We start from the raw sequence: 115,343 nt of genomic DNA, 5'->3' as shown, positions 1-115,343 counted from the left end.
ACCCAAACCAGCTCATGGCACTCCATCCTAATGCCGGTAAGCCGGCCACCACTGGCGAACTCGTTAACCTCCCCCGCCTGATTACCCAATACTTTACGGATAAGCCGGACCCGGCAGAACGTACGCAGCGGGTTTCCTTTGGCACCTCTGGCCACCGGGGCTCCTCGCTTACAGCCTCTTTCAACGAAGACCACATTCTGGCGACCACACAAGCCATCTGCCTCTATCGCCATAAGGAGGGCATCGGCGGACCCGTATTTATGGGCATGGACACGCACGCACTTTCGGAACCCGCGCAGGCTACCGCCCTGGAGGTCCTGGCGGGCAACGAAGTGCCAACGATGATTGCCGCCAATAATGAGTATGCGCCTACCCCTGCGGTCAGCCACGCCATTCTGACCTACAACGCCGGGCGGACAAGCGGGCTCGCAGATGGGATCATTATAACGCCTTCGCACAATCCGCCACAGGACGGAGGATTCAAATACAATATGACCAACGGCGGGCCAGCGGAGGGAAGCGTCACCGCATGGATTGAGGCTAAAGCCAATGAAATTCTGGAAAACGGTCTTAAGGAAGTCAAAAGGCTACCTTTGCAGAAAGCTCTGAAAGCCTCCACAACGAAGACCTACGACTACCTGGATGCCTACACCGCCGATCTCGATCAGGTAATTGACCTGGAGGCTATCCGGAACGCAGGACTGGAAATCGGTGTGGACCCCCTGGGCGGCGCTGGTGTCCACTACTGGGAGCGCATTGCCGACCGGTACAATATCAATTTGAATATTGTCGATACACAAGTAGACCAAACTTTCCGGTTTATGTCGCTGGACTGGGATGGGAAGGTGCGTATGGACCCTTCCTCTGCTTATGCTATGCAGCGGCTGCTCGCACTCAAAGACCGCTTTGCAGTAGCCGTAGCCTGTGATACCGACTACGACCGGCATGGTATCGTGACCCGCAGCCAGGGATTGATGCAGCCCAATCACTACCTCGCTGTGGCTATAGATTTCCTCTTCCGGCACCGACCCGGCTGGTCGCCAGATACAGGTATTGGGAAGACCTTGGTGAGCAGCCAAATGATAGACCGTGTGGCGAAGAAACTTGGCCGGAAACTGGTGGAAGTCCCTGTAGGCTTTAAATGGTTTGTGGACGGATTGTTTGACGGCAGCCTGGGCTTCGGTGGAGAAGAAAGCGCCGGTGCCTCTTTTCTGGACCGCAACGGCAAGGTGTGGTCTACTGATAAAGATGGAATCATCGCTGCGCTGCTGGCTGGTGAAATCACGGCTACAACTGGCAAGGATCCGGGTGAAATATACGATGAGTTCACAGCAGCATACGGTGCGCCGGTATATGCACGCATTGATGCGCCAGCAACGCCGGATCAAAAAGACAAGCTGAAGAAGCTATCAGCCGATCAGATCACCTCCTCCACATTAGCGGGTGAACCTATTGAGGCCATACTGACAGAAGCACCAGGCAATGGTGCTGCAATCGGCGGGCTAAAGGTAGCTACTGAGAACGGCTGGTTTGCCGCCCGCCCTTCCGGAACCGAAAATATCTACAAGATTTATGCGGAAAGCTTCAAAGGCGAGGGCCACCTGAAGCAGCTGCAGGAAGAAGCACAAAGCGTGGTAAATGGCGTCATTAGTTAAAAAAACCGCCAGCCTTGTTTCCAAAGCTGGCGGCAGTCCAATATGTTCATGGATTATTTCTTCTTAAAGAATGACCCACAGCGCGTAAATGAGCCCCGGAAGGTAAAACAACAGCGTCAGCACCAGGCTTATCCAAAACGCTGAAGTCAGCCCGGTATGAAGCCCTACGCCAAGTGGAGGGAATAGGATGGCCAAAATGACCAGCAGTACTTTGTTGCCGGAGAGGGTTGACATAATAATTTCGTTTTGGGGTTTACAATATTTCTGTTGCCTTGCTTAACTTATCAGCAATTTCAGACTTGCTGGAGATATAAATGTACTGGTTGTTAAAATCTCCCCGCAGCTTTTCGCCAATGATGTAGTGCTTCACATCAAGGTCTGGCGCATTCAGCACAATCTGGTCTGAAACACGCATGGTTTGTTTTTGCAGATCCTGGCCGGTACTTTCCAGTTCAGAAACTACTATCAAGCGGTTTTTGGAGGCATAAATGCCTTCAATCTCTATTTCATGGCTGGTTTCCGCTACCTGAGCTTCCACCATAATAGTGCGTTCTTCTTTTTCCTCATTGGGCATGTCAACGTCCACAACGGGTACTTCTACCTGTTCTTCTTCCATAACAACGACCACCTTGGGCACTTCGATCGTACGGGTGGTGGTATTCACATCAACATCTGCCCAGTCTACGTCGTATTCCGGCATTTCACCTTCCTCAACGTTTACATCCACATCAGGCATTTCGCCTTCCTGGGTTTGGTCTACATCGCAACTGATCAGACTGATCAATGCAAGGGTAAACAACATTTTAATCATTGTTTTCATAATCGTTTCTGTTTTTTGGTGTTACAGCCAAAATGGCTTCACCCTCTTAACCTGCTAAATGCTACCATGTTCGAAAGCAGGAAGCGAGTGAAGCCAGCCAGTAGTGTTGCAATCCTACTGAGGCGCTATGGCAAAAGCATTGCTTACGGTGTTGCGGTAGAAGTTGCCGGCGTGGGTGCCATCTGTATGCAGTCCCACTGCAGTTAAGCTTTCCGAAAAAGCAGCTTTGTCTCCACAACCAGCCAGTAATGCCGCGACAGAGAAGGAAGCCCGGTAAATGCCATCTGGCCCAAGGGTATATGGTGCTTTGCTTCCAGTGACCACGCCTCTGGCATCGCCAAGAGTGAAATGGTTGAACAGGCTGTTTCGCCGGCCTCGTTCTACATTGAAGTTAAAGAGCCCGAACCCGCGGGGGTGGCTGGCCCTAAAGGAAAGGCCCACCTGCTGGCTTACAGACTGATAGGCCAAAAAGCCACAATCGGTCATTGCGCTGAAATCGCCATCCAGCGAAACCCCGAAAATACCCAATGCCGGCCCAAGGTTATCCACCCTCATCCTAAACTGGAAAACTGCATCGGCCCCAATTTGACGAATGTATAGATTGGGTGCTGCCATGGTAGCATTAACATCTTCAGGATCTGGAACCCGGAAAAAGTCTGGATTGACATTGGCCAGGTCGCCATTTTGATCCAAAAAACGGACTCGGAATTCGTACAGGCCTTCATCGTCAAGTAGGCTGGTGTCAATCCGTGCAATAGCCACTCTGTCATAGCGCGACCAACGCGCGGTGGGGTCTGAAGAAGCCGCCTGCCCATCTATGCCAGGTGATTGCGGGTCCGGGGGCGGAATACGGTAAGCCCGCTTTCCATTGATTTCAAAAGGCCCGAGGTTGTAGTATTCATATTTGAAGTCCAAACCGTCCTGCAAGACATAGCGCCGATTGAGCGTACCACTTTCCAATGTCTTCCAACCCGAATTCAGATCTGAAGGATTGACAAGGGTAAGCAACCCCGCATTATGTGTGCGCCGGTACTGCACCTGAAAATAGTGAATATTAGTGGCGGGAAGCCCGTCTCCAAACTGCGCGTAGATGGGTATATTACCCGTAAAGGGGCGAACAAATTGGTTAGTGAGTTGAGGGCTGTAGCTCCCCAGTCCCTGTGTTGCATAGCTGGTTAGCCCAACGGTCCGGAAATTACCATCTCCTGGCAAAGTAATGGTATTAGTAAGTCTCTGGTCAATATGCAAAGGGGAAACATGCGTGCCAATACTCCGGATAGCCACTGAGGTTCCTTCCAGAATACCTCCACATACCGGCGGAATGCGGCTATCTGAAAGCTGGATATTGATGTCTTCTCCGCAGTCGTAGTCCCAGTACGTAGCACAGGGTACGCGAGGGCGGTGCACCGTGACGTTTCCACCATCCAAAGGATATTCCAACCACACATAGACATCCGGCTGATCGCCCTGATGCCAAATGCAGGCTTCAAACCGCCCGTTCTGATCAGTCTCCACTACAGCTACTTCATCGCAACGGTACAGCCATGGCCAGAGGTAAGGAAAATTGCAGAAATAAGGAAAAAATTGGGTAAAATGATCTGCCAGGATATTCCTGAACTGCACTGCGTCCACCCGCTGAATTTGCTGATGCAGCAGCTGAAGCTGAGCGGGGCTTTCCAGAGCTGCTTGTGGCATCCGGTTGACAGAAATGTTTGAACTAGCATTTTGCAACAGCTCCAGCCCAATTGCAGGCCGGAATGGCGGTGGGTCAGGCAATGGCCGGGGTGGCTCTGGAATGGGGATAGGAATGCGCTCCAGCAAATCGCCTCGCAGCCGTTCGAGCAAATCGGAGTCAATGCGGTCAATCCACCATCGGATACGGTCTACTTCGCAAATGTGCACGATGGCATTGCAGGCCGGGTAGGTTTCCAGCTGCCCTTCTACAGATGCCCGGTTGGTGATACGGCCCCGGATACAGCAACGGCGCCACCACCAGATTTCACGAATGCGTTCAGGAATACGCTCAAAGATCAATCCGCCATTTTCATTAAATCGCAGACGAGGTTCGAAGGCCTGACGCCTTTCTAACCGCTCGATGCTGAGGCTGGTAAGCGGAATGCCCGTTTCGGGCTCAGGGAGGATGAAAACCCGGGACTGCCTAAGTGCTCTGTTATCAGCATCGAAGTAAACAGTATTGCCGTCTTCGATTTTTCCTTTGCAGAGCAGGCTGCCATCACGGCGGAAAGCGAATGCTGCTAACGGCTGCTGATTTTCTGGCTGGGTTTCATGGTGTTTGGCCATGGTTTTGGTTTTTGGGAGATTAACTAATGGGATTATCACCCATTGATCAACCCAAAAACCAAAACGTTACAGCGCGATACTTTTTTGCCAGAGCAGATTTGGCTAATTGAAATTAATGTCTTTGGTAAAGATGCCGTTCTGAAGGCTATCCCGGGCTTCATTGCCGATTCGGATACCGCGGCGAACAAGCTGAAAACGTGAAGTGAATACCCCCAGCCCTTCTTCAATATTAGTGTAAACGGGTATATTTTGCGCCGATGTAATACCGGTATTCGCCTGTTCCACTAACACAAGGTCTCTAAATTCTTCTCCGGCTCCTGTAATGATGATGTCGATATAGTCGAACAATCGAATCTCACCCTCACTAGGCGGGATAGAAGCGCCAAGGAAGGAGTAAAAGCCCTGCCCGGGTATGTCCACTTTTTCCCGCTGACTATCAGAATCCTGCCGAAGTATAGATTTATTGACGACCCACTCCAGCGTTTTTTCTACCGGGTCCTGCCCCTGACCGGGCGTAACTTCCCGGTAGTGGATAATAAAACGGACATCAAAAATCTGTGCCTCTGGCCCGGGGCTCCAGGCTACAGCAAGCATTTGATTATAGCGCCAGCGGTTGATGGTGTTTGATGGAGAGGTCGCTACGGAGTCTATTTCATTCAGAATAATGGTCTCAGCGGTAGCCGGCGGTAACTCATCCCCCCTTTCCACACGGATCGACACCTCATCACCGCCTTCCAGGCCGGCCTCTTCTGCATCAAGTTTGTACAGGATGTTTGGAGAGTTGGCAAACAGCCCCTCCTCCTTGAAGTAGCCTTCATCTTCTCCATTGACGCGCTGCAGCACGAAAGAGGTACCCTGCGTCCGGTTTTCAAGCACGACATTAACCTCATCGTAGTAAAGCGAGTCACTCACCTGAGCGATCTGAAGGGCGTCTCCACCCGGCTCCAGAAAAGCTTTTTGTATACGGATATAATGAGCCGTATCCTGAATATTCAGGAAGCCATATACGATAGGAATGTCTTTCCATTCTGCTTCAAGGTTCACTTCGGTGGAACATGCGCTCCAACCCATAACCAAAATCAGCAGTAGAACAAAAGGCTTAAGTAATTTCATTCTTAACTATTATGCAGTAATCTGTAAAGCATGGCAAAGGTAATCTAAATACCTCCAAATTCACAAACGATGAAAACGGGCATTGACGTTTAAAAGACGGAATTGTTTTTTGCTGACTCTCGCCATATTCAACCAAAGGCAGCTCAATATTTGTTTGTCAAACGGAATTGAGCCTATATTGTGGCTCCAAAAAAACTGGAACGCATGTCCGTTAATAAAGATATCAAGCGAATGACCACTCACGTCATTCAGGAAATGAAAGAGCGGGATGAGAAAATCACCATGCTCACCGCCTATGATTTTTCAATGGCCCGCATCCTTGATGCAGCAAATATCGATGTATTGCTGGTGGGCGACTCGGCTTCCAACGTTATGGCTGGGCACGAAACGACCCTTCCCATTACACTCGATCAAATGATCTACCATGCCTCTTCAGTGGTCCGGGCGGTCAAACGTGCGCTGGTAGTCGTAGACCTTCCCTTTGGTTCCTATCAGGGCAATTCCCGCATTGCGCTGGAATCCACCATCCGAATCATGAAGGAATCCGGTGCTCACGCAGTCAAGCTGGAAGGCGGTGCCGAAATCCAGGAATCCATCAAACGTATTCTGTCGGCTGGAGTGCCGGTGATGGGGCACCTTGGGCTTACCCCGCAGTCAATCTACAAATTTGGCACCTACACCGTGCGGGCCAAGGAAGAAGCCGAAGCTAATAAGCTTATAGAAGACGCGAAGTTGTTGCAGGAACTGGGCTGCTTCGCTATTGTGCTCGAGAAAATCCCGGCAAAGCTTGCAAAGCGGGTAACAGAAAGCATCGACATCCCCACCATTGGCATCGGTGCCGGCCCTGATGTAAGCGGGCAGGTCCTGGTCTCTCATGACCTGCTGGGCATCACTAAAGACTTTAAGCCGCGTTTCCTAAGGCGTTACCTCAACCTGTTTGATGAGATCAAACGCGCGGCTGAGCAGTATGGCGATGATGTACGCTCCGGCAATTTCCCCAATGAAAAAGAGCAGTATTAGCAACTGTAGAAGCAAATGCGCCATCACCAACAATCCTGACTAAAATACAAACACCATGAAAAGAGCCGTGAAGGCCACGCTGATCCTGCTAACGGTAGCTATCATCGGGGCGGGGCTGTACCTTTACAACGCCTTTCTGGCGAAAGTAGCTGTGCCGGAAGGGCTGAACAGTTATGTCGTAAAAATCCCCACCCAATCTACCTTTGAAGAAGTTGTCACTTTGCTGAAGGCTCAGGATTTCGTTCAGGACGAGCAGGTGTTCCGGGTACTTGCTGAACGCATGGCTTACGAGCGCAACCCCATGCGCCCGGGCCGGTTTGAGCTGCAGCCCGGCTGGAACCACATTGAGCTCATCCGGCATTTACGCAATGGGCCGCAAGCTCCAGTCAATGTAGTGCTGCACAATGAACGGCTCATCGAGGAGGTTGCCGGTAAGGTCGCCGGTTTTTTAGAGCAGGACTCCCTGGCTTTCTTGAATCTGATGCAAAACGAAGTCTACCTCGACTCCATCGGCTATACTCCGGAAACACTGATGAGCCTGTTCATCCCCAATACCTATGAATTCTACTGGAATACTGTGCCGGAAGCTTTTATGGACCGTATGATTAAAGAACATGACCGTTTTTGGAAACAAAAGGACCGACAGGCGAAAGCAGCCAAAAAGGAAATGACGCCCGCCGAGGTGTACACTCTGGCTTCCATCGTAGAGCGCGAAACCCTGGTCAGTTCCGAAAAACCCCGAATGGCTGGTGTATACCTCAACCGCCTGCGCATCGGAATGCCCCTACAGGCAGACCCCACTGCCGTTTTTGCACGGCGCGATTTTAGTACGCCCAGGGTAACCGACTACCACACCAAATTTGACTCGCCATACAACACCTACCTGTACGCAGGGCTGCCTCCCGGGCCCATTTCCATGGCGTCCATTTCGAGTATTGATGCGGTGCTTAATGCCGAAGGCCACGAATACCTTTACTTCTGTGCCAAAGGTGATGGATCCGGCCTTCATTCCTTTGCCCGGACTCTATCGGCACACAACCGCAATGCCGCTATCTACCGGGAAAACCTGCGAAAGCGGGGCCTTCGATAATTCGGTTGCTGCATTTACAAAAAAGCCCTAGCTTTGGTGAGGCGGGTCGTTGACCCGCCGCCTAAACCTCAAATACGATCATGGCTGAACAACAGAAAGTCTTCAAAATCGGAATTGCAATGGCGGGGGCAGTCTCCGCAGGTGCCTACACAGCCGGTGTCATCGACTATTTACTCGAAACCCTGTCCAAATGGGAGGGCGCCAAGGAGCGTAACAAACAATTAGGAAAAGACCACCCCGAGTATGACCACAGCGTCCCAATGCACGATGTGGTTATTGAGGTCATGGGCGGCTCTTCTGCCGGAGGGATGACAGCAGCAATCACTGCGCTTGGCCTTTTCGAAGGGCTGCGCCCCATCAACGACGACAACCCGAATAAGGAGCAGAACAAACTGTACGAAGCCTGGGTCAACCTCAACGATAAGGGAGACGGCAAAATGTCTACGCTCCTGCAAATGCTTCAAACCGGGGACATTGAAGAACACGGCGGGGTCATTTCCCTGCTCAACTCCCAGCCTATCGATCAAATCGCTGACCGTGCTGCCGAGCTCAAAAGGATCACAAAGCTGCCAGATTACATTGCACAGGATTTGGAGATTATCCTTACCATTACCAGCCTTAGGGGAATTCCTTTGGCTGTGAACTTTTTCGATGAAGTAAAAAAGGAAAGAGCATTTAGCGAACCGCCCAAGCCGGCCCACCGTATGTACCTACATAAAGGTATTGCACATTTTAAAGTCAATACAGCCGGAACACAGCACTACGACCATACCCTACCTTTTAACCCTGAAGAGGCACTAGACCGGGAAACGCTCCTGCAGTGTGCCAAAGCTACGGGGGCTTTCCCACTTGGCCTGGCTCCACGGCACCTCACCAATACCCAAACTCCCTATATCAAAGCGATGGTAGACCGCATGTTTTCGCCCAAGCGGCACGAGGAGGGGGAGCTGCCTACGCAGGGGCTGCGCATTGAAATTGAAGAAGACACTTTTGACTTTTACGCCGTTGATGGCGGGACCGTGAACAATGAACCTTTCGGTGAGGTGATCCGGGCACTCGAAGAAAAAAGCAAGGACGACCCAGGTCAGAATTATGCCGTACTCATGATTGACCCTTTCCCCAACTTTGAAGGGGAAACTCAGCAGGACCGGGAGGAAACCCCAAAGCTGATTGAGCTGGTCCCTAAAGTCCTGGGCGCAATCCGGGGGCAGGCCATGATGAAAGAAAGCGACCTGGTCGGCGGTTTGTCTTCTGACCATACCCTGCGCATGATATTCCCTTCCCGCCGGGAAGGTGATCAGAAGGATCCCTACCCCATTTCCTGTGGTTCGCTTGATGGTTTCGGCGGATTTTTCAGCCGGGGCTTCCGCGAACATGATTTTGAGCTGGGCCGCCGCAACTGCCAGAGTTTTCTGCGCAATTACTTCTGCATCCCTACCTCCAAGGCAGCTGAGCGGGATAGCGTCTTCCGGGACTGGGATGCAAGCGATGAGCGCCACAAGCGGTTCTACAGCGAATCCGTAGATGGATACCCCATTGTACCAGATATGAACTTTGACCGCCAAAAAGCGGACAACCCGGAGATTCCACTACCGAAACGTCAGCGCCTCAAGCCCTCTGAGCTACTCAGCATTGAGGGCAACATCCGCCACCGCCTGCGTGAAGTCTTCCTGAATGCCGATAAGTATGAAAAGCCGGCACCTGTACCTGAACAGGAAAAACTAAAGGAAGAGGTGCACCAAATCCTGCAACACCACAACCATAAATCAGTAAAGCCGAGCTTGTTTGGCAGCCTGATTACCTGGATTTTGAAAGGGGTATGGAAACAATGGGGCGCCGGCATCGCTGCCAACCGGGCCACCGATATGGTCCTAAAGGCCATCCTTACTGATTTTCAAAAACGTAACCTTCTGGACCGTGACGGGCAATAAAGCCGGGAGAATTGAGTTTTTCCTTAAAAGTCCTTTTATGCTTAGAATCGGATTGCTTCTGGCCGCCTGCTGCCTCGCCGGCAGCCTTTTCGCACAATCAGAGCTCAAAGTCGGTGTGGAGCTGTTCCCGAATATCAGCCACCGCAGGCTTGTTGCCCAACTTAATGACGTAGACCCCAATGAGACCCAGCGCCTGGAGAACCTCGAAGTGTCCCGGTTTTCCTATTCTGCGGGCCTGATGGCACAGTGGCGAAACGAACGCATTGCCTTCAAGACAGGGGCCTATTTTGTGGAAAGCGGCTACCAAACCCGGCGTATGGAAGTCGACTTGCGCGATGATATCCCGGACGGTGCCGAAGATCAGCGCACCAACTACGTCCACTACTTTATTGAAATCCCCGCTGAACTCCTCTTCTACCAAACACTGGACGATAAAAACGACTTTCTCTTCTCCATGGGAATTTCCATGGCGGTCAATATTGCGAACCGGGAGCGCATCACTTACTATACCGATGATATCTCAGAACAGGTAACAGAGAAGCCAGAAGGCGATAACTTCTCCGGGTTGGGCTACAGCTTTATTTCCGGGCTCGGCTGGGAGCACCACTTCGACGGTTTCACCACTATGATTCAGCCGACCTTTCAGTTTTGGCTCAGCGGGCTGCTCAATGATCCGCTTGAACAGTATAATCGCAATCTCTACTCAGTTGGGGTGAGAACTGCTGTGAAGTTTTAGACGGTGCCCCTCTAAACAATCTCTTTCCGGCACGGGTTGCTTTGGAAGAATAACCAACCAAATACAATCTATGGAAATGCAATACCGCCGGCTCGGCCGGTCCGGACTACAAGTCAGCGCACTTTCGCTGGGCTCCTGGCTTACTTTTGGCAAGCAAATCAGTGATGAGACAGCAGAATCGCTCATGGTAGCGGCCTATGAAAGGGGCGTCAACTTCTTCGATAATGCAGAGGCTTACGCCCAGGGCAAGTCCGAAATTGTGATGGGCAACATCCTCGCCAAGCAAAACTGGGACCGCAGCTCCTACATCGTTTCCAGTAAAGTGTTCTTCGGGGATGGCGGCCAGAAGCCCAATCAGACCGGGCTTAGCCGAAAGCACATCTTCGAAGCCTGCCATGCTGCCCTGAAGCGATTGCAAGTCGACTATCTCGACCTGTTTTTCTGCCACCGCCCGGATAAGAATACGCCCATTGAAGAAACCGTCTGGGCTATGAACCACCTCATTCAGCAGGGAAAAATCCTGTACTGGGGTACTTCTGAGTGGTCTGCTCAGGAAATCATGGAAGCTCACATGGTCGCACAACGCCTCAACCTCATCGGGCCGACGATGGAGCAGCCGCAATACAATATGTTTCACAGGGAGAAAGTAGAGGTGGAATTCAGTCAGATTTACAAAACCGTAGGATTAGGTACCACTATTTGGTCTCCCCTCGCTTCCGGTGTGCTGACCGGCAAGTACCTGGATAAATTTCCGGAAGGCACCCGTCTGGGCATGGAAGGTCTTGAGTGGCTCAAAGACCTTAGCCTGACTGAGGAGCGTCTGGAAAAAGTCCGGAAACTCAGTAAAATCGCTAATGATCTGGGCACCTCTATGCCTAAACTCGCTATTGCATGGTGCCTGACCAACCCCAATGTAAGCACTGTAATACTCGGTGGCTCAAAAGTCAACCACCTGGAAGAGAATATTGATGCTCTGGAACTGGTCTCCCAGCTGAGTGAGGAAGTGCTGAACCGCATTGAGGAGGTGCTGGGCAACAAGCCTGCTCATCCGACTTTCTAAACCAGCCTAAAAGAGCGAAGACCGCCCCAAAGCGGTGGGTTGTCACCCTAATTCCGGAGCCTTGCTGGCAATCAGCGTCAGCAAGGCTTCTATATCTTCACCCGAAGTGTGTGGGTTGGTAAGGGTGACCCGAAGGAAAAGCCCGGTTTTGAGCTGAGTTTGCACAATGTAAAACCGGCCGTCTTCCAGCAGAAACTGCCGGATGCGGGCATTCAGTTCATCGAGGTCGGCGCCAGGTTGTACGTAACGAAAACAAACAATATTGCAAGCCGGGGCAACCGCCAGCTCAAAGTCCGGATGGGCACGGACCAGGTCCGCAAAAAGAGCGCCGTTTTGCATGACTTTGCCCAGATAAGCTTCCCACAATTCAAAACCGTAGGTACGTAGCAGGGCATGTACCTTCATACCCATCATCAGCTTGGTACACTCGAAGGTACGCTTGGCCAGATTGTACCATTCCTGCTCGGTTTGTCCGGACCAGAGGTATTGTGCCCGCTGACTAAAGGTCCGGTAGCTGTCCGGCCCGTTTTTAAAAATTAAAGCGGTGGCTAAAACAGGTGTGAGCAGCATTTTGTGAAAGTCCATAGCCACTGAATCTGCGCGTTCCAAACCGTCCACAACAGCCTTGTACTGTGGAGAGAGTGACAATGCCGCACCGTGTGCCCCGTCAACATGCAACCAAAGCCCTTCCGCCTCGCAAAAATCAGCCAGCGCATTCAGATCATCAAAAGAGCCTGTGGAGGTGGAGCAGGCGCTGCCTACGACGGCGATAACTTCCAGTCCCTCTTCTTTGGCCTGAGCCAGATACTCAGGCAGGCATTCGTGCCGCATGCGGTAGTGGTCGTCCACAGGGATTTTGATGATGCCCGTTTCACCCCAGCCCATTATCCGGACCGCCCGGTCTACGCAATAATGCGCTTCTTCTGATACCATAAGGGCAAGGCGCGTCTCATTCCCGCCCTCCGTCCATATGGCCCGTTTGCTTTTCACTGCCCTGGCAGCGAGCAGCGCAGTCAGATTAGCCAGGGTACCTCCCGAGGTCAGTACACCACCAGCATTCGGGCCGAAGCCCATTCTCCCTGACACCACCGCGAGAACCTGTTGCTCTATAGCGGTAGCAGACATCCCCATTTCGTAAACAGCCATACCGTTGTTGAGCAGCCCGTCCACTAAGCTACTCAGGGCAGCAAGCGGAGCCGGCGGGCAAACCTGATGCCCCATATACCGGGGATGCTGCACCTGCACACTGCGCGATAAAATTTCCTGAAAAAAATGGGTGGGGCTACCCGCTCCGTTGATCAGATCATCGTGCCAGAAAGTGGCTTGCTCTCCCGGAGGCAAATAAGCAATGGCTTGCTGTTCCCGGCTCTGAACGGATTTTAAATGATCGGCGAGCATATCAATCAGCTCGTGCCCTACGGCCCTGAACCTTTCCGGGTCGTAGGCCGACTGTAAAATATCTGTTCCTGAGATCATAGTTTTTAACCTCTGACGATATCGGTGCCATCTACGATTTCGAGCTCGTAGTGCTCCGCCTGTACGGAAAAGGCCCGGTAGTACTCCTTTTTTGCGTACTTCAGGAAGTCCTCCTTGGCTGATTTTTTCACCAGATTAAGGGTGCAGCCGCCAAAGCCTCCGCCCATCATGCGGGCACCGGCAACGCCTTCGTGGTCTTTTGCCAGCTCCACCAGAAAGTCGAGCTCGCGGCAGCTGACCTCATACTCTTTGCTTAACCCTTCGTGGGTGCGGAGTAATAACTCACCGAGGGCTTCCATTTCGCCGTTCGTCAGCAGGTGCAGCGCCTGATGCAGGCGTTCGTTCTCCTCGATGACATAGCGGCACCGCTGGTAAACGACAGCCGTCATGTCTTCCCGGCAGGCCTCCAGCTGTTCCAGAGATGCGTCGCGCAGGGATTGAATGCCTTCAAACTTTTGGGCTACTGCTTCCGCCCCTTCACGGCACTCGCGTACCCGGTCTTTGTAGGCAGAATTAGCCAGCGCGTGCGATACACCTGTATTGATGAGCAGCAGTTCGTAGTCCTTCAGGTCCAGTTGTACATACTCATACTGCAGGGAGCGGCAATCCAGCTTAATGGCCTGCCCGCGTTGCCCCAGCAAGCTGGCAAACTGGTCCATAATGCCTGAAGGGATACCAAGAAAATTGTTCGAAGACCGGTGGGCAAGCTGTGCCAGTTCCTGACGGCTTTTCTGAAGATTGAACAGGCTGCAAATACCCAGTGCAAATCCGGCTTCGAGTGCTGCGGAAGAGCTCATCCCGGAGCCTATAGGCAGGTTGCCGCCAAAAACAACATCCACGCCTTCAAGAAGGATGTTTTCCTTCTGAAGCTGATCCAAAATACCCATAAGGTAATTTGCCCAACCTTTGTCTGACTTTTTGATATCGCTTAGCGAAAACTGATAGGAATCATTGATATCCAACGCATGAAAATGGCACTCATTGGTCCCGTTCTCGGCTATAGCGAAGTAAATATATCTGTTGATGGAGGCGGGCAGCACAAAGCCTTCGTTATAGTCCGTGTGCTCACCAATGATATTGATGCGCCCGCAGCCCTGCACCAGTAGCGGTTGTGAAGAGAATTTATCGCGAAATGCGGAAGCTATATTTTCGAGGGTGTTCATCCCAATTTTTTGCGCAAGATAGAGAACTCCGGGCATTGACCTGAAAGAAATACCCGAAATTTAGCCCCCGGTCAGTTTAAGTGATCCTGCAAGAACTGTATTGCCCGGTACTCAGACCAGGCATAGGGTTTTCCGGGCAGCGTAAATCCAACGTGGCCACCACTTCCCGGACGCTCAAGGAAGAGCTTGGGGTGGTCTTTGCAAAGTTCTGCAGGTGAGCAAGCCGGGGGCAAAATTGGATCATTACCGGCATTGACCAGCAAAATGGGCCGGTCGGTACCGCCCATGAAGTTTTTGGCGGAGGCCTGCCGGTAGAAATCTGCCGCGTCCTCATAACCGCCAAGGGGTGCGGAATAGTGCTCATCGAAGTCGCGCCAATGCCCCACTTCATCCAACTTTGATATATCCAGACGGCCGGGAAAATCCGCAGCCTTATCTGTTACCTTCCTGCTCAGACTCTTGAAGAAGCGGCGCTTATAGAAGCCATTCCCAGGAAGTTCCAAAGCATCTACGCTGGCTTTAAGGTCACAGGGGGAAGAAAAGGCAACTCCGCCAATTACGGCTTCCGGAACTGCTTTACCATGAACGCCAAGGTATTTCATAAGAATGCTCCCTCCCATGCTGAAGCCAACGAGCAGGACTTTTTCGTAGTCTTTGGTTTGGAGCGCATGTCCGATTACTTCGCCAATGTCACCGATCTCGCCATGATTGTAGAGGCGGAATTTCCGGTTCATCTCTCCGGAACAAGAGCGGCAGTTCCAGGCCAGCACATCCCAGCCTTCCTCCGAAAAGCGATTGGCCATACCCATCATGTAGTGGCGTTCGCTGTTGCCTTCCAGCCCGTGGGACAAGAGCACCAAATTGCGGCTTCTGTTGTCCACCCAGTCGAGGTCGACAAAATCACCATCAGAGAGCGTTAGTCGCTCCCGCTCATAGGTCGTCTGCACCCTGCGCAAAATAGCAGGGAGCACCGTCTGAAGGTGCCCGTTAAACTGATAACGGGGCGCCCGCTTGTAAGTCGATTCTTTAATCAGTGGCATCTGTGGTAGCCGTTGTATGGTATTCGAATGAAGCGCGCTCAGGCGAAAGGGCAGCCGTCCGGTCGTTTTCGGCAACCACAAAGTACTGAATGGGCTGCTCTTTATCCTGATGGGAGACAATGACGCCGAAGACCTGATCCTCGGCCATTTCATCCCCGCTCGCTCCATCGTCTAACATTTCAACCGCCCTGAAGTTGCCTCGTGTACCGTTCCTGTAGAACAGCCAGGCTCGTGTTGCCCCTTCCAGGCGAGTAGCAAAAATGGCCTCGTCACCCACATCGATATACTCAATGGTATCAATTTTTGGGGGCTCATGTCCTATCAGAGGATGATTTTGCAAATATTCAGCCCGGGGCTCCATAAGCTCTGTGATCCCCACGATGTTGACTTTATTGGCCCTTGCTGACTCGTAGAGGTTTTTCTCAAAAGCTTCCACGTTATAGAGCTTGTTGGAATCCGCCTCTACAAATGGGCGGATCCGTTCCTGAATACGCATGCCCTCGTAAAGGTAAGTGCTGTCGGCGAAGAAGTCCTGAACGATGGTTCGGATATGAGCAGCGTACATTTTGCGGTACAAGTCATTGCCGAGCAGTTCTGTAATAAGAGGCCGCTTTTTATTTTTTTGCTTATAGTGGATAAATGGGCTCAGGGTCTGCATGTCCTCCAGCCCAAGGGGCTTGCCCAGTCCATCGTAGCGAAAACCGCCAAATGAAAGGTTGAGGTCCCAGATGATGGGGTGGAAGACACCGTCTTCATCCTGATAGAGGTAGTAGTTGTGGCAAAAACGCCCGGTGTAGCTGTCCAGATTGACCAGTGTGATATTGAACGCCAGCATCCAGAGTGCTTCATCCACGGCGAGTACAGAGTCGATTTTTTCAGGGTGATTATTCAGTATATCTGTAAGGGCTACCAGCTGTGCCCATCCGGAATCCGATTTGATCTCATAATTACCTTTATAGCAATCCGGATCAGGGCCGAGGTATTCCAGGGACGACTTTTCCCCTTTTGCGCAGCCTTCGGGTGCTTCATAGCTCCAAACCGGGTCACATTTAAACAGTACCCCAGTCTCGTCTTCGTAATCACTGCCAAAGAAGCGTTCGAGCAGTTCCTCGTCAACAGACTCCGTGTTGTTGTAGAGCCCAAAGTACTCATCATTGATAAACACGCGAACATAATTGGCCCGTGGCGAGACCATGTACCGGTTTGCAATTTTGTAGGACAATGCTTCCCTAAGAAAGGAAGGGTCCCGGAAAACATTGCTCAGCTTGAGCTTATCGTAGCCCCCGGGCATTTTCCGGTCTTTGTGGGTCTCATTAACATCAATATTAAAGGGCAGCTTGGCGTAGTCATTTTTCCTGACGTTGAAGTAGGAGCTGTTGCCCTTATAGCGGACTCCTGCCCCCTCGTAGGTTTCCCCTGCAAACTTTACTGTGGCAATCAGGCGCTGATCCAGCCCGGCTTGTTTGAGTGAGTCAAGGATATCGTCCCAGTTGTCTTCCTCAAAATAGATGCGGACCTCCCGGATGGAGTCCGGGTCGTAAATATCGATTTCGGTATCCTGCCCGATAACCGGAGCCGCGTATACCAAAGCAAACAGAAAAAGTAAGAGAAGTTGTTGCATAGATTTGGTCAATTGAACCCTATCAAAAGAAAATTGCGAAGCAAACAGTAGCTGCTTGCTTCGCAAATTCAGGAATTCTGGCGGCAAAACCTACAGGCATGCACCAAATTATTCGTAAGCTTTAGTTATTTAATTCTTCTAAGGTAGCGGTGTGCTGCTCAAACATATAGCGGGACGGGCTGAAGTTTGCCGCCCGGGCATTTTCGGCGTAGATGTAGTATTGGATTGCGGTAGCTCCCCCTTCCGGATTCACAACCGCCCCAAAGACACCATCCCCCGCTTCGCCATCATTATGCCGGCCATCGTCTGCCATGTCTACCCGCTTGAAGGGTTGAGCAGCGTCGTGACGGTAAAATAAAGCCACCTCCGTGGGAAACTTCTCTACTTTGGCCTGGATTTTAAACTCTGTGACCCGTTCAGCAGAAAATTGCTCGCGGGAACTGACCGTAACATCACTAACCATTGGAGGGATAACAGCTAAAACAACGTCCTGCTTGAGGAAATCCGTACGGGGCGTCATTAGTTCCTGCAAACCAGGAATACGGCTGCGCTTGCCAATCGTTTCGGTGAGGCTGTTGTCGAAGTCTTCCATGGAGTAATACCGGTTTTTGTCTGCTTCAAAGTCTTCCCGGATAAGGGCTTGCAGTTCTTTAACCCGCTCCAGGTACTGGTCTTTGCGGAAGACCTCATTCACGATAGTACGGATGTGGTCGAGGTACATTTTCCTGTAGTGCTCATCCTTGAGCAGCTGACTAATCAGTGGCTTATCTGCATTATTGACGTGCAGCAGGGGGTCCATCTCCTGCAGGTCTTTCAGCTTAAGGTCGGAGCCTACACCTGTGTTTTTGTAGCTGCCGAAACAGAGGTTAAGGTCAAATACTATAGGATTGAACCGCCCCTGATCATCGCGGTAGAGGTAATAGTTTTCGCTGTAACGGCCGGTGTAGCTGCTCAGGTTAGCCAATACGTTATTGTAGGCCAGCATCCAAAGGGCCTGGTCTACGTTAAGCACACGATGCACCTCATCCGGCTTTTTGTTCAGCAGGTAGGTCAGCTCAATGAGGTCATCCCACCCGCTTTCCGAGAGTAGCTGGAAGTTATGAAGGTAACACTTGGCACTTTCGTCAAACTGCAGGCTGCCGAACACATCTGCCTTGCACCCAGCAGGTTCATTTTCCACAAGATTTGGCGCGCAGCGGATGAAAGTACCCTCATCTGTGCCATAGTTGCGCTTGAGAAAAGCATCATCAATCGGCTCCACATTCACAAACAAGCCATAGTACTCGCCATTGACCATCACACGCGCATAATTGGCAAGTGGTGCAGGCATGTAACGGCGTGCAATTTCATAGCCAAATACTTCGCGCACCATGCTAGGGTCTCTCAGCGCACTGGAAAGTTTGACGGTGCCCCGCCCCTGGTAATTCTGTTCCTTGTCGATATAATTGAGCTTCAGGTAGAGGCTGTTGCGCTTATTCCCTGGCTGGAAGGAACGGCTTTCACGGTAACGTACCCCAATATCATCAAACTTTTGCCCGTTAATTTCAACGCTGCCGAAGAGCAAGCCGTCACCGTTGAAGCGCAGGGAATCCAGTACATAGCGCCAGTTCTCCTGCTCAAATCTGATTTTGATTTCCTGAATGGTACCGGTATCATAAAAACCGGAAGCATCATCTTGAGCCCATAGTGTTGTATAAGCCCCGAAGCAAAAAAGGCTTAGTAGGATCAGCGTTGTTTTTTTCATATTGAAGGTGTGATGTGATTTTCAGGATTTTGTTTTGGGTATAATCGCCAGCGGCTCCTGAACGCTGACAAATTATACTTTTTTCATTGCAATATTAAGAAATTATGCTGACGATGGAGGGCTCTCTTCTGGCAAACCCTTTAGGAAACGCCCTTTATTTTTTACTTACTTCCCACTGAGTTGCAGGAAATGCAAGTAAAGATTGACCACCATAATCGCGATGATTGCGAGGGCACCGATCCGCATCCACCAGGCATTGCGCTGCCGGAATGCTTCTGCTTTTTTCCTGGACTCAGGATCGCCCGCCTGTACCCGGCCTATGCTAAACAGGTAAAGGTAAATACCAAAAGCCAGGAATATCAACTCCATGAGCAAGCCCAAATAATCCATTTTACTAGTTGTTTAATTCCTCAAAAAAACCAGTCTTTTTATTCTTCACGACATTATCCCAGTGGAAATACCGCCCGTTCATGGATACATATACGCCCGGCTGCAACGTTTGTACAAAAGCCAGGGCACTGCCCAGATTGAAAAAGCCATCCGAAGAAGTCCCGAAAGCATAGGGAATCATTGCACCGGTAAGCACTATGGTTTTCCCTTCTATATTCCGCCTGGCCAGAAATTGTGCCGTTTCCACTACCTTATCGGTACCGTGCGTAATAAGAATTTTATCATACGGGCAACGCTGACAGTTGTAGGCAATAATTTCCCGGTCCTCTTCCATCATCTCCATACTGTCGATCATCATCAGCGTCTTGATATTCACATCAAGCGTACATCTGCCCCGCTCGAACATACTGGGCAAATGGGTATCCCGGAAAAAGAGACTCCCTGATATATAGTTGTACTCTTTATCAAAAGTACCTCCGGTGACGTAGACCTGAATCATTATTGCTGTTTTTGCGCTTAGCGGCAATTATACGACAAATGCCTACTGCCACAAAGTGCAAGCCTGGGATAAATACAGCTTCTTTACCAGAATGCAACAATTACCTTTGGTTACAATAAAAATAACCCCAGCTGCCACCATGAGGCAACCAGGGTTATTCGCACCTATATATACTCCTCTTACAAATTACACCTCTCGTGACCGGAGGGAGTATAATAAGGATAATGCTATTCCTTGTCCACCTTGAAGAAGTCGTCTTCAAGCCCTGTGTTGATGTTTACCTCCTCCACTTTCATCGTCAGTGGTACAGGGGCCATGCCTTCTGATTCAGTTTGGAACGGGACCATCATCCCCTCCACTTCCTGGTAGTCACTAAATCGGTTAGTGATAGTAACTGAACCCTGCGGCCCATCCTGCGTGGTTACCGTCTTTAGCTTCAGCCCGCTTTCGATTGAAAAATATTCAGTACTCTTACTCCCATCAGGGCTGATAATTTCAATTTTATAAGCTGGCTCGCCATCCACTTTTTCTGCTCCCGTAAGTTTGAGCTCATAACCTTTTTTGTCGTACGCCAGTTCCGGGTGGATCATCGCCTGCGATTTGAATGCATCGGCATCTTCTCCCTCGAGGATTTGCTTTTGCCCCATAGCGCTGACCATCGCTCTTTCACCGTCGTAGCGGGTTTCGTTGACTACAGACCCGTTCATCTCTACCGTCATGGCCATTTTGCCGGTTGCTTTCTGCTTCATTTTCATGGTCAGGGCCATACCCTGAATAGTAGCGCCCATGGTCATGCTCATATCTTCCACGCTTTCCAGCTTTTCACGGCCACCGAGCGCTTCAATATATTGCGCAATCACATCCATAGCTTTCAGGCCTTCTGGCACACTCAGGCCGGCTTTGTCGAGTGGGCGCCCCTGATTGTCGTACATTATCACGGGAGCCACACGCTCTAGCGGCTCAGCCACTTCGCCGGCATTCCCTACGACAACGACGTAGGCCTGGCCCGGCAGTAAATATTTCTGAGCAGCCGCTGTGAGGTCTGCCTGCGTAACAGCCTGTACGCGCTCCAGATAGGTAGCATAGTAATCTTTCGGAAGCTTGTACCGGGCAATATTCAGTGCAAAACGGGCAACGGTCTCCGGTCGCTCCGTGCTTCGGGCAAAACTGCCAAAAATGAAACTTTTCACACTGTTGAGCTCTTGCTCCGGCACAGCCTCGGTGCGCAGCTTTTCGAGCTCGCCTAACATCTCGACCACTGCGCTGTCTGTCACTTCATTACGAACATTACCGCCGGCGGCAAAGTAGCCGATGATTTTATCGTACTGCAGCGTTGAGCGTACGCCGTAAGAATACCCTTTATCCTCGCGGATGTTTTGATTCAAACGGCTGGACAGCAGCCCTCCGCCCAAAATGGTGTTCAATACGTTTGCGACAATCGCATCATCCGTGCCGGGCTTCAGATTGACCGGGTAGGTGATATTGAGGATCGACTGCGTTGCGCCGTCTTTGTTTATCAACGCCACCTGAGTGGCATCCGGCGCTTTAGGGCGGGGATAAAACGCCCGAGCTACATTACCTTTTTCCCATTTCCCAAAGTAGGTCTCGGCCAGCGTCCTGGCTTCATCCGCGTTGATGTCGCCGATAAAAGCCAGGTAACTAATGTTAGGCTTGAAGTTTTCGTTATAGTATTCCTTCAGGTCTTCCAGCTTAATATTTTCCAGCGTTTCCCTGGTTTCTATTTCACCGTAAGGATGGTCTTCACCAAAGGTGAGTACATCCGAGACGGTGGAAGAAATATAGCTGGGATCAGAAGTCTGAAGGGCAAGTGCAGAAAGCCGCTGTTGTAGCAGCTTCTCAAATTCTGCCTCCGGGAAGCTTGGGTTGAGCACAGCATCCGCCATGAGCTCTATGAGGGTTTCCTTATGCTTGCTCAAGGCTGTGGCATAGGCACCTCCGCTGCTTGTGGAGAGACTTGCCCCCATAAAGTCAACGGTTTCATCGATTTCATTTTTGGTACGGTTTGCTGTACCGCGGCTCAGCATTTCGCCAGCCATACTTGCCATACCTACCTTGTCGCCTTCGGCGGTTGGGGGCACGTCGACCAGAAGCTGGAAAGTCACTTTAGGCAACTTGTGGTTTTCCACTACGATCACTTCCAGGCCATTGTCCAGCTTAAATTGCTGGTATTCGCCAAACTCAATCCGGGGCGGTGGGCCGCCTTCCGGTGCTTTCTTGCGAAAGTCTTCGTCTTGCGCCTGTATAGCGGTCGTACCCAATAGCGCGACAACGAGGTATATTAGAGATTTGAAATTCATATCTTGATTCAGATTTTTACTTAAAAATTAGGTTTTGGGCACTGCTTACGGCTGTGCGGGCTTGGGCAAATAGTAAAGCGCAACCCGGTTGCCGGGCACCAGGTATTTTTTTGCTACCCGTTGGAGGTCCTCCCGGGTTACTGCCTTGTATTTCTCCAGCTCGGTGTTGATCAGGTTGGCATCATCGTAAATGGTATGGTAGGTGGCCAGGCTATTGGCAATACCAAACATAGAAGCATTATCGGTAAAGAAGCTGGCTTCAATCTGATTTTGCAGCTTTTGGTATTCCTGCTCAGAGATAAGTTCCTCCCGGACTTTTGCTGTTTCGGCGTCCATCGCTTCTTCCAGCGCTTTGGCATCTGTGCCGGCACTCGCTATGGCAAAGGTCATAGATAAACCCGGGTCTTCCGTACCATCTGCAAAGTTGTAAACGGCCAGTGCCTTTTCCTGTTCGTCTACCAGCGCACGGCGCATGCGGGAGCTCTCCCCTTCCGACAACAGCCGGTTGAGCATTTGAATCGCGTAGGCATCATCTTCGGTTATGGATGGAATGCGGTAAGCATGGATAACGGCCGGTAACTGGATTTGGTCGTAGACAGTGTCCCGCACTTCCCCATTCAGAGCCGGCTCCTTAATTTCCGGGCGGTAAAAACTCCCTTTCTTAGCCGGAATAGTACCAAAGTATTGGTTCACCCACTTCTTAGCCTGCTTGGTTTCGAAGTCTCCGGCGATGACCAGCACAGCGTTGTTAGGCACATAGAAATCTTTGTAAAAGTTGACGTAGTCCGCTTCCGTTGCCGCATTCAGGTGGTCCATGGAGCCGATCGTCGGCCACTGATAGGGGTGCTTTTTGAACGCCCGCTTTAGTGCTTCCATGCGGAACGTACCGTAGGGGCGGTTATCGTAGCGCTGCCGCATCTCTTCCTTGACCACCTCCCGTTGGGTTTCAATACCCTTATCCTCTACCTTAGCGTGCAGCATGCGCTCGGATTCCAGCCACATGCCCAACTCCAGCTGATTGGAAGGCAGAATCTCAAAGTAGCAGGTAACGTCTGAAGTGGTGTAGGCATTCAGCGTACCGCCAGCGTCCTGAATGTACTTGTCAAACTGGCCGCGCTCGATGTTTTCCGAACCTTCAAACAAGAGGTGCTCAAAAAAGTGGGCAAACCCGGTACGGTCAGGGTTTTCGTTTTTGCTTCCAACATGATACATCACGGCAATGGCAACAATGGGTGTGGTTTTATCCTGATGCAGAATCACATCCAGCCCGTTATCCAGCGTGAGCTGTTCAAATTCAATGGCGCGGTCCTGGGCCAGCAGTCCGGTCCCGAGAAGTACGCCGCTAAGTAGAAAAAATAGCTTTCTGAGCGTCATATTGATATTTGGTTTGATACATTTTTTCAATAAGGTGCAAGTTGCAAAACGTATTGCACATCACGAAGTGCAATAGAGAAGTCTTAGATAACCAACGACGAAACCCGTGCTTTTGATTACATACAGAGATGGCAATGCTCAATTTTATAGTTTTTTTCTATATTAAATCTTTGCAAAGCCCCTTAAAGATGTCCCGAACAATCGCTGGCTTTCTCTTTTTGATAGCCTGGTCATGCTGCTTGGTCCAGCTGTTAAAGGCCCAATCTACGCCCAATATCATCATCATTATGGCAGATGATCAGGGCTGGGGCGATCTTAGCCTGCATGGGAATGTCAATCTCAGCACTCCAAATATTGACAGCTTAGCAGTGAATGGGGTTCAGTTCGACCGGTTTTTTGTTGACCCGGTGTGCTCTCCGACACGGGCCGCTTTACTTACCGGACGATATGCGGTAAGGGGTGGCGTTTATTCCACTTCTGCCGGTGGCGAACGGCTCGACCTCGATGAAAAGACGCTGCCTGAGTACTTTGAATCTGCCGGCTATGCCACCGGTGCTTTCGGCAAATGGCACAACGGCATGCAGCCACCCTATCACCCCAACAGCCGGGGCTTCGACGAGTTCTACGGCTTTTGCTCCGGGCACTGGGGCAGCTACTTCAGCCCTATGCTGGAACATAACGGACAAATCATTCAAGGCGATGGCTACCTGCCCGACGATCTGACGAACCGGGCTATAGATTTCATTGCACAACATCAGGATAAGCCGTTTCTGGTCTACCTCCCCTTCCCCACCCCACACGCGCCTATGCAGGTACCGGATGACTGGTGGGAAAAGGTGAAAGACCGCCCGCTCCTAAACCGGCACCGAAATCCGGAACGTGAAGACACCACTTTTACCCGGGCCGCACTCGCCATGGTGGAGGATATTGACTGGAACGTGGGGCGCCTCATCGCACATCTCCGCAAGCTGCACCTGGAAGAAAATACCATAATATTGTATCTCACAGATAACGGCCCTAACTCCTGGCGCTGGAACGGTGATATGAAAGGGCGGAAAGCCAAAACCGATGAAGGCGGGGTGCGTTCGCCACTGCTGATACAATGGAAAGGGCAGCTCCCTGTCGGAAAGACCATTCAACCCATTGCCAGCGTGCATGACCTGCTGCCGACCTTAGCCGACCTTGCAGGCATTCCCTTCGATCCCCCAAAGCCCTTGGACGGCAAAAGCCTGAAATCTTTGCTTTTGGAGAAGAACACGCATTGGCCCGAGCGTTTGATCATCAACCAATGGGGCGACCGAATCAGCGTGCGCAGTCAGCATTTCCGGCTGAGCCATGACGGACAGTTGTTTGATATGAATGCCGACCCCGGGCAGCGTAAAGATGTCAGCCACGCACATCCGGAAATCCATAAAACGCTGATCAAGGCGCAGGAAAAATTCCGAAAAGAGGTGCTATCAGAACTAAATCCGAACCAAAAACGAGCTTTTGCCGTGGGGCACCCTGACCATGTTTTCACCCAACTGCCTGCCCGTGATGCCATTGCCACCGGCACCATCGAACGGTCCAACCGCTGGCCCAACTGCTCCTATTACACCAACTGGACAAACACCAATGACAGCATCTATTGGGACGTGGAGGTCCTGAAACCCGGTCTTTATCAGGCAACCCTGTACTACACCTGTGCGGAAGAAAATACCGGCGCAGCTTTCCGGTTGTCCGCAAACGGCACAGCCATTGATTTTCAAATCAGTGACGCCCACAACCCACCATTAGAAGGTGCCCGATACGACCGTACGCCCCGGGATGTTTCCTACGTCAAAGACTGGAAGCCTTTAAAGGTTGGCAATCTTCAGCTGAAGCGCGGCCAACAGCGGCTCGCCCTTTCCGCAAAGGATATTCCCGGTGCTCAGGGCTTTGATTTCCGGCTGCTGCAGTTGGATCGAATAGAAACTTACAAAAGCCCGTAGACCAGCCGTGAATTTTGTCTTCTTCTTTGCCCTATTCACCGTTACAACTAAAAAAGCAAAGCCTCATTTACCCAAAAACCAAGCTATGATCAAGGATTGGAAGCAGCTGCTGGTAATGGGCAGCATTTTGCTTTTTGCAAGTGCAATGAGCGCGCAGGCCAAGTGGGACATTTCCGGTACGCAGGCCCGGGAAGGCGAAGATCCATATCTACAGGAAAAATACTGGGCTCTCAACAACAGCCCCATGCAACAAAAGCTGCGCAACCTCAAGCCCTTCCCGGTGGGCGTGGTGTACTATCAGCAGCGGGGCGATGACCTGGAGGCTGCCAAACACGAATTTGAGACCATCCGCGACCTGGGCTTCACCGCACTAAAACAAGTGCAGCTGGTCGCACCCGACAATCCGGAGGGCTTCCGGGAAGAAGTTTTTGATGCCGCCATCGATATTGGCATTTCGCCCTGGTACTACGGCAAGGGCGGCTGGGCCAACATCACGCCTGAACTCCTGAAAGAACTGGGTATCGACATGAAGCTTACCGAAGCTAATATGCCCGCTATTCAGGTCCACCCCAAAATGATCGCCCACCAAAAGCAGGTTTGGCACGACAGGGTTGACCGCATGGATCAAAAGCCGCCAAAGCCTGAAGGTATGGGCGAGCCCGGGCGCAACAACCCCTGGATGCCGGAGCGCCTGCTCCCGCCCTTCGCAGAATGGCTGGAAGATACCTACGGCTCGATGGATGCCCTAAAAGAGGCCTGGAACTGCGGCTATACCGGCAGTTGCGCTTTCCAAACCTTCGAAGAAGCAGCGGCTCAGCTGAAGGGCACCGGATTTGATGAGTATGGCAATGGTACCGGAAAGCTATCTAAAGATTTCCGGCGCTACCGGGACGCCATGAAATTTCAGTCCGAGCTTATCGTCGAAAACTATCAAAAAACGATGGACCTCTACTACGACTGGGATCCCGATGAGCCCGAGCGTACCGGCGGGCACCAGATTTTTGAAAACCAGGCCATGAATACCTGGGACCTGGAGGCTCAGGCTAAAACGGCCGATATTGGCGGGTCATTCTATTCCTCCATCCACCTTACCCACCACTTTTTCCTGACCGACCATGAGATCCTCCGCCCGGTCTACTGGCAGGCCCGCATCGTGGCCGATATGTTCAAAGGCGGCTGGGCAGCTACATGGGAGTCTACCGGCGGGCCTACCCAATGGAGCGGGCATCAGGGTTATACCGTTGACGGGCAGACGATGTCGCAGCTCATCGTATCCTACCTGGCAGCCGGGCTCAAAGGTATTGGATTTTGGATGTGGAACAGCCGGGGCGAAGGCTGGGAAGTCGGGGAATACGCCCTGACGGATATTCAGGGCGAGCCCGCCGACCGGGCTATCGTAGCGGGCAATTTCTCCAAAAAGCTGCAGGAACATCGCTTCGAGCTTTGGGACAGCGTAGACGAGCCCACCGTAGGGATTCTGTACAGCTGGGAAAATGAAGCCATGCTCGGCCGCCTTTCCCTGGGCGCCTACGATATGAATACGCCGGTGTACAAAACCGACCGGGACAAGCAGTTTCGGCAGTTCCATTCCGAAGCCCGCCTTGGGCTTTCCCGCGCCCTGATGAACAACAATATCCCCTTCGAGTACCTCACGGAGCGCGATCTGGACGCCGGGCTGGCTGCCCGCTACCCAATCATTTACCTGCCGTATGTGATTACACTGAAGGACGAGCACATCAAAGCCCTCAAATCCTATGTGCAACAGGGCGGGCGGCTCGTTGCTGACTTTCCGGTTCTTATGCTCGACACCTACGGCCGCCTGAACAAGCAGCATAAAGACAGCGACTTTGCCGAGCTCTTCGGGCTGCAAACCGCCGATTTTCACCACAGCTTCAACCGCCCCATCCACTTCGATGGCGATGCGCTGGATACGCAGTACGGTGCTCTAAAAGCCAACGGAGCAGCAGTCATCAGCACCTTTGAAAATGGCTTGCCCGCCGTAACCCGGCACTCATACGGCCAAGGCGAAGCCGTACTGATTAACTTTGAAGGCTCACGCATGACTTACCGGAAAGGCAACGAGAAAATGGAGGATATACTGACCTATTTCACCCTCGGAGATATCCGCCCACCCTACGAAGTCAAAGGTGCTCAGCACAGCATGGTGATGCGCCGCTCAGCTCCGGAGGCCGACCACTACTTCATCCTCAATGAAAATGATGGGCAGTCAGAGACGATACGGGTACAGTCTGACGTCATAAAATACGGTAAAGCCGTTAATATTTATACAGATGAAGCCCTGAAAAGCAACGAGCAGGGTTTTGAAATCACCGTTCCTGCCCGTTCCGGTATCTGGGTACGTATTGAGAAGCCGTAAAATGAACGCTTTGCAGAAAACGATTCGAGTACTAACCCTTGCTATCATCAATTTAGCCATTGCACTTGCTGCCAATGCGCAGGAGTTCGGAAGCTGGGACGTACCGGTACCCAATCCGGAACGCTGGTGGGAACCGGTGCCTGGTTTTGTGCCGGTGGAGCCCGGGGAGCACCCGCGTATCCTCTTCCGGGAGAAGGACCTGCCCTGGCTGCGCAGCAAAATGGATAAACCGGAGGGGCAAATACTGTTAAGCCGTCTGCGGGAGCTGCTTAACGGAAGCGATGGCCGCAGTATGCCCCTGTTCTTCAACCCCGCAGACAGTGCCTATACCAACGGGCACTACGAGCAGCTCGTCATTGACAGCGCTGGCGTGTACACCTTTGGGCATGTGGCCGGTTACGGGCTGCTCTTCCAGCTTACGGGCGACACCCTCTACGCCGATCTGGGCCGCCAATGCTTCGACCTGGCACTGAAGGGGCAGCGCGACCGGGATGACCGCTACAGCTGGGTGGATCCCGGCGGCGCTCTGCGGGCCGGGTCGGTACTGGGCTGGATGGCGGTGGGCTACGACCTCTGCTATGATGGCTGGGACAAAGCAACTCGTATCAGGCTGGGCAAAGCGATAGAACACTACAGCACAGACATCATCACCAAATGGGGTGGCGTCCGGGTGAACCTGGAGAGTCTGACAAGCGGTACGATGCCTCCCACCAGCAATCACTATAGCATGCAGGTGGGTGGTGCCGCCCTTGCCCTGCTGGTCATCCATAAAGAGCCCTGGGCTAATCAGGAGCGCATCGACAGCCTGCTACAGGTCAGTCAGCGCAGTATGGTACACAACGCTACTCAGGGCTTTGGCGACGGTGGCTATTTTGCCGAGGGTGATGGTACGGGCTCTATGGCCACCTACATTACCTATCTCACCGCTTTGCAGGGCTGGAAAAATGCCTTAGGCAAAGACTTTGCCGGAGCTCAACCTCCTAATGTGCGTATGATGGCGCTCAAATGGCTCTACCTGACCTATATTGAAAATGGAAAGCCTGCCATCTGGCCGGTCCGTGGCGGCTATCCCCACAATGCCTGGAGCCGGAAGGGGCTATCTGGATCCGGGTATTTTGGGCTGGCGTTTGGAGTACTCCCTGCCAGGTACGCTGCTGCGCTGCAATGGTTTTACGAGCGTTTTTTAGAAGATACGGATCAGGACGTTGGTATCCAATATGAGCCCTCCGCCTACCCTCATATTGTAGCGACCACTTTCGTGAACTGGCCCGATACTCTGGATGGCATTAATCCGGAGGAAGTACTGCCCCACTGCTATCAAGACAGGCGGTATGGCTTCTATGCCTGGCGCAACCGCTGGGAAGACAACAATGACATCATCATCACGGCCCTCACTCAAAGCGCTCATGGCTTCATGGGGGCTCAGGCAGATACAGCTTTTCAAATCCGGGCCTTTGGACAAAACTTTAGCTGGGGGAAAATCCCCGGAGCCGTAGCGCTTTGGGGCCGCTCCCAAAATGGCAGGCGCAGTCTGCTAAGCTTTAAAAACGGAGAATCAGTGGCCATTGGATTTTCGGAAGGCAATATGCCCGAAGCCCTACTGCTTGCGACCGGAAAACACGAGGGCGAACAGGTGGAAATAAAAGGCCAGACGATAACCGTCCAATACCTGAGCCAGGGCCCAACACCCAAAATAAAGGCACGTGGCAATCGCATCAAGATCGGCACCTACCGGCTGCGGGTCAGGGATGGTATCCTTGAATGGCTGAATTGAGGCCCTATTAACAGCAGATAAAAATATCAAAAGGTACTGTCGCCTATGACAAAAAATATATCCACAAGGGCATCAGTTTTCATTTTCCTGGCTCTGTGCATCACGGCTAAAGCACAATCCAGGCTTTCGGTCGGCATTGAGGCAGGAAGCACTTGTCCAATTTACCACGCCACTGATTTCAACAATACGCTGAGTCTGGAGAAAACTTCGCAGTTCTCTTTTTTTGGGATAGTGGTTAGCAGAGCGTTCAACCAATTCCATAGCCTGGAAACCGGAATTCTAATAAACAGTTTTCATGGAGATTATGAGATTACAGACAGTTCGCTTGTATCATTTACGACCACTAACGGGCCTACGGTCTATCAGATTCCATTGCGTCTGAATACGAATTTTCCCATTTTCAAGCAGTTCTTCAAAAGTAAATTATTCCTGAAAAGCGTATTAGGCTATCATTTTGGGATTAACACTTCATACGAAGAACCAGACCTGTATCAGTCCGGCTTTTCAATTACAAGGCAGGGAACCACATTGACCTATGATGAAGAGGCCAAAAGCAACTACGGCTTCCGCAGAACGTTCAACCTCTTCGAACTCGGGCTGGGATTGGAACTGTTTTTTGGCGACAAAGTATCTCTCTTTGGCCATTATAATTATCTGTTCGGTACCGATCAACTATTCGAAATAGATATCGCCTACCAGATAAACGGGGGAGATATAAAACGGGAGCAGGTCAATTCGAATGGGAGCTATAGATTGTTCAAATTTGGGGTAAAGTATCACCTTTAGACCTACTGCCCCTGGTTGAATCCACATATTTAATCCATCCTTGAGTTAACGTTAAACCATGAAAAACACACTACTTCAGTTAGGTCTTGCCTTACTTCTTTTGCAAAGCTGTGCTCCCAAAGAGCCAACTGTGCTTCAGTTTGAGAACGAAGCCCTGCGCAAAACCTTTTCCCAACCCCGGCACCCTGATGCCATTTCTGTAGAGCTGTACGACAAGCAACAGGAAGTGTTCCTCAACAATCCTGCCGGACTCCCCTACTTCGAGGCCGTCATCAACGGGCAAATCCTAAGTGCTGCCGATCCGGTTTGGGTATTTGAAAGTCAGCAATCGCGGTCCATGGGCAACGGGGGCACCGAATACGAACTGCGGTACCGGGCTGCCACCGGCCCTGCTGAAGGCTTGGTCGTCCTCATCCGTCAACAGCTCTTCCCCGGAAGCCCGATTGTACGGGAGAAGCTCGAATTACTGGCCGATGCCGAAAACCGCTTTAACCTAAATAAAAAGGATGGGGAGCTGCACTTCCGCTTTCCGCAGTACCGGCTACGGACCGCACAGGCAGGCAAGCCCCAAACCACCGAAATCCGCATCGCCAGCTGGAATCATAAGCCCATAACTTTTGCTAAAGCCGGTGACCCGCCCGGCAAGTCCAACCACATGTACTACCCGGATGTCCGGGCAGCCGCACCCGATGCCCCAGGCGACCGCCCTGCCAAAGGCCCTTTCCGGATCATCCATAACAACGACTGGAGCTTTGGGCTGGCTTACGAGCACGCCTCGCAGGACAATACTAACGGGCTGCTCGACATCAAAAAGAAAGCTGAAGACGGCCGGATCGTTGATGCCATGCAGGGCATAAAAGGGGTATTCAACTTTGAAATCAAAGACGAAGATTTTCAGTTTCTGGGCATTGGTGCCGTAGCACAGGCACAAGGCATAGACGCCAGCGTGCAAGCCATGCGCGGCGCCTATCTGGATGGAGAGCCCATTGATGCCCGCCACCCTTATGCCTCCGTATGGACGGCCCACTTTCATCATACCGGGCCTGCACTTGAAGACAGCAAAGCCCTTATCAGGGACTACCTCCTGAACAAAATCTGTGAGCACCCGGCTTCCCGCAAACCGGAGTTTTACTACAATACATGGGGCATGCAGCGCGCTTCAGAAGAACTCCGAGGTGTACTGACCTACGAAAACCTGTTCCGCGAAATAGAACACGCTGCTGACCTTGGCGCTGATATTTTTGTGCTGGATGATGGCTGGGAAGAAAAGCATGGCGACTGGACTCCTCACCGCGAAAGGCTTTCTCAGGGGCTGGGGCCAATACGGGAAAAACTGGAGCAACATGGCCTGAAGATGGGGATATGGTTGTCTCCGCCTACCATAGACAGTACCACAGAGCGCTACCATGCTCACCCTGAATGGGTCGTTAAAGATTCTGAAGGGAATCCCATTGCAGCTCAGTGGGGACACTGCGGCTTCGATATGGTCAGTGGTTTTCAGCAAGTTTTTATTGAGGACTGTAAGCGGCTGATTGATCAGGGCGCCCGTTTCTTCAAGTGGGATGCCATCAATACCTTCTTCAGCGATCTGCCCGGCCTTCACCATGGTGATTCCACCTACACTGCTTCGGAGCGACGTGCCCGGTACGAGTACCTTTTGCCTATTTATGTGACCGAAGCCATGCGCATCCTAACCGAGTATGAGCCCGAGCTGATCATTGAGGTCGACCTGACGGAAGCCCGCCGGGTGATGACCGGGCTGGCACCACTGAGCCAAGGCAAGCTGTTTTGGATGAACAACGGCGCGAGTGGGTACAACGACTATGGCCCCTACCGGGCGCAGTCGATGCGCACCATCCCCAATGAATTTGCGGGCATTATCCCGCTGGAGCTTTTCACCTACGCCAACTACCCCCATGATCTGGAAGGTTCCCTGGACTACAACATCCACACTTCCCTGATTGCCGGGCACGGTTACTGGGGCAAACTCGACCTGACTACCGCCGATGTCCGCCAAAAAGTTGGCGCTAAGACCAAACTGTCCAAACAAGTGCTGCCTTACCTCACCGATATTGCTCCGGAAGTGGAAGGCAAAGTAGGCGCCTCTCCGGAAGTTTACCGCATGATCAATGCGGAGGCTGGTGCCGGGCAGGTCTTTGCCTTTACTACGGAACCTGTTGCAGCTTTAAATCAAAAAGTGAAAGTCAATACCGAAAATGTGGGGGCAATCCTTCATACTCCGTTTGAACTGAGTGAGCAGGAAGCCCGACTACAGTTTACGCTGGACCAGCCTTATGCAAGTGGAGCTGCCTTCCTGCTACCCATTGGAGAAAAAGGTATTCAGATTACAGCATCGGATAGCCCGCTCTTGAGTTGGGAAGTCGAAGCGGCAGGAGTAGCCTACCATACGGCTGGCGATGGGGTGCAAACAATACGCTGGCCTGAAGAGCTTGGTTCTCCAACGGTTACAGGTGCTGTAGTATTAGAGAAAACGAAAAACTCAACCCACCTCCTGTTTAAGCTGGAAAGCAAGAGCGGTGATAAGGTTAAGATTAAAGCCCCTAATTAAAAGACCATTTTATGAAAAAGCTTTGCTTAGTCATCTCCTTTTCTTTTCTAATCAATTGCTTAAATGCACAAACTGAAAAAGCCTTTGTGCCCAATTACGATGAAAGCAAGGTGCCCAAATTCACTTTGCCGGACCCACTTCAGACTTTTGAAGGAGCGCGCATTCGCAATCAACCCGACTGGGAATCCACAGGGCGGCCCGAGCTGCTGAGCTTTTTTACCCAGCAAGTCTACGGCGAAGTGCCAGGCTCACCTGAATCTGCATCTTCGGAACTTATTGAATCCTCTGATAATGCTTTAGACGGAATAGCCCGCCGAAAGCAGATAAAGCTAACTTTCAAGGAAAACGGGCGCAGCCTGGACTGCCACGTTCTAATGTATTTACCTAAAGGCATAGGGCAAGCTCCTGTATTCCTCGGCTATAACTTCTACGGCAACCATACCGTCACCACCGACACGATGGTTTACATCCCTCAGGCCTGGTCGCGCAACAATGCAAGTTTCGGTGTGGAAGACCATAAGCTCACCGCCCGGTCCAGAGGCGTACGTGTGAACCGCTGGGCGATTGAGGAAATCATTGATGCCGGATTTGGGCTGGTCACCATTTACTACGGAGAGATTGACCCGGACCGCAATAACTTCCAGGATGGCATTCATCCATTATTCTACGAAGCGGGCCAACAGCAGCCTTCGAAGAACGAATGGGGGGCTATCTCTGCCTGGGCATGGGGGCTAAGCCGTGTTATGGATTACCTGGAAGAGGATCAGGATGTAGATTCAGGAAAGGTTATCGTTATGGGGCACTCTCGCCTCGGCAAAACGGCACTTTGGGCAGGCGCAATGGATCAACGCTTTGCGGCGGTCATCTCCAACAACTCCGGTTGCGGTGGAGCAGCACTTTCCAAACGGCAGTACGGAGAAACCATCGCCCGGATCAACAACCACTTCCCGCATTGGTTTTGCAGGAACTTCCATACCTACAGCAATAATGAAGCATCCCTTCCCGCAGATCAGCATGAACTCATCGCGCTCATTGCACCACGCCCGGTATACGTTGCCAGTGCCGTTGATGATCAATGGGCCGATCCTAAAGGAGAGTTCCTTTCTGCCTGTCATGCTACACCGGTCTACGAGCTTTATGGTAAAAAAGGAATTCCAACCCCTGAAATGCCAGAATTGGATACGCCCATCCACAATACCGTAGCCTATCATATCCGCAGCGGTGGGCATGATGTCAAGGAATACGACTGGAAACAGTACATCAAATGGGCAAAAGTGGAATTGAAAGCAAAGTAAAAACCAATGCTATTAGGCACCTTTCAAAAGGGATTGATTTTTTCAGCCTCCGCACGCCCCCTTTCCCCCTAAAGGCGGGAACCTCAGCGCACAAAAAACAATCCCTTTTATTCATGAAGCCCTATTTGTCTAGTGGTTTGGTAAAAACCAATGCTTTGCTCTACCAGATATCCCGCCCCTTCAGCCAGTCTGACAGGCGGTCCATCCACGAAGACAGCGTTTCATCCGATTCCGCCATGCCGTAGCCGTGACCGCCGGACTCGTATAAATGCATTTCTGCCGGTACGCCATGATCGACCAACGACTGGTACAAACGGATACTGTTCTCTACCGGGACTGCCTGATCATCCGTACTGTGCACGATGAAAGTGGGTGGAGTTGCCGGCGTCACCTGAAGCTCATTGGAAAAGCGGCGTACCAAATCAATGGGCGGGTCGCTCCCCAGTAAGGCTTTTCGGGAGCCACCGTGCGTGATGGTTTCCAGCATGCTGACCACCGGGTAGCCCAGAATCATAAAGTCCGGGCGAACCGAGGTGGTATCCGCTATCGAACCTACGGGTTCCCTAAAGTGCGTACCCACTGCAGAAGCCAGGTGGCCACCCGCCGAGAACCCCATGATGCCAATTTTGGAAGGGTCGAGCCCCCATTCCTGAACGTTTTGGCGGACCAGCCGGATCGCTTGCTGTGCATCCAAAAGGGGAACAATCGCCTTTTCGTCCATAGCTTCATCGTTGGGCAAACGGTACTTGAGCACAAAAGCGGTAATCCCCCTCTTGTTAAACCAACGGGCGACGGCATAGCCTTCGTGATCGATGGCGAGAATCCGGTAACCACCGCCCGGGCAGATGACTACACTGCTGCCGTTGCGCTGACCTGCAGGCGGAAGAAAAGTGTACAGCTTCGGCTCCGTCACATCTTTGACCCGCATGACGTTGGTTGTCCAGGTTTTTTCGACCAGCTCATTGGGTTTGGATAAGGGTGGGCCGGCTGGCCAGAGTAGAATGGAATCTGATTGTGCGGGTAAGAACCCAGGGAGCATAAACACAAGCCCCACAAGAAACCTGAGAATCAAAAGATAGCTTCCTCTTTTTCGGAGGCATGGAATAAATACCATGGTATCTAAATTAAGTCTGAGGCATTTGCTGAAATGCTAATATGATATCTTCTTTTTGCACACCGAGTGCAACAAGCTCATCAATAATAGGTAAATCAGTCCGATTCTCTTGGATAAGGATTTTCCCTTCGAGTAAATCAAAGTGGAAAAGCGCGTAGTGAATATGCTCTTTCCCATTCCAACCCATTCTTATGAGTTGATAGTGATGATTTTCTTTATCAGCAATCACCTGATTTTCTACCTGCTCCCAATTAGCAGGTAAAAAAGATGAGTATTGCTCAAGAAAGGATAGAATCGCTTTCTGGTATGTTTCTAATTTTTTATCCACTGGATTATCTTTTGAGCTTTTTCGTCAAATATTCCTGATAAGGTGACACTTCTACAGTCGTTCCTCCTAAATTAAGAAAATTTGACGTTTTATGAATCAATTGCGGTTAATTCTAGTTTGTAGTTATTTAATACCCCTATTCCTATTTGCTCAGCCACAATCTTTATACAAAAACCTCCAAAACAACTTAAAAACAGGCTGGAACACCTGGAGCACCTACAGTATGGGGCAGCACGTCCTCCTGCCCTCCGGAGCCGCCCTAAACCTGGGCATCCACAAAAGCAGCAAAAATACCGATGGCTTTGTCAACCGCTTCTTTGTCGACAAAACTGCGAATGGGTCGCGTGAGCCCATTGTCAAGCCGGGCTATCATAGTTACTCCGGCGATTATACGAGTATGGAGGTGGAATACCGGAAAGTTAAGCTGAGAATCGAATCAGCAGCTTACGGCAATGACCTCTACCTGCTCATTACGCCTATGGAGCTGGACGAGGAATATACATCGACACTCCTCGTGGAAGGCGGCTTACTTTGGAACCGGCCCGGGCAGATTTCCAGGGAGAAGGACGCGCTAACGATAACAACCCCGGATCAAAAGCTGGAATTCCGGTCCTCTGCCCCACTGAGCAATCACCCATTCTTTAATACCCTCAGCCCCTTTTTGGCGATTGAACTGAGCGGTGCGGTGGGCATTAGCAGCACGACCACTGATTTGGCTGCGATTCAGAAGAAGGTAACCGAAAAACGGAACGATTACGAAGCCTACCTCAAGCAATTCGGCAAACTCGCTGAAGCCTACGCCGGTATGGCAGCCGGGCTAGGCTGGAATACCATTTACGATCCCGTGCAGGACCGGGTATTTTCAACGGTGGACCGCCAATGGAACATCAACCGGGGTGGCTACGTATTTTTCGGCTGGGACAACTTCTTTATGGCGCACATGATTGGGCTTGATGCCCCCGAACTGGCTATGGCTAATGCCGTGGAGGCACTCCGGGAAGCCACTGCTGATGGCTTTGTCAGCAACCTTAGTCAGGGCAACGGGCGAAAAGCCTGGGACCGTTCTCAGCCACCGGTAGGCGGACTGGCCTGCTGGGACATCTACCAAAAACATCCGCACCAATGGTTCCTGGAAATGGTCTATCCCCGGCTGTTGCGCTGGAATGAGTGGTGGTTGGAAAACCGCCTGAATGGCGACCTGCTCTCCTGGGGCTCTAATCCCGCTCAAAACCCTTTCCATGACAAAGTGTACCACAACCTTCAGGCTGCCATGCTGGAGACCGGCATTGACGATAGCCCTATGTACCTCGATGCGCAATTCGACCCGGAGAAAAACCTCATGGAAATGCACGATGTAGGCCTGAATGCCATGTACATCGCCGACTGCCGGGTACTAGCCAAAATGGCGGACGTCCTGGGGCAATCAGAAGACGCCCAACGCCTGCGAAAACGTGCAGACCGCTTACAGCAGTACCTTCAGGCGCTTTGGAATGAGGGGAACCAGCTTTTCCAAAACTACGACCTGATTCAAAATACTTTCTCAGACCGAATCTCCCCAACATCCTTTTATCCCTTGCTCACCCGCACCGCATCGTCTGAACAAGCGCAGTCTATGGTCAGTAAACACTTGCTCAACGAAGAAGAATTCTGGGGCGAATGGGTGCTGCCTTCCATTGCCAAAAACGATCCGCTTTTTCCAAAGCAGCGGTACTGGAAAGGCGCCATTTGGGCCCCCATGAACTTCCTGGTTTACCTCGGCATGCGCGAATACCCGGAGCTGGATGACGCCAGAGAAGCACTGGTTAATAAATCCGCAGACCTTTTCGTACGCAACTGGACAGCTCACGGATTTGTGTGCGAAAACTACTCCCCCATTGACGGCACCTGCACCGAGCCTCAGCTCAATAGTTCGCCATGGTATACCTGGGGCGGTTTGCTGGCGCTGATGGGGCTGATGGAGGAAGGGTATTATGATTAATTCATCAACCGGGTTCCTTTCGAAAATTACCTGTCCGCCAGCCAATCTTGCCGGCTGAGACTATAAACTTACATGAAAGACCCGCTGTAAGCCTGGCGCATTACAATCTCTCTTGCTATGCCTCCACTAAAAAAGCTTTCGGATATGCTCCTACGTTTCTTTCAAGTTATTTTTGCGGCGTGCCTCCCTTTTCTGGTCGCTGCCCAAAATTCGCCCAATATTCTGGTCCTCATCGCCGATGACTGGTCTTACCCCCATGCAGGCATTTACGGTGACCCGGTAGTTCAAACCCCCAACTTCGACCGGCTAGCCCGGGAAGGTGTTGTCTTTGATCATGCCTACTGCGCTTCCCCATCCTGCACGCCCTCCCGCGCAGCCCTGCTGACCGGAAAATACCCGCACGAACTGGGGCCGGGAGGTAATCTTTGGAGCCTGCTGCCTGATACATTCCCCAATTATGTAGCCTTACTGGAAAAAGCAGGATATATAACTGGTAAAGCCAATAAGGGATGGGGACCCGGAAATGAAAAAGCAGGCGGTTACCCGCATAATCCTGCTGGACCAAATTACGATAGTTTCACCGATTTCCTCAAACTGCGGGACCCGGACCGACCCTTCTGCTTTTGGGATGGCAGCAATGATCCCCACCGGGTGTATGAACCGGGGAGCGGGGCGAATCAGGGCATGGATGCCTCTGCCATTGATCTGCCACCTTTTTTTCCAGACCTGCCTGAGGTACGCGATGATATCCTTGATTATTTCTATGAGGTGGAACGCTTCGACCGGCGAATCGGTACAGCTGTCCGGGAACTGGAAAAACGTGGATTGCTGGACAACACCATTATTGTCATCACCAGCGATAATGGCATGCCCTTCCCCCGGTCAAAAGCGAATCTTTACGACTACGGGACAAGGGTCCCTCTGGCGATCTACTGGAAAGGGCAACTACAGCCCGCCCGTGAAATGGAAAACTTTGTCAACCTCATCGACCTGGCGCCAACTTTTTTGGAGGCCGCTGGTCTTTCCGTCCCCGGAGAAATGTCAGGCAAAAGCCTGCTTCCCCTGCTCAAAGGGCAGAGCCAAAAGCACCGTGATCAAGTCTTTCTGGAACGAGAGCGCCACGCCTACGTCCGCCCCGATAACCAAAGCTATCCGATGCGGGCTGTTCGGACAAAAGACTACCTCTACATCCGGAACCTGGAACCCGAGCGGTATCCGACGGGCGATCCTGTGCACATCTATGCGGTAGGTGCTTACGGCGATTGCGATGATTCTGTAACGAAAGACGCCATCCTTGAGGGGCAGGACAGCACCCTGAAGCAACAGGCTTTCGGCAAACGCCCTGCTGAGGAGCTTTACGTGCTTGCAGAAGACCCTTACCAAATGGCAAATCAGGCCGCCAATCCGGAGTACAGTCAGGTAAAAGCAGAGCTGCACAACACCCTCAACGAATGGCAATCTGCAACCCATGACCCGCGTGCCAATGACCAGGGCACTGTTTTCGAAAAAGGCCCCTACTTTGGAGGCCCCACCCCGTCAAAACAAGCCAACCGCCACCCCCGGTCCGCCCCACGTACTGATATAGGCCATCCGGTACCTGCCAGATCCACCGCCCTTGTTGACCCATTCCTGGGGAGTATCAATGGTAATGTGCTTCCGGGTGCTTCCGTCCCTTTTGGAATGGTTAAGCTGAGCCCGGACATTATGCCCCCGCAGCCCACCTCCGGCTATCGCCCCGGCAAGCCAATAGCGGGCTTCAGCCACACTCATACCAGCGGGACCGGTGGAGGCGGCCGGTATGGGAATATCCTCTTCACCCCACTGACGCAGGAGCTTAACCTCAAAGATTACGCTTCGCTAAAACAGGTCAATGAGCGGGCTGTACCGGGGTACTACGCTGTCACCCTTGCCCGAAAACCCGGCGATGTGGAAGTGGAATTAACGGCTTCTGCCAAAGTAGGCTACCATCGATACACTTTTTTCACCTGGGATGAATCAACGGAAATCGAAGGGCAGGTGATTATTGATGTCGCCCATGCCATTGGCCGGACGGGGCTGGAAGATAGCCGTTGCCTCGAAGCCGAAGTGGAGATTGTTGGAGAAAACGCCATTCAGGGCTGGGGCCATTTCGCCGGTGGCTGGGGCGGGCAAAACCCGTATAAGGTATATTTCTTCGCCCAGTTCGACCGCCCCTTTTATGCAGCAGGTGTTTGGCAAGACACCACCCTCCTACCCGGCCAGCAAAACTTATCAATCCGCTTCCCGGACGATCAGCCGGTCAAAAGCCGCCGCATGGGCGCATGGGCGACCTTCAAAGGACCGCAGCAGCAGCAGGTGGAAGCAAAGGTTGGGCTTTCATTTAAAAGTATAAAAAATGCCAGGAAATTTCTGGATGAGGAAAAGCAAACTTCATTTGACCAATCACGAGCTGCCGCCGATCAGTCCTGGGACAAGCGGCTGTCCCGTATTGAGGTGGAAGGTGGGCTGCCCGAGCATCAGCGGATGTTTTACGCTACCCTTCGCAATACCTTCCTCATGCCCACCGAAGTCACTGGCGCTACCGAAGACTGGCCCGAAAGCCAGCCTCATTATTGGGATCATTATTGTATTTGGGATGTTTTCCGCACCGTTATGCCCCTGCATACGCTGATTGCACCGGAGCAGCAACGTACCATCCTGCAAAGCCTGCTAAGCATTTACGAAAGGGAAGGCTGGCTTCCGGATGCCTGGATAGCCGGGGACTTTGGCAGCATACAGGGCGGGACAAATGTGGATGTCGTCTTTGCGGATGCCGTTGCCAAAGAACTGGGTGGATTTGACCTGGAACAGGCGTTAAAAGCCCTGCGGCATCATGCCGAACATCCCTCTGATAATCCCAAAAAATACGGCCGCCACCTGGAAGATTACTTAAAACTGGGCTATGTCACTTCAGCATCTGCTAAAGGGGCGACTTCCCGCTCTCTGGAGTATGCCTACAATGATTACTGTATCGCCGAAGTGGCGGAAGCGGCAGGCGATACGACTACAGCCCAACGGTACCGGGAGCGTTCGCAAGGGATTTTCCAACTTTTCAACAAAGAAGCCGGGCACTTCTGGGCGAAAGACCAAGCCGGCAACTGGCAGCCTGGCATCACCACCGAAAACCTGCGCAAAGACCACTGGAATGATCCCTACTTTTACGAAGCTACGCCCCTTGCCTACAGCAGCTATGTACCCCACGATATGCGGGGGCTTATCCAACGGCACGGGAGCCCGGAAGCCTATATCAAGTACCTGGACCGCTTGCTGTTGGACCCCGGGTTTGACCTCGGTAATGAACCGCTCTTCCTGTTGCCCTATCAGTACATTTATGCGGGTAGGCCGGATAAAACTGCTGAAGCCGTTCAGCATCTAATGAGAAGAAAGTACGCTGCCGGGTATAACGGCCTTCCGGGACAGGACGACTCCGGTGCGATCTCTTCCTGGTACGTCTTCAGCAGCATCGGCTTCTTCCCCGTTGCCGGGCAGGATGTTTACCTCATCGGCAGCCCGCTGTTTGACCGTAGCCGTATCCGATTGGAAAATGGAAAGACCTTTAGCGTGGTTGCCCGCCGCCGGTCTGCTGAAAACATTTACGTACAATCGGCCAAACTGAATGGTATCCCGATCGACCGGGCGTGGTTCCGCCACCGGGAGCTGATGCAAGGCGGCACACTGGAGCTTATCATGGGATCAGCGCCCTCCGAATGGGGAAAGGTGCAGGTACCGCCCTCACTAACTCAACCGGCCCCCTATGCTCCGGAAGATATTCAGGCCATTTGCTGGAATATGGTGGACTACCACCTGCTGGAGATTTACCCAAAGCTCAATTACGTCCCGGTCATGGAAGGCGCCTGGACCAAGAACGCTTACTGGAATGCGGCCACCTTTTATACCGGGCTTTGGAAACTTTATGAAAAAACGGGACATGCTCCTTTTTTCAAACACATGGCTGAGTGGGGCAAGCGGGAGCGGTTCACCCCGCTAAAGTACGACCCTGACATTGCCAACAATCACCTTGCTGCCCACACCTGGCTGGAAATGTATCAGGAAACCGGAAACAAAGCCTACCTGGAACCCAGCCTGACGGAGCTCGACCGCTTTATGCGCCTCCCCTACGAAGGGCGTACCGAATGGTGGTGGTGTGATGCGCTCTTCATGGCGCCACCCACTTTCGCTTTAGCTACCGAAATCACCGGTGATCCCAAGTACCTGGATTTCATGCACGAAAAATGGGTACAAGCCACAAAGGCACTGCAAGATCCCGCCACCGGGCTCTTCTACCGGGATGCTAAATACGTCTACGCCCCCGATAAACCTGAAACCCACGGCAAAGATGGCGGTAAGGTATTCTGGTCGCGCGGTAATGGCTGGGTAATGGGCGGCATTGTCCGGGTTTTGGAGCATCTGCCGCAAAGTGACCCGAGGCGGTCGTACTACATCGAATTACTCCAACAGATGGCAGCCAGTATTGCCCCCTTGCAGGGCAAAGACGGGCTCTGGCGGGTCAGTCTGTCCGATACCCAAAACTACCCCTTGCCGGAGACAAGCGGTACAGCCCTGTTCTGTTACGCCCTGGCCAATGGCATCCGCAATGGTTATCTGGATGAGGCGACCTACCGTCCGGTCATGGAGCGGGCATGGGAAGGCTTGATGCAGCATATCCGTCCGGATGGCAGCCTCGGCAGCGTACAACGTGTAGGCCACGCACCCGAACAAATTGACCCTGATCATACGGAGCCTTTTGGGCTGGGTGCTTTTCTGCTGGCGGCGGTGGAGGTGATGGGGATGCTGTAGGTTGGTAAGTTTCTTTTTTACCACGGAAGACACGGAATACACGGAAGGCATGGAGTTTTCTTTTTACCACAGAATACTCGGATGACACGGAAGGCATGGAGTTGTTTTTTCTACCACAGAAGACACAGAATACACGGAAGGCTTTAGCTATGGTGGCAGTAGGCTATTTGATAATTCTTTCTATTGTCGCTTTGGGGTAATGTCCAAAATTCACCAAAAACCCTAGCCGAAAACCAGTAGCCTTCAAATAGTTATGTAACTGGGCCCGATGCTCATCCGCGATTTCTTTTACCGCTTTCAGCTCTACGATAATCTTGCCGTAACAAATCAAGTCTGGCCTGTAAGTAGTATCTAGCTTTTCATGCTTATAAAAAAGATCAAGGGCAGGCTGTGCAATAAAGGGGATTTGCTGACTACGCAATTCCTTTTCCAGGCACTCTTGATAAACCGCTTCCAAAAAACCAGCACCCATTTCCCTGTACACCTCAAACACAGCACCCCGAATCCGATAGCTTTCCTCCTCATAAAGTAATCCTTCCTGATTGTCCATAATCTATATTTTTAAAGCTCCCTATATTTCTGTGTATTCTGTGTATTCTGTGGTCACCCCCCATTTCCGTATTTTCCGAGTATTCCGTGGTCACCCCACCCCCCATTTCCGTGTTTTTCCGCATATTCCGTGGTCACCCCACCCCCCATTTCCGTGTTTTTCCGAGTATCCCGTGGTCACCCCACCCCCCATTTCCGTGTTTTTCCGCATATTCCGTGGTCACCCCACCCCCTATTTCCGTGTTTTCCGAGTATTCCGTGGTCACCCCACCCCCCATTTCCGTGTTTCCCGAGTATTCCGTGGTCACCCCACCCCCCATTTTCGTATTTTCCGAGTATCCCGTGGTCACCCCACCCCCCATTTCCGTGTTTTTCCGCATATTCCGTGGTAACCCCACCCCCTATTTCCGTGTTTTCCGAGTATTCCGTGGTCACCCCACCCCCTATTTCCGTGTTTTCCGAGTATCCCGTGGTCACCCACACCCCATTTCCGTGTTTCCCGAGTATTCCGTGGTCACCCCACCCCCCATTTCCAATCCTAAATATCCAAAATTCCCAAAAGAATTTTAAGCCATTCCACCCAGTATTGGTTAATATGAAGTATCCCCTTTCTCAAAAAAAATAAACGATTCATGTACACATCTGCTCATTACTCTGCCCTACTATTCGCACCCACATTTTGCCTGATAATCATACTGATAGCTCCATCCCCAGGGTACGGGCAAATGACTGCCTCCGAATTCATGCCCTTCAAGTTTGAACTGGACGAACCTGTTCTTCCAATCAGTGAAGAAGTACTACGGGATGAAATCCCAGATATCACAGCAGCCCAGCAACAGATGGAAGCGGAGAGTTTATGGGCTGTACGGTACTGGAACAACGCCTATCCCGCATACCGCTGGCACCAATTACTTATGCAGGCGAGCCGGAACCATAAAGGACATAAAAATGGAGGCCGGGTGGCCATTCTACACCTTGCGGTCTATGACGCTACGGTGGAAGTTTGGGAACACAAACAGGCACATTTCCGGAAAGCAGCCTACCATTACGACCAAAGGGTGAAAAAGCTTGGGGCGGAACCAGAGTATTCCTCCTCCCTTTGTGAATGGAGTGCAGCAGCCGGTGCGGCGCATCAGGTTATCGGATATTACTTTCCGGAGCAGCAGGCGATGCTGGACAGTCATCTCATTGCCTTCAAGTCTGCCCGCCTGGCTACAGGGCTGGTATTCCCCTCCGATATTGAAAAAGGATTGGAAATTGGCCGGAATATAGCTCAACAGTACATCGAATATGCGAAAACCGACCGCACAGACCGCCGGTGGGAAGGGCAGGTACCTCAGGCGGATAGCCTGTGGTCAGGCAACCCCAGCCCCTGGGACCCGATGAAAAGGCAATGGAAGCCGATCACCCTGAAGCAAGCCGATCAGTTCCGGCCCGGCCCACCGCCCACCGACTGGACTGCAGATATGGAGGAGCTCCGGCAATTTAACGCTGCCCATCAAAGCAGCACTATAGCCTGGAAGTGGAAAAGTGAACCGGTATGGGACCTATTGGTCGAACGCAAGATTTTGGAATACGACCTTAACCCATTAGCAGCTGCCTTTGCAAATGCCGTTTTCCACTCCGCACGCTTTGATGCCATCATCGCGGCATGGGATGGGAAATACCACTACTGGGGCATCCGCCCGTTTCAGTACGACCCTTCCTTTAAACCTATTCTGATTGACACGCCGAACTTCCCGGGCTATCCTGCCGGGCATACGACCGTTGCCGGGTCCATAGCCAGAGTGCTCTCGTTCCTGTTCCCCGGAGACAAAGCCTTGTTTAAAACACTGGCAAAAGAGTGTTCAGAATCCCGCTTTGAGGGAGGCGTGCATTTCCGCACCGACAATGAGGTGGGGCTGCAAGTAGGTGATCAGGTCGGCCGGCAGGTGATCAAAGCATTTACTTCAAAAGGAAATTAGATGGAATAGCACGATATAATCTGAAATCCAGCCAACTTAAAGGCTTTAACCTTTTCAAAAGCCCTCGGTTTTCATAGCATCTATGATGTCGGTTAGAAATATTTGATCCATTTTTTCAACGTAGGGGTCAAACATTTTTACTCCATTTTCGTATTTTTCTTTTGCAAGTTTTATGTTTTCCATATACCTCTTTTCGTCCCTCAGTGCCTTATAAACTAAAGCCATATAGTACCTGTTTTCCGCGATATCATTTTCTAATGCCTGCTGCTTTAAAGCACGCAGAGCCAATGAAAATTTTCCCATTTCCAGGTAAAGAACCCCCAAATGCAAATAATCGTAAATACCAACGCTATGCGTGCTATCACTTAGTTGTCGCTCAAATATCTGTAAGGACTCATTCGGTTCCCCTATAGCCTTGTAGGACAAAGCTTTGATAATATTGAGGTAATAATCCCCATTTTGGGAATAACCAATGTCGTAGTCAACCAAGCTATCTAATAGTTCAATATCTTCTATTGCTCCCGCATAATCTCTAAAAAACTGATAGCGGCACGACGCCCGGTAGAATAGTTCTTCCTCCGGATCGTACTTCACGGCTTTGTCCATTAGCTTTTTCCAGGTGATAAAATCACCGCTCTTCAGATATGCGGTGGATTTAACCCTGTATGCGTAAGCAAAGGTAGAGTCGATCGCCAGAACCTCATCCAATGCTTCCTGGTACGCTCTGCTGAACTGATAATGCCCTCTTGTTTTTTCTAATGCTCTACAAGCCTTATATTTCAACTCGTCTCCGTTGTACATATAGACATTACAGTTGGGCTGAGCAGCTAAACAAGAGGACATGACGGCTAAAACAAAAATCAGAAGCATTCTCTTGGCAAAATATCAGTTAAGTCTCCGTTGTTGATCTTAAAGATTAGGTATTGGTAATAATCCCGGGGCTTACCACCTTTTGAGAGCACGGCCCAACCATCCAATGATTGGGCAATCTTTAATAACTGTTCGGTGATCCGTTCATCAAAAATTTGTTCCTGATAGTCTAAATCGGAGCCTATCATTCTAAATCTTCCAGCCTGTCCCTGGCAGTTGACAATAAAACGGATTCTTATCCAACCACTTTGAGCGGTTTCTACTGGCCGGTACGCTTCTTCAAATCGTTTGCGCAGCGCTATCTTCTCCCCTTCATACTGAAGCCCCTGCCCGAAATGGAAGTACTGCTGAACCATTTTCTCACTGCCACACAACTGGAAATCACTGGCATCAATTTCAGGGTCGGGCTCAGCGTCGCCAACCCATCTTAAGTACTTAGAATCCTGGTCGTTACGGGTACACCCTGCCAGAAGTACGATTGCAATAATGGCTATTCTTTTCATCTTACTGTAGGTTCATCACCCGTATTTTGATTATACATGACGCGTTTTGGTATGGGCTCTGCCCAACCCAAAACGGTCAGCATATACTGAACTCGATGTCGGTTTGGATTCCCAAACCTTATCGACGTCAGTATGGCTCAAAAAATTGAGCGTCCGGCTGATCAAGTATCTATTGATAACCTCGATTTAGGCTCTGGTTCAATTCTACTACTTGTTAATGGTGATGGCGCAGTAAACATATCGTAGCATCAAAAACGACAATCAAGTACGTCCATACACAAAACCGGCTGCAAGCCCAATGCCCACAGCCGGTTTAAACTTAATCAAGAGCACTGCCTGATTTACAGCTTCTTGATCTTAATATTCCGGAACCAAACATCATTGCCGTGGTCCTGAAGGCCAATATGCCCTTCCTTAGCGACGTCAATGAAGTCCTGATAATCCTTGAACTTACTGTTGGCCACCATCTCTTTCCAGTCGTCTGTCCAGAGGTGGTACTCCACCACATTCTCACCATTTTGGGTATGTACGATGGTGCCATCGTAGGAAAGAATGGTCACCTCGTTCCAACCACTATTAGCTGGTACCGCATTTTGCGGTTTCGCCGGGATCAGGTCGTAGAGCGAGCCAGCCTGCCGGTTGCCATCTTTGCCAAGACGGGCATCAGGGTGCTTCTCATTATCGAGGATTTGCATTTCAGGAGAGGATTTCCAGATCGCCTGCCCATCTTCGCCACATTTTTCGCGGGCCAGATAGAAGATTCCGCTGTTGCCACCTTCGGAAATTTTCCACTCCAGTTTCAGTTCAAAGTTGCCAAAGGCCTCCTTAGTGATGATGTCGCCACCACCACCAGCTTCGCCCTGACCGGAAGCTTTGCACATTAAGGTGCCGTCCACGACTTCCCAGCCTTTTTCCGGGAAACCATCTTTACAGTAACCTTTCCACTGATCGGTGCTTTCGCCGTCAAACAAGAGCATCCAGCCATCGGCTTTTTCCTTCTCGGAAAGCGTATTCATCGCTGCCGGAGCTTCAGCCTCTGTGGCTCCATCAGTAGCCTCAGCTTCTGTGGTTTCCCCTTCGGTAGCTTCCGGGGCACCGCTCTGACAGGAAGCCAGGGCAAACACCAAAGCAGCGAACAAAAGAATTTTGAATTTCATAATCGAAGTTTTGTTTTTCGTTGATGCTTAATAGTTCCAACCTTTGCGGTACGGACGCTTGATGTACTCTTCCATCGCCTGCTTCGCATTGATGGTTGCGTACTGCGTGTCGAAGCGCGGGTCGCCATCCACTACCGTAAACTTATCAGAAGAAACCACCCGGATTTCTTCGTCATCAGCAATATTGGTAATCTTCATATTCGCACCATCCCACTCCAGCTTACGCTTGAGGTCCTGCAGGCGGATCGCCAGGTTACCCATTACCACCACCTCATTCAATGGAGCGGAGTAGCCAAAGTGAGAAGAAGCTTCCGTACGGCTGCTCTTGTCTTCCTTGCAGGCACGCACCCAGTCCATTTCGTGGCTGGTTTCTACGCGGCGCAGCTCGTTGGTTGCCTTAGGAGGGTCGTTCTCCCGGCCTACGATGTAGGGATCACGGGCGTAAGTACTGCAAATGAGTGTGCCCTTGGAGCCTACGAACATAGCACCACCGCCACCGTCACCAAGGATTTTACCCTCAGGAATACCCTTAGGTCGATCAGGCAACAAGCCCCCATCATACCAGGTAAACTCAACGGCTGGCATGTTAACTTTGCCCATCTTCTTGCGCTCAGGGAAGTAGTACGTTACCTTTTCAGCAATCGGTGCACTCTCCGTATTAACCTGTGAAGAACTACCCTCGAAAGCAGTAGGCTGCCCAAGGTTCAGCGCCTTGAAGACCGGGTCAATGATGTGGCATCCCATATCACCCAGTGCACCGGTACCGAAGTCCCACCATGCACGCCAGTTCCATGGCGTATAAGCCGGGTGGTAAGGGCGCCATTTAGCCGGGCCGATAAAGAGGTCCCAGTCCAGGGTAGGCGGCACCGATGGTGTTTCTGTAGGGCGCTCCAGCCCCTGTGGCCAGATCGGGCGGTTAGTCCAGGCGTGGACTTCCTTCACCTCTCCGATTTCACCATTCCAAATCCACTCACAAACCTGACGAATGCCCTCGCCGGAGTTACCCTGATTACCCATCTGTGTGGCTACGCCGGTTTCTTTTGCCAGCTTGGCCAGCATGCGGGACTCATAGACCGAGTGGGTCAGGGGTTTCTGTACATAGACGTGCTTTCCGGCGCGCATGGCATCGGCGGTTACTACATAGTGCGTGTGGTCAGGCGTACCAACCACTACAGCGTCAATTTCATCGCCCATGTCGTCCATCATGCGGCGGTAGTCTTTGTACACCGCAGCATCTGGATAATCGTTAAAGCACTTGGCAGCATACTTCCAGTCTACATCACAAAGCGCTACAATATTTTGAGAATTCATATTGCGCAGGTTAGAACGGCCCATACCGCCTACACCAACACCTGCAATGTTTAATTTGTCACTTGGCATCACATGCCCCAGTCCGGAAACTACGGTGCTGGGCACAATGGTCATACCAGCTGCAGCAACACCAGCCTGACGGATAAAAGTCCGGCGATCCAGTCCCTTTGATCCTTTTTTTCCTGGTTTTTTCATTGAATCTGATTGTTTTGATTTTGGAAATTAAAATAAGCAAATCTGTACAATTCCCAACTTTATGGGCAGGATTTGATGGCTCAATTTATGAATTATTGTACAGCCAGATTAGGAAACCGGGCAACAACTCACTATCCAACAGGAGGTTATCAAGGTTTGCTAGGTGTAATCTTTACACTAACTTTTTGCAAATATTTTTCACCTTATTCTGCGTCGATAAGAAGAGCGGATGGGTTACACCCCAATCCCGCACGATTCCTTTTCCCAAAGCATTCACCGATGTTAAAACCGACCTTGCTGTGTAGTCTTTTCCTGCTATCCTTATGCCTAAGTTGCAGTTCTGGTGCAGCGCCTGAAGAGCCAACCGCTAATGCCCAACCCAATATCCTTTTCATTTATGTCGATGACCTTGGCTACGGCGACCTGAGCTGCTACGGCGCTACCGACATTCAAACCCCGAATATCGACCGCCTGGCGTCCGAAGGACGGTTGTTTACCGATGCCCACTGTGCGGCAGCGACCTGCTCCCCTTCCCGCTATGCATTGCTTACGGGCAACTATGCCTTTCGGCAAAAAGCTGCGGTATTGCCGGGGGATGCTCCATTGATGATCCGGCCGGGGACACCTACCCTGCCTGCCATGCTGAAAGAAGAGGGCTACCGTACCGGCGTGGTTGGTAAATGGCACCTTGGGCTGGGCGATGGCGACCTGGACTGGAATGAGGAGATCAAACCCGGACCGTTGGAGATTGGCTTCGATTATTGTTTCCTGCTGCCGTCTACCGGTGATCGGGTACCGAGCGTTTATGTTGAACAGCACGAAGTCCTCAACCTTGACCCCGCCGACCCGCTGCAAGTCAGCTTTACAGATGATCCGTCAGGAGGTAGCCCCTATGACACGCCCACCGGGCTCAGCCATCCTGAATTATTGAAAATGCCGGCCGATACGCAACATAGTGGTACCATAATTAATGGCGTGAGCCGCATTGGTTTTATGGCAGGCGGAGAAGCGGCGCACTTCCGTGATGAGGACTTTCCCTATTCCTTTCCGGAAAAAGCGATACAGTTTATGGCTCAGGAGAAAGGCCAGCCCTTCTTTTTGTATTATGCCTTTCACGACATCCATGTGCCCCGCATTGTCCACCCCCGGTTTGAAGGCAAAAGCAAGATGGGCCCCAGAGGCGATGCCATCCTGCAAATGGACTGGGTAACGGGCCAGTTAATGAAAACCCTGGATTCCCTTGGCATAGCCGAAAATACGCTGGTGTTTTTTAGCAGTGATAATGGTCCTGTACTGGATGACGGCTACACAGACCAGGCCGTGGAAAAGCTGGGCGATCATCAGCCCGCCGGTCCATACAGGGGCGGCAAGTACAGCATCTACGAAGGTGGCAACCGGGTGCCGACAATCTTGCGCTGGCCAGGTAAAATCACGCCCGGGCGCAGTACGGCCCTTTGGAATCAGGTAGACCTTTATGCCTCCATTGCGGAGCTGCTGGGGCATGAACTGCAGGAAGCCGAGGCTAAAGACAGCAAAGCCCTGTGGCCCGCACTCTCAGGGCAATCTGATGAGGGACGTTCGGTGATGCTGGAAGAAGCCTTTACCCTTGGGCTTAGGCAGGGGCAGTGGAAATACATCGCCCCCACCGAGAAAGAATTCCCCTGGATTAAGGGCATCAAGGACATTGAAGGTGGCATCTCTACGGAGCCGCAGTTGTACAACCTGTCGGAAGACCCCGGGGAGCAAAACAACCTTGCTGCCACTTATCCCGACAAAGTACAAGCCATGGCCGCTGAACTCGAACGCATTCAAAACCAAGATTAATGACAAGACTTACTTTTCTGGCTTTCAGCCTTTTGCTGTCTACGCTCAGTTTTGCCCAGCACTACAGCGGTTATCTGAATATAAAGGATTTTGGTGCCCGGGGGGACAGTGCTACCCTGAATACCACCGCCATTCAAAGCGCCATTGACTCTGCTGCTGCTCAGGGCGGCGGCACGGTGACGGTTCCACCGGGGGTGTACCTCAGCGGTACCATTTTCCTGAAGGACAATACCACCCTGGACGTACAATCCGGGGCAAAAATCCTGGGCTCCCCCAATATTGAGGACTACGCAATCATGACCTGGGGGCACAATAAAGACCGGCAGCCCCGCCACCTTATTGTGGGGAAGGATGCCCGCAATATCGCCATCATTGGCGGCGGCACCATTGATGGCAACGGGCCCGCTTTTTGGGAAGACTTCGACCCGGCAGAAGACCCGCAGTGGAAAATGGCCAAGCCCCTGAAGATCAGCCCCATGGTGGAAATACAGGACTGCCAGGATGTGCGGATCAAGGATGTGCTGCTGCTCACCGGAGGCGGCTGGACCCTGCATTTGTACGACAGCGACCGCATACAGGTGCAGGGGGTTAAAATCATCAATGACCTGTTTGCACCGAACGGGGATGGCATTGACATCTCCGGCTGCCACGATGTGACCATCAGCGACTGTATCATCAAGACTTGCGACGATGCCATCTGCCTGAAAACCATGGTGGATACCCGCGACTGCAAGCGCGTCACCGTCACCAACTGCGTCATCGAGTGCTCCTGCGCTGCCCTAAAGATTGGAAACGAAACCTTCCGGGATATTAAGCAGGTAACCTTTAGCAACAGCGTGATCTATGGCTCCTCCCGTGCCTTCGCCATTTACGCCGAAAGCGCCGGGACTGTGGAGGACATCGTAGTCGACAACATCATCACCGACTCCCGGGCCCCGCTGCTCTACAACCGCCCCATCCACCTGAGCCTTTACCTGCCGGAGCCCGGAGCAGGTGGCCGCAATGGAGACTGGATGCATCAGGAAAAGAAGCAGTACGACTATGAAGGCCGCAAACCCCGCCTGCGCAATGTGACGATTACCAATTTCCACGCCAAAACCGGAGGGCGCATCCTCATGACCGCCGGCGACGGGTACGCCATTGAAAACCTGACCCTCCGTAACGTCAACCTCACTTACCCCTGGATTGAAGACCCGGTACCGCATGTGGATGAAGTCACAAGTTCGCAATTTGCACCCGTCAAGCGTGCTGCCAAAGTTGCCAAAGCGGCAATTGTCACCGAAAACATCCACAACTTCGTACTGGACAACGTCATGATCAACTGGCCGGAAACGGAGGAAGTCCCGGCGGACTGGCAGTTCCCTAAAAAGATCGCCAACGGCACCCTGAAAGCCTTCTACCCTACCCGGACCGAAGCCCGGCAGGCGGAACTTAAGGTACTATATGGCCGCGGGCTGAAAAACGCTATACTTAACACTCCGCTAGCCAAGTCTTCAGATGGTCAACAGCCCTATTACGACCTGGAGGATTGTGAGGTGATTAATCAATAACCAGAACAGAAAGATGCGGTACATTTTTGCCATCATATCACTCCTTTTTTACACGGTGCTGATTGCGCAGCAACGCCCCAATGTGCTGCTCATCTACGTGGACGACCTCAACGACCGGCTGGGCTGCTACGGCGACTCGGTCGCCCAAACCCCTAATATCGATCAATTGGCAGCCGAGGGCACGCTATTTAAGCGCCCCTACTGCCAACAAGCGCTTTGTGCGCCTTCACGGGCGTCTACGCTTACCGGGCTTCGACCCAGCACTTTGGGGGTTTTATCGCTGAAAGAGGACTTTCGGAAAAGATGGGAAGCCCACCCGACTCTGCCCGAGCTTTTTCGAAAGAATGGCTATTTCACCGCTCGGGCGGGCAAAGTATTCCATCAAGGCGTACCGGATGCTATTGCGCAGCAGAGTTCGGGCGCAGATGTACCGGAGGCTTGGGATAAAGCCATTGATGTACCGGGCTACGAGTTGAACAATAATGGCTATTACTACAATGCAACTCCCTGGGAATCCCATCGGGTGGGCGCTGGTGGAGCCATAGCCTGGCTGAGGGCAGAAAAGGGCGATGAGCGCCATCATGATTACAACATAGCTACTGAAGTGATCCAACTCATGGAGGAAGCTAAAGACCGCCCCTTTTTTCTCGCTGCTGGCTTTATCCGCCCGCACGTACCACTTGTAGCACCTAAACGATACTTTGAAAGATTTGACAGTGTGGCCATTCAACCTATATCGGTACCTGCTACCGATCGGGAGGATATGCCTAATATTGCTTACGACACCTGGGCCGGGCATTTCAATCTACCTGAAACAGAGCGCAGAGAAGCCATGCGTGCCTACTATGCCTGCACTGCATTTGTAGATGATCAGGTGGGTCGACTGGTCGGCGCACTAAAAAACCTGGGTTTATACGATAACACTATTGTTGTTTTGGTCAGCGACCACGGCTATCAGCTGGGCGAGCATGGCTTATGGTTTAAGAATTTCCTGTTCCGGGAATCGGCCATTGCCCCACTTATTATCCGCCATCCGGGTATAGGGCCAGGCATCGTAGAGGAAGTCGTGGAATTGCTCGACCTCTACCCTACCTTGGCGAAGATGGCAGAGCTAAATGCCCCGGCTAATCTGGAAGGGCGAGACATGACTGCACTCATGCAGGGGCAGCCTCAGGGCTGGAAAAACTACGCTATTGTGGAAACCCGGCATCAGGGTGTGGTGGGCAAAGCGGTTTACACGCCGGATTGGTCTTATATGGACTGGGGGGAGCATGGTGAGGAGCTTTATGATTTGAAGAGGGATGTTTATCAGTGGGATAATTTGGCGGGGCGGGAGGAGTATCGAATAGTTATAAATGCCCTAAGGAGGAAACTAGAAGAATAAACACTTAAACGACTTCCACTGCATCCTTAATAAGTGCTTCAAGGGCTGACTGATAATAACCATATAGTTTCGAACTATGATGTACTTCAATTACCGGTGCTTTGCTTCTGGGCACTCCAAAAATATAATTGGAAACCAAAATTTTACCGTACACACTATCCGTATCTACGGCTAGGAAGTGGGCGGTTGGCAGATGCCTGTATTTAAAGATATGGAAAGGAGCTCCTGGTAAAATCTGCCTGATCTCGACCTGAACTTTTTGAAGGTGCATGATCAGACCAGGAATAGCTTTTTCTCCAAAGCGCTCTTCAGGTAATGCCGTAGCCAGATCACTGAAATAAAATCGTACAGGATTGTGGTCAGGATCAGCTAAATAACAACTTACCCGTACTCCACAATCAAGCAGCTTAAGCAAAGGCTCTTTGAACTCTGCATCTTTTCGGTGCGTGAAATAACTGACCAATTGACGCAACCGCACGCCTAGAAAAATCACTTCCTCCTGTGCTTTACTGATAAATTCAACTTTCTCGGCAATGGAGCGCCTCCCGTCAGCGTGGAAGAGAAGCTCATTTGTACCGTTTAAAAAAAGGTTCCCATCTTGAGTCGGCACTACTTTTTTAGAGAAATGCCTGGTTGTCTCAACAAACACTTTCTGGGCATGATCATATCTCAAACCTAACTCAAGGCGCAACAGTTCCTGCACCCCTTCACTGATGCGCTGTACCGAACGTAAACCAACTGACTTCGGGGTATTAACCATCTTACTAAATAGAGAAGTAGAAACCTGGATACCAAGCGTTTTTAGCTTTTGGCAAATAACAACTTGAGTATAAAGTGTTTCTTCCCGACTGGTCAGATGAACCATAGCAGCCCTGAAGAGCTCAAGATGCTGTTCACGAATGGACATAAGCTTAAGTTTATTCCCAATTTAGATATAATTCCATCTGTATTTCATCATTGATAACCTCGACCAGCTCTTGTTGTGTGCTCAAAAAATCTGCTGGTTTGAAGCTGTAGGTTCCGATGTAATCATCATCATCAAAATCATCATCCCAAAACTTGATGATGTAAGTTGAATCTAAGCTCAGACTTAGGCAGGGGGAAAGATCAGGCCAATCTCCCATAACGGGCGTGTTCGGAAAATCGTCGTCTGCATCCTCTATAATTGAAGAAAGGTACATCTGTGTTTCGCCTGGTCCTATGACTTCATAGTAAATATCAGGAGGAAAATATATAGGCAATATTGCAAGTGGGTCCCATAAAATAGTTGGCGGCAAATAACGAATATCAATCAACTTTACATCCGTAATACAAACGCTTAATGCATTGACGACCAACGCAACCTCCGTCTGACTACTCAGACAATTGTTGTAAAGCATTTCTATTTGCAAAACCAGCGTATCTGCAAAGCTAAAACCTGGTGGAATAGTAAAGTTTACAGTCTGACTGACAGAAGCTCCTGCTTCCAACTCAACCAAAGCCAGTGTGACAGGGAATTCCGAAATATTACTGTTTGTGATTCGTACTACCGGGTCAATAGCCTTGGCATCACCTGTATTTTCAAAAACGAATCTTAAGTTGATATCAGACCCAGGAACTAAAAGCGTATCATTGGGAGCAGCTCCTACTTTCGTGGTTTCAATCAACCGCAATTCCGGTTTTTCGTCGGGTACTTGAAGCGCTTGACTTTTTAGTGTTGAATGTGTTATATACTGAGCCGTATCATCCCAGCCCCAAGCCGCCCAGAAATAATCTGAAGAATCGCACTGAAAGAAAACCGGTGAAAAAACCAATGCGCTATCCAGCAAATCTCCTTCCCCTAAATGAATTTCTGAATTGGGCCCCACCTCTCCAAACCATTCCCAAATCAAGTCCTCCTCTGAAATTAAAACCCCATCCTCCACCTCAGGCGGCGAATCAAATATCCCAACAAAAGCCAGTTGAACGCCCTGCTCTGAAAGCTCAAAGATGATCTGCCCTTCCGGGCTCAATCGTTGAATTATATTCATTTCTGTGGATTGAGGAAATAAAAGCGCTGAGTTTTCACCCGGAGTTGTGGGTTCCTCACTACATGAAGCTAGTACAAACGACGCAAACAAAGCCAGAAACGAAAAAATAATTTGGGGTATTTTCATAGTGTCAATAGTTTTTAAAGATATATATTCCATTGTAAACCAACAGAAAAGAGGGATACACGCTCTTTTATTGAGTCGAGGTTAGCATACTGATGATTAAGGCGAAAAGATCGGTTTGGTAAGCTGGCATTGAAGGAATCAAACCCTGCTTTCAACTGTAGCCACGGGAAACGACCGAAACCAGTGAAGAAAGAAGCATACCCCCCTGCATTAAGAAAGAAAGCCCCAAGTTCAGCGCCATAAAATAATCCGACCTGAGAAGCATAGCGTTTGTAAACTGCCGAAACTGATGGGAGCAACAGCAATTCTTCTTCCAGTATAGGGTCAGTCTCAAATCCTGGTAATGGGTTTACCTGAGTTTCAACTGGCAATCGCAGACCTTTTGCTCCAGCTCCCAAAGATAGCTTTCCAGAAACAGCAAGATGATAATCGACAGACAGACCTAAACTGGGGTGCTGCTGGTAGGCAAAAAACTGGCTGCTCAAGCTTAAAGAATGGATTTTTGGCCGGAGACTACCAGGTTCGAACTGATTTAACTTGACCGTCCATAGCCGATGCGTATTGGGCTGCAGGCCGGGATAAGGCCCAACCTGAACAGTATCTCCGCCCTGTGTTTCTAAAATTATTCTCAATGCGTGAACGTTACGATCAACTTCAACCCAATTTGTCCCGCTGGACTTTTTAAAATCAGGATCCAGCCAGGTATACTGTTGCCCCTTTGGCAATCGCACGCCCATCAGGCTTAATTGGTTGAGCGACAGATTTTGATACCTTGAATTTAATAAAGCCCTAACTAATTCTTCTGCCAGTCGCCTGACTTTATGCTCAAGTCTGCCCCTGTTTCGAATACTAGCCCTGGCAATTGGCTTTTCATCGTGAAATTGAACAATATTAACAGTAAGATATTCTTCAGTCACTATACCCCGGCAAAGATAATCAGGCCTGGGATGTGATTCATTCCATCTCGTAGAGTCTGGCACATCTTCCTGATAATGAGAAAGAAGGAAGATCCTGCGATTACGTTCTTCCAGAGATAAAACTGGTAATGCAAATTGTTCCAACTCATAGGAAAGTATCTGCCCCATTTGCCTGAGCAAAAATGGATCATATCCACTTCCTCCCTCAAAATCAACGACCAACAGCTTGACGCTTTCGGATAAGCTATCCGATTGGGCAATAATGGTATCAGGCATCGAGGTTAGGAGCAATAGGATTCCTAAGACTGCCCTAATTCTCCTAAAACTCCCAATTAATAATAGTTTGTCCATTGTCACGAGAGGGTACATTTATAATTGTTCTGAATGGTGGCTGTTGTCCGGCAATAATTTCAAGTTCGTGTTTGCCAGCAGATAGCCTGAATTTATTCCCGACTCTTAAAGCGGGCTCGCCATCAATAATATAAGAAGCTCCAGAAAGCCGTCTGCCTGCTGAGTTAAAAACATAAATTTTGTATAGAAATAGTTTTTCATCTTCCGGTTTTTCATCTTCCGGTTTTTCATCAGTTGGGGGAGGTGGCGGTGCAGTCCTTATTGAATCAGGCTTTACATTATCTGTTGTTGCTTCAGCAAAATTAATAGTTGTATCGGACTTCAATTCCTCAACCTCCTCTAATAGGGCAGTTGTATCCCTCGAAACAACTGGCTCAGCTTTCGTTTTTAAAACTGCGGTTCTTTCTGTCTTATTTATGGGTTCAGCCTTTATCGTATCTCGTTCCAGCACCTCCGTTGCCATTGGAAAAGCACCAAGAGTAACTACCGGTTTTTGCAAATCAGGAAATACTAAAACCCCAGTAATTAATACCCCTATTGAAAAAACTACCCAAGCTAAATTTCGACTGTATACCCCCAAAGGAATAACAGGGATCCATTTTGGATTTTTTTCCAATAAACACTTTAAAAATACAGCCGCATTAGCTACAGCCAGTTCTCTGGAATTATTAGCGTTGGCATCCACTTTGTCTCCAAGCCGGTCTGCAATCCCCCTAATCATTAAGGTATCAACAGTTGGATACTTACTGGCAGCGTATAAAAAAGCGTAAGCCTCCATCTCCAGTGCTATTGCATCATTAAATCTCTCTCTAAGCATCTGTGCAAGAGGCGCTGTGTTAGATTGTAAAACTTTGTCACCACTAGCCACAGGGCCAAAGAACACTTTGGGGGTTGAGGCAGCTGAAGGATGGAGGCCAAGCTTCCATGTTTTTTGTAGTGCCTGCTGTTCCGCTTTCTCTATCCAAAGTCGATTTGCTGGCAAGCCCATTGGCCGTGAAAAAAAATGATTGTCCCCTACCTGCCCGGATTCATAATCATAGCCCGCCGTGCCAACAACGATATCGCCAATCTCCACCTTTCTTAGGCCACCGGCTGTACCAAACAAGACTAATAATTCAGGCGTAAACAAAGCCAATCCCTCTCTTACACCTTCGGACACAGCCAAACGTCCTTTCCCACACTTTCGCAGAGCGATTCGAACTTTATTGCTCACTCCCCGCAGATAACCTACAGAATAGCCAATATTGGTCTTCGGGTCAATAAAATCCTGTACAGAGACTAACATGGATCGGATTCCAAGATACTCCACCATTAAAGGTGCAAGGACAAGAACATTGACTCCATTGTCTTTAGCCTTATAAAAGTGGGGAAACTTCTTCATATCTCTTCGTAAAGCTACATAAATTTCCAGAAATCCCCATACACTATATGATTGCCAGAGTGCTCTTTTTCGGAGTTGCCCCTGCTTTTACTTTTGAAGCATACTTCTCGACAACATGCTGACCTCAAGCTAAGTACAGCACGAGCGTGGCTGACAGCTCATGCCCTGCGGTACTATGCCATTGCATGGAGTCGGGTATTGCTTCACCTTTCAATTTTTCAGAAATGAATGTATCGTTTGAGGATTTTAAAAAAGCAGCAGCCCAACACCTCTCTTCATCAGAGCAAAAAGCCATAAAGGGCGGGCAAGATGGCAGCAACGGCACTGAAGTGATTATCATTGATGTCGTTGACGACTAAGAAAGAGTTCATTGTATGCGTACCAGGGCACTACTGATATAAGATTGATTTTACAATCAAAATCAGAGCATCTTTTGCGTCTGAAGCAACAAAACATGTCAGTAGCTGCCCTGGGGCGCTCAATTAAACAATGGTTTGATTTTCAATAAAATTTGCTATCCAATTATAAGCATGAGACGCAGGGTTTTGATTTTTAAATTCACTTCGGAAAGTCTCAAACTCCTTCTTCCGCTCCAATACGGGGGAACACAGCACCCTTTTTAACTCCCGCATTTTTTGTAAAAAAGATTCGTAATAAAGGGTACGTTCTGAGTCAAAAACCACTTTCTTGCGATATAAAAACTTCTCAAAGTCAGAACAAGCCCTATCAAAAACATCCCAATCACCAGATTCTTCAGCCAGCACCATAGCACTCCTAAGCCTATAGGACTTTAACCGTAAGCCATCATGATAAGGATCCTGCATTTTGTAGCGGTCAAAATGTTCAGCCAGTTTTTTCAATACGACCTTATGCTCCTGCTTATAAAAATGTATTGAAACATCTGCGTGAATGATTGTTAAAGGCTGCTCTTTTTCAAGAAGCATGGGAGCAAACCTACTATGCAACTTTTCTGCCTTTTGTATCTTATTGGCCAGTAGTGCTATCTTTACAATATTCAAATATACAGATCTCGGTAAATGATCAAAGGTCAGATACATTTTCTGCTCTTCAAATTGAGAAAGTAATTTTTCAAGTTCAGAAATATAATTGTTTCGAGAAACTCTACTTATCGCTGTAACATAGTTTAAGGTGTATTGCCAAACCGAAAACCGATGTATAGGCAGCCATTCTTGATAGTGCTTATCTTGTAATTCAAGGATGCTTGTTAATATCTTTTTTCTAAAACTCTTGCTCTTTCGCAACTCGGAAAGCAATTCGTATACTTGAGTCAGCGTATTTGGAGCGTTTGTCTGCTCAAGCTTAGGTTCCTCTTCGAGCTTATAAAACTTCAACCCTGAAATGAATTCATTTCTATAAAAGGCTTTGACTAAACCTTCCAAATCTTCGAAGCATTTCATTGCCCGTTTTAGCACTTCAAATTCCTTTATGCTATAAGAACCCTCAGTTGTAAAATACGTGAAATGATTTTGAACCCATTCGTGAAGTAAAGTCTGAACCCCCAGCATCTTCCTGCTATGAGTTTCTCTGAACTTTGGTCTATACTTTTCTACTGGTTTCCCATTCCGGGCAAGCATAAAAAGCCTTGATTCTTCTGCAGGATTTTCTTGCAGGAACTGATAGGCGAAAAAGCGATTAATACTTTCCTCCAACTGCTTAAAGTCTTTTTTCAACCTACGCTGCTCCTGCAATATATCAGTATGCCCATAAAGTTTTTTTGAAAGGGCGCTACCTTGTATAAAATTATTTGAAGATTGATAAGCTGCAAAGAGCGTGGAGAATAATGGACAAAGCCGCCTGTTGCTGACCAAAAATGGAGAGTCCAAAAACTTTTTAAGAGCACTAACATCTCCATCAGGCAAAATGGCAAAATATGCTGACAAACTTTCTAATTGCTTTTTAAATAATTGTTTCCCCCCGCAGGAAATGTAAAGATCACCATATGCATCAGAAGCCATAAAACTTTAATTCTGAATGATTTATATTCCGAAAAAAGCAATATAAGCAAAGAGTTTCAGTCCTTTAAAATGCAATAAGCAAAATTTTCGTCATTCGTCCCCCAAAGGCACTGTACCTAAATTTGGTTACATAATTACGGAGTAATGAGTAACCCCAGGCAGCACAGTTCCGGAAAGGGTGAGACTGTTGTTTTTACTAAGTGGCAATTGACCGTCATGAAATATTGGGCTAAGCGCCCTGTAGTGCTGTTGCTGCAACTAAGTTATGTATTTCTGTGGAAATGGTGAGAATAGTCTTCAAAAGATTGCGTGAAATACCGTGAGGTGTGAGGTTCCTTATAGCCTTTTGGTTATCAAACAAAAGACCAAATACTCTAATGCTTTTTGTTTAAAGACTAATTTACAAAATACCCAATTATGATGAAAAAATTATTTTTTGGGACTTCAACCACTCGGTCATTCCTGGCTAGTCATAACAAGTCCTTTGTCAAGGTAATCTTTATTGCCCTATTGTGTATGGTAACCTTAAACACCGTCCATGGACAAGCAATGCTTATTGGTGGGGTCGCCTATGGGACGGATGTAGAAGACATGGGGCTGCAGGTACGCGCACTATATGAAATTTCAGACCGAATTAATGTTTCTGCAGATGTTATTTATTACCTCGATGGTATTGAGAACTTCTCCTACTACGGGGTAAAATGTCAAAGCTCAGAAAACTAAATAAAAAAGACAAAATCATGAAATACTTAAAATTAATTATAGGGTTACTCTTTGCTGCATTCTTGACTATGAGTTCCCTGCTTCAGGCACAGGACAAATTTGCAGTGGCTGTTGCTCCATTTTCCTACTCACATGCTACGGTCTCAGCCGTAGAAGCTGAGCGCATTTCGAAGCAGGTCACAGCAATCATCACCAGTGCCAACCGGTTGTCTGTTGTGAATCGTAACAGCCTGATTTATATCGACAAGGAGAGGGAATTACAGAAAACAGTAGACTTTATCGATGGAGAGACGGTACAGCAGGGCGTAAGTAAGGGAGCTCAGTATATGATTGTAGGCCATGTCATTAACGCGAAGGGAGAACAAGGAGAAATCGTGCACCTCAGTGTGGTCAATGTGGAAACGACCGAGATTATTGCTAGCGAGGTTTTATCAAAAGAAGGAAGTAGCCCAATCGATGTGGCTACAGGCCTGAATGAGGATTTAATAGGTGATGTCACCAACTTGGGCAGTAACTCAACAGCATTAAGGACAGGAGTAAACATTCTTAAGGAAATAGCTACAGAGGGACGTTTCGAAAAAGAAATTGAGAACTTTATTGATCGTCACTTCCCGCTTCAGTTAAGGATTACCAAGCATGAAGAAGTAAGCACTAAAAAAGGTGTCGAATCCGTACTGGTGTATTACAAAAATCAGAAAGGGCTGAAAAAAGGAGACCGTTTCGATATCATAGAGCAGGAAATTGTGAATAACCCAGATGGGACAACAGGTAAGCTTGAAGAGGTTTTAGGACAAATGCAAATACAATCTTTCAATGGGGATTATATCCGCTTTAAGGTTCGCTCCGGAGGAGAGAACCTTATTGGCAGAGAGAATGACGAGAAGGTATTCCTTAAAAAACAGTCTAAATAATGATAAAGCAACACACTGCCCTTCAGATTCCTGCTTTTCTTTTTGGGCTCCTGGCTGCAGGGATACTTATGATCAGTGGCTGTAAGGCCAAACAGTACCCTCAGACGGCAGAGTTAACCTACAATAGTAATCCCGTTGCTGGCGTCATTGCTGTAACTGCTCTGGGTTATGGAAAGAATATTGAAGATGCCAATAAGGATGCTTTCCGCACCGCTTTTGAGAATATTCTTTTTCAGGGTGTGCCTGGCTTTGAGCCTTTGGAACTACCGATGGTTTCACAGGCGGATGGTGCCGAATCCAATCGCTCTTTCTTTGATCGTTTCTTTGAAGAAGGAACCTATCTGCGGTTTGTTTCCCGTCAGGAAGAAGCAGTTGAAATTGGTAAAGTAGAAGGCAGCCGGAATATCATTGTCAGTAAAAGCATGAACATTAATTACCGGGCGCTAAAGAAGCACCTGCAGCAACAGGGAGCGGTCAGGAAATTTGGTTACTAAATTGAAATGCAAGATGTCAAAATACTTATTGTTATTAGTGCCTGTGTTGTTAATGTCTGTTTCGCCATTAAAGGCACAGAGTGATGGCGAAGTGGTACAGGCTCAGCCGCGGATTATGGTAGTTCCCTTTGCAAAAGAAGGGGAAGATATCAGGGAAGTGCTCGAGTCGGATATTATCCGTAGGGTTGCTCTTACCAAGGTTAAAGAAGCTTTTGACAGAGAAGGTTTTACAACCGTGGACTTTCTTGGGAAGCTCAAAGCGTCTCAGGTAGATCAAGTCATGACAACGGATGCACGAACGGATTTGAAAAAGCAGATTATTGAGCAATCAGGGGCCGACATATACGTGGACGTCGAAGTGGAGCCTGTCCGTACCTCCGGCGGAAACAGCGTACGCCTGATCCTCACTGCTTATGATGCATTTACCGGGTCTTCTTTGGCGAATAAGACCAGTGCAAGTCCTATGTTTTACACGGAAGATTATGGCAAACTTGTGGAAAAAGCTATGTCTTCCGAAAATAAAGATGCTGTTGATTCCGGAGCAGGCAAGGAAACGGTACTCGAGGCTTTTCTCGCCGTTATGCAATCTAAGTTTAATGGCATTGTTGTGAATGGAAGGCCCGTTCGGCTCGAATTTAATCTTAGCCCTAATGCTATGTATGACATGGATAGTCCGGTAGGAGATGACTATCTTCCTTTGTCTGTTCTCATAGAAGAATGGGCTGGACAAGCCGCCTACAAAAACAATTACTCGGTCTCTGGAATCACCTCAACTGCAGTAATTATAGATCAGTTGTTTATCCCGCTAAGAGACGAGAATGACAGAAATTATACTCCTTCGCTCTTCTCCATCGAAGTGCTCAAGTACTTTAACCGCCTGAAACTTTCAGATGATCCTGATACCCGTATTCGGGTGAAACGGGTAATCAGAGGAGGGAGTATAATCATCACTTTTCAATAACCTCGATCATGAAAATATTATTTCATTGGAGTTTAGCGTTAGCATTCCTTTCGTTCTTTTCCTTTTCAATGGCAGGGCAAAGAGGCTCCGCTGAGTGGTTAAGTATAGGCATTGTGGCGCCAGAAACCCACGATGATTTTGACGAGGCGCAGCTGCAAAAAGTAAAAACCCGGCTGCGTACAGTACTGTCTGCTAATGGATTGTCCGCATCGGGCAGCAACAACCTGATTCTATATCCGGTATTATCCCTTTACGACGAGCGGGAGATCAGTACGGGCATGCAGTTACTACAGGTGGTGGATATGGAACTGAGTTTGTTCATTAAGCAGCCACAGGAAGGTATTGTCTTTGCTTCAGAGTCTGTGAAGCTTACAGGTTCGGGGCGCAACCGTGGACAAGCCATTAATAATGCGTTGAGCCAATTCGATGTTAGAGCGCCTGTTTGGTCGTCATTTATTAGCAAAGCTAAGCAGAAAATTATTCGGTATTATGAAGACCGCTGCGATCAGGTGATTGCCCGAGCTGATCAACTGTCAAAAACGGGGGCTATGGAAGAGGCTATCAGCTTGCTATTTAACATTCCACAGGAGGTCTCCTGTTATGAAAAAGCAGCTGCGGAGTCTCAGCGATTGTATAAAGAATACCTCAATCAGGAATGTAGCAGGATTGTAATCAGTGCCAAAGGTTATCTGGCAAGGAATGACTTCGCTTCCGGGCTATCTATCCTAAAAAAAGTTGATCCTGAATCAGACTGTTTCACAGAAGCGGAAGAGATGATCGCTGAAGCTAGCCGGGAAGTAGAAGAAGATTACCTGAGACGATGGAACCACTACAAGGAAAGCTTTGCAGACCGGGTGGCACTGGAGCAACAGCGGATATCAGCAGTTCGGGATATAGCCGTTGCCTATTGGCAAAGCCGGCAACGACAGTACAGCTACTGGACCATTATCAAATAATCTACTATTTAAACAAAAGAGCCTCAGCCTTATGAAATACTTATCTTACATTTTTCTGACTATACTTTCTCTCGTTTTCGTCTCCTGTGGCGATGACGATGGGTTACCTGAACCTGATGGGGGCAATTCTCTGGGAACTGGGCAAGTTAATTTTGATTTTAGTGGAGAGGGCTACGAGGTGAACGGACTTGGGTATGTTAGTGTAGTTGATACGTTTATCAACTTTGCTATCGAAGATTCAACAGGAACGCTTAATTATGATACCCTTTATAATCAGGCGATTTCCTTTGGTATCATTGATTATCAGGATGATTCTTTCACACCTCGAAAGGTTTTTGGAGCACTAATTGTCAACTATGATGGTCCGGGAACTTATCCTTATTTTGGGTTTAACGGTAATGTGGAAGATAGCGGGCTTTGGTGGATTTTTTATTCGCAATATACTGATGATGGGGTTACCTCTGAAGAAGCTATCTATGGGGGGCTCAGTTTATTATATTCAGACGACCAAAATTATAGTGGTTCAATTGTCATTACCAAGGACAACAATAACCTGCTGGAAGGCACTTTTTCGGTTGATGCCTACAGCGATCTGGGAGTCGCCGAAACTGTAAACACGATGGCAGGGAGCTTTTCGATCGAGAAGTGATTTGCTATGTCTTGAGTCGCGGTGCAATTGGTATAAATAAAACACTGCCTTTTGCTTTAAAACGGCTGTCATTATTCCCTAAGTAAAGAATTTCAACAATAAATATTTACCAATATGAAAACGACAAGAATACCAGCATTGCTGGTCAGCCTGATCCTAAGTAGTATATTGATGCTATCCTCTTGCGAGAAAGATGACAATACTCCGGAAGTGAATGAGGACGGCCTGACCCGGGACGTGACCGACCTGGTGCCACAGGAGATCCTTGATGAAATGGAGGATCTGGGTTTGCCCATATACGGTGGCATAGACCCACCAAATATAGAAGGCCGTTTTGTTGCATCTCCATTTATTCTTCTGGCAAGTAATCGACAATCAGATATTCCAGGGTATCAATTTCAAGATTACTACGTGACTTTCAAAGAGCAGGACGACCGGGAATTGACCATCATGATGGATTATGAGAACGGATCTGAAATGGGTAATGGGCTTGGGAGCTTCATTGTGGGGGACGGTAACCGCTTCTCTGTATTTGTGGAGGTTATTTCCGAAAATAACGGGGAAACCGCAAGCGTTGTGAATGTTATTTCCGGAGAAATTTCAGAGACTGGAATTAAAGATTTTTATTATGCCAACTTCATGCTAGACAACAAAGGGAACCCATCTAATTATTGGATCGAAGAAGGCGAAGGACGGGTTGCATTTGACTCGGACGGATTTTCAGAGCGATTGTAATAAGTCCCTCTGCGGAAGCTAGTGGCTGAAGTCCTAAATCCTTGACAACCCAAGCCTTGCCCTTTTGCCCGCTGATGCAACCTAAAAGCCTCGCCGTAGCTTCGGCTACGCCTGCGTTTCCAGGCTTCATCAGCGAACAAAATTCCGGGGGCTTAATTATCAGAGACTTAGAACTTGAGCCACTAGGCATTTTTTCCCTTTGCTGAGGATTGATTTGACCAGTTCGGTTTCGTTGATTGCTAAAGGAGGTAACTAGGTATGACGGTCAGGTGTTGCTCCAGCCCTTTCGTAGTCGGATGAAGCCATATCCGTTCTATACCGCTTGCTTTAAGTGAAGAACAGACTTAAAAAACTCCCTCACATTATACAATGATCATCCATGCATTCCCAAAAACAATTTCAAAACGCCAATTCTTCTTATTCCAAACCGGGAATAGATTATAGTGAGGTCGCTGCAGTTACAGGGCTTGATTACCAGAAAGCCATCTATACGACAGCTGCTTTTTTGGCTATCAATGTATTTTTTTTGGATTGGCCAATGACGATGCTCGGGATGATAGCCACTACGGTATTGGCTGTACGCTCCTGGAATTATTTTCGGGCTTATTTCGAGAAGACTGATGATGCGTATTCTAATTATGCAGTCTTGGGTATGATAGGCATGCATGTGTTATTCGCCATCATTTATCTGGTGCTCTATGTTACCGATTGGGTAGAAATGCTATACGGAACCAGTGCTGAAGTTATCATTTGTATGGTCACTGGAGATTGCAGCAGGGATAGTTACTCAGGGGAGCTTACAATTTTGCTTTTCTTGATTCAGACCGCGGTTTACGGACCTTTACTAGTATATCTCACGGGAGGAGTCCGGTTGTTGATGGTTCGTCAATCTCTGCCTTTCCCGGTAAAGGGAGTCGCCATTTCTACGATGTTGCTTACTCCGGTACTGTTCCTTCATTATCTGTTGATAGGCCTTTGGGGAGATCCGGATTCAAGCCTTTTCGGAAGGATCGTGCTAATCGCGCCCTATTTTATGCTTTTACATCATTTTTATCAGGTCAGGAAAACTGCTGACTTTGTGCGGGCCGTTCCTCCTGATCCTTCAGATGTGAAAAACTACAATGAGGAGGATTTGATCTAAGGCTCTTAGTGTAGAGATTGATGTGAGTATTGAATAGTAGAAAGCCTTTTCCGAGCAATTGAATTGGCATCTTATCCGGAGTGCCACATCATTGCTTTAGGTCTCTGATCCAAAATGACTGATTGATGTGGGTATTTCCATAAGCCTGCAGTTAGTTGCCTGATGATGGCCGCTCGTGCTGAAGTCCCCTGTACCTAATTCTATTTCAAAAAACAACAAAGAAAAACACATGAAAAACTTTGTCTCACTACTTTTCTTAACCTTCGCTTTTGGCGGGCTTTTTGCTCAGGCGCCCTTCCCGTTTTTTGATAATTTCGACGCAAGCGACCTGAATCCAGATTATTGGACGCCACAACCTAATTTGGATGGTACGGATGGAGTCGTTGACCGTGCAAATGGCATAGGCCTAAATAACACTAGTGGCATCAGGATTGGAAAAAATCAAGATGGTTCTTTCACGACTAGTGCTTTGGATCTTTCTATTGATTTGTCCGGTCAGACGGAAGTGGAGCTATCTTTTTGGATAACCGACCGCGATGACGTAACAGACAACAGTGATGGTATTTATTTTAGTGATGACGGAGGCAACAACTTTTTTAAGGTTCTTGACTTTTTTCCGAGTGAATGGTGTGATGGAACTTATGGACAATATCCTCCAATTGATGTCGATGAGCTGGCGGCAAATAATGGTCTTAGCCTCAATGGTCAATTTGTCATCCGCTTCCAACAGCGAGGAGAAAATGACTTTTCCTTCGGGGGGCTTGGTTCTAATGGCTTTTATATAGACGACGTTCGTGTTTATAATCCAGGTTTAGTATATTATGATTTATCGCAAGGGGCTTTTGAGGATAATTTCGAAAACCCGTTGCTTGATGCTTCCTGGGCATGGAATTTTGCTGATGCTACATCAACTGTAAGTGCAGGCAATGCAGTCACGAGTCCTATGGGAAGAGTTTCTTTAGAGGATGGAGAAGGGGTGGATAACTCTAGAGGGGTAATTATGGGGCGAAGATGCGATGGGGACGGTATTTTTACGACTAATGCATTAGATCTGCATCTAAACCTTAGTGGACAAACAGATGTAGAGTTAACGTTCTGGATAAGAGATATTGGGGATATATCAGATGATGATGATGGTATATACTTCAGTGGCGATGGAGGAGAAAACTTTGTAAAAGTTCTGGATTTGTATCCAAGCGAGTGGTGCAATAATGTTTATGGACAGCACCCCCCAATTGATGTTGATGGTCTGGCAGCAGATGCTGGACTCAATTTGAGCGATCAATTTGTTATTCGTTTTCAGCAACGAGGAGAAAATAATTTCTCTACAGGGGGCTTCGGATCTAGTGGTATTCACCTTGATGATGTACGTGTTTACGATCCCGGTCTTGTATATCACAATCTTTCTCAAGGACCCTTTTTAGATAATTTTGAAAATTCGCTATTTAGAAGCTCTTGGGCATGGAATTTTGCAGATGCTTCCTCAACAATAAGCACAAGTAATGCGATTACTAGCCCGATGGGAGTAGTTGCTATTCAAGATAGTAGAGGAATAAACAATTCAAGGGGTGTAGCGATAGGCAGAAGATGTGATGGCGATGGAATCTTTACAACTAACGCTTTAGATTTACACTTAAATCTTAACAGCCAGACAAATGTGGAGATGACATTTTTCCTGAGAGGAAACAATGAGATCATTGATGATGATGATGGTATTTACTTTAGTAATAATGGAGGAGATTCCTTTTCTAAGGTATTTGATTTCCCCGACCCCTTACAAAACAACTTTGACAGTATTTACCTTTCAGTCTCAGATTTAGCAATAGCTAATAATGTAGTCTTTACTGATGAATTTGTTATTCGTTTCCAGCAGAGAGGAGAAAATAACTTCTCTACAGGGGGGGCAGGATCAGATGGTATTTACATAGACAACGTAAACGTCACAGGCACCACCTCCAACTGCAACCTCTCCCTAACCACCACCGACCTCATCAACGCCGGCTGCAGCGAACCAACCGGAGCAGTGACTATCGTCCCCTCGGGTGGTATCCCGACGTATAGCTACGACCTGAGTGGGCCCACGCCAGGCTCTATCCAAAACGATGGGGCAGGTGTATTTACAGACTTGGCTCCCGGTAGTTACACGGCTGATGTTAGCGACGGAGAGGGGTGTACGGCCTCTATTGACTTTGTGATTGGGAATGATGGGGCTATAACAGCTCCCAGTATAAATACGAATGTTTCTGACCTGACCGTTGATTTCTCTTTTGATACTTCGATCCTAACAGATGTAAACTCCATCTTATGGGATTTTGGAGACGGCACTACCAGTACGGATACGTTGCCTTCGCATACGTATGCGGCAGAAGGGACTTACACCGTTACTTTGACCCTTACTGATTTTGAGTGTGGACCAGGGATAACACAGGGCAGCGTTACCGTTACCGGCGGTGGCACTACTGCCCCTGCCCCTGAGGCGGGCTTTGAGCCCAGTACAACGCTTGGCTGCGCTCCTTTGACTGTAACTTTTGATAATACCTCGGTCAATGCTGTAGCGTATCAGTGGATCATTGACGGGGTGACGCCGAGTTTATATACCACCGAAGATCCGGGGCCCATCACGTTCACTCAGCCTGGCTTCTACACCGTGCGACTGGAGGCAGAAAATGCCGATGGTGTAGAGGACGTTACCGAAGTGACCATCGAAGTGCAGGATATACCGGTAGCGGACTTTGATGCGCAGGTGAACGGCACCACGGTCAGTATTACCAACTTGTCCTATCCGGCAACGACCCTGATCGATCAGGTGTCCTGGGATTTTGGAGATGGGAATACTTCCAGTTCTGTTTCATCGGGCTTTAGCCACGTATACGCGGCTCCGGGTATTTATACGATAACCCTGACCCTGACGAATGAGTGTGGTACCGATGAAATTGCCAAAACAGTCACCGTACAGCCTAATGCCGGGCAGGTTGCGCTCGATGTAGGAGAAAATATGGGCTTCGAAGGGCAGGTGGTGCCCGTGCCGGTCATCCTTTTGGAATATACCGGTACGCTGGCTGCGCTGCAGGGCACTCTAAGGTTTGAAACGGCTGGCGTTGGCGAATTCCAGGGCTTTTCCGGCAACCTGATTAGTGCCGGGAATATCCAATTCAATGATGCCAACGGGCAGTTTTCTGCTTTGGCTCCGGGAGGATTGACGACCTCCGGTGGGGCGGATACGCTCTTTTTCGTGAATGTGCTCCTTTCCGGCAATCCAGGTGATTCCACTGATATTTTTATCGACGACGACCCTAATATTTTTACGCGCCTGGAAGTGACCATTTTTGAGAATGGGGTCATTGGCACAATTGATAACATCCTGCTGATTGACGGGCAGGTCAAGATATTTGAAAGCGCGGATCTGGATGGCCTGATTTATTTCTGGGAAGACTTCAGCCCGGTCAACCTGGTCGATGTCAACCTGGATTTTGCGGGTACACCCGTCGATCCGGATTCCACGCAGACTACCGGGCCGGATGGGACTTACTTTTTCGATAATGTGGATGCCGGTCAGGACGTAGAGATTTACTGCGTCAAGGAAACTAATCCGGTCAATGGGGTGACCACCGGTCCGTTGTTCCTGGTGCAGCAATACACCGTTTTTGGGCCGGGGCCGGTCGGCCAGTATAACTCCCCTTTCCAGATGGTCGCTTCTGATTCGGACTGTAATGAAACGATCAATGCCGCAGATATCATCCGCGTACAGCAGGTCATTGTAGGCAATCCTAATGTTGATCTTTGCAAGTCGTGGACATTCGTACCGGAGTACTATTCTGAACTGACAGACTTTAACATGAATAATCAGGGATTCGTGCTCACCTATCCGGAAGAAGTGAGTGTCGACCAAATTCAGGATGATACGACTTTCAACTTCGTCGGAGTGAAGGTAGGAGACATCCTGGGCAATGCAGACCCTTCCAGCTTGATGGATGATGATCCCATCGAAGTGCGTAACGCAGCAAGTGTCAAACTACAGCTGACGGACCGGGCAGTCCAGGCAGGCGATTTCTTTGAATTGGCATTCACCAGTGCAGATTTTCAAGACATGGGGGGCCTGCAGCTGGCTTTGGAATACGCCGTTGAAGAACTGGAGTTCCACGGGTTTGTGAGTGCCAGTCAGGCAATCCAGCCTCAGTTCTACCACGATGATATGGCAGGTAGCCTGCGAATGTCCTGGGTTGACCCATCCGGCAGTGGCTTATCCCTGAGCGGAGAGACTCCGGTCCTGACCCTGCGTTTTAAGGCATTGAACAGCAATACCACCATCAGCGATCTGCTGTGGATAAATACAAACACCATGCGGGCCGAAGCCACTGATGTGAACCTTGGCCAGTATCAGGTAGAACTGGACTGGGAGGCATTGACCTCGAATGGAGGAGCAGGTCAGCAGGCAGGTTACTATCTATATCAGAATGTGCCCAACCCGGCAAAAGAAGAGACCCGGATCAGGTTCTCCCTGCCTTTTGCACAGCGGGCAACCCTCGACCTGATCGATCCGCTCGGGCGGGTAGTGGCCAGTTACGAGCAGCTCTTCCCACAGGGCTTTAGCGAGTTGAATATCTCAACGCAACAACTACAGTCTGGGCTGTATCAATACCGGCTCCGTACGGAAGCGTACACAGAAGCGAAGACCATGATGGTCGTACGGTAATCCAGTCAGACTAAAACCCATGAGCAGCGCAGGGATTCCTGTGCTGCTCCATTTCTTTTTATATGCGGAGAATTACGATACTTTTCCTCTTTTTGGTAAGCGGTATCGGTGCAGTTGCCGGGCAGGCTGTTCGTTTCGAATTAAAAGACACCCTCCTGATCAGCGGTGCACCAACCGGGATCCCCGTTGAAGTCTACAATTTCGAATTGGTGGTTAGCTTTCAGTTTTCTATAGGGTGGGACTCAACCCTTATCCTGCAGGAGGCTCAGTTCGATCCGGCTTTCGAAAGCGGGCTGGTTGTCAATACCTTCGATAACCACATCAATATTTCGTGGCTGGGCCCGGTTGGAGGGCTTTCCCTTCCGGACGGTGCCATTTTTGCCGATCTCTTTTTCGATACCCGAGGCTGCCCCGGCGACTCGGCAACAGTAGGGCTCACGGAGGAATATATCCCCTGGGAGGTTGGTGTGTTGGAAGACGGGAACCTGAATCTGGTTCCACCGGATACACTGCCGAACCTTACGACCTGGCGGGCACCTCAGATCCTTCCTTTTCAGGATACCTTGATTTGCGAAGGCAACAGTTTGACCGTCACGGCAGCCTGTGAGGGCTGTGTGGAGTTTGCCTGGGGAGGAAACGTGGATGGAGCGAGTATTGAAATTGACACTACGGGTGTCTTCCCGTTGACAGCGATATCCGAAAATGATTGTATTTTTCAGGACTCCCTTTCGGTAAAAGTTGACTCCTTCCAGCTGGAAGTGCTTCGCGACACCATATTGTGCCCGGAGGACAGCATCCAACTGGCCTTGCCCGATACCCTGGTTGCCTATAATTGGTCAACCGGCGAAACAGAAGCCAGCATCACCGCTTTTTCCGGTGGGCTTTACGCAGTCACGGTTACCAACTTAAACGGCTGTACGGCTACAGATGAAGCATCAGTTGAGGCGGAGGACTTACCCATGGGTATTCCCTTCGCGGACCCGCCAACGCTTTGCCCGGAGGATTCCACGCTGCTTACGCTGGATACCGCAAGTGTGGAAATGATACAATGGCTGGATGCCGAGGGCCGGCTGATTGCTATTGATTCCGTTGCAATCCGTGTCAGCCCGGACAGCACACAAACGTTTAGTGTGATTAGCACGAACGGGTGCGGGGCGGATACCGCAGTCGTTGCCATTGAGCTGGTTGAATTTGAAGGCAGTGCCGGGCAGGACACCTGCATTGCGGAAGGCACCTCTTTAGAGCTTGGCGCCACCGGAGGCACTTCCTACCGGTGGATCGAACAGGAGTATCCGGTAAACCCGGCCAACATACCCAATCCGGTAGTACAGCCAGCCGACAGCAGTTGGTTTGTGGTTGAAATCACCGGAGCAGCCGGTTGTGTAATTCTCGATAGCGTTTTTGTGGAAGTCGCTACCAATCCACTTGCTTCCATACGGCCCATCAGCCTGATTACGCCCAATGGGGACGGCATGAACGATCAGCTCTTCTTCCCCAACCTAATGAAGTTCCCCAACAACGAGTTGACAGTTTGGAGCCGCTGGGGGCAGGCTGTCTATCAAAAGTCAGGCTACCAGCAAGATGACGAATTGTGGGAAGGTACGCACAACGGGCGTCCACTGCCCGATGGGGAATATTTTTACCTGCTGGAAGTGAACGGGGAACGCATTCAGCAAACCTTATCAATCATTCGGGAATGAGAATTACAGCAGTCCTATTTTTTTGTGGTACACTTTTCTTAAGCCTGAATGTTGGTGCGCAGCAGTTGCCCTATCACTATGGTATTGATGCCAATGCTTTTGCCTGGAACCCGGCTTTGGCAGGCCGGTTCAATTTTCGGAGCGCAGGTGCCAGCTACAATCAGCCCTGGAGCGGGTTTGAAGACGCCCCGCGGAATATTCAGGTATTTGCAGAGGCCCCGGTCAAACCACTCCGGATGAGTGCCGGATTGGCTGTGGGCAGAGAATTGTCCAATACGTATGACCGTACAGACATCACCGGAGCCGTAAACTATAAACTGCGGTTCGGGCACCGGGGCAAGCGTCAGCTCGCCATTGGCATCTCCGTCCGCTGGGAGCAGATGCAATTGTCCATCGACAATCCGGTAGTAAATGACCCCGGCGATCCGCTCATCGGCTCCGCGCGTCAGGTCTACAGCCGTATGAATGCAGGTGCCGGACTCTTCTTCGCTTCAGACGATGATTACTACGACGAGACCATCTACTTTGCCGGACTGGCAGTGTATCCCGCGATCCCGGGAGGGCTGGGTAATGAACTGCAGCGCTATCGGCCGGAAATCCACGGCAGCTTCATGGCAGGGGGCAGCTTTAAAATGCAGGGCGACTGGTTTTTGGAGCCTGTCCTTTGGGTAGACTACAGCGCACCGCAGCAATTCTACCCACAGCTCTACCTCAAACTGGAACGCGACCGTTACTACTGGGCAAGGCTCCACCTTACGTCAAATAGTGCCGGCATCGGTATTGGCTACATGATCAGCTTTGGGCGGTTCCTGGATCTTAGGATCGGAGCCACTTCCCGGATATGGTTTGGCAGCATAGGCGCCGTCAACCAGCCCGGTTTGGATGGTGAGCTGATTCTTAGGGAGCAGTTGCCGGGGCGGGATGTGTCGTTTTAAGTTTAAAAAACACGAAAATCCACAATCAATAAAACTTTATCAGTATGGAAATGGCAACATGGCTAATCGGAGAGATTACAGGTATTTTTGGATCCGCTATCTGGAATTTTTTCACGAAAGGATTATTCTTCGGGATACTTGGATTTACACTAGGCATCACTTTGGTAATCATTGCAAATAAAAGGAAGGCCTTTCATCGGTCGAACCGGGTATGGACGATTCTTGCAAAGGCACATTTAATCTACATCCCCATCCTCCTTGGTTTACTTTTTGGTGTTTTTGCTTCCGTCTTTAGCATACAAAAAACCACAGATGACTGGATAGCGCAATCAACCGGCACAATAGAGAAATATGCAGTTGGCTATATACCTCATGTAGAGACGATTGGGAAACAGCTTGTAGAAAGCGGTCAACAGACGCAAGAGAATCTATATGCGAAGATTGTAGAGGGTTCAGGCTTTGCAGAAGGCTCATGGGCGCAGCAATTCTACTATTGGTTTAACCGCAACATCATCTCCTTTTTACTTAATAAGTTAGGGTATTCGGATGATGTAACAGGCATTGCCCAAATGGTAGAAGGTGAGAACCTGCAACAGCTCAACGCCGGTTTCTTTGGAGGGATATCTAATAATTTGCGTAACAACCTGGTGGGCAATTATTTTATGACCATTTATTACGGCCTGCTTGTGTTTTTTCTGCCCTTTATTTTGATCCCGGTCGGTGAAGTTGTAATTCATAATTTGAATCGCAGGGCATTTAGTGCAAAATCGACTTCTCCGGGTGATTCAGGAGGTGTGTAATGTGATTTGTTGGTTCAGTACTGCTATTTGTCCGGTTATGATTAGGATGCAGTACAGAAGCATTTCAACTGCTTTTTAACCTGCATATTTCTCATCACAGGAAATGTCCAGGCAAAACCATTCAATACAAAACACAAAACATTGATTTTAAAATATTTAAAATCAACACAAACAAGAAGTTTAAGTCTTCAAAAATGTAGAAAACAAATAATTCGTCCGTGAGCATTAAAAAGACTGTACCTAATTTTGAGTACAACAATGAGGGAAAGATGAGTAAGCCAGAACAACCTGGTCCCGGAAATAAAGAGAACGTCTATTTCACAAAGCGGCAGTTAGCCATCCTCAGATCCTGGGCAGACAGCCCAACGATTGCCAACGCCGCCGAAAGATTGCATATTTCCGAGCATACCGTTCAAACTATACTCAAAAGAATGAGGAAAAAACTAGATGTGTCCCGGACGTTCGATGTTTACAAATATGCAGTCGAAAAAGAATTGCTGTAAAAGCCATTCTTCACCAGGCTGCTGACAGGATATCCACGCTTTACCGCTGCTATTGTAAAGCATTGAGTCGAAGGTCTTATTTTACTCAGTTGTTATTAATGTAATGTGTGTGTGTCGGCTGTAATTTATTATTGCGGTCGACATAATCCTTCTATTGCACTTAAACACGATTTAAACAGATGAATAAATCAAATTTTTCGCTACTCTTCATATTTCATTTTGCTCTAAGTGTGTGGTGTTCCTCTATGGAAGCTCAAGTGCTTTCAGATGTGGGTGATTTCTTTACTGATGAGCCTGAATATTACGAAGAAGACAATTTCGTAATCCAGGCACACATAGGTTTATTTTCTCCATTAAAGATGAAAGAGTGGAGTCAGGAGATAAATAATTTTGGTGTTGAGAGCTCGGTACCAGCAGTAGGCTTAACCTTTGAAAAAAACATCATCGGTAATTTAGGTATTGGCGCCACAGGAGCCTTCCAACAGTGGAGCGTACCTGTATTAGGTTATCACTACAGGTATTATGCCGGAAGCGTTCGGGCAGCTTACCACTTCGCAATTCATGACAGACTTGACCCTTACCTTGGAGCTGCTGCTACTTACCGTAGAATGAGCCTTAGTAGCGGTGACAGTGTCTCAAGCAATGATAGTTTCACCGCGCATCTTTTCTTTGGAATCAGGTATTACCTCGGGAGGTCTTTCGGGCTATTCACTGAGATCGGAAGTGATGCGCTAACTTATACGAAATTTGGGATCAGTTTATATCTACCTTAAAAAACATTAATCCATGTCACGTTATCATTTATTAACGCTTTTGACCCTTATAGCTGTAGTATTTTCGAATTGCTCTGATCCTGAGGAAGAGTACCGCCCCTTGATTCCTACTGTAGAAGGTGTACCTGCAGGAGGTGTAAGCGAAGTTTCTATTGAAAAAGTTAGCGGCGACACCATAGAGCTAAGTATGAACTTGTTCGCAGTTGACCATTTTGGCAAATTCATAGAAGGGTTAGCCCCTAAAAACTTTTCAGTAGAAACTTCCAGCTTCTCCCCTATTGAATTCCAGGTACTGGAAGTCACCGAAACAGTCGACAATTATGTTGGGCCTTTTTCAGCAGCTTTGCTTTTTGACCAGTCTGGGTCAATAAATTCGACTGACCCTCAAAACGATAGGATCACTGCAGGGGTTAGCTTTTCAAGCCTGGTAAACACTGACGAAAGAGCCATGATTGCGGCGTTTTCAAGTGGGGGGAACTATCCATCTCCCTTTGGTACTTTAGTCGATTTCACTAACGACCAGTCATTATTGCAAGCTTCAATTGAATCACTCGCCGGCCGGGCAGGTGGTGGAACACCGCTTTATCAAGCAATTTATAATTTAATTCCAATAGTTGCCAACGAACCTACCAATATGAATCAGGCAATTATTGCATTTACTGATGGGGAGGATACAGATGGTGGCGTGACTATTTCAGAGGTTGTGGACAAGGCCTGCATGGAAGGTATTTCTATTTATACGGTTGGACTGGGAGAAGGTGTCGAACAATCAGAATTATCTGAAATCGCTTTTCGAACCGGAGGCTCGGTCATGTTGGCAGAAGATGCGCTCCAACTTATTTCCATATATAGTTCTTTAGGTGAACTACTCAGAGGCGAAGGGCGGTTTTACAATGTTCGCTTTCGGGCTATTTCCAACTCACCCCTCCAAGTCGGAAATATTGTGAACGGGGAAGTCATATTGAACCTTACAGATACATACTCGCTCCAATTCCCCTTTTCACAACCTCTTACAATTGAAAATGCCGGAGATTTTGACCAGCGGGTACCTAGTTGTAGTTGTATTTGGGATGAGGAAGAAGAAAACCCAATCGCAATCTGGCAGGAAAAAGCAACTACCCTTTCAAGAGAAATCCTTCCAGAACCTAACCCTGAAATAGAGAACCTGAGAGTTACTTGCATGTACGCAGATTTATATCATCAAAACCCAGATCAATTTAAATGGGCAGGTTTGGCAGCCATAGTCTCAGGAAAAATTGGAAATCGAATCTACGACTACGATCCTGAGTTCTGGGAAATCATCGCAGAGCTTGCTGGAAACGGTTTTACCCTGGGTTCATTTCTGGAAATGGAGAGATCCATAATTCAAGGAAACCTGGCCGTATTTAACGATTTGGCATGGATGCACCTAGCCTACTTAGAGGGCGGAATAGATGAATTGGAGAAATTGTTTTGTTACGCTTCACTAAACGAGCCAGAATCCTTTACGCTTGAGGTGTATCGTGCTTGGCTCAAAATTGATAGTAGGCAACCTGAAAACGTGTATGCAGGTAATCTGGATATACTCAAACACGAACAACTAAATATCTTACAAGACATTATCTATTCTCCTCATCCGATATTATGGGATGTGCTGGAGGAGTATGGGGAAGTTGTTTCCCCCGTTCCCGGACATGATGAGGATTTTCCTGGTTCTGACATTGAGAACTTCGATCAGCGCTGGAATTGGCTGGAGAGCAGTATTATGCCTAAGTGGCGCGAGTACGAAGGAAATAGCTCCAACGCATTTGACCTTAGAGAAGAGCATCGAAGTTACTGTAGTAACTGCTGCGATTAAACACAATACTGTTTGTTACTAACGGCCTGTAGCCCTGCTCAGCATACTCAACGCACAGGGACAAGTCTTGTCCAGACAGCAAGTGAGCACGATAGGGGCAGGTGCAGGATACCCGTATCCCGGTGGGCCATCTTCCACCCAGCATCTATTTCTTACGGATAGAATCTTCAACTCAATCTATAACAGGAACTTTTTCAAAATTTTAATCAAAAAACCTTAGTTCTTATGAAAAGCCTTGCACTACCTAAGATTTATTTATTGCTTGCGCTCCTTCCGGTATTGACCTTCGTGGCCTGTGGAGAAGATGATGATCAGACTACTCCGTTCGATAATACCGAATTCAATGGAAGCTATAGTTTTACCTATGATGGGGAAAATTTTGAGTACAATGGCTATGGGGGAATTACAGAGGTCGACACTATGATCACCTTTGAAAATCCCGATACAGGCGAATCCTATTCCTTTGAGTATGAAATTTTTGCTGTAGCAGTTGCCGAATCAACTCCTGAAGGGGTGGAACCTCCAAGATCACGCGGGCTTGTCATTCAATTTGTAAACTATTCCGGCACAGGGGAATATGATGTGACAACCGAAATACTAAGCTCTTTAGAAACAGGAGTCTACTCAATAAGCTTTATCGATTTTATTTCAGAAGAATCAGAAAGAAAAAATATTCTTACAATCTCTGATAATATTAACCCTGACGGTAATAACTATGTCAACGTCACCACGGACAACAACAACCGCTTTGAAGCCGAATTTAGAGTCGTTTTGGAAACGGGCGAGGTGATGGAGGGCTCTATGCAATTTGAAAAATAGCTCCTTAGTACCTTTTTACACCTATTACAATGTGTATTAAGTTAGTGAGTATTTTGAACGAGGGTATTTTTGCCTCAATCAAGGCGCTGCGGAGCCTCGTAGCCTAAGCTACGAAGGCGAGCACGCAACGAAGAGTGAGGGAAAAAGAGCCCTTCAAAATGGTTAAAAATTTATTACACAGTGATTTAAACGCGCAAAGCAGTACAAGCCAGTATACATTTAAGTCACAATTAAGTTGACCTTACGGTATCGTGGAGTCCAGCAACCACTGTTAAAAACGGGGCGAAACCGAAAAGCCATACGAGTAGGGAAAATCATAATCAAATAAGATTCTAAACATGAAACTTAAAATCTTTTTTATTCTGCCTCTAAGTATTTTCCTGTTTTCTTCAAGTGCAGTTGCACAAGATTATCTCTCAATTGGTCTCGATGCATCTACGCTTATTGGCGAGTTGAATGAGTTCTACGGTAATCCCGTAGGTGCCAATGTTCAATACGAGAAGGAAATCTCAGAATCATTTACCGGGTTAGTACAATCAGGATTTACTTATGTACCTAATGACCTAATTATTGACGCTTTAATTTTCATGATCCCTGCAAGAGTCGGAGTAAAGTACTTCTTTACAGATAAGTTCTATGCCCAAGGTGCTATTGGCGCTCATTATGTAAATGCGGTTACAACTTTTGGAACCGGTAATGGTACTTTTTTCAGTTTTGGGCTTAGTGGGGGCATTCAGCTGGGACCAATAGACATCGGACCGGTTCTTAATCTGGTTGATAATAGCTGGTCACATGTAGGTTTGCGATTAGCTTACAGAATGGAACGGTAAAAATTTACGCTGTCGCTTTATGTAATTTGAAAAACAGCCCATAAAACAATGTAAAAAGGGAAATGCTTCTTACTATTGTAAGCGGTATTTCCCTAATTTCATCTATACTGATAACAAACACCATGCTTACCCTTCTCTACCGAAAGTCTAAAGTCTTGTTTTTGATCTGTTTTTCATTTCTAAGCTTATCACTACAAGCTCAGGAGACCTTATCCTTCACTGTCCTTAATGGTACTGAAATAAGGTGCTATCCAGATAGTGTAGTTCAAATTGAAATATCTCCAAATTCCGACTTTAACTTCTCTGTTATTGCTGTAGATTGGGGAGACGGTACAAATGAACTAATCCAGCCAGGAGAGTCATTGACCTTGGAACATGAATTTCCAATTGCTCAGTTCCTCGAAGAATGCTCCTATGAGACTTGTGGAACACAGGGTGGGTTTTGCTTTCAGGTCACCATAGATGCAGCTTATGGCGGAGCCACCCCAGAGGAAAACATCTCCAAAAGGATAACCTTTAAATTCCCACCCCGCCCCGCGTTCACACCTGATGAAAGTTATATCTGCCCGGGCACAGCATTCACCCTGAATAACTTAACTTGCCCGGACAACGACCCCAATATGACTTATTCCTGGGCTTTCCCGGATGGGTCTACCTCTACTGAAGCTGAACCAACTTACGAATTCGACGCACCCGGCAGTTACCCTATTTCTCTTACAGCCTCAAACGAGTGTGGTACGGTTACGTCAACTCAAGACATCGAGGTAAACGAGCTGGCCTCGGCTAATATCACCCCCGACCTGGGCTTTGAGGAAATAAACGGAGACTCCCTGCTCGTTTGCTTAACGGATGGCGGAAACGTTAGCCTGACCTCGGAAGGCTCCTCAAATGTGAATTCCTATGAATGGACTTTTTCACCAAATAACGGATTCACGCTCTTGGATGAAGTATCTAATGACTCTATGTCTTTAGTATTCAATTCAGACATGGATGCTTTCTACGAAATCATGCTCACGGTGGATAATCCTTGCATGATACCCTCTACTGCTACAACGGTGGTTGAAGTAGTATCTGCCCTGGCATTAAATCTCATGCCGCAAGCTGATTCCTGCCTGACGATGACTTACGCCCCCTCCCCTCTCCTTCCGGATGTTCGCTATGACTTAAACGGTACGATCTACGAAAGCGATGATTTCCCCATCACGCTGGGAGAAAATACGGAGCCCTATATACTGGAGGCCACTGCTTTCAGCCGTTGTGACACCGCAATACTCCGGGATACTTTCTTTGTTTTTGGCGAGTTTGATCCCGCTATTACCCTACCGGCTGAAGACCTGACGGTTTGCCGGGACACCAATCTGCTTTTGTTGGAGACAGATGGTCAGGGAATGAATTGGTCAGTCGATAATGGGTCTGGCCTGATTGAGCAGGATGGACAAGTTTTTTTCAATCAGGATCAGGATGATGACGTTTATGTCGTGACCTTTTCACAGGGCTTTGGTGCCTGTGAGGGCATCGCTACCCGCACCATTACCATCCAATCTCCCGATGTTAGCCTTGATGGACCATGGTCCGTTTGTGAAGAGGGTTCCCCCATACAGCTAACAGCAACACAAGAGGGGGGTACCTGGGGTGGTGAGGGCATCACGGGCATGGATGGGACTTTCTCGCCGGAAAACCTTTTACCGGGAACTACTTACGATGTCTTCTATACTTTCGACGACAGCGGAAATACAGGATGCACCACCACGGTTTCCAGCTCAGTAGCAGTGGTCGCTTTACCCACTATAAGCGATTTACCCGATCAATTATCGGTTTGTCAGGTTGATGACATACTGCCCTTGCCTGATCTTACAGGCGTGTCTTTTTCCTCTGATGACGGCACTGCCACGTGGAGTGGCACGGGTGTAATTAATGAGGTTCTTGGTACCTATAACCCCACCGGTGTTTCTACTGATACAGACACCATAACTCTACAGTATGAGATTGATCCGGGCTGTGCAGTTGCGGACACCATTATTCTTTCTATTGATAGCCTTACGCTTGCCGTTGCCGAAGAAGACTTCGTGTTTTGTGATAGCGAGCCGTTTCTGCAACTGTCAGCTGAACCACCCGGACAGGGTTCATGGTCAGGTACCGGGGTCGACCCACAGACAGGAGTCGTGGACCTGTCACAAGTAACAGCCGGGCAAACCTATCCTTATATTTACACAGTAAATGAATCCATTCCCTCCTGCACAACCGAGGATACCCTAAATGTAACAATTGCCAGTGGCGAAGGAGTAAGCCTCCCCTTCAATGAAGTATACCTCTGCGACACTGCCACTTTTCTGGTGTTGCCGGCAGGTACACCTTCGACTGGGGAGTGGATGGGTATGGGCGTAAGTGGGGATACGCTATTTTTAAATGGGGTACAACCTGATACTTTTGCCCTTTCCTTTAGTCTTGAAGATTTACCGGAAGCCTGCAATAGTGCAGATTTAGAAGTCTTTTTCAGCCCTCGCCCATCGGTGGAAATCCTAAGCGACAGTACGGCCTGTGAAAATACGGACTGTCTGCAGTTTGCCGTAAATGCACAAAGCAGTGCGGAAGCCTTTGAATGGGACTTTGGGGATGGCAACACAAATAACGATGAATCGCCTTGCCATATTTACACAGAGACAGGACTATATACCGTATCACTCACCGGCTTCCTGGTCAATCCTAATACGAACCAACGCTATTGTGCCTCTTTGCCCGGCAACACAGAAGTTGATATTCTGGGCGCCTTACCCGCTATGAGCATCCTGCCATCCAGCACCAGTGAATGCCCTGACTTCCTGGTCAGCCTTGCGCCTTCTGAAGTTGACGACCGGTTCACTTATTCCTGGTCAGTCCACAATATAGTGGACAGCACGGCAACCACATTGGAGGAGGTGCTGCTCCCGGCTACAACGGAAGATACGACCTACATCGCCACCCTGACCACCAGTAACGGTTGCGATACCCAAACGGATTCCTTAGAGCTCATTGCAAGAGCTCCTTTCCAGGCAGGAGTAGGTACTGACTTTGATACGCCCTGCAGCGGGGAAACCGTAAGCTTTTATAACCTCTCCACCGGGACTGCTTCCAGCCCTACTGAGTGGCTGTTCTCCAATGGGCAAACGTATACAGGTACTGAACCACCTCCTTTTCAAGTATTTACAGATACCTTACCCTCTGTTTTAGGGGTAACTATCATTGGCAGTAACGCTTGTAACAGTGATACAGCCACCTATGAAATCGAGATTCAGCCCACAGATGTAAGGGCCCGGATGAATTACAGTGCCGAAACCCTCTGTGCAGGTGCCAGTCTGGAGCTGACCAATATTTCAACCCCCGGAGCTCCCATTTCCTGGGTCACGAGCGACGGCAGCAGCTACCTTTCTCAATCTGTCAGCCATATTTTTAGTGAACCCAATGATTCAGCATGGGTAACGATCTATGCTGAGGGTTGCGGTTTCGATAGCCTGAGGTATTATTTTGAAGTTCAGCCACGACCGGAGTTAGGTCTTGACTTCGACCCAATAGGTTGTGCCAATGAACCTTTACCTTTTAGTGTTACGGGCAATGCAGAAGAGCAGACGCTGTTTTACGGTACGGGAGACAGCACTTTGCTAAGCAATAGCGAATATTTGTACATTGCCCCCGGGAGTTACCCCATAACCGTCTTCGGGCGTTCCCTGGAAGGCTGCCGTGATTCGATAAGTGCAATGATTGAAATAGCCCCTTTACCCATTCCCCTGGCCGCACCTATTGATTCTGTCTGTTCCGGGGAGGTTTTCGTCCTGAACAGTCAAAGCACCGGAGCCTCGTCCTGCTTGTGGAAGATGGCAGATGGTGGCAACCGGGATCAGTGTGAATCCAATTATAACTTTTCCACTCCGGGGCTTAAGTCCAATATGCTGGTTGTCACCTCCAACGCAGGCTGTATGGATAGTTTAGCATTCCCGGTCTTCGTCCGGCCTACGCCTATTGCCCAGTTTGATTATATAGGCAGTGGCGAGTGTTCTCCGGCTTTCGTCCAATTCAACAGTATCGATGAGCCATTCCTTCCGGATAGTTGGGTTTGGAATTTTGGTGATGGCTCCTCTTCTGATCTACCAGACCCAGGGTATACCTACCAATTTGGTGGAAGCTACGATGTTAGCCTCCTGGTGAGTATTGGAGGCATCTGCTTTGATTCCATACAACAACCTGTTTTTGTGGCAGGTACTCCAAGATTTGACACCCTGACGATTGACGAAAGATGCCTGCTCAGTGACGCTTTCGTGTTGGAGGTTGCTACCGATTCCTCAAATGAGGTTATGGTTACCGGTGAGAACTATTTCCAGGCAGGTATCAACCGTTTTGAAATTATTGAGCCGGGAAACTACACACTGGATGTTTTAAGCCAGGATGGCTGCGATACAACTTTACAATTCCGGGTGCCTCCTGTTTTCCCACTTCAGGCTACACTAATGCCTGATACAGCAATACTTTTTGGTCAGAGTGTCCGCATAGTAAGCCAGGTAAATGCTTCGAATTTAGATTTTGAGTGGTCGCCTACCGACTATTTAGAGGACACTATTACGCTACAGCCTCTTGCCATGCCTCACGAAACCACCACCTATGTGCTTGCTGTCAATAATGAGCTTTGTGAAGCGTCAGATACCATAACCATAAATGTGGATGAAGAAATACGGGTCTATTTCCCGAATGCCTTTAGCCCAAATGGCGATGGAGTAAATGACCGTTACCGGTTCTTCCCGGTTTTAGGCGTTGAAGGGGTCATTTCCTTCCAAATTTTTGATCGATGGGGGAAAATGGTTTACGAATCCGAAGACACAGAGCGTACTATTGAGGCTGGACAGGTAACAACATGGGATGGCACATTTAGGGGAGAAGTAATGAATCCGAATGTTTTTACATATCAAGCTATACTTGAGTTGGTGAATGGCGAACAAAAGCTATTTTTTGGCGATATTCACCTAACAAAATAGAACACTTTCGCCCGTTCTTCCCAAATCAACTCGATAGAGTTGAAGTTATGAATATTGGGCAATAACTAAACTATTATCAGCCTATGATTTGCTTTAAGTACAATTTAAATAGAATGAACCCTATTAAAGCAATTGCCATTTCAGCGTTCTTCTGTTTGAGTATTCAAATTGCTAATGCTCAGGATAAAACCCCAAACCTAGACAGCCTCACCCAAGCCCTAAACACCGCCATCACCGCAGTAGAAACCGCCAAGGAAGTCTATCAGCAAAACTTTGAGGCCGATGCCAGCCGGCCCTGGGCGATCAATCTCACTATCGTGGAAACCGACCGCAAAGCCAGGGAAACCACTTATCGCTATGCCTTTAACCTCGGCGACCTGGATCGCTACACCATAAGCATAGAGGACAGTAAGAAGGAACTGACCCTGGAGGTGAAAACCAAAAACAAGAAAGACCTCATCAAATACTACGAGGAAGGAGAATTTGATGGGTACACCGATGAAATAAAAATCTGGGCAACGGATATTGATGAAGCCCGGGCTATTGAAAAACTGATGGATGCTGCCATCCCCCCCGCTGAAATCGCCTGGTCCGCTCAGTATAGAGTGGAAGCCATTGATACCGATCTCCGGAAGTGGTTGGTGAGCAACATTAAAGAAACCACTGTTGAAGAAGATGAAGCCATCCGTCAGGCTGCGGAATTTGATGAAAACAGAAAGGATCAAATCCTAATCCACCAAAAGTCGAGCAAGGACGCCACTTCCACCGCCATGCAATTTAGCCTTGCGGACCTTGACCCTACGTCCCTGCAGTTTGAAATCAAGAATGAGGCCCTGTTTGTGGAGGGACAAACCCGGAAAAAAACCGATTACATCGAGTACTATGAAAATGATGTGCTCGACGATATGAAAGACGAATTCCGCGTTTACGTCCCGGATGTAGACCTGGGCAGGCAAATGGCTTCGGTTTTGGATACCCTTATCCGATTTGGCAGGCAGGAAGTGGAAAATCGCCTACCCGTACCTGCTGATTACGACGATGCTGTCGCCCTTTTTGAAAGCGCATTGAACAGCTTTCCTGCGGGGCAACCAAAGTAACTCAGGAGATCAAAATAGGCTCCACGACAGATTACACCCTCACGGAGCAGGAAGAAGCGGATGCCGAAAAGCGGGCCTACCGCTTTGATTTTGGGGATTTAGACCCCGCTGAAATTGAGATTGATGTGGATAAAACGGCTATTGCCGTGGAAGTCAAAGTCAAGGGCAACAACAAGTTTATTCAGGTATTTGAGAACGAGGAACCAGACGATTTTGACTCCGACCTCCGGTTCCGGGCTTCTGATGTAGAGAATGCCCGGCAGCTGCAGGCACTGCTCACCTACCTGGCTAAAGAGACGGCAGTACGCCCCGTTCCGGTCAAAGACTGGGCATGGCTAAAGGCAGCTGTAGTCGAAGGGGCGCCCAAAATGCTGGAGCAAAAACTAGCCCTGCAGGCTGGTGCAGACAAAGACCCCTGCAAAATCACCTTCACAAGAATAGACACTGAAAAGGGGAAAGAAGAAATCTTTGAATTCAACCTTTACGATATCAACGGGGAAAAGGCAGATATCGACATCTCCGGCAGCGAAGTGGGGCTGGAACTGGAAACCATCGGAAAAGAGGACATCATCAAATACTACGAAGATGGGGACCCGGGCTTTAAGGATGACTTCACTATCCTGTTTTCAGATCTTGAATCGACTAAAATTGCGCGGGCAACCCTTAAAAGTATACTGGAGACTTGCCGGTCGGAGGATTAATACGCTGTATTTTGATCCTGACCGGAAACAGGCCTTTTACAGTCTGCAAAGAACCCGGAAGCCAAATACCATTACAGCGCCCGGTACTGAGCTACCTTCATCAAAGCGCTGTTACCATGGCACGACTGTTTTACCTGTTACTGGCCTTAATTCCGGGTCTGCTTACCGCTCAATCCTTTCAGGATACGCTCCTGATCGATGAAAACTTTGCGGACACCTCCGCCTTCACCGATCTTTCCCGCCTCTTGGTTTGGGGCGACAATACCGAAGTGGAAAGCGGTTTTCAATACGATTCCATCGAGGATAGCCGGGGGCTGATCTACCAGGCCATACACATGACGCCCAAAGCCATGGAATATGCCGGGTATCAACCCAATACCATCCGGGCATCGCAGGCGGTGGATTTTCGGTTTCCCACACCCATCTCCCGGGAAGCAGACACCCTTATCGTGGAATTCGATGCCCTTTGGGATGCACTGAACAGCCCCGGCTGGGGCGAGTCCGGGCGGATAGTGGTGACGCTTTTGCATGATTATCCCGAAAACGGTATTCCGTTTGGCGCCATTGACGATCTGTCTGCGGAAGCCCCGTTTGGGCGGCCTGCCTACAATATGCGCCTCCGCAATACCGAGAACACCGGCGCTTTCCAGTCTGGCGGACTGATGCTCTACGGTGGCGGTGAAGAGTTGGAAGGTGAAATTGAGCAGGCTTTTGGGTACTGGCTGCCTGGTTTTTCCAGCGAGGCCGGCGGGGGCACGCCCGGGCAGGGCGATCCTTATCCCCTGAGCCCCACCCAAAAGAATGAAGGCCTGGCACTGGCCTCCACCACCCACTGGAAGCATTACATCTGGGTCATTGCCCCCAACCGCCTGTCCTTCTACCAGAGAGATGCGCTGGCGCCCGAAACCGATAATGAGCTGGTGATGTTTATGGAAACACCCCGTTCCGATCAGTTTGAGGGGCTCATCGTCGAACAACTAAACGAAGCGCATGGCACAAATATTAATGAACCGCCTGCCTTGTACCACTGGTTTGAACAGGTTGAAGCGCTTCGCCTCTATTTCCGGGGGGTGGACCAGGCCTACCTGGCCAATCTGGAAGTACATCACCGGTATGAGGGCGAGCCTGTGGCTGTCCATTCGCCCGATCAGCCTCTGCCTCTGAAGGTTTTTCCAAATCCGGCAACTTCCGTACTTTACGTAGAGCAGCCCCATCCCGGTACAGCTGCTGTACCTTTGCAGTTATTCAATAATTTTGGGCAGGTGATACACCAGGTGCAACTACAGCAACCGGTGCAACGAATAGACATCGGGCATTTGCCACCCGGCATTTACTACCTGCGGGCTGCCTACGGGCCACAGCAAATACAGAAAATCATCATTCAATAATTTCGGGAAATGCGCTTGTTACTTTTACCCTTCTGCTTCTTATTTTGTACCACGATCACCCTGCAAGCCCAGGAATTAGTCCCCCGCGGGGGCGAGTACTTCTGCCGTGATGCCGAAGACTGGTACAACCGTAAAGCCATTACGACCTACCTCCGGCATATCTACGTAGGAGAACCAGAGAAGGTTTTACCGCTGGCGGATGCCCGGGAGGGCGATGTGGAAGCCGACTTTGTCAGGGCCCTGGCCTACGTCTACATTGGTGAGACCGAAAAGTCACTGGGCTATGTCAAAGCTTCTCTGGAAAAGGAAATGCCGTTTGGCCGCTATCTGGCTGGGCCTGCGAAGTTGATGCAACCGCTGGTGGAGCTACCGGGCTTCAAGGCTTTGGCCGAAAAGTACCCCACGCCACTGGTGCACGGGCCCATGGTCGGTAAAGTCACCGGCAATAGTGCTACGTTTTGGTGCCGGACAGACCAGCCCCGGAAAGTGCAGGTGGAAGTGAGCCGGGACAAATCCTTCCGGAAAGTCAAATCGGCTACCGGGCGTACCCAATCCGCAGACGGGCACACGGCTGAGCTGACTGTCAAAGGGCTGAAGCCCGGGCTGAGCTATTTCTACCGGCTCTCCGTAGATGGAGAACCCACCGAAGGCACCTATCAGTTTACCACCCACCCTAAGGCTGGAAAGCCGGGGCAATTTTCTGTGGTTTTCGGAGGTGGAGCCGCGTACATCCCCTGGCAGCATTACATGTGGAGCACCATTCAGTCGCACCGCCCCGATGCGCTTTTCATGCTGGGCGATAATGTGTACATCGACTACCCGGAGCAGCCCTATTTACAGCAGTACTGTTACCACCGCCGGCAGTCGGAACCCCACTGGAGAAAGCTGGTAGCCCAAACCCCTACCTATGCCATTTGGGATGACCATGACTTTGGAGACAACGATGAGTACGGTACGCCCGATCCTGATTCCCCAGCCTGGAAACGGCCAGTACTTGACCTCTTCAAACGGCAGTGGGTAGACCCCGGCTACGGAGATGAAACGGGCAAGCCTGGCGTGTTCTTTAAGCATTCAATCGCCGATGTGGACTTCTTCTTCCTGGACTGCCGCTACTACCGCCAACCCAGCGAGGTGGGCGCGGTGCACGAAGAACCGCTAAGCATGCTGGGCGAGGCGCAGAAAGCCTGGCTGAAATCCGTCCTCCTGGAATCTGATGCTAAGGTAAAGGTCCTGATCTCATCTGTACCCTGGGCCTTTGATGCCAAGCCTGCATTGGAAGGCCGCATCGACACCTGGGGTGGTTACAAAGCGGAACGTAACGAGATTTTTGACTTCCTGACGGAAAACAACATCAAGGGCGTTTTTCTCCTTTCTGCTGACCGCCACCGCTCCGATATTTGGAAGATCGACCGGCCGAATGATTATCCGCTGTATGAATTTGAGAGCTCTAAGCTGACCAATATGCATACGCACAAAATCATGCCGGGCAGCGAATACGGCTACAACGAAAAGTGCTCCTTTGGACAGCTCCTTTTTGATACTACCGGAGATATTCCTGAGGTCACTTACCGCATCATCAATATTGATAATGTGGTGGTGAATGAATTTACCTGGCGGGCAAATGATCAGTAAGGAGTGTACCTCACATAATCAATGTAGTACCGCTGAGGAAAGATCGTCGTATCAATCCCCTGCCGGCCGCCCCAGTTGCCGCCGATGGCCAGATTGAGCTTCAATGCCTGCGGGCGGTCAAAGGGCCAGCGCTGAAAGTCGGCTTCTACATCCCGCTCAAAGGAGAAATAATGGGTGGAATCGACGTAAAAGTCAATCCGCTCCGGCGTCCAGTCGATGGCATAAACATGGAAGGCCGTTGAGGCATCCTCAATCCGGATGGAATCGCCCTTGTTGGTACCCGCCACCCAGTTGTAAGCGCCGGTGTGGACGTTGGCGTAGATCATCCCCGGATTGTAACCTACAAATTCCATGATGTCGATCTCCCCACGGTCGGGCCAGGGGATGTCTTCACCCATCTTATTGCCCAATGTCCAGATGGCAGGCCATACCCCGCGCCCGGCGGGCAGCTTGGCACGGACTTCCATGCGGCCGTAGAGGAATTCGCGCTTGCCGGCTGTATGCAGAGAGGCAGAGGTGTATTCAGCGGTTCCCCACTGTTCCTGCCACCGGTCGCTATCGGGATTATGGCGGGCATTGGGGAAGGGCTCGCGGCGGGCTTCAAGCACCAGGCAACCCTCTTCAATGTAGGCGTTTTCCGGGCGGTTGGTGTAGTACTGCCCCTCGTGATTGCGGATGAAGCCTTCTTCAAAACTCCAGAGGGTAGTATCAATAGCCGGTCGGTCAAACTCGTCACTCCAGCCTTTCATGGCAGATGGATCGGGTAGCCCGACCGATTGGGCCATCAGGAAAAACAATAGGGGCAAAATGGAGGTGCTCATGTTAATTCGTTTTTGGTACGGGCGTTGTTAGCCATGTTCCCAGAGGTTGTTTTTTACCGAAAGGGCGCAGCACGAAACCATACCGGTAAGCTGAAGCATTCAGGCGAAACTCCGGGTGGGCTTTAGATTCCTTTGACCAGGTATTGTCCCCGCCTACGCCCAGTAGCTGATGGTCAATATTGACGGTCAGGAAGTCTCGTTCGGGCAGTTCCGGAGTGTGCGTTGCGGCTTCCAAATCATCCATGCTGTAAGGCCAGACGCTCATACTAAGGCTATCCTGAGCCTGCACCAGCAATCCACTGCCGCGCCCGGAGGAAAGCGCCATCCAATGCACGCCGGTTCGGTTGCTGCACTCCTGTGGCATGATGTAGCTTTCGAAAAAGCTGTCCACCGGCATGCTGTAGCGCCCTAATTGGGCACTCAACAACCGGTCGATGTAATTCTCATGCGGCCCGCGCCCGAGAAACTCAATCTGATCATAGGCATCCGGGATCGCCATTTGCATTCCGATGCGGGGCAGTTCCGGGTAGTCGCCTTCTTTTTTGAAATGGTAATCGACCTTGACCTGTCCGTCCGCGTAGAAGGTGTAGACCGTCTTTTGGCTGGCTTTGCCCTCCAGGATGGCGCTTTGCACTTCCACCTGCACGTAGCCGGCCGCTTCCTGTACGCGCACGCCCTGAACTTTGGCTTCTTCAGCCGCCGTTTTCCAGGCCGCGGCTTCGCGGTAGATTTTCCAGCCCCGTCGGTCGTTGTCGGTCGGGGCACGCCAGTAGTTGGGCTTTAGGGGGGCTTCCAGCCAACTGATTTTACCGGTGCTATAATCGGAAAGTGCTCCGGTAGTTTTATCCACGATTGCTATAAAATCGGCACCTGATATTTTGACTTGCTTTTCATTCTCCTCCAGCGTGAGCTTGCCCTCTGGCACACTAAAGCTCCGGTTATCCGGCACTTCCGGCAGCACAAACTGCGCAGAGGCCATCTCATGGCCCGCCGGTGCCCAGGATTGCGCTTCCGGGAGCGTAACACTCAGGTCGAGGGTGTAGACGGCGCCGGGCTTTGGTGCCTTCGGCGACATTTGCCCCAATTGCAGTGGCACAGCAACACCCGCCGGACAATCCGGAAGGGCCATGGATCCGGAACGCAGTGCCATCCCGTTTTCCATAAGCTGCCAGGAAAGCGTATACCCTTCGAGATTGGTAAAATCATACAGGTTGGTCAACGTAAGCTTGCCCTCCTGTGGCACCTGAGTCGTCAGGCGTATCGGTTGGAAGACTTTTTTCCACTCTTTAGCACCGGGCTTCACCCGGCGGTCGGGGTCCACGACGCCATTCAGACAGAAGTTCTCATCATTGATCAGGGTGTCGCCAAAATCACCTCCGTAGGCAAAATACCGTTCGCCGGTTTCGGTGGTCTTGACCAGCCCCTGATCAACCCAGTCCCAGACAAATGCCCCTACAATCTGCGGTTCCGCCTGTATCACATCCCGGAATTTAAACAGATTACCTGTCGAATTGCCCATAGAGTGCGCCATTTCGCACCACATGATGGGCAGCTTCAAATCTGACTGACGGCTGAGGTTGACCATCTCGGGGATAGACCAGTACATCCGGCTGTACATGTCCACGTAGCTGGCTTTGGTGTGCGGAAATTCGTGATTACCCTCGTAGTGCACCAGGCGGGTATCGTCGTACTCGCGTATGAAGCCGGTCATCGCAGCGTGATTGGCTCCGGCACCAGACTCATTGCCCAGTGACCAAAAAATAATGGAGGGATGGTTTTTGTGGCGTTCCACCATACGCACCGCCCGCTCCACAAAACCATTCGACCAGCGTGGGTCTTTAGTCAACAAACTGCCAATGCCGTGGACCTCAAGATTAGCCTCGCAAATGACATACAAACCGTGGCGGTCGCAGAGTTCGTAAAAGCGGGGGTCGTTGGGATAGTGTGAAGTCCGCACGGCGTTGAAGTTCAGCTGTTTCATCAGGCGGATGTCCGCTTCCATATCCGCTACCGAGACCACTTTGCCGGTAACCGGATGGTGGTCGTGGCGATTGGCCCCGTACAACTCCACCGATTCCCCGTTGATGAGCAGTTCTCCTTCCTGCCCGATTTGGATATTCCTAAAGCCAATGCGGCTGCTTCGGGCCTCCACGGTTTGCCCATTCTCATCCTTAAGGGCAATGACCAGGGTATAACGGTTGGGCGTTTCCGCTGTCCAGGGCTTAATATTGAAAACAGTAGCCGAAAGCACCGTACTTTCCCGTGGGTAAACCCGAAGGTCCTCCCTTATCACCTCACTGACCGTGGCCTTGAGGGGCTGCTCCAGCATCGGATGGCCTGAATCATCGTACACATCAATTTCGTAGGACCAGCCTTCGAGTTCTGTAAGCCGGCTGTGGTTGAGCCGGGGCTTGACCGTAAGATTGCCATAACTGTAGCCCTCGTCCAGGGCTGCCTTGACAAAGAAATCCTGAATATGGGTCCGGGGCTGCGCCAGCAACATTACCTCCCGGTGAATACCGCTCAGGCGCCAGTGATCCTGATCTTCCAGATAGCTGCCATCGGACCAGCGGTGTACCTTTACCGCCAGCAGGTTCTTTTCTCCAAATTTCACATAAGGCGTGATATCAAATTCCGTAGCCACCCGGCTGTCTTCGCTATAGCCGACCATCTCCCCATTCACCCAAACATAGTACGCGGAGCTCACGCCTCCAAAGTGCAGCACTACTTGCTGATTATCCCAGTCTGAAGGCACTTCAAAGGTGTGGCGGTAGCAGCCGGTGGGGTTGTCCTCATCGGGAACGTATGGCGGGTCTACCGGCACAAAGGGATAGGTGATGTTGGTGTAAATCGCTGTGCCGTAGCCCTGCAGTTCCCAGTTGGAAGGCACCGGAATCTGCGCCCATCCTTTGAGTTGAAAATCCGGCAGGTGGAAATCTTTCGGAGCGGCTTCGGGCACCTCAGCAAAGGCAAATGCCCAGTTTCCATTCAGGCTGAGGTAACGCCCGGAAGCTTCACGGTCCACCATAAGTGCTGTGGCTTCATCGGGGTAAGAATAGGACGTTGCCCGGGCCGGCATGCGGTTGATCCCGTTGACGGCGGGGTCTTCCCAGGGTTGTAGCTGGGCTTGTGCGGCAAAGGCCGTGCTCAAGGTGAGCAACAGTACAACCGCTAAATTGCGGTAAGCATAAGAAGATGGCATATCAGTTATTTTTTTCAAGTGCTTAAAACTAAAAAAATCAGGACACTTCGCCCCCTTTATCGCTTTCAAACCGCTTTGTATTCAAACCAGTCAAAATCAGCGGGCTTGCGGGCACCCGTCAAATCCTGACAACAAATACCAACCATAGCCCCGGTGAATGCCGGCCGGTAACGTCCACACTGTTCCATAATGTAGTCGTCTGATAGAATGCTCCCGTCCAAAACCGGGCCGGCTTTTTGCCAATCCCCTGCCTCTTCCCGGTAGAAAAACTGAAGCTCGGCATGATTGAAGTGCAACTTGAGCTCCACCCTGCCATCCACCTGTAAATCAATACACTGACTCATGGGGTGTGACATCGCATAATGGTCACAGGCAATCAGATCGAGTACCCGCTTTTGCCGGTGCTCGTCCCAGGTGATGTGCAGATAGTAGAAATGACCTGTATTGTAGTAGGCGACCAATCCGGCCATCTGCTGAAAGGTTGTTGGCTGAAACTCCAAAGCGGTGGCTGCTGTGGCATCAAAGTGCTGCAAACGCCGGGCCAGCAGGCTTTGGTAATGAAAAGAACTCAGCGATTCCCGGCCGTACAGGCGCAGGAAACCGGGGCGTTCCTCCAGGTTGGCCCAATCCGGAGTAATCGGTACGCGCAGGGACTGAAATTCTTCCGGCAGCTCCGTAGTATCAAAATCATGGCGTTCCATCGGTTGAGGGCAAGGCACCTCTTCACCGGGAATCGAAAATGCCGGGTCTGGCAGTTGTTTGCCGTTGGTAAGGTACAGCCAATCATCATCCCCCCACTCCACCGGAGCCAGGCTGCTTTCCCGCCCCAGTGTGCAGCGCCCCAGTGTCGACAAAGGCCGGCCGCACAGAAAAGCGATGTACCAATGCCCGTCCGGCGCCTCGACCAGGTCGCCGTGCCCGGCTTTTTGCAGGGACCAGTCCGGGTGCCCTTTGGTGGTTAAAACCGGATTACCGGGGTGGGCTTGGTAGGGGCCGGTGATGTCACGGGAGCGGGCCAAAATCGCACAGTGGTCGTACTCTGTCCCGCCGGCAGCCATGAGCAGGTAGTAATAGCCGTTGCGGTAGTACAGGTGTGGTCCTTCTACATTCTTTATCCCATCGCCTTCAAAAATCATGTGCACCGGACCGGTCATTTTACCGGCATCCGGATCAAACTCCTGCAGTACGATGCCCCCAAATAAGCGGTTGTCCCGGTGGTCGGCCAGCATATTGACTACCCATTTCCGGCCATCAGGCGCATGGAAAAGAGAAGGATCAAATCCGCTGCTGTTGAGATAAATGGGGTCTGACCATTCGCCCGTAATGTCCTGAGTCGTGACCAGATAGTTATGGACATCCTTCCAGACGCCATCGAAGGAGCGTACGTTGCTGTACACCAGGTAGAAGGTCCCTTTGTCGTAGGTCAGGCAGGGCGCCCACACCCCGCAGGAGTCCGGATTGCCGGCCATATCCAGTTGAGACAGGCGATTGAGGGGGCGGGCAATGAGCCGCCAGTGCTTCAAATCCCGGGAATGATGAATTTGTACGCCCGGGAACCATTCAAAGGTTGAGGTAGCCATGTAGTAATCCTCCCCCACCCGAATGATAGAGGGATCAGGCTGAAAGCCCGGCAAGACAGGGTTCTCAATTTTAATCATCGGTGATGAGTTCTTTTTCCAGTTCTTCCAATGAGCGGGATTTGGTTTCCGGCAACAAGCGCCAGACCAGCAGAAAGCCGATCGCGGCAAAGCCACCGAACAAGCCAAAGGTCAGGGCATTGCCCAGATTCGCCAGCTCCCACGGAAAAAACTGCTGTACCGAAAAGCTCACGACGGAGTTGATAAAACCCACAAAAGAGACGGCTACCGCCCGGATGTAATTGGGGAAAAGCTCCGAAAAGAGCACCCACATGACCGGGCCCAGGGAAACGGCGAAGAAGGCTACGAAGCCCAGGATACCCGTCAAAATCAAGGTAGGGTTGATATTGGCAGCGGATTGCAGGATGACTGCTTCATTCGCCACATAAACCGTCCGTCCTAAGGCTGCTTTGAGCGCAGTTTTAAAAGCCAGGTCATCCTCGAAGCGGACGTCGATGACCGCACCCAAAGCTTCCCGGTTCACGCCTTCCGGCAGACCAGCTACGGCTTCCGAAGTCAGCTCATAAGTCGCCTGCTGAAACCCATAGCTGACCAGCCCCATACTGAGCGCAATGCCCAACAAACCCACCAGCAGCAAAGGTTTGCGCCCAATACGATCAATCAGGCTCATAGCGATGAGGGTGAAGACCACATTGAGCAGCCCGATATAAATGGCCTGCGAAAAAGCCGCGTCTGATCCAATACCGGATTGCTCAAAGATGAAAGGGGCATAAAAGAAAATGGCATTCACGCCAGTCAGCTGCTGCAAAATGCCCACGATGGCAGCCACCCAGAGGACCTTCCGCAGCGTTGGCCGGAACAGCCGCCGTAGTTTCTGCCCCAGCGAATCCCCGGCATCTTTAGCCTGTACACTTTCCTTAATCGCTTGTATTTGAGCCGTGGCCTCCGCTTCGCCCGATAGTTGCCCGATGACCACAGCGGCTTCCTCCTCTCTGCCCTGCATCACCAGCCAGCGGGGGCTCTCCGGTACCGCAAAAAGGGTCCCGAAGTAGGCCATTGCAGGCAATAGCTCCACGCCCAGCATCCAGCGCCAGGTGTTGGTATCTATGCCCATGCTTTGCACCCATTCTGCACCTGAGCCACTGGCCTGCAACAGGAAGTAGTTCGAGAAATAGGCCGCCGAAAACCCAATAACGATATTCAGCTGATTGATAGAGACCATGCGCCCGCGCTTTTCCGGAGGGCTCAGCTCTGCGATATACATTGGAGCGATGATCAGGCTTGCGCCTACCGCCAGTCCGCCCAGCATTCGGGCAGCAACCAAAATGCCGTAGGTCGGAGCTATGGCGGAAAAGAGGGCTGAGAAAGCATACATGAAAGCAATGATCAGCAGCAGCTTCTTCCGCCCTATCCGGTCACTCAATGGCCCGGCGACCATCATGGCCAGCGTGGAAGTAAAAGTCAGGGACGCCACCACCCAGCCCAAAGCCAGGTCAGACAGCCCAAACTCCGGTACCAGAAACCGGATAGCTCCGGAGATTACCGAGGCATCAAAGCCAAAGAGGAAACCGCCCAGAGAAATAATCAGGGCGAGGCGGGTCATCTGCCCGCTGCTCGTTTTGTTTTGCATCATCATCGGAGTTTAATGGATTGGGGGCCACTTTTTAGGGTTTGCGATTGCCCTTTCCAGTTTAGGGTGCCTTCCAATCCGGGAGGCAGGGAGACCTTGCCCTCCAAACGCCCATCTGCCTCGCTGTATTCCACCTCAATAGTGCCATTTGGATGCGGCATGTTCGCCCGGAGTTCGCTTAGCCCGTTCAGGTGGGGCATAATGTTTACTTTGGAAAAGCCGGGCGCTGCCGGACGGATGCCCGCCACCAATGACAAAAAGTGGTAGGCCGGCGATGCACTCCAGGCGTGACAATCTGAGCGGGTCTTACCGGGGGCTTCCACGAAAGTGGTCAGGCCGAGGTCCAGTTGCTCCTCCCACGGGCCGAGATACTCAAAGTAGGTGTCCCCAAGCCCGGTTTTCCATAGCGCCTCTGTGATGTAAAAGGCGTAGTAGTAGGAACAGGGTGCCAAAGTGGCATCTTTCAGCAGCCGCTCTAATAGTGCGGGTTGTTCTGCTTCGGGCAGGGCATTGGTGAGCACCGCCATAGTATTGACGTGTTGACTGAAAGTGGTTTTGGCAGGCGTATCTGCAAATAGCTGACGGTCTTCATCCCAGCAGCGGTTACGAAGGCTATTATTGATGCCCATTGCCCGGGCGCGATAAGTTGCTGCCCGCTCCGGCTCGCCAAAGGCTTCATACAAATCAGCCGCCAGTTGCAGATTGTAAGCCCACTGCAAGCCGATAAGGGCAGAACCTCCTGATTCGGCGCCCGGTGGCACACCGTCCGGCCAGCCACCCACCCAATCCGCAAAGTTCCACCATTCCATTGGGCCTGGCAGCCCGTTTTCGCCCATCCTATCTTCGTACCACTGCAGAATATCCGCTACGGCGGGCAACATACTGGCAATCCACTCCGGTTCCCCTACATGCATCCAATAGTCATGCAGCATCGCAATCCAGAACAGGGAATAGGGCGGGATAATCTGTTCATCACGGCTGGGATATCGGCTTTGTGTAAGCCCAAAGGGCATGCGGGACTGATAAAAATCGGCCACTGCTTTTCGGAATAACCGGTGGTCGCCCGAGACGTAGTAGGAAATCAGCGCCTGAATACGGGTGTCGCCGACGTACTGTAATTGCTCGTAGTACGGGCAGTCGAAGTAGTTCTCGCCGGCGCATAGGCGTTGCGTACGCCAGCTAACGGACCAGATATCAGACAGCAGTTCCTTATCACTATCAAAAACCGCCCGCTCTTCAAAGGGGTAGGCGGTGAAGCGGCTTTCGGCCTGATCAATAGCCACCGGCGCATCTTTCGTTTCTATTTCAACCCGGATATAGCGGAAGGTACGCCACCAAAGGGTGGTCAGTTCGTACTTGCCTTCCGCGAGTTTCCATTCATCGTGAAAACCAAAGAGCGTTTTATGGTTGATGCTGTCCCGGTGCCCTTTGTTAAGGGTCGAATCGTTCAGGCTTTCGGCGTAAAACAGGCGCAGGGTGGCTTCTCCTCCACTCGTGACTTTCAGCTCCGGGTAAGCGGTAGTCAGCGTGCTATGATCGATGAGTACCGTTGCTTTTGTATTGGCAGGCACGTATACTACACCCTCATCAGGCAGCTTGAGGCTGGCCCGGCGGATACGCCCCAGGGGACCAACCTTTTCTTCCATAGCTGGAATACTACGGGGGACTAGCTGATAAGCAGGCACACCACCGTTTGCATAAGTCCCTCCCTCTGGCACACCATAAAACAAAGGCTTTGGAGTAAGCCATCCTTTATCCTCAAAGCCAGCGGCTTTCCAGCCCCATGGGTGCGCATCAACCTTCATAAACTCACCTGGACCAACCACAAAATACCCCCTGACTTGCTGTCGATTAATAGCAACGGGCGCATAAGCAGTATCCCGGTACACCCGCCAATGCCCGGTACCGGTGTTGAGTCCGGCGCTTTTGTTGTCCTCCCCCTGAATGATCAGCGCGGTGCCTCTTGAGATTTGCGCAACGGGCTTATATTTTCCAAAATTCCATACCTGCACAGCAACCACGTTCGCTCCGGACTGCAAATAAGGACTCAGATCGTACGTCTCAAAGCGCCAGTTCAGAAGGTCGCCCCGGGCAGGCCCTTTACCAACATATCGGCCATTCACAAAAAGTTTGTAGCGGTTGTCCGCCGAGATCCGGATGGGAAAGGCGTCCGGAACAGCCTCCACATTCATTTCCTGCCGGAACAGGTATACCCCAAACGCCTCTGTATCAGCGGTAGGATGGGTGATCCATCGTGCCGGCCAGGCCTGCCCCTCCAGATTGGGCTGTTCCTGAGCAATTGCAGGGGAAAGCAGCAGGCAAATCATAGACAGCACAGGAAGAAATTGTTGCATACCATCAGTTTTGTTTTTCCCAAAATAATACCACACAGGCATTCGGGGGTAACAACACCCTATTTTCCTGACATTCGGCTCCAGCAGAATCGTAGAGGATTTGTCCTGACCGCAGCTCAGCAAATTCCAGCGCTACCTGTTTTGGATAGTCATTTGTATTGATGAGCATCGTATACAGCCCCGACTCGGAGGCCATTGTTTTCATTGTGACACCGGGATGATGGCCTCTGAAACGCACCTGCAGGGATTCCCCATTTTCCAGCCAGGCTTGCAGCAGCTGAGCCAGCGGTGTGTTATCCTGTTGCCAGGCTGCCAACCCGATTGGAGCAGGAATCCAGAGGGTACGCCCCTGACCGTATTGATGCTGCAATGCGACAGGGAGGCTGTCCTGCGCATAGCTGAGTACCGCCCCTGCGTCTACTGCAAGTGTGCCCTGCCAAAGGTGGGCCGGCAACTGCTTCTCATCGACAGACATCAAAAAAGTATTGCCCATCACCCGGAACTCGCGCACCTGACCGCCCAGTACTTCCCGAAAAGGAAAACCACCCGTCATGATATTCTGACCATACTCATCAAAATGAGCAGACAAACCCGTCAACAACAATTGCCCGCCTTCCGCAACAAAGGTTTTCAATCCTTCCCAGTGCCGGCGTGGTATTACAATCTGATGTGGGATGATCACCGCTGCCCCTGCCCTTCCCCTCGCTTTCCAGTCAAAATCGTCCATGCTGCCGATTTCAGGCGTGATGCCCTGCTCGAGCAATGCCTCGTAGTGCGCCAGAACCGACTTGATGGTAGCTCCGGGCAACCGGCCTTCAAAGTATTGCTCCACTTCTACTGAGCGGACTTCCCGGTCGCGCTGCAGGTACATGGACTCCCGGTTGTAGAGGACATGGATGTTTGCAGTCTGCGGTCGCGCCTTTGCAAAATCCGGGTTTTGATCCAACCAGGCCGCTACTTCTCCCGCCGCTCCCATCCGGTCCGTTGGCTCGTCCAGAAAATCCAGCAGGCTCCACTCGCCGGCTTCCAACCCGGCTTTCCGGGGGTTCAGGCACCAAAAGATGATGCCTTGGGCTCCGCTGAACAGGCTGCCCCACAGCCACTGCTCGATTTCTTCCGCACTTGGCGTCATGGGGTTAAAGCCGCTGTAGCTGTTGTTGCCGCCTTGTAATTCGGTGACCCAAAAGGGCTTCTCACCGGCACCGGCCCGGATGATATCATTGTTCGCGCCCATCGCCACCGGGTACTGATCGCGTTCAAAGTAGCCGAAGTGCCAGCTCGGGTGCATGGAGGCACCAAAGGAAGAAAGCAGCTTCCGCCAGGCCGGGAATTCATACTCCGGCAAGGTCACAAAGAGCATGTGGCTGTTAACGTGCAGGTGCCGGCCAGAGTCATACTTTTCAATTTCCGCCGCGATCCAGCTCAGGTAAGCAGTGGTATGCTGCCGGATGAACTCCGGCTCCCGGAAGTCTTCCCGCATGAAGCCATTGGGGTCAGGTGCCAATGGGTTGAAGGTTTTCCATTCCGACCAGGCTTGTTCCGTGTACGCGCCTTTCGGCAAAATCCCGCCCACACCCGGCTCATTCTGTAGTACCCAGGCAAAAAGCGCCGGATGCTTGCTGAAATGAGGCACCACGGCTCCAATGTAGCGTTCGATAGAAGCCAGGTGAGCCGCATCTTTGGGGAATTTAAAGCCGCCCACGCCCGTGCCGGTATTTGCCGGGAAGAGGGTGGCAAATACCCGGACGCCATGCCGTTCAGCTGCATCGAAGGCCGCATCGTACAGCGTAAATTCCCAGCTTCCGTTAGCCTGCGCCATATGCGTTTCGTCCATCCGGATGCGGCAAACGGTCATATCATATTTTGCCATGATGGAAAACCAACCTTCAATTTCTTCTGCTGTTTGTCCGGGCTCAATGTACACCTGCGCACCGATGGAAGGCGGAGTCTGCCCCCCAAGCCAAAGCGTCCAGCAGATCAGGCTAAAAATTAATACGTTGCTTTTCATTCTGTTGGCGGTTGAAGTTCCTTCAGTCGAAGCAGGGCTTCCAAAAAGTAGTAGTCGGCGTAGATAATGTGCTCATCAATTTCGCTGTTGCCGGGTTTGTGGCCCGTGGAATGAAGCAGTAAGCCCTGCTGGGGTAATGCTGCCAGGTATTCCGGTGTGGCTAAGGCATTGAGCAGGGCAATGGCTGCGTTGTGGTACCGGTATTGGTCGTCGGCTGCTTCCACCAACTGGGAAAGCTCCAGCAATGCAGAAGCGGCAATAGCTGCTGCAGATGCATCCTTTGGCTCGTCGGGAATACCGGGGGCATCAAAGTCCCAGTAGGGCACCCCATCTTCCGGCAGCCTTTTCAGGAAGATATCCGCTGCGCTTTGTGCCTGCTTCAGGAAATCCGCCCGTCCGGTTTCCCGGGCCGTCAGGGTGAATCCGTAGATGGCCCAGGCCTGCCCCCTTGCCCACATGGAGCTGTCGGCATACCCCTGAAAGGTGACTTTTTCCCGCACGGAACCGCTGAGGGTGTCGTAGTCGAGGACGTGGTAGGTGCTGTAATCGTCCCGGAAGTGATTGTCCATGGTGTGTTCGGCGTGGGAAATAGCGATCGTTTCCATTTCCGCGTCTCCAGTCTGCCGGGCTGCCCAAAACAGCAATTCCAGGTTCATCATATTGTCGATGATCACCGGATACTGCCATTGATCGTGCCAGTCCCAGGAGCGGATAACGCCGGTGACCGGCCGGTAGCGGGTTTTCAGGGTTTTGGCAGCGTCCACAATCACCGGGACATAACTCGAGTCTTTTGTAAAGCGCAGGGCACTGCCAAATGAGTTGAAAATCCGAAAGCCGATATCATGATCGTAATCGAAAAACTGAACGGAATCCAGCTTCAGCAACTCGGCCTCACCCGCTTCTTTCCACTTTTCATCACCGGTAAGGGCGTAGAGGTGCCACAGCACACCGGGATAAAAACCACTGACCCAGTTGCCCTTTTTGACGAGGTTCCAGGAGCCGTCCGGATGAGCATTGCGGGGAATACGGTTGGTGTCCGGTAAGGTTTCCAGCGTTTTGGCGTACTGCCGGGCGGCAACTTCAGTAAGGCTGTCGAGGTCGAATGCCGGCTCCAACAGCTGCGCGTCCGCCTCCCCGGCAGGTTCCGCACAACTGCCCGCCAACAGGAGGATTAAAAAGAACGGGAAATATTTCATGTGATGAATTTTGACAAAGGTTAACCCAAATAGCGGGGCTCCGGCTGCCCGGTTGTGTTGGTCTGTATTTGCAGGCACACCCCTGCCAGGGGCTGGGCTTTTTTCTGCTCCGGAGATAAGGGGCGCTGTGAGGTTGTGATGAGCAGGTGCTGCATTTCCGGTCCGCCAAAGCAACAGCTTGTGGGGTGAGAAACAGGCAATTCGATGTCTTCCACCTTCTTCCCCTGCGCATCGAAGTGGCTGATCTTGCCTTCCTGCCACATAGCGACCCAGAGGTGGTCATTGGTATCAACGGTAAGGCCATCGGGGAAGCCTTCGGGGCCAAACTCGATGAAGTTGCGGCGGTTGCTGAGGCGGGCCGTTTCCAAATCATAGTCGTAGGCATAAACAACATGGCGCTCGGTATCTGCGAAAAAGTAGGTTTTTCGGTCTGCAGACCAGCCCATACCGTTGGGGAGCATTAAGTTTTGCTCGTGGCGTTGCACTGCTCCCGCTTCGTTCAGGCAATACAGGTTGCCGACCGGCTCCGTGCCATCGTAAGTCATGGTGGCGGCCCAAAAGCGGCCTTTAGGGTCTACCGCGCCGTCATTGAAACGGGTGGCTTGTACGTCGGCTTCAGTGGGTGATACTTGCTTCAGCTCACGGCTGTGGGTATCGTAGGTAAAGAAGCCATCCCTCAACGCCATGACCACACCGCCCTGTTCACGCAGGGCCAGGACACCAAGCGGCTGCCCAACCACGTGGGTTTCCACCCGGCCAGTTTCCCAGTCGCCAATAAAGAACTGCCCCTGCATGAGGTCGACCCAGTAAAACTGCTGCGCCTGCGGGTCCCAAACCGGCCCTTCGCCGTGGTGGCAGCGGACATCAAAAAGCGGTTGAATAGCGTACTTCATAAGTCAGCGAAATCCTTTGTAGTGGGCAAAAATAAAATACACAACTTTCGAAAAGCTTTTGCCCCAACGTTGGAACAAAACCAGTTGTGTATTTTATTTTTCGAGAAGCCCTTTGGGAAAGGAGGGCTTGTCCGCTGCCTTGTAATCAAAAGCCAACTGAAGTCTGTTATTAGGTTACAATCTTATCTCACCACAGGGTTACAGCGGGGTGTTATATTGCTCTCTTTCCAAAAAAGATGATGGTGCGCGAAGACTGTTCAATTGACTATAGACAGCTTTTGCTGTGGATGTTTCTGATCTTCTCCGGCTTCTCACTTGGTGCTCAGTCCACCATTTTTAATGTGCGGGACTTCGGAGCAAGCGGAGATTCCGCTCAATACGCACAGCCTTATCTTCAAAAGGCCATTGACGCCTGCCATGCCGCGGGCGGCGGACAGGTGCTATTGCCTGCCGGAGCTTATACCACCGGCACCATAGTGCTAAAAGATAATGTGGATTTCCACCTGGCACCGGGCGCCACCCTTTTCGCCAGTCAGCGGGAAAAAGACTATGAGAATGACTTCGTGGTCTACAAGAAGAACGACTCCGGTAAATTGCCGGGCGAGGGTACGCCGGTACTGATTTACGCAAAAGGTGCAAAAAACGTCAGCATTACCGGCAAGGGGACGATTCACGGGCAGGCCCGCCGGACGTACGAGCCTCTGAAAAGTGTAGATGGCTTCATCGCGGAGGAAACGGAGAACGCCAGAAATTCCGGTGTGGAAATGAAAATGTACTACAAGGTAAAGCCTTACACCTGTATGGTTTTCCTGGAGGACTGCACGGACATCCGGATTCAGGATATTTCTATGATTGAGTCCACCGATTGGACCCTGCACTTTAAATGGTGCGAGCGGGCGTTTGTGGATGGCGTTTATATTTTCTCCAGCCTGGAGCAGGGCGTCAATGCCGATGGGATTGATATTGACGGCAGTAAGGACGTAGTGGTCTCCAACTGCACCATCATTACTGGTGATGATTCCATTGTACTGAAGTCCACGATCACCGGTGAGGATTACCGGGCTTGTGAGAACATTACGGTAACGAACTGTTCTTTGGTGTCCACCTCCACCGGGCTGAAATTAGGTACCGAAAGCCACGGCGACTTCCGCCACATCACCTTTTCCAACTGCGTGATCCGCAACAGCAACCGGGGGTTGAGCATCGTGGTACGGGACGGGGCAACGGTAAGCGATGTGCTGTTTTCCAATATCACCATTGAGTGCGACCGTAAGCACTTCAATTGGTGGGGCAATGGCGATCCGATATGGCTGGTGCTCAAGCGCCGGTTCCCGGATTCCAAACTTGGCAAAATTCAGAATGTGACCTTTCAAAACATTCAGGCACGCGGGCAGGGCACCAGCAAAATCGAAGGCTACCCCGGCGAACAAATGCTGGAAAACATCCGGCTGTACAACGTCCAACTCACAATGGAAGCTGAAGACAAACCGGACAAACGAGCAACTCACGGTTTTGAAGCCCACGATGTGGACGGGCTCGTCCTTTCTGACCTTACCATCAACTGGGATAACTCGAAAGGAACAGAACCCAAATGGGATGCAGCGGTAGCGCTTCAGCGGGTGAAGAACGTGGAGATGGACCGCGTACGGAGCAAACAGGCTGCTAAAGGGAGCGCAATCCGGCTTACGGAAGTACAAAACGCCTACATCACCAACACCTTGCCTCAGCCGGGCACGGCTACGTTATTTGAGGTCTCGGGCGCTGAAAGCCGTAATTTGGTGTTCCGGGATAATGACCCTATGGGCATAGCCGCTCAATTTTTAGCAACCGGCAAAGAGGTTGAAAAGGAGGAAATCAACCTGAAGTAGGCTCTTGGGGGTTAGGGAACGGATGCATGGCTTTAAGCAGGCTGCTACCCAATAAATACCAGTAACAGGATCAGCATCCCGATCAGCAACGCAAAGAAAAAGTATTCCAGTACCACCCAGTGCCAGTAGGGTTTCTCCAGCGTCTTTTTTCGGGCCCAATTGATGATAATATTCCACATAGGCTTCTGATTAGGTGCCTAACATAGGCGCAAACCGGAAAAAGCGTGTGGAATTTCGTTCCAAATGCCCGTTACAAATGTCCTTCTGTGCCCTTATCAGCTGTAGCCTTCTCCTGATCGGCCGACATATAAGCTGTTGGGGTCATGTTGTAGTGTTTTTTGAATTTTTTGCTAAAATACTGTGCATCTGAGAAGCCTACGGAGTAAGCCACTTCCGAAATAGAATCGCATACCCCAAGTTTAAGCATCTCAGCGGCCCGCTTGAGACGGATAATATTGATGAATTCCTTCACCGACTGATCGGTCAGGGCACTGAACTTTCGGTAGAGGACCGACCGGCTCATGCCCAGCGCTTTGGCAAAATCACTGACCCCGAATTCGCTTTCATTAAGGTTGTCTTCCACAATCCGGATGGCCTTTTGCAGGAACTGCTCATCCGGGGAAGGGGGCTGATCGGGCTCCGGCTGCAAAATGTTTTGGCTGAACCGCTGCTTAAGCATCTCCCGGTTGTGGATGAGGTTGAAGATGCGGGCTTTCAGCAGGCGGAACTTAAAGGGTTTAGTGATGTAATCATCTGCGCCGGTTTCCAGCCCAATCACCAGTTTCTCCTCACTTTGATTGGCGGTCAGCAAAACGATTGGGATATGGCTTGTCCGGTCGTCGGTTTTCAGGGTTTGACACAGTTCAATGCCGCTCTTTTGAGGCATCATAATGTCGCTGAGAATGAGATCGGGCAGCAAATCCAGTGCTTTGACAATACCTCTCTCACCGTTTTCAGCTTCGGCAATGGTAAAGTAGGGCTCAAAGCTCATCCGCAGGAAGTGGCGGACATCTTCATTGTCCTCCACGATGAGCAAGGTGGGCTTCGTTCCGGTTTTGACCAGCATCTCCGGAAGGGCAACGGTTGGGTTCAGGTGCGCTGCTTCAGTTTCTTGTTCCACGACCAGTTCAGGCATTTCCAGTTGCTGCTGCGGCCCGCAATCTAAGCCTTGTGCATCCAGCGGCAACCAGATGGTAAACCGGCTGCCTTTTCCAGGGGTACTTTCCAGCTCCAGCCCGCCTCCATGCATTTCGACCAGGGCTTTGGCGTAGGCCAGCCCAATACCAGTGCCCTGCGGGAGCTCATCCCCGGTTTGCCCATGTCCCGGCTGTACCTGATAAAAGCGGTCGAAAATCCGGTCCCGGTGCTGAGGCGAGATGCCCGACCCATCGTCAGTAATGCTAATCAGCACTACAGGTTTTGGGGGTTCTCCGGATTCAACCACCCGCTTGCTCTGCCTGATATTGACCTCTACCCGTTGCCGGGTGAATTTAAAGGCATTGGACAGGAGGTTGTATACGATTTTCTCCATCTTATCCGGATCAAAACAAATGGGGATGCGCTGCAGGGAAGTATTCAGCTGATAGTTGATGCCCCGGCTTTCTGCCAGACCGTCGAAAGCTGTTTTCACCCCCTGTACAAAGGAGACCATGTCAGAAGACTGTGGAGATAATCGTACCTGATCCTCATCCATTTTCCTAAACTCCAGCAGTTGATTCACCAGGCGGAGCAGGCGCTTCGTATTTTGCTGTACGATCTGAAGCTGCCGGGCTGCACGGCCACTGAACTGCCCGGATTCCAGTAGCTGCTCTACGGGGCCGGAAATCAGGGTAAGTGGAGTCCGGAACTCATGGGATACATTCGTAAAAAAAGCCAGCTTCAACCGATTGACCTCTTCCATTTTCTGACGCTCCAGGTCTTTAAGCCGGAGGTTGTTTTTGAACCGTTCGCGCATGAGAAGGGCATGCCGGAAGCCAAAAAGCAGCAGCACAGAAATAAGGATATAGGACGCATAGGCCCAGGGCGTTCTCCAGAATGGTGGCTTGATGATGATCTCCAGAGCAACCGGCTCGGGGTTCCAGACACCATCATTATTCGCCGCCTTGACCTTGAAGGTGTAGGTACCCGCATTGAGGTTAGTGAAAGACACACTCCGGCGGTCACCGATATAGCTCCACTCGTCCAGGAAGCCTTCGAGTTTATAGGCATACTGATTCTTTTCGCTGGAAGTATAGCCTAGTGCTGTAAATTCCAGTGCAAACAACTGGCTTTGCTGATGGCTTAGTACTAACCGCTCCATCTGGCTAATCGGTTTTTGCAGTGGAGAGTCTTCGTCCTCCGGCGTGGTGTACTGATCGTAGAGCTTAAGCCCGGTCAAAGCCACTTCAGGTGCATGGGGGTTGTCCTGAATCAAACCGGGTTGGAAATAGTTAAAACCGTTAATGCCTCCAAAGTACAGGTGCCCGTCCCGGGTTTGCAGCCCGGCATTGTAGGAAAACTGATTGCTCTGCAATCCATCCTGCTTGCAATAATTTCGGTATCGCAACTCTCCGGATTCGCTTTCCAGCCATACCCTTGAAAGCCCTTTGTTCGTGCTCATCCAAATGGCGCCATCTTCACCTTGGTACAACGTATGAATGGCATTGCTGGGCAGCCCGTCTGACATGGTGAAGTTGCGGATTTCACTTCCATTGGCGGATCGGATAAAAAGCCCGCCGCCTTCCGTGCCAACCCACAGACGTCCGGCTGCATCCTCAAGGAAAGCCCTGCTGTCAAACTGATTAAGGGTGCTTCCGGAGGATACCTCAAGTGGGACCAATTCACCTAAATCTTCTGAGATATACCGGACACCCTTACCCCCTACCCAAACCATACCGGAAGGACCACGGTAAAGTGTAGTCACCCGCTCGGCATAGGCTTCCTCTCCTTCCGGGCTGAAGGTAGACCAATGCTCAAAAGAGCCCGTAGCTAAATCCAGACGGTCCAGCCCGGCAAGTGTGCCCACCCAAAGGTGCTGTTCGCCCTGCGGCAGCAAAGCCCAGACATTATCGTTGCGGATGCCCTTCGGATTCCCCGCCTGGTATTTGTAGGTTTCCAGGTGACCAGTTTCGGGATTGAACTGCTGCAAACCGCCACGATAGGTACCAATCCAAACTTGGCCGGCGGGGCCCTGGCACAAGCTCGTGACCACTTTACTGCTCAATCCATCGGCCTTAGTGAGTACCCGGAACTGATCGGCACCAGGTGTCCAGATATTCAGCCCACCACCATCGGTACCTATCCAGATATCCCCGTTCCGGTCTTCCAGAAAGGACAACACAGAACGATGGCTCAACCCATTACTGTTGACCAGGCTACGGCCGATGTGGTGAAAAGCTTTGTGGTTGGGATTGAAAATACTAACTCCTCCGTCAAACGTACCGACCCAGACCAGGCCTTCCTCATCCCTGAACAGAGCGTAGGCAGCGTCGCTGGCAACAGACTGCGGATCGTAAGGGTTATACCCAAGGTGCTGTGCGGCACCCGTTTGTGGTTCAAAGATTGACAGCCCCCCGCCATCCGTAGCCACCCATAGTTTTCCATGGGGCCCGAAGGCAAGGCTCTTGATCAGATCGTTTTGCAGCCCGGGTGTCCCGGCTGCGCTGTAGTGAGACAGCCCTGACCGGTCGGTACTGATTTTAAACAGGCCCGCTCCCTGCGTGCCTACCCAAAGCTGACCAACCTTATCTTCCTTTATTGTCTTGGCAAGCCCCTGCCCTCCACTTAGCACTTCAATAGGTAAGAAAGCCCAGCCTTCTGAACCCGCTGACTTATAATACAGCCCCGCATGATCAGTCCCTACCCAAATGGTCCCCTGCTTGTCTTCACAAATCGCGCTGACATCAGCGACCGGCTGTGAAGCGAACAAGACTGGCTTAAAGCCAACGCTCTCCTTTTCCCTTACGTAAAGCATGCCACTCAGCGTACCTACCCAAATTCGGCCAGACCGGTCCTGCTCAATAGTCCGGATGTACTGATGACCAGGCCCGGAAGAGGGATCAGATGAAAGGTGGACCGGGTCGAACTTACTCTGCTCAGGGTCGTAGGTGCACAAACCACTTGCGGTCCCCACCCACAGCTGCCCCTCTGTATCTTCCAGCAGCGTGAGGATTTTATTGCCTTTTAGAGCGTTGGAATTTGCGTTCTGATGGCGGAATACCTGGAAACTATACCCATTGTACTGGTTCAACCCATCATTGGTACCAATCCAGATGTAGCCCCGTGAATCTTTCAATATGGTATTTACCGTATTCTGAGACAGTCCATCGGCAACATTGAGTTGATCAAACCGGTAATTCTGGGTGGCCACAGCACTCCAGGCGATCAGGAGGATGGTGGTGGCAATTAGGCTTCGCATGTTTTCTGTTTGTCTGAAATTGGAAACGATGTTCACTGTCTACAATTTAACTAAAATTTCATTATACCCTATTTCCACCCAACAAAAATCACCAAAGACAGCTCTCCCCAAAACAAAACAACCCAAAGCAATGACAAAAGTCACTCCTTTGGGTTGAAAACAGGGCTTTTTTCAGACTATTCCCGGTCCTTCACACAGCGTACGCTTAGGCCACTGTTTTTCACCACATGCCCCTGTCCGAGCAGTGGGAAATTATTGACCAGGCGGTAAAAGGCTCTGCCGTCAGCTTGTTGGGTTGCTGTCCAGAACACGGCGTTTTCACCTTCAAAAACCGAGTATCCCCAATTACCAGCCATCAAGGCATCGAAGCCGGAAGGGCTGCCTTCGCCCCGGATCTTATTGGGTACGTTCACCCCCGTTCCGCCCTGTCCGTCTACAGACAGATAGGCATTGAAGGCTTCCCATTCTTCCTTGGTGGGCAGGTGCCATTCGCAGGGGCAAATGCCTTGTACTTCTTCCTCGCCCGCTGCTGATTCAGCACCGTTCATGGCGGCATCCCAGGTGTAATGGGCGCCCATGGCGTTGGTGCAGTTAAGGTCCTGGCAAAAGCGGCCCTCTATCGCGACTTCCGGATTTTCAGGAAGGTGTTCGGTGCGCAGGTTTTGCGTGGTCCAGCATTGTCCGCCTATGTCAACGGTTGGGTATTTGTTGCCATCCACATCGGTGATACTGTCGCGGCCACAGACAAATTCCGGCTGCCCAACCAGCACAGAGTCGATAGTAGTTATGGCGGGTTCACCACTATCAGTGACGGTAACGGTGTACCAGCCGGTGGTGAGTTTTTCAATGCGCTCGGTGTCTTCCTCATTGCTCCAAAGGAAGGTGTAGGGGCTTGTGCCTCCGCTGACCGAAACGGTTGCCGTACCGTCGTTGCCACCGAAATAGGTGACTTCTTCCACGGTGAAATTAAGGTCAAGGGGTGTTGCATCAGGTTGCAGCAATTCGAAGGTCTTCGAAGCTACCGTGGACTTGGTGTCGATAATCTTGACGGTATAGCTACCGGCTGGCAATCCGGAAACATCTTCGGTGTCCGGCCCGTGGCTCCAGAAAACCTGATAGGGCGGCGCACCGCCTTCCACGGCTATGTCAATTGCGCCATCAGCTGCACCAAACGCGCTGGGCTGCATGGCTTCACCGGTAATGGTGATGAACGGGATATTGATCGTATCCTTATTGCAGGCCACAGCCATGAACATGACTACCGCAGCCGAAAGGATAAAAAGGGTTGTTTTTCTCATGTTGGTTTTATTTAAAGTCGAGTTCAGACTGTGGTAATTTCCAGTATAAATCAGTGTATGGGTACTCAATCGGTGCAGCCTCCCGGTCACCGGGATAAATCGGCAATTGCAACGCCTGCAGGTAATGGAAACGGTCGCCCTCAAATGCCATTTCCTTAATGCGCTCGTTGTGGATATCCTGCTCCGTAATGCTTGCCAGCGGTTCTAATCCGGCCCGCACCCGCACCTGATTAAGGTCTTCAGCTGCGCCTGTTGCATCACCCGATCTAAAGCGGATGATGGACCGGGTCAGCAACATTTCCGCCAGACGGATCACGGGCACATTCGAACGTTGCCCATCCGTAGCCCGGTAGTATTTGTCGCCCCAGACATGTGGGTCTTTGATGTGCGGGTATTGCATTTCGTATTGCGTGGGGTCAGCCGAGTTGGTGCCCGGATTACCCTCAATGCGCCAGAACAGCTGCTGATAACGCTTGTCTTGCAGCGCCGCTTCTGTAGTACCAAGATTTTCATCCATCCAGCCTACCTGTTTCAGGATGGTATGGCTCATCGGGAACTGATTCCAGGTGCAGCGCTTATGGTATTCGCCCCGTCCGCCGTTGGTCGCCCGGTAGTCGCTCCAGTTCATGCTCGTTGGCACTTTATTGGGGCGGATGATCTCGGGGTCGTGGTTGTTGGTGGCCCAGATGACCTCGGCTCCGTCCTCCGCATAATCCTTGTTGAAGGCCTCTATGGGATCTTCACTCAGCGTGAAAGGGCCACTAATGACGTAGTCCAGCTCCGCCTCAGCCAGTTCGAACTCGCCCATTTGGAAATACACCCTGCCCAGCATCGCAGCAGCAGCGTAGCGTGTTGCCCGGCCCTGCACATAGGAAGGATGGTGAATACCGGCGTCATAGGCTTCCGGTAGTAGCCCCTTTGCAGCTTTCAGATCATCAATGATTTGATTGTAAATGACGTCTGTGGTCACGTACCGGGGGCTATTGGCCTCCTCAGCGGACAATGGGGTTTCCAACCGGAGCGGCAGGATTTCCTCTGTAGAGAAATTAGGTGCTCCGGGCACAGGGCAATGCCTGCGCGTCAGGTAGAAATAAGCGTAGGCGCGCATGAATTGCATCTCACCCTGAATGCGGTCCAGATTAGCCAGGTCGCGCTCCGTAGGATTATCGAATGGCCGATAGTCATTCTCTATCAAAAAGTCGAGCACGGAGTTGGCATGTGTGATGCATTTATAGCCCAGCGAAAAACCGGAGTTCGCTTTGGTCATTTCCACGCCCGTGGTCCGCAGGTACATCTCCTCAAAGGGGATGTCAGCGGAGGTGTTGGGCAGAAGATATACAGCATCCGACATACAGTCGAAAATCAACCGGTCGTCCCCGAAAAAATTACTCCATGAAGAAGTGAAGGCATAGTTGTAAGGCGTCACCACGCCCCGTTCCAGCTCCTCCATGTTCAGCCAGGGGAACTCAGGCGGGTTCTGCAGCTCAAAAAAATCATCGTTATTGCATCCGGCAAATGCCAGTAGTAAACTCAGGGCCAGGATGCGTTGCTTTATGGTATTCATAATTTGGCTCTTTTCAGGTTAGAATTTCACAGTTATCCCTCCGGCGTACATCCGCAGCGGAGGCAGCACACCACCGCCGGACTCGGGGTCCCAGCCATCGTAATGCGGTGCCCACGCCCAGAGGTTCGTACCAGTAAGGTATACCCGCAGGCTTTGCAAACGCCAGCGCTGTACCATTTCATTGGGGAAGGTATAGCCCAACTGCAGGTTTCGCAGCCGAAGGAAGTCCGCCCGGTAGAGGTACTTTGTCCAGTTGACGGTCTCTGTTTTATAGTTACCGGTAGCCTCAGTCCAGTCGCCTTTGCCGGTTGGAGAATCAGGATTTTCCACATCAGGGTCCCAGCCGTAAGGGTAAGCGCCCTGCCAGCGCAATTCAGGGTATTTGGCATCCGGATTATCGGGAGTCCAGGTATTGCCAATCATGTCAGAGCGAAGCACAACCTGCCCGTATTGAACATCCGTGGTCCGTTGTTCTTCGTAATCGTAGAGGTAGTCTCCGGCGGAGAAGCTCATGAAAACGGACAGGTCGAAACCCTTATACTTAAAGGTATTGCTGAGCCCTCCAAAGACTGTAGGCACGGCGGTTTTGTCTTTATGGATGATACGGTGGTTTTGTAGGTTGTTCAGGGTAGCCGGTATTTTGCGCCCGGTCTTAATCGTCTCCCCGGTTGCCTCGAAGTGGTCGATATCAATCTCCCAGATCATATTGACCCCGCGTTCGGGATCCACACCAGCATCCTCAGCCATGTAGTAGGCCCACAGGCGGCCACCAGTTTGAGAAACCCGGTTGCCGCTCAATAATCCACGGCCCGAGCGGTCCAGATCAGGTGTCAGCCGGTCCACCCGGTTGCGGTTGGTGGTGATATTGAAATCGGTAGTCCAGGTAAAATCATTACGCCGGATGTTCGTGGAATTCAGCTCCAGTTCAACCCCCCAGTTGGACATATCCCCGATATTGCCCCAGATGTTATTACCCTGCAATCCTGCAGAAGTTGCCAGGGGGGAAGCTAACAATAAATCCGAAACATTCTGCTGATAATAAGCCACTGAACCGGCTACTCTGCCGTCCCACAACCCGAAGTCCACCCCGGCATCGTAGCTACTCGTGGTCTCCCAGGTCAGGGAAGGCACGCCGATATTGGTGATGCGGGTACCTTCCAGAATCACATCCGCCGGGCCGTAGCGCCAGTCGGTGCGGTTGGTATAGGTGGTCACAAAGCGGTTGCTGGGAATGTTCTTGTTGCCCGTTTGCCCGAAGCTGCCCCGCAACTTTACCGTACTAAAGGTCCGGTTGTTCCAGAAAGGCTCATCGCTGATTACCCATCCGGCAGAAACAGCCGGGAAGGTACCCCAGCGGTAGTCCTCGTTGAACTTGGAAGAGCCATCCTGCCGGAAGCTCAGCCCAAGGAAGTAACGGTTCAAAAATTTGTAGTCTGCCCGGCCGAAAAAGGCACGCAGGTATTCTTCATAGGAAAGCCCGCCGGAGAGGGTCAGCAGGTCCTGCGGGTTCCCAATTTCCTTATAGGTGCCCGTGAGGTTCTGCCCTTCCATCAGGCGCAGCTGCTGATTGATGGACTGCGACTCCGTACCGGCGGTAAGACTGATGCCGTGATTGCCAAAGTCGCGGTTGTATTTGGCGTAAACGTTGTAGTTGATGCTTTGGCGCACCCGGCTTTCATCAGAAGCAAAGGAGCCAAACTCCCGCAACGAAGCAGTCACCCAGTTGAGGGTATTGGACTGCAGCAGGTCAAAGGAGCCCTCTGCCCGGAGAGACAGCCCCCGGATCGCCGGTATTTGATACTCCAGCGCCAGCCCGCCCATTCCACGGTAACTTGTCACCTCATCCACCAGCATATCCCGGTCAATGGCGGCTACCAGGTTGTTGCCTGACATGGGGTTCCAGTAGCCTGTGGGGTGGTCGGAATTAAAGATGGGGTACCAGGGCAGCGCATTCCGGTTGGCATTACCCCAGCCGGCGCTGTTGCCACCACTGTTGTTGCCAAGCGCACCGCCCACCTGCTGCTTTACGCGGTCGTTATTCGTATAACTGAAGTTAAGGCGAGTCTCCACGCTCAGGTTTTCGAAAGGATTGAACTGCAGGTTCGAACGCACGGAATAGCGCTCCAGCCCATTATTACGCAGCACGCTGTTGTCGTTGCGATAACCGAAGGAGACATACATATTGCCCCCTTCAAAGCCTTTTGTACCCGAAACGTTGATGTCCTGATAATTACCCTGATCCAGGATCTGATCAAACCAATTGGTGTTGACCGCCAGGGCTTCCTCCCGGCTCAGACGGGCAATGGGGTCGTCCTGGAAAAGGTTCAGGATGGAGTTGGGATCAAACAGTGCCTCCTCTTCTCCGCCAAAGGAGTTGAAACGGGCGGTTTCCACCAGATTGAACCACTCTTCGGTATTCGCAAATCCGATATCGTCTGCCGTTCGGGAAGGCTCCGTGAGGCCCGCCGAATAGTCAACGGTAATGGAACCCTGCCCCTTTTTACCTGATTTGGTGGTAATGATGATCACCCCATTGGAGCCCCGGGAACCGTATATGGCCGTAGCGGCCGCATCCTTCAGCACCTGAATGGATTCGATATCGTTGGGGTTGATCATACTCATCGGGTCCTGTGCGGTAGCACCATTGCTGGCCCCCAGTGAAGAGCCTGTATAAATCGGCATACCGTCCACAATCCATAGCGGGTCGGTGTCGATAGAGATCGAACTGATGCCCCGTATTTTAACGGTGGAAGGCGCACCCGGTACCCCGCTGTTGGAGACCACCTGCACACCGGAAGCCTGCCCCTGCAAGC

General features: G+C 50.4%; 80 protein-coding genes (1 of these 80 cut by a window edge). 42 read left to right on the top strand and 38 right to left on the bottom strand.

The window, feature by feature from the left end; all coding sequences use genetic code 11:
• Positions 1-14: 14 nt before the first annotated feature.
• The gene (gene pgm, locus ACO08I_RS01020; RefSeq protein ID WP_421948208.1) at positions 15-1,655 is read left to right on the top strand and encodes a phosphoglucomutase (alpha-D-glucose-1,6-bisphosphate-dependent); all 1,641 of its coding nucleotides are present in this window, start codon (positions 15-17) and stop codon (positions 1,653-1,655) included.
• A gap of 63 nt (positions 1,656-1,718) precedes the next feature.
• Here the strand turns inward: pgm and ACO08I_RS01015 are convergent, their stop codons facing one another.
• The 4 genes from ACO08I_RS01015 to ACO08I_RS01000 all read right to left on the bottom strand — a co-directional run bounded on the left by ACO08I_RS01015 (position 1,719) and on the right by ACO08I_RS01000 (position 5,889).
• Positions 1,719-1,889: a YqaE/Pmp3 family membrane protein gene (locus ACO08I_RS01015; RefSeq protein ID WP_421948207.1), complete on the bottom strand. Its 171-nt coding sequence runs from the start codon at positions 1,887-1,889 to the stop codon at positions 1,719-1,721.
• A gap of 19 nt (positions 1,890-1,908) precedes the next feature.
• Positions 1,909-2,475 carry a hypothetical protein gene (locus ACO08I_RS01010; protein ID WP_421948206.1) on the bottom strand — a complete coding sequence of 189 codons (567 nt, stop codon included), beginning with the start codon at positions 2,473-2,475 and terminating at the stop codon, positions 1,909-1,911.
• A gap of 114 nt (positions 2,476-2,589) precedes the next feature.
• Positions 2,590-4,776 carry a hypothetical protein gene (locus ACO08I_RS01005; RefSeq protein ID WP_421948205.1) on the bottom strand — a complete coding sequence of 729 codons (2,187 nt, stop codon included), beginning with the start codon at positions 4,774-4,776 and terminating at the stop codon, positions 2,590-2,592.
• A 102-nt stretch (positions 4,777-4,878) separates the two neighbouring features.
• Positions 4,879-5,889: a hypothetical protein gene (locus tag ACO08I_RS01000; protein WP_282780884.1), complete on the bottom strand. Its 1,011-nt coding sequence runs from the start codon at positions 5,887-5,889 to the stop codon at positions 4,879-4,881.
• Between the two features lie 204 nt (positions 5,890-6,093).
• On the opposite strand from ACO08I_RS01000, the gene panB reads away from it, so the two are divergent.
• The 5 genes from panB (at position 6,094) to ACO08I_RS00975 (ending at position 11,726) form a co-directional block, all read left to right on the top strand.
• Entirely contained in the window at positions 6,094-6,909 is an 816-nt protein-coding gene (gene panB / locus ACO08I_RS00995) for a 3-methyl-2-oxobutanoate hydroxymethyltransferase (protein WP_282780886.1), read from the top strand.
• 55 nt (positions 6,910-6,964) lie between these two features.
• Positions 6,965-7,999, top strand: a complete 1,035-nt coding sequence (mltG, locus tag ACO08I_RS00990) for an endolytic transglycosylase MltG (protein ID WP_282780889.1) — start codon at positions 6,965-6,967, stop codon at positions 7,997-7,999.
• 80 nt (positions 8,000-8,079) lie between these two features.
• Complete coding sequence (locus ACO08I_RS00985; RefSeq protein WP_282780891.1) at positions 8,080-9,930, top strand: patatin-like phospholipase family protein; 1,851 nt, start codon at positions 8,080-8,082, stop codon at positions 9,928-9,930.
• 37 nt (positions 9,931-9,967) lie between these two features.
• Positions 9,968-10,666, top strand: coding sequence for an outer membrane beta-barrel protein (locus ACO08I_RS00980; RefSeq protein ID WP_282780893.1), 699 nt, complete (start codon positions 9,968-9,970; stop codon positions 10,664-10,666).
• A 76-nt stretch (positions 10,667-10,742) separates the two neighbouring features.
• Positions 10,743-11,726, top strand: a complete 984-nt coding sequence (locus ACO08I_RS00975; RefSeq protein WP_345894645.1) for an aldo/keto reductase — start codon at positions 10,743-10,745, stop codon at positions 11,724-11,726.
• 42 nt (positions 11,727-11,768) lie between these two features.
• On the opposite strand, the gene ACO08I_RS00970 is transcribed toward ACO08I_RS00975, so the two are convergent.
• From ACO08I_RS00970 to ACO08I_RS00930, 9 genes are all read right to left on the bottom strand, one after another.
• Positions 11,769-13,202 (bottom strand): pyridoxal phosphate-dependent decarboxylase family protein, encoded by a 1,434-nt coding sequence (locus ACO08I_RS00970; protein WP_421948204.1) that lies wholly within the window; start codon positions 13,200-13,202, stop codon positions 11,769-11,771.
• Between the two features lie 5 nt (positions 13,203-13,207).
• Positions 13,208-14,365, bottom strand: coding sequence for a galactokinase (gene galK, locus ACO08I_RS00965; RefSeq protein ID WP_282780898.1), 1,158 nt, complete (start codon positions 14,363-14,365; stop codon positions 13,208-13,210).
• Between the two features lie 71 nt (positions 14,366-14,436).
• The gene (locus tag ACO08I_RS00960; protein ID WP_421948203.1) at positions 14,437-15,405 is read right to left on the bottom strand and encodes a YheT family hydrolase; all 969 of its coding nucleotides are present in this window, start codon (positions 15,403-15,405) and stop codon (positions 14,437-14,439) included.
• Positions 15,392-17,026: a CotH kinase family protein gene (locus tag ACO08I_RS00955; protein ID WP_421948202.1), complete on the bottom strand. Its 1,635-nt coding sequence runs from the start codon at positions 17,024-17,026 to the stop codon at positions 15,392-15,394. Before ACO08I_RS00955 ends, ACO08I_RS00960 begins: the two co-directional genes overlap by 14 nt.
• 121 nt (positions 17,027-17,147) lie before the next feature.
• Positions 17,148-18,770, bottom strand: coding sequence for a CotH kinase family protein (locus ACO08I_RS00950; RefSeq protein WP_282780905.1), 1,623 nt, complete (start codon positions 18,768-18,770; stop codon positions 17,148-17,150).
• A gap of 165 nt (positions 18,771-18,935) precedes the next feature.
• Positions 18,936-19,160: a hypothetical protein gene (locus ACO08I_RS00945; RefSeq protein ID WP_044225992.1), complete on the bottom strand. Its 225-nt coding sequence runs from the start codon at positions 19,158-19,160 to the stop codon at positions 18,936-18,938.
• A gap of 4 nt (positions 19,161-19,164) precedes the next feature.
• Positions 19,165-19,659 carry an asparaginase domain-containing protein gene (locus ACO08I_RS00940; RefSeq protein WP_282780907.1) on the bottom strand — a complete coding sequence of 165 codons (495 nt, stop codon included), beginning with the start codon at positions 19,657-19,659 and terminating at the stop codon, positions 19,165-19,167.
• 227 nt (positions 19,660-19,886) lie between these two features.
• A complete protein-coding gene (locus ACO08I_RS00935) occupies positions 19,887-21,977 on the bottom strand; it encodes an insulinase family protein (protein ID WP_282780909.1) in 2,091 nt (696 codons plus the stop codon).
• A gap of 45 nt (positions 21,978-22,022) precedes the next feature.
• Positions 22,023-23,351 (bottom strand): M16 family metallopeptidase, encoded by a 1,329-nt coding sequence (locus tag ACO08I_RS00930; RefSeq protein ID WP_044225986.1) that lies wholly within the window; start codon positions 23,349-23,351, stop codon positions 22,023-22,025.
• 188 nt (positions 23,352-23,539) lie between these two features.
• Between ACO08I_RS00930 and ACO08I_RS00925 the strand changes: the two genes are divergently transcribed.
• From ACO08I_RS00925 to ACO08I_RS00900, 6 genes are all read left to right on the top strand, one after another.
• Positions 23,540-25,321 carry an arylsulfatase gene (locus ACO08I_RS00925; protein ID WP_421948201.1) on the top strand — a complete coding sequence of 594 codons (1,782 nt, stop codon included), beginning with the start codon at positions 23,540-23,542 and terminating at the stop codon, positions 25,319-25,321.
• Between the two features lie 85 nt (positions 25,322-25,406).
• Positions 25,407-27,698, top strand: a complete 2,292-nt coding sequence (locus ACO08I_RS00920) for a beta-galactosidase trimerization domain-containing protein (protein ID WP_421948200.1) — start codon at positions 25,407-25,409, stop codon at positions 27,696-27,698.
• 10 nt (positions 27,699-27,708) lie between these two features.
• A complete protein-coding gene (locus tag ACO08I_RS00915) occupies positions 27,709-29,472 on the top strand; it encodes a hypothetical protein (RefSeq protein ID WP_421948199.1) in 1,764 nt (587 codons plus the stop codon).
• Positions 29,473-29,517: 45 nt separating this feature from the next.
• Complete coding sequence (locus ACO08I_RS00910) at positions 29,518-30,258, top strand: hypothetical protein (protein WP_421948198.1); 741 nt, start codon at positions 29,518-29,520, stop codon at positions 30,256-30,258.
• Positions 30,259-30,316: 58 nt separating this feature from the next.
• Positions 30,317-32,827: an alpha-galactosidase gene (locus tag ACO08I_RS00905; protein ID WP_421948197.1), complete on the top strand. Its 2,511-nt coding sequence runs from the start codon at positions 30,317-30,319 to the stop codon at positions 32,825-32,827.
• Positions 32,828-32,838: 11 nt separating this feature from the next.
• Complete coding sequence (locus tag ACO08I_RS00900) at positions 32,839-34,122, top strand: acetylxylan esterase (protein ID WP_421948196.1); 1,284 nt, start codon at positions 32,839-32,841, stop codon at positions 34,120-34,122.
• Positions 34,123-34,282: 160 nt separating this feature from the next.
• On the opposite strand, the gene ACO08I_RS00895 is transcribed toward ACO08I_RS00900, so the two are convergent.
• Positions 34,283-35,050 (bottom strand): alpha/beta hydrolase, encoded by a 768-nt coding sequence (locus tag ACO08I_RS00895; protein WP_421948195.1) that lies wholly within the window; start codon positions 35,048-35,050, stop codon positions 34,283-34,285.
• 196 nt (positions 35,051-35,246) lie between these two features.
• Positions 35,247-35,564: a XisI protein gene (locus ACO08I_RS00890; protein WP_421948194.1), complete on the bottom strand. Its 318-nt coding sequence runs from the start codon at positions 35,562-35,564 to the stop codon at positions 35,247-35,249.
• A 223-nt stretch (positions 35,565-35,787) separates the two neighbouring features.
• On the opposite strand from ACO08I_RS00890, the gene ACO08I_RS00885 reads away from it, so the two are divergent.
• On the top strand, positions 35,788-37,542 hold the full coding sequence (locus ACO08I_RS00885; RefSeq protein WP_421948193.1) for an MGH1-like glycoside hydrolase domain-containing protein: 1,755 nt from the start codon (positions 35,788-35,790) through the stop codon (positions 37,540-37,542).
• Between the two features lie 144 nt (positions 37,543-37,686).
• Positions 37,687-42,357 carry a GH92 family glycosyl hydrolase gene (locus ACO08I_RS00880; RefSeq protein WP_421948192.1) on the top strand — a complete coding sequence of 1,557 codons (4,671 nt, stop codon included), beginning with the start codon at positions 37,687-37,689 and terminating at the stop codon, positions 42,355-42,357.
• 163 nt (positions 42,358-42,520) lie between these two features.
• Here ACO08I_RS00880 and ACO08I_RS00875 read toward each other — a convergent pair whose 3' ends face one another.
• Positions 42,521-42,907, bottom strand: coding sequence for a GxxExxY protein (locus ACO08I_RS00875; RefSeq protein ID WP_421948191.1), 387 nt, complete (start codon positions 42,905-42,907; stop codon positions 42,521-42,523).
• Between the two features lie 742 nt (positions 42,908-43,649).
• Here ACO08I_RS00875 and ACO08I_RS00870 point away from each other — a divergent pair.
• Positions 43,650-44,870, top strand: coding sequence for a vanadium-dependent haloperoxidase (locus tag ACO08I_RS00870; protein WP_421948190.1), 1,221 nt, complete (start codon positions 43,650-43,652; stop codon positions 44,868-44,870).
• 54 nt (positions 44,871-44,924) lie between these two features.
• On the opposite strand, the gene ACO08I_RS00865 is transcribed toward ACO08I_RS00870, so the two are convergent.
• The 4 genes from ACO08I_RS00865 to ACO08I_RS00850 form a co-directional block, all read right to left on the bottom strand.
• Positions 44,925-45,671, bottom strand: coding sequence for a hypothetical protein (locus ACO08I_RS00865; protein ID WP_421948189.1), 747 nt, complete (start codon positions 45,669-45,671; stop codon positions 44,925-44,927).
• Between the two features lie 59 nt (positions 45,672-45,730).
• A complete protein-coding gene (locus ACO08I_RS00860; protein WP_421948188.1) occupies positions 45,731-46,243 on the bottom strand; it encodes a hypothetical protein in 513 nt (170 codons plus the stop codon).
• 341 nt (positions 46,244-46,584) lie between these two features.
• Positions 46,585-47,400 (bottom strand): 3-keto-disaccharide hydrolase, encoded by an 816-nt coding sequence (locus ACO08I_RS00855; RefSeq protein WP_282780934.1) that lies wholly within the window; start codon positions 47,398-47,400, stop codon positions 46,585-46,587.
• Between the two features lie 27 nt (positions 47,401-47,427).
• The gene (locus ACO08I_RS00850) at positions 47,428-48,906 is read right to left on the bottom strand and encodes a Gfo/Idh/MocA family protein (protein WP_421948187.1); all 1,479 of its coding nucleotides are present in this window, start codon (positions 48,904-48,906) and stop codon (positions 47,428-47,430) included.
• Positions 48,907-49,185: 279 nt separating this feature from the next.
• Here ACO08I_RS00850 and ACO08I_RS00845 point away from each other — a divergent pair, with 279 nt between their 5' ends.
• From ACO08I_RS00845 to ACO08I_RS00835, 3 genes are read left to right on the top strand one after another with little or no spacing between them, the layout of a single operon-like run.
• Entirely contained in the window at positions 49,186-50,730 is a 1,545-nt protein-coding gene (locus tag ACO08I_RS00845; RefSeq protein ID WP_421948186.1) for a sulfatase family protein, read from the top strand.
• Positions 50,730-52,280, top strand: a complete 1,551-nt coding sequence (locus tag ACO08I_RS00840; RefSeq protein WP_421948185.1) for a glycoside hydrolase family 28 protein — start codon at positions 50,730-50,732, stop codon at positions 52,278-52,280. The genes ACO08I_RS00845 and ACO08I_RS00840 overlap by 1 nt, the downstream gene beginning before the upstream one ends.
• Positions 52,281-52,293: 13 nt before the next feature.
• Positions 52,294-53,664, top strand: coding sequence for a sulfatase (locus tag ACO08I_RS00835; RefSeq protein ID WP_282781587.1), 1,371 nt, complete (start codon positions 52,294-52,296; stop codon positions 53,662-53,664).
• A gap of 4 nt (positions 53,665-53,668) precedes the next feature.
• Here ACO08I_RS00835 and ACO08I_RS00830 read toward each other — a convergent pair whose 3' ends face one another.
• Genes ACO08I_RS00830 through ACO08I_RS00815 form a run of 4 tightly spaced genes read right to left on the bottom strand, consistent with a single transcriptional unit; the run spans position 53,669 to position 58,448 of the window.
• The gene (locus ACO08I_RS00830) at positions 53,669-54,571 is read right to left on the bottom strand and encodes a hypothetical protein (RefSeq protein WP_044225959.1); all 903 of its coding nucleotides are present in this window, start codon (positions 54,569-54,571) and stop codon (positions 53,669-53,671) included.
• Positions 54,572-54,581: 10 nt separating this feature from the next.
• Positions 54,582-55,799, bottom strand: coding sequence for a hypothetical protein (locus ACO08I_RS00825; RefSeq protein ID WP_282781584.1), 1,218 nt, complete (start codon positions 55,797-55,799; stop codon positions 54,582-54,584).
• Positions 55,800-55,813: 14 nt separating this feature from the next.
• Entirely contained in the window at positions 55,814-56,992 is a 1,179-nt protein-coding gene (locus tag ACO08I_RS00820) for a hypothetical protein (RefSeq protein ID WP_282781582.1), read from the bottom strand.
• Positions 56,993-57,035: 43 nt separating this feature from the next.
• The gene (locus ACO08I_RS00815) at positions 57,036-58,448 is read right to left on the bottom strand and encodes a hypothetical protein (RefSeq protein WP_282781580.1); all 1,413 of its coding nucleotides are present in this window, start codon (positions 58,446-58,448) and stop codon (positions 57,036-57,038) included.
• A 224-nt stretch (positions 58,449-58,672) separates the two neighbouring features.
• Here ACO08I_RS00815 and ACO08I_RS00810 point away from each other — a divergent pair, with 224 nt between their 5' ends.
• A complete protein-coding gene (locus ACO08I_RS00810; RefSeq protein WP_282781578.1) occupies positions 58,673-58,807 on the top strand; it encodes a hypothetical protein in 135 nt (44 codons plus the stop codon).
• Between the two features lie 123 nt (positions 58,808-58,930).
• On the opposite strand, the gene ACO08I_RS00805 is transcribed toward ACO08I_RS00810, so the two are convergent.
• A complete protein-coding gene (locus ACO08I_RS00805; RefSeq protein ID WP_282781576.1) occupies positions 58,931-60,424 on the bottom strand; it encodes a hypothetical protein in 1,494 nt (497 codons plus the stop codon).
• A 417-nt stretch (positions 60,425-60,841) separates the two neighbouring features.
• Here ACO08I_RS00805 and ACO08I_RS00800 point away from each other — a divergent pair, with 417 nt between their 5' ends.
• The 22 genes from ACO08I_RS00800 (at position 60,842) to ACO08I_RS00695 (ending at position 89,702) form a co-directional block, all read left to right on the top strand.
• Positions 60,842-61,147, top strand: coding sequence for a hypothetical protein (locus ACO08I_RS00800; protein ID WP_282781574.1), 306 nt, complete (start codon positions 60,842-60,844; stop codon positions 61,145-61,147).
• Positions 61,148-61,164: 17 nt separating this feature from the next.
• Positions 61,165-62,058 carry a hypothetical protein gene (locus ACO08I_RS00795; RefSeq protein WP_421948184.1) on the top strand — a complete coding sequence of 298 codons (894 nt, stop codon included), beginning with the start codon at positions 61,165-61,167 and terminating at the stop codon, positions 62,056-62,058.
• Complete coding sequence (locus ACO08I_RS00790; protein WP_282779894.1) at positions 62,058-62,552, top strand: hypothetical protein; 495 nt, start codon at positions 62,058-62,060, stop codon at positions 62,550-62,552. The genes ACO08I_RS00795 and ACO08I_RS00790 overlap by 1 nt, the downstream gene beginning before the upstream one ends.
• A gap of 13 nt (positions 62,553-62,565) precedes the next feature.
• Positions 62,566-63,513 carry a DUF6175 family protein gene (locus ACO08I_RS00785; RefSeq protein ID WP_282779892.1) on the top strand — a complete coding sequence of 316 codons (948 nt, stop codon included), beginning with the start codon at positions 62,566-62,568 and terminating at the stop codon, positions 63,511-63,513.
• A gap of 8 nt (positions 63,514-63,521) precedes the next feature.
• Positions 63,522-64,469: a hypothetical protein gene (locus ACO08I_RS00780; protein ID WP_282779890.1), complete on the top strand. Its 948-nt coding sequence runs from the start codon at positions 63,522-63,524 to the stop codon at positions 64,467-64,469.
• 31 nt (positions 64,470-64,500) lie between these two features.
• On the top strand, positions 64,501-65,118 hold the full coding sequence (locus ACO08I_RS00775; RefSeq protein ID WP_282779888.1) for a hypothetical protein: 618 nt from the start codon (positions 64,501-64,503) through the stop codon (positions 65,116-65,118).
• A 114-nt stretch (positions 65,119-65,232) separates the two neighbouring features.
• Positions 65,233-65,853 carry a hypothetical protein gene (locus tag ACO08I_RS00770; protein WP_421948183.1) on the top strand — a complete coding sequence of 207 codons (621 nt, stop codon included), beginning with the start codon at positions 65,233-65,235 and terminating at the stop codon, positions 65,851-65,853.
• A gap of 379 nt (positions 65,854-66,232) precedes the next feature.
• Positions 66,233-66,994 carry a hypothetical protein gene (locus ACO08I_RS00765; protein ID WP_421948182.1) on the top strand — a complete coding sequence of 254 codons (762 nt, stop codon included), beginning with the start codon at positions 66,233-66,235 and terminating at the stop codon, positions 66,992-66,994.
• 229 nt (positions 66,995-67,223) lie between these two features.
• The gene (locus tag ACO08I_RS00760; RefSeq protein WP_421948181.1) at positions 67,224-71,687 is read left to right on the top strand and encodes a PKD domain-containing protein; all 4,464 of its coding nucleotides are present in this window, start codon (positions 67,224-67,226) and stop codon (positions 71,685-71,687) included.
• Between the two features lie 62 nt (positions 71,688-71,749).
• Positions 71,750-73,387, top strand: coding sequence for a gliding motility-associated C-terminal domain-containing protein (locus ACO08I_RS00755; RefSeq protein WP_421948180.1), 1,638 nt, complete (start codon positions 71,750-71,752; stop codon positions 73,385-73,387).
• Positions 73,384-74,322 (top strand): type IX secretion system membrane protein PorP/SprF, encoded by a 939-nt coding sequence (locus tag ACO08I_RS00750; protein ID WP_421948179.1) that lies wholly within the window; start codon positions 73,384-73,386, stop codon positions 74,320-74,322. The genes ACO08I_RS00755 and ACO08I_RS00750 overlap by 4 nt, the downstream gene beginning before the upstream one ends.
• A 44-nt stretch (positions 74,323-74,366) precedes the next feature.
• A complete protein-coding gene (locus ACO08I_RS00745) occupies positions 74,367-75,122 on the top strand; it encodes a hypothetical protein (RefSeq protein ID WP_282777322.1) in 756 nt (251 codons plus the stop codon).
• Positions 75,123-75,340: 218 nt separating this feature from the next.
• Positions 75,341-75,625: a helix-turn-helix transcriptional regulator gene (locus ACO08I_RS00740; protein ID WP_282777320.1), complete on the top strand. Its 285-nt coding sequence runs from the start codon at positions 75,341-75,343 to the stop codon at positions 75,623-75,625.
• Positions 75,626-75,804: 179 nt separating this feature from the next.
• Positions 75,805-76,398 carry a hypothetical protein gene (locus tag ACO08I_RS00735; protein WP_282777318.1) on the top strand — a complete coding sequence of 198 codons (594 nt, stop codon included), beginning with the start codon at positions 75,805-75,807 and terminating at the stop codon, positions 76,396-76,398.
• A gap of 13 nt (positions 76,399-76,411) precedes the next feature.
• Complete coding sequence (locus ACO08I_RS00730) at positions 76,412-78,235, top strand: vWA domain-containing protein (protein ID WP_282777316.1); 1,824 nt, start codon at positions 76,412-76,414, stop codon at positions 78,233-78,235.
• A 225-nt stretch (positions 78,236-78,460) separates the two neighbouring features.
• Positions 78,461-79,054: a hypothetical protein gene (locus tag ACO08I_RS00725; protein WP_282777314.1), complete on the top strand. Its 594-nt coding sequence runs from the start codon at positions 78,461-78,463 to the stop codon at positions 79,052-79,054.
• A gap of 338 nt (positions 79,055-79,392) precedes the next feature.
• Positions 79,393-79,884, top strand: coding sequence for a hypothetical protein (locus ACO08I_RS00720; RefSeq protein ID WP_421948178.1), 492 nt, complete (start codon positions 79,393-79,395; stop codon positions 79,882-79,884).
• 362 nt (positions 79,885-80,246) lie between these two features.
• The gene (locus ACO08I_RS00715; protein WP_421948177.1) at positions 80,247-84,884 is read left to right on the top strand and encodes a PKD domain-containing protein; all 4,638 of its coding nucleotides are present in this window, start codon (positions 80,247-80,249) and stop codon (positions 84,882-84,884) included.
• A 113-nt stretch (positions 84,885-84,997) separates the two neighbouring features.
• Positions 84,998-85,981: a hypothetical protein gene (locus ACO08I_RS00710; RefSeq protein ID WP_282773855.1), complete on the top strand. Its 984-nt coding sequence runs from the start codon at positions 84,998-85,000 to the stop codon at positions 85,979-85,981.
• Between the two features lie 125 nt (positions 85,982-86,106).
• Positions 86,107-86,682 (top strand): hypothetical protein, encoded by a 576-nt coding sequence (locus ACO08I_RS00705; protein WP_282773857.1) that lies wholly within the window; start codon positions 86,107-86,109, stop codon positions 86,680-86,682.
• Between the two features lie 116 nt (positions 86,683-86,798).
• Positions 86,799-88,070, top strand: a complete 1,272-nt coding sequence (locus ACO08I_RS00700) for a T9SS type A sorting domain-containing protein (RefSeq protein WP_421948176.1) — start codon at positions 86,799-86,801, stop codon at positions 88,068-88,070.
• Positions 88,071-88,079: 9 nt separating this feature from the next.
• Positions 88,080-89,702: an alkaline phosphatase D family protein gene (locus ACO08I_RS00695; RefSeq protein ID WP_421948175.1), complete on the top strand. Its 1,623-nt coding sequence runs from the start codon at positions 88,080-88,082 to the stop codon at positions 89,700-89,702.
• Here ACO08I_RS00695 and ACO08I_RS00690 read toward each other — a convergent pair.
• From ACO08I_RS00690 to ACO08I_RS00655, 8 genes are all read right to left on the bottom strand, one after another.
• Positions 89,696-90,523, bottom strand: coding sequence for a glycoside hydrolase family 16 protein (locus ACO08I_RS00690; RefSeq protein ID WP_421948174.1), 828 nt, complete (start codon positions 90,521-90,523; stop codon positions 89,696-89,698). The two genes, ACO08I_RS00695 and ACO08I_RS00690, sit on opposite strands and share 7 nt — an antisense overlap.
• 1 nt (position 90,524) lies before the next feature.
• Positions 90,525-93,725 (bottom strand): glycoside hydrolase family 2 TIM barrel-domain containing protein, encoded by a 3,201-nt coding sequence (locus ACO08I_RS00685; protein WP_421948173.1) that lies wholly within the window; start codon positions 93,723-93,725, stop codon positions 90,525-90,527.
• A gap of 65 nt (positions 93,726-93,790) precedes the next feature.
• Positions 93,791-95,383, bottom strand: coding sequence for a glycoside hydrolase family 43 protein (locus ACO08I_RS00680; RefSeq protein WP_421948172.1), 1,593 nt, complete (start codon positions 95,381-95,383; stop codon positions 93,791-93,793).
• A complete protein-coding gene (locus ACO08I_RS00675; protein ID WP_421948171.1) occupies positions 95,376-96,959 on the bottom strand; it encodes a sugar porter family MFS transporter in 1,584 nt (527 codons plus the stop codon). Before ACO08I_RS00675 ends, ACO08I_RS00680 begins: the two co-directional genes overlap by 8 nt.
• Positions 96,956-99,307 (bottom strand): alpha-L-rhamnosidase C-terminal domain-containing protein, encoded by a 2,352-nt coding sequence (locus tag ACO08I_RS00670; protein ID WP_421948170.1) that lies wholly within the window; start codon positions 99,305-99,307, stop codon positions 96,956-96,958. Before ACO08I_RS00670 ends, ACO08I_RS00675 begins: the two co-directional genes overlap by 4 nt.
• Before the next feature lie 4 nt (positions 99,308-99,311).
• On the bottom strand, positions 99,312-101,315 hold the full coding sequence (locus ACO08I_RS00665) for a beta-galactosidase trimerization domain-containing protein (protein ID WP_421948169.1): 2,004 nt from the start codon (positions 101,313-101,315) through the stop codon (positions 99,312-99,314).
• The gene (locus ACO08I_RS00660; RefSeq protein ID WP_421948168.1) at positions 101,312-102,511 is read right to left on the bottom strand and encodes a glucuronyl hydrolase; all 1,200 of its coding nucleotides are present in this window, start codon (positions 102,509-102,511) and stop codon (positions 101,312-101,314) included. Before ACO08I_RS00660 ends, ACO08I_RS00665 begins: the two co-directional genes overlap by 4 nt.
• A 20-nt stretch (positions 102,512-102,531) precedes the next feature.
• Positions 102,532-103,404: an SMP-30/gluconolactonase/LRE family protein gene (locus ACO08I_RS00655; RefSeq protein ID WP_421948167.1), complete on the bottom strand. Its 873-nt coding sequence runs from the start codon at positions 103,402-103,404 to the stop codon at positions 102,532-102,534.
• 236 nt (positions 103,405-103,640) lie between these two features.
• Here ACO08I_RS00655 and ACO08I_RS00650 point away from each other — a divergent pair, with 236 nt between their 5' ends.
• A complete protein-coding gene (locus tag ACO08I_RS00650; RefSeq protein ID WP_421948166.1) occupies positions 103,641-105,272 on the top strand; it encodes a glycoside hydrolase family 28 protein in 1,632 nt (543 codons plus the stop codon).
• 44 nt (positions 105,273-105,316) lie between these two features.
• Here the strand turns inward: ACO08I_RS00650 and ACO08I_RS00645 are convergent, their stop codons facing one another.
• The 5 genes from ACO08I_RS00645 to ACO08I_RS00625 form a co-directional block, all read right to left on the bottom strand.
• Positions 105,317-105,451 carry a hypothetical protein gene (locus ACO08I_RS00645; RefSeq protein WP_262501664.1) on the bottom strand — a complete coding sequence of 45 codons (135 nt, stop codon included), beginning with the start codon at positions 105,449-105,451 and terminating at the stop codon, positions 105,317-105,319.
• Between the two features lie 71 nt (positions 105,452-105,522).
• Positions 105,523-109,668 (bottom strand): two-component regulator propeller domain-containing protein, encoded by a 4,146-nt coding sequence (locus ACO08I_RS00640; protein WP_421948165.1) that lies wholly within the window; start codon positions 109,666-109,668, stop codon positions 105,523-105,525.
• A 176-nt stretch (positions 109,669-109,844) separates the two neighbouring features.
• Complete coding sequence (locus ACO08I_RS00635; protein WP_421948164.1) at positions 109,845-110,966, bottom strand: FISUMP domain-containing protein; 1,122 nt, start codon at positions 110,964-110,966, stop codon at positions 109,845-109,847.
• A gap of 7 nt (positions 110,967-110,973) precedes the next feature.
• Positions 110,974-112,530: a RagB/SusD family nutrient uptake outer membrane protein gene (locus tag ACO08I_RS00630; RefSeq protein ID WP_044225832.1), complete on the bottom strand. Its 1,557-nt coding sequence runs from the start codon at positions 112,528-112,530 to the stop codon at positions 110,974-110,976.
• An 18-nt stretch (positions 112,531-112,548) separates the two neighbouring features.
• Positions 112,549-115,343 carry the 3' portion of a SusC/RagA family TonB-linked outer membrane protein gene (locus ACO08I_RS00625; RefSeq protein ID WP_044225831.1) on the bottom strand. Its footprint extends 409 nt past the window's final position, so 2,795 of the gene's 3,204 nt are visible here — the last part of the coding sequence; the start codon falls outside the window, past its right edge; its stop codon occupies positions 112,549-112,551.

The sequence above is a fragment of the Phaeodactylibacter xiamenensis genome (genome assembly GCF_965229835.1).
GTDB classification, from domain to species: domain Bacteria; phylum Bacteroidota; class Bacteroidia; order Chitinophagales; family Saprospiraceae; genus Phaeodactylibacter; species Phaeodactylibacter xiamenensis.
This window is presented reverse-complemented; position numbering and strand designations above follow the sequence as displayed.

Coding starts and splice junctions, on each gene's coding strand:
- pgm (WP_421948208.1), top strand. CDS start 15: ATGGCACTCCATCCTAATGCCGGTAAGCCGGCCACCACTGGCGAACTC.
- ACO08I_RS01015 (WP_421948207.1), bottom strand. CDS start 1,889: ATGTCAACCCTCTCCGGCAACAAAGTACTGCTGGTCATTTTGGCCATC.
- ACO08I_RS01010 (WP_421948206.1), bottom strand. CDS start 2,475: ATGAAAACAATGATTAAAATGTTGTTTACCCTTGCATTGATCAGTCTG.
- ACO08I_RS01005 (WP_421948205.1), bottom strand. CDS start 4,776: ATGGCCAAACACCATGAAACCCAGCCAGAAAATCAGCAGCCGTTAGCA.
- ACO08I_RS01000 (WP_282780884.1), bottom strand. CDS start 5,889: ATGAAATTACTTAAGCCTTTTGTTCTACTGCTGATTTTGGTTATGGGT.
- panB (WP_282780886.1), top strand. CDS start 6,094: ATGTCCGTTAATAAAGATATCAAGCGAATGACCACTCACGTCATTCAG.
- mltG (WP_282780889.1), top strand. CDS start 6,965: ATGAAAAGAGCCGTGAAGGCCACGCTGATCCTGCTAACGGTAGCTATC.
- ACO08I_RS00985 (WP_282780891.1), top strand. CDS start 8,080: ATGGCTGAACAACAGAAAGTCTTCAAAATCGGAATTGCAATGGCGGGG.
- ACO08I_RS00980 (WP_282780893.1), top strand. CDS start 9,968: ATGCTTAGAATCGGATTGCTTCTGGCCGCCTGCTGCCTCGCCGGCAGC.
- ACO08I_RS00975 (WP_345894645.1), top strand. CDS start 10,743: ATGCAATACCGCCGGCTCGGCCGGTCCGGACTACAAGTCAGCGCACTT.
- ACO08I_RS00970 (WP_421948204.1), bottom strand. CDS start 13,202: ATGATCTCAGGAACAGATATTTTACAGTCGGCCTACGACCCGGAAAGG.
- galK (WP_282780898.1), bottom strand. CDS start 14,365: ATGAACACCCTCGAAAATATAGCTTCCGCATTTCGCGATAAATTCTCT.
- ACO08I_RS00960 (WP_421948203.1), bottom strand. CDS start 15,405: ATGCCACTGATTAAAGAATCGACTTACAAGCGGGCGCCCCGTTATCAG.
- ACO08I_RS00955 (WP_421948202.1), bottom strand. CDS start 17,026: ATGCAACAACTTCTCTTACTTTTTCTGTTTGCTTTGGTATACGCGGCT.
- ACO08I_RS00950 (WP_282780905.1), bottom strand. CDS start 18,770: ATGAAAAAAACAACGCTGATCCTACTAAGCCTTTTTTGCTTCGGGGCT.
- ACO08I_RS00945 (WP_044225992.1), bottom strand. CDS start 19,160: ATGGATTATTTGGGCTTGCTCATGGAGTTGATATTCCTGGCTTTTGGT.
- ACO08I_RS00940 (WP_282780907.1), bottom strand. CDS start 19,659: ATGATTCAGGTCTACGTCACCGGAGGTACTTTTGATAAAGAGTACAAC.
- ACO08I_RS00935 (WP_282780909.1), bottom strand. CDS start 21,977: ATGAATTTCAAATCTCTAATATACCTCGTTGTCGCGCTATTGGGTACG.
- ACO08I_RS00930 (WP_044225986.1), bottom strand. CDS start 23,351: ATGACGCTCAGAAAGCTATTTTTTCTACTTAGCGGCGTACTTCTCGGG.
- ACO08I_RS00925 (WP_421948201.1), top strand. CDS start 23,540: ATGTCCCGAACAATCGCTGGCTTTCTCTTTTTGATAGCCTGGTCATGC.
- ACO08I_RS00920 (WP_421948200.1), top strand. CDS start 25,407: ATGATCAAGGATTGGAAGCAGCTGCTGGTAATGGGCAGCATTTTGCTT.
- ACO08I_RS00910 (WP_421948198.1), top strand. CDS start 29,518: ATGACAAAAAATATATCCACAAGGGCATCAGTTTTCATTTTCCTGGCT.
- ACO08I_RS00905 (WP_421948197.1), top strand. CDS start 30,317: ATGAAAAACACACTACTTCAGTTAGGTCTTGCCTTACTTCTTTTGCAA.
- ACO08I_RS00900 (WP_421948196.1), top strand. CDS start 32,839: ATGAAAAAGCTTTGCTTAGTCATCTCCTTTTCTTTTCTAATCAATTGC.
- ACO08I_RS00895 (WP_421948195.1), bottom strand. CDS start 35,050: ATGCGGGTCAAAGATGTGACGGAGCCGAAGCTGTACACTTTTCTTCCG.
- ACO08I_RS00885 (WP_421948193.1), top strand. CDS start 35,788: ATGGGGCAGCACGTCCTCCTGCCCTCCGGAGCCGCCCTAAACCTGGGC.
- ACO08I_RS00880 (WP_421948192.1), top strand. CDS start 37,687: ATGCTCCTACGTTTCTTTCAAGTTATTTTTGCGGCGTGCCTCCCTTTT.
- ACO08I_RS00875 (WP_421948191.1), bottom strand. CDS start 42,907: ATGGACAATCAGGAAGGATTACTTTATGAGGAGGAAAGCTATCGGATT.
- ACO08I_RS00870 (WP_421948190.1), top strand. CDS start 43,650: ATGCCCTTCAAGTTTGAACTGGACGAACCTGTTCTTCCAATCAGTGAA.
- ACO08I_RS00865 (WP_421948189.1), bottom strand. CDS start 45,671: ATGTACAACGGAGACGAGTTGAAATATAAGGCTTGTAGAGCATTAGAA.
- ACO08I_RS00860 (WP_421948188.1), bottom strand. CDS start 46,243: ATGAAAAGAATAGCCATTATTGCAATCGTACTTCTGGCAGGGTGTACC.
- ACO08I_RS00855 (WP_282780934.1), bottom strand. CDS start 47,400: ATGAAATTCAAAATTCTTTTGTTCGCTGCTTTGGTGTTTGCCCTGGCT.
- ACO08I_RS00850 (WP_421948187.1), bottom strand. CDS start 48,906: ATGAAAAAACCAGGAAAAAAAGGATCAAAGGGACTGGATCGCCGGACT.
- ACO08I_RS00845 (WP_421948186.1), top strand. CDS start 49,186: ATGTTAAAACCGACCTTGCTGTGTAGTCTTTTCCTGCTATCCTTATGC.
- ACO08I_RS00840 (WP_421948185.1), top strand. CDS start 50,730: ATGACAAGACTTACTTTTCTGGCTTTCAGCCTTTTGCTGTCTACGCTC.
- ACO08I_RS00835 (WP_282781587.1), top strand. CDS start 52,294: ATGCGGTACATTTTTGCCATCATATCACTCCTTTTTTACACGGTGCTG.
- ACO08I_RS00830 (WP_044225959.1), bottom strand. CDS start 54,571: ATGTCCATTCGTGAACAGCATCTTGAGCTCTTCAGGGCTGCTATGGTT.
- ACO08I_RS00825 (WP_282781584.1), bottom strand. CDS start 55,799: ATGAAAATACCCCAAATTATTTTTTCGTTTCTGGCTTTGTTTGCGTCG.
- ACO08I_RS00820 (WP_282781582.1), bottom strand. CDS start 56,992: ATGCCTGATACCATTATTGCCCAATCGGATAGCTTATCCGAAAGCGTC.
- ACO08I_RS00815 (WP_282781580.1), bottom strand. CDS start 58,448: ATGAAGAAGTTTCCCCACTTTTATAAGGCTAAAGACAATGGAGTCAAT.
- ACO08I_RS00810 (WP_282781578.1), top strand. CDS start 58,673: ATGAATGTATCGTTTGAGGATTTTAAAAAAGCAGCAGCCCAACACCTC.
- ACO08I_RS00805 (WP_282781576.1), bottom strand. CDS start 60,424: ATGGCTTCTGATGCATATGGTGATCTTTACATTTCCTGCGGGGGGAAA.
- ACO08I_RS00800 (WP_282781574.1), top strand. CDS start 60,842: ATGATGAAAAAATTATTTTTTGGGACTTCAACCACTCGGTCATTCCTG.
- ACO08I_RS00795 (WP_421948184.1), top strand. CDS start 61,165: ATGAAATACTTAAAATTAATTATAGGGTTACTCTTTGCTGCATTCTTG.
- ACO08I_RS00790 (WP_282779894.1), top strand. CDS start 62,058: ATGATAAAGCAACACACTGCCCTTCAGATTCCTGCTTTTCTTTTTGGG.
- ACO08I_RS00785 (WP_282779892.1), top strand. CDS start 62,566: ATGTCAAAATACTTATTGTTATTAGTGCCTGTGTTGTTAATGTCTGTT.
- ACO08I_RS00780 (WP_282779890.1), top strand. CDS start 63,522: ATGAAAATATTATTTCATTGGAGTTTAGCGTTAGCATTCCTTTCGTTC.
- ACO08I_RS00775 (WP_282779888.1), top strand. CDS start 64,501: ATGAAATACTTATCTTACATTTTTCTGACTATACTTTCTCTCGTTTTC.
- ACO08I_RS00770 (WP_421948183.1), top strand. CDS start 65,233: ATGAAAACGACAAGAATACCAGCATTGCTGGTCAGCCTGATCCTAAGT.
- ACO08I_RS00765 (WP_421948182.1), top strand. CDS start 66,233: ATGCATTCCCAAAAACAATTTCAAAACGCCAATTCTTCTTATTCCAAA.
- ACO08I_RS00760 (WP_421948181.1), top strand. CDS start 67,224: ATGAAAAACTTTGTCTCACTACTTTTCTTAACCTTCGCTTTTGGCGGG.
- ACO08I_RS00755 (WP_421948180.1), top strand. CDS start 71,750: ATGCGGAGAATTACGATACTTTTCCTCTTTTTGGTAAGCGGTATCGGT.
- ACO08I_RS00750 (WP_421948179.1), top strand. CDS start 73,384: ATGAGAATTACAGCAGTCCTATTTTTTTGTGGTACACTTTTCTTAAGC.
- ACO08I_RS00745 (WP_282777322.1), top strand. CDS start 74,367: ATGGAAATGGCAACATGGCTAATCGGAGAGATTACAGGTATTTTTGGA.
- ACO08I_RS00735 (WP_282777318.1), top strand. CDS start 75,805: ATGAATAAATCAAATTTTTCGCTACTCTTCATATTTCATTTTGCTCTA.
- ACO08I_RS00730 (WP_282777316.1), top strand. CDS start 76,412: ATGTCACGTTATCATTTATTAACGCTTTTGACCCTTATAGCTGTAGTA.
- ACO08I_RS00725 (WP_282777314.1), top strand. CDS start 78,461: ATGAAAAGCCTTGCACTACCTAAGATTTATTTATTGCTTGCGCTCCTT.
- ACO08I_RS00720 (WP_421948178.1), top strand. CDS start 79,393: ATGAAACTTAAAATCTTTTTTATTCTGCCTCTAAGTATTTTCCTGTTT.
- ACO08I_RS00710 (WP_282773855.1), top strand. CDS start 84,998: ATGAACCCTATTAAAGCAATTGCCATTTCAGCGTTCTTCTGTTTGAGT.
- ACO08I_RS00700 (WP_421948176.1), top strand. CDS start 86,799: ATGGCACGACTGTTTTACCTGTTACTGGCCTTAATTCCGGGTCTGCTT.
- ACO08I_RS00695 (WP_421948175.1), top strand. CDS start 88,080: ATGCGCTTGTTACTTTTACCCTTCTGCTTCTTATTTTGTACCACGATC.
- ACO08I_RS00690 (WP_421948174.1), bottom strand. CDS start 90,523: ATGAGCACCTCCATTTTGCCCCTATTGTTTTTCCTGATGGCCCAATCG.
- ACO08I_RS00685 (WP_421948173.1), bottom strand. CDS start 93,725: ATGCCATCTTCTTATGCTTACCGCAATTTAGCGGTTGTACTGTTGCTC.
- ACO08I_RS00680 (WP_421948172.1), bottom strand. CDS start 95,383: ATGATTAAAATTGAGAACCCTGTCTTGCCGGGCTTTCAGCCTGATCCC.
- ACO08I_RS00675 (WP_421948171.1), bottom strand. CDS start 96,959: ATGATGATGCAAAACAAAACGAGCAGCGGGCAGATGACCCGCCTCGCC.
- ACO08I_RS00670 (WP_421948170.1), bottom strand. CDS start 99,307: ATGCAACAATTTCTTCCTGTGCTGTCTATGATTTGCCTGCTGCTTTCC.
- ACO08I_RS00665 (WP_421948169.1), bottom strand. CDS start 101,315: ATGAAAAGCAACGTATTAATTTTTAGCCTGATCTGCTGGACGCTTTGG.
- ACO08I_RS00660 (WP_421948168.1), bottom strand. CDS start 102,511: ATGAAATATTTCCCGTTCTTTTTAATCCTCCTGTTGGCGGGCAGTTGT.
- ACO08I_RS00655 (WP_421948167.1), bottom strand. CDS start 103,404: ATGAAGTACGCTATTCAACCGCTTTTTGATGTCCGCTGCCACCACGGC.
- ACO08I_RS00650 (WP_421948166.1), top strand. CDS start 103,641: ATGATGGTGCGCGAAGACTGTTCAATTGACTATAGACAGCTTTTGCTG.
- ACO08I_RS00645 (WP_262501664.1), bottom strand. CDS start 105,451: ATGTGGAATATTATCATCAATTGGGCCCGAAAAAAGACGCTGGAGAAA.
- ACO08I_RS00640 (WP_421948165.1), bottom strand. CDS start 109,668: ATGCGAAGCCTAATTGCCACCACCATCCTCCTGATCGCCTGGAGTGCT.
- ACO08I_RS00635 (WP_421948164.1), bottom strand. CDS start 110,966: ATGAGAAAAACAACCCTTTTTATCCTTTCGGCTGCGGTAGTCATGTTC.
- ACO08I_RS00630 (WP_044225832.1), bottom strand. CDS start 112,530: ATGAATACCATAAAGCAACGCATCCTGGCCCTGAGTTTACTACTGGCA.